88 protein-coding genes (1 of these 88 only partly in view) are annotated in these 115,343 nt (G+C 52.9%); 47 read left to right on the forward strand and 41 right to left on the reverse strand.

Annotated elements, in window-relative coordinates:
* From IEY39_RS06930 to IEY39_RS06965, 8 genes are all read right to left on the reverse strand, one after another.
* Nucleotides 1-610, reverse strand: partial view of a chorismate mutase gene (locus IEY39_RS06930; protein WP_188929817.1) — the 5' portion only. The gene continues 482 nt to the left of window position 1, outside the view; 610 of the gene's 1,092 nt are visible here — the first part of the coding sequence; it begins with the start codon at nucleotides 608-610; its stop codon lies beyond the left edge, outside the window.
* Between the two features lie 55 nt (nucleotides 611-665).
* The gene (locus IEY39_RS06935) at nucleotides 666-2,339 is read right to left on the reverse strand and encodes a DEAD/DEAH box helicase (protein ID WP_188929819.1); all 1,674 of its coding nucleotides are present in this window, start codon (nucleotides 2,337-2,339) and stop codon (nucleotides 666-668) included.
* Between the two features lie 66 nt (nucleotides 2,340-2,405).
* Complete coding sequence (locus tag IEY39_RS06940; RefSeq protein ID WP_188929822.1) at nucleotides 2,406-3,257, reverse strand: prephenate dehydrogenase; 852 nt, start codon at nucleotides 3,255-3,257, stop codon at nucleotides 2,406-2,408.
* Nucleotides 3,254-4,468 (reverse strand): pyridoxal phosphate-dependent aminotransferase, encoded by a 1,215-nt coding sequence (locus tag IEY39_RS06945; RefSeq protein ID WP_188929824.1) that lies wholly within the window; start codon nucleotides 4,466-4,468, stop codon nucleotides 3,254-3,256. Before IEY39_RS06945 ends, IEY39_RS06940 begins: the two co-directional genes overlap by 4 nt.
* On the reverse strand, nucleotides 4,465-5,298 hold the full coding sequence (locus tag IEY39_RS06950) for a prephenate dehydratase (protein WP_188929827.1): 834 nt from the start codon (nucleotides 5,296-5,298) through the stop codon (nucleotides 4,465-4,467). Before IEY39_RS06950 ends, IEY39_RS06945 begins: the two co-directional genes overlap by 4 nt.
* A 319-nt stretch (nucleotides 5,299-5,617) precedes the next feature.
* Complete coding sequence (locus IEY39_RS06955) at nucleotides 5,618-6,196, reverse strand: hypothetical protein (RefSeq protein ID WP_188929829.1); 579 nt, start codon at nucleotides 6,194-6,196, stop codon at nucleotides 5,618-5,620.
* 11 nt (nucleotides 6,197-6,207) lie between these two features.
* Nucleotides 6,208-7,023, reverse strand: coding sequence for an N-acetylmuramic acid 6-phosphate etherase (murQ, locus tag IEY39_RS06960; RefSeq protein ID WP_188929831.1), 816 nt, complete (start codon nucleotides 7,021-7,023; stop codon nucleotides 6,208-6,210).
* A 102-nt stretch (nucleotides 7,024-7,125) separates the two neighbouring features.
* Nucleotides 7,126-7,965, reverse strand: coding sequence for an N-acetylglucosamine kinase (locus IEY39_RS06965; protein ID WP_188929833.1), 840 nt, complete (start codon nucleotides 7,963-7,965; stop codon nucleotides 7,126-7,128).
* A 133-nt stretch (nucleotides 7,966-8,098) separates the two neighbouring features.
* Between IEY39_RS06965 and IEY39_RS06970 the strand changes: the two genes are divergently transcribed.
* Nucleotides 8,099-9,697, forward strand: coding sequence for a S41 family peptidase (locus IEY39_RS06970; RefSeq protein ID WP_188929835.1), 1,599 nt, complete (start codon nucleotides 8,099-8,101; stop codon nucleotides 9,695-9,697).
* Between the two features lie 140 nt (nucleotides 9,698-9,837).
* Here IEY39_RS06970 and IEY39_RS06975 read toward each other — a convergent pair whose 3' ends face one another.
* Nucleotides 9,838-10,248, reverse strand: a complete 411-nt coding sequence (locus IEY39_RS06975; protein ID WP_229688802.1) for a DUF6249 domain-containing protein — start codon at nucleotides 10,246-10,248, stop codon at nucleotides 9,838-9,840.
* Nucleotides 10,249-10,400: 152 nt separating this feature from the next.
* On the opposite strand from IEY39_RS06975, the gene IEY39_RS06980 reads away from it, so the two are divergent.
* The 3 genes from IEY39_RS06980 (at nucleotide 10,401) to IEY39_RS06990 (ending at nucleotide 13,791) form a co-directional block, all read left to right on the forward strand.
* Nucleotides 10,401-10,979 (forward strand): RNA polymerase sigma factor, encoded by a 579-nt coding sequence (locus IEY39_RS06980; protein ID WP_188929837.1) that lies wholly within the window; start codon nucleotides 10,401-10,403, stop codon nucleotides 10,977-10,979.
* Nucleotides 10,963-11,502 (forward strand): anti-sigma factor family protein, encoded by a 540-nt coding sequence (locus IEY39_RS06985; RefSeq protein ID WP_188929839.1) that lies wholly within the window; start codon nucleotides 10,963-10,965, stop codon nucleotides 11,500-11,502. The genes IEY39_RS06980 and IEY39_RS06985 overlap by 17 nt, the downstream gene beginning before the upstream one ends.
* 159 nt (nucleotides 11,503-11,661) lie before the next feature.
* Nucleotides 11,662-13,791 (forward strand): T9SS type A sorting domain-containing protein, encoded by a 2,130-nt coding sequence (locus IEY39_RS06990; RefSeq protein WP_188929841.1) that lies wholly within the window; start codon nucleotides 11,662-11,664, stop codon nucleotides 13,789-13,791.
* 10 nt (nucleotides 13,792-13,801) lie between these two features.
* Here the strand turns inward: IEY39_RS06990 and IEY39_RS06995 are convergent, their stop codons facing one another.
* Nucleotides 13,802-16,120 carry a Tex family protein gene (locus IEY39_RS06995; protein WP_188929844.1) on the reverse strand — a complete coding sequence of 773 codons (2,319 nt, stop codon included), beginning with the start codon at nucleotides 16,118-16,120 and terminating at the stop codon, nucleotides 13,802-13,804.
* A gap of 350 nt (nucleotides 16,121-16,470) precedes the next feature.
* Between IEY39_RS06995 and IEY39_RS07000 the strand changes: the two genes are divergently transcribed.
* The 8 genes from IEY39_RS07000 to IEY39_RS07035 all read left to right on the forward strand — a co-directional run bounded on the left by IEY39_RS07000 (nucleotide 16,471) and on the right by IEY39_RS07035 (nucleotide 26,538).
* Nucleotides 16,471-17,859, forward strand: a complete 1,389-nt coding sequence (locus tag IEY39_RS07000) for a T9SS type A sorting domain-containing protein (protein ID WP_188929846.1) — start codon at nucleotides 16,471-16,473, stop codon at nucleotides 17,857-17,859.
* A 57-nt stretch (nucleotides 17,860-17,916) separates the two neighbouring features.
* Nucleotides 17,917-19,278: a pyridoxal-phosphate dependent enzyme gene (locus IEY39_RS07005; protein ID WP_188929847.1), complete on the forward strand. Its 1,362-nt coding sequence runs from the start codon at nucleotides 17,917-17,919 to the stop codon at nucleotides 19,276-19,278.
* Between the two features lie 505 nt (nucleotides 19,279-19,783).
* A complete protein-coding gene (locus tag IEY39_RS07010) occupies nucleotides 19,784-20,548 on the forward strand; it encodes a helical backbone metal receptor (protein WP_188929849.1) in 765 nt (254 codons plus the stop codon).
* Between the two features lie 6 nt (nucleotides 20,549-20,554).
* Complete coding sequence (locus IEY39_RS07015) at nucleotides 20,555-21,658, forward strand: hypothetical protein (protein WP_188929851.1); 1,104 nt, start codon at nucleotides 20,555-20,557, stop codon at nucleotides 21,656-21,658.
* Nucleotides 21,659-21,737: 79 nt separating this feature from the next.
* Nucleotides 21,738-22,805, forward strand: a complete 1,068-nt coding sequence (gene fbaA / locus IEY39_RS07020; RefSeq protein ID WP_188929853.1) for a class II fructose-bisphosphate aldolase — start codon at nucleotides 21,738-21,740, stop codon at nucleotides 22,803-22,805.
* A 123-nt stretch (nucleotides 22,806-22,928) separates the two neighbouring features.
* Nucleotides 22,929-23,993: a class I fructose-bisphosphate aldolase gene (locus tag IEY39_RS07025; RefSeq protein ID WP_188929855.1), complete on the forward strand. Its 1,065-nt coding sequence runs from the start codon at nucleotides 22,929-22,931 to the stop codon at nucleotides 23,991-23,993.
* Nucleotides 23,994-24,056: 63 nt separating this feature from the next.
* Nucleotides 24,057-25,790, forward strand: coding sequence for a sensor histidine kinase (locus tag IEY39_RS07030; RefSeq protein WP_188929857.1), 1,734 nt, complete (start codon nucleotides 24,057-24,059; stop codon nucleotides 25,788-25,790).
* Nucleotides 25,780-26,538: a LytR/AlgR family response regulator transcription factor gene (locus tag IEY39_RS07035; RefSeq protein ID WP_188929859.1), complete on the forward strand. Its 759-nt coding sequence runs from the start codon at nucleotides 25,780-25,782 to the stop codon at nucleotides 26,536-26,538. Before IEY39_RS07030 ends, IEY39_RS07035 begins: the two co-directional genes overlap by 11 nt.
* A gap of 8 nt (nucleotides 26,539-26,546) precedes the next feature.
* Here IEY39_RS07035 and IEY39_RS07040 read toward each other — a convergent pair whose 3' ends face one another.
* Nucleotides 26,547-27,275, reverse strand: coding sequence for a DUF3575 domain-containing protein (locus IEY39_RS07040; protein ID WP_188929861.1), 729 nt, complete (start codon nucleotides 27,273-27,275; stop codon nucleotides 26,547-26,549).
* A 155-nt stretch (nucleotides 27,276-27,430) separates the two neighbouring features.
* Between IEY39_RS07040 and IEY39_RS07045 the strand changes: the two genes are divergently transcribed.
* Nucleotides 27,431-28,471, forward strand: a complete 1,041-nt coding sequence (locus IEY39_RS07045) for a YCF48-related protein (RefSeq protein WP_188929863.1) — start codon at nucleotides 27,431-27,433, stop codon at nucleotides 28,469-28,471.
* Here the strand turns inward: IEY39_RS07045 and smc are convergent.
* Complete coding sequence (smc, locus tag IEY39_RS07050) at nucleotides 28,468-31,989, reverse strand: chromosome segregation protein SMC (RefSeq protein WP_188929865.1); 3,522 nt, start codon at nucleotides 31,987-31,989, stop codon at nucleotides 28,468-28,470. The two genes, IEY39_RS07045 and smc, sit on opposite strands and share 4 nt — an antisense overlap.
* A 170-nt stretch (nucleotides 31,990-32,159) precedes the next feature.
* Between smc and IEY39_RS07055 the strand changes: the two genes are divergently transcribed.
* Genes IEY39_RS07055 through IEY39_RS07070 form a run of 4 tightly spaced genes read left to right on the forward strand, consistent with a single transcriptional unit; the run spans nucleotide 32,160 to nucleotide 33,976 of the window.
* Nucleotides 32,160-32,996, forward strand: a complete 837-nt coding sequence (locus IEY39_RS07055) for a universal stress protein (RefSeq protein ID WP_188929867.1) — start codon at nucleotides 32,160-32,162, stop codon at nucleotides 32,994-32,996.
* Nucleotides 32,996-33,265, forward strand: a complete 270-nt coding sequence (locus tag IEY39_RS07060) for a hypothetical protein (protein WP_229688803.1) — start codon at nucleotides 32,996-32,998, stop codon at nucleotides 33,263-33,265. Before IEY39_RS07055 ends, IEY39_RS07060 begins: the two co-directional genes overlap by 1 nt.
* 49 nt (nucleotides 33,266-33,314) lie before the next feature.
* Complete coding sequence (locus IEY39_RS07065; protein ID WP_188929869.1) at nucleotides 33,315-33,548, forward strand: DUF6364 family protein; 234 nt, start codon at nucleotides 33,315-33,317, stop codon at nucleotides 33,546-33,548.
* Nucleotides 33,545-33,976, forward strand: coding sequence for a type II toxin-antitoxin system VapC family toxin (locus IEY39_RS07070; RefSeq protein WP_188929871.1), 432 nt, complete (start codon nucleotides 33,545-33,547; stop codon nucleotides 33,974-33,976). The genes IEY39_RS07065 and IEY39_RS07070 overlap by 4 nt, the downstream gene beginning before the upstream one ends.
* Nucleotide 33,977: 1 nt before the next feature.
* Here IEY39_RS07070 and IEY39_RS07075 read toward each other — a convergent pair whose 3' ends face one another.
* From IEY39_RS07075 to bshB1, 4 genes are all read right to left on the reverse strand, one after another.
* Complete coding sequence (locus IEY39_RS07075; protein WP_188929873.1) at nucleotides 33,978-35,015, reverse strand: agmatine deiminase family protein; 1,038 nt, start codon at nucleotides 35,013-35,015, stop codon at nucleotides 33,978-33,980.
* 41 nt (nucleotides 35,016-35,056) lie between these two features.
* Nucleotides 35,057-35,932, reverse strand: coding sequence for a carbon-nitrogen hydrolase (locus tag IEY39_RS07080; RefSeq protein WP_188929875.1), 876 nt, complete (start codon nucleotides 35,930-35,932; stop codon nucleotides 35,057-35,059).
* Nucleotides 35,933-36,016: 84 nt separating this feature from the next.
* Entirely contained in the window at nucleotides 36,017-37,084 is a 1,068-nt protein-coding gene (locus IEY39_RS07085) for a fatty acid desaturase family protein (protein ID WP_188929877.1), read from the reverse strand.
* Between the two features lie 98 nt (nucleotides 37,085-37,182).
* Nucleotides 37,183-37,920, reverse strand: coding sequence for a bacillithiol biosynthesis deacetylase BshB1 (gene bshB1 / locus IEY39_RS07090; protein WP_188929879.1), 738 nt, complete (start codon nucleotides 37,918-37,920; stop codon nucleotides 37,183-37,185).
* Between the two features lie 95 nt (nucleotides 37,921-38,015).
* Between bshB1 and lpdA the strand changes: the two genes are divergently transcribed.
* Both lpdA and IEY39_RS07100 read left to right on the forward strand, forming a co-directional pair.
* On the forward strand, nucleotides 38,016-39,419 hold the full coding sequence (gene lpdA, locus IEY39_RS07095; protein WP_188929881.1) for a dihydrolipoyl dehydrogenase: 1,404 nt from the start codon (nucleotides 38,016-38,018) through the stop codon (nucleotides 39,417-39,419).
* A 62-nt stretch (nucleotides 39,420-39,481) separates the two neighbouring features.
* Complete coding sequence (locus tag IEY39_RS07100; protein ID WP_188929883.1) at nucleotides 39,482-39,679, forward strand: hypothetical protein; 198 nt, start codon at nucleotides 39,482-39,484, stop codon at nucleotides 39,677-39,679.
* An 18-nt stretch (nucleotides 39,680-39,697) separates the two neighbouring features.
* Here the strand turns inward: IEY39_RS07100 and IEY39_RS07105 are convergent, their stop codons facing one another.
* Nucleotides 39,698-40,903, reverse strand: coding sequence for a hypothetical protein (locus IEY39_RS07105; RefSeq protein ID WP_188929885.1), 1,206 nt, complete (start codon nucleotides 40,901-40,903; stop codon nucleotides 39,698-39,700).
* A 105-nt stretch (nucleotides 40,904-41,008) separates the two neighbouring features.
* Between IEY39_RS07105 and IEY39_RS07110 the strand changes: the two genes are divergently transcribed.
* Nucleotides 41,009-41,755: a DUF5020 family protein gene (locus IEY39_RS07110; RefSeq protein WP_188929887.1), complete on the forward strand. Its 747-nt coding sequence runs from the start codon at nucleotides 41,009-41,011 to the stop codon at nucleotides 41,753-41,755.
* A 50-nt stretch (nucleotides 41,756-41,805) separates the two neighbouring features.
* Nucleotides 41,806-42,726, forward strand: coding sequence for a hypothetical protein (locus IEY39_RS07115; protein WP_188929889.1), 921 nt, complete (start codon nucleotides 41,806-41,808; stop codon nucleotides 42,724-42,726).
* A 32-nt stretch (nucleotides 42,727-42,758) separates the two neighbouring features.
* Here the strand turns inward: IEY39_RS07115 and IEY39_RS07120 are convergent, their stop codons facing one another.
* Both IEY39_RS07120 and IEY39_RS07125 read right to left on the reverse strand, forming a co-directional pair.
* On the reverse strand, nucleotides 42,759-43,541 hold the full coding sequence (locus IEY39_RS07120) for an arylamine N-acetyltransferase family protein (RefSeq protein ID WP_188929891.1): 783 nt from the start codon (nucleotides 43,539-43,541) through the stop codon (nucleotides 42,759-42,761).
* A 144-nt stretch (nucleotides 43,542-43,685) separates the two neighbouring features.
* Entirely contained in the window at nucleotides 43,686-44,366 is a 681-nt protein-coding gene (locus IEY39_RS07125) for a metal-dependent hydrolase (RefSeq protein ID WP_188929893.1), read from the reverse strand.
* Nucleotides 44,367-44,452: 86 nt separating this feature from the next.
* On the opposite strand from IEY39_RS07125, the gene IEY39_RS07130 reads away from it, so the two are divergent.
* Nucleotides 44,453-45,016, forward strand: coding sequence for a DinB family protein (locus IEY39_RS07130; RefSeq protein ID WP_188929896.1), 564 nt, complete (start codon nucleotides 44,453-44,455; stop codon nucleotides 45,014-45,016).
* A 28-nt stretch (nucleotides 45,017-45,044) separates the two neighbouring features.
* Here IEY39_RS07130 and namA read toward each other — a convergent pair whose 3' ends face one another.
* Nucleotides 45,045-46,115 (reverse strand): NADPH dehydrogenase NamA, encoded by a 1,071-nt coding sequence (namA, locus tag IEY39_RS07135; protein ID WP_188929898.1) that lies wholly within the window; start codon nucleotides 46,113-46,115, stop codon nucleotides 45,045-45,047.
* A 43-nt stretch (nucleotides 46,116-46,158) separates the two neighbouring features.
* On the opposite strand from namA, the gene modA reads away from it, so the two are divergent.
* The 3 genes from modA to IEY39_RS07150 are packed head-to-tail and all read left to right on the forward strand — an operon-like array spanning nucleotide 46,159 to nucleotide 48,556.
* The gene (gene modA, locus IEY39_RS07140; protein ID WP_229688805.1) at nucleotides 46,159-46,971 is read left to right on the forward strand and encodes a molybdate ABC transporter substrate-binding protein; all 813 of its coding nucleotides are present in this window, start codon (nucleotides 46,159-46,161) and stop codon (nucleotides 46,969-46,971) included.
* Nucleotides 46,968-47,660, forward strand: a complete 693-nt coding sequence (gene modB / locus IEY39_RS07145) for a molybdate ABC transporter permease subunit (protein WP_188929900.1) — start codon at nucleotides 46,968-46,970, stop codon at nucleotides 47,658-47,660. Before modA ends, modB begins: the two co-directional genes overlap by 4 nt.
* Nucleotides 47,657-48,556 carry an ATP-binding cassette domain-containing protein gene (locus IEY39_RS07150; RefSeq protein ID WP_188929902.1) on the forward strand — a complete coding sequence of 300 codons (900 nt, stop codon included), beginning with the start codon at nucleotides 47,657-47,659 and terminating at the stop codon, nucleotides 48,554-48,556. Before modB ends, IEY39_RS07150 begins: the two co-directional genes overlap by 4 nt.
* Here IEY39_RS07150 and IEY39_RS07155 read toward each other — a convergent pair.
* From IEY39_RS07155 to IEY39_RS07170, 4 genes are all read right to left on the reverse strand, one after another.
* A complete protein-coding gene (locus IEY39_RS07155) occupies nucleotides 48,546-49,454 on the reverse strand; it encodes a nucleotidyl transferase AbiEii/AbiGii toxin family protein (RefSeq protein ID WP_188929904.1) in 909 nt (302 codons plus the stop codon). The two genes, IEY39_RS07150 and IEY39_RS07155, sit on opposite strands and share 11 nt — an antisense overlap.
* On the reverse strand, nucleotides 49,438-50,217 hold the full coding sequence (locus IEY39_RS07160; RefSeq protein WP_188929906.1) for a type IV toxin-antitoxin system AbiEi family antitoxin: 780 nt from the start codon (nucleotides 50,215-50,217) through the stop codon (nucleotides 49,438-49,440). Before IEY39_RS07160 ends, IEY39_RS07155 begins: the two co-directional genes overlap by 17 nt.
* Before the next feature lie 142 nt (nucleotides 50,218-50,359).
* Nucleotides 50,360-51,064 (reverse strand): siderophore-interacting protein, encoded by a 705-nt coding sequence (locus IEY39_RS07165; RefSeq protein ID WP_188929908.1) that lies wholly within the window; start codon nucleotides 51,062-51,064, stop codon nucleotides 50,360-50,362.
* Nucleotides 51,065-51,127: 63 nt separating this feature from the next.
* Nucleotides 51,128-51,994 carry a helix-turn-helix domain-containing protein gene (locus tag IEY39_RS07170; protein WP_188929910.1) on the reverse strand — a complete coding sequence of 289 codons (867 nt, stop codon included), beginning with the start codon at nucleotides 51,992-51,994 and terminating at the stop codon, nucleotides 51,128-51,130.
* Between the two features lie 31 nt (nucleotides 51,995-52,025).
* On the opposite strand from IEY39_RS07170, the gene IEY39_RS07175 reads away from it, so the two are divergent.
* Nucleotides 52,026-53,159 (forward strand): NAD(P)/FAD-dependent oxidoreductase, encoded by a 1,134-nt coding sequence (locus IEY39_RS07175; protein ID WP_188929912.1) that lies wholly within the window; start codon nucleotides 52,026-52,028, stop codon nucleotides 53,157-53,159.
* An 8-nt stretch (nucleotides 53,160-53,167) separates the two neighbouring features.
* Here the strand turns inward: IEY39_RS07175 and IEY39_RS07180 are convergent, their stop codons facing one another.
* The 5 genes from IEY39_RS07180 to IEY39_RS07200 form a co-directional block, all read right to left on the reverse strand.
* Nucleotides 53,168-61,309: a GH92 family glycosyl hydrolase gene (locus IEY39_RS07180; RefSeq protein ID WP_188929914.1), complete on the reverse strand. Its 8,142-nt coding sequence runs from the start codon at nucleotides 61,307-61,309 to the stop codon at nucleotides 53,168-53,170.
* A gap of 7 nt (nucleotides 61,310-61,316) precedes the next feature.
* Nucleotides 61,317-62,894, reverse strand: a complete 1,578-nt coding sequence (locus tag IEY39_RS07185) for a RagB/SusD family nutrient uptake outer membrane protein (RefSeq protein WP_188929917.1) — start codon at nucleotides 62,892-62,894, stop codon at nucleotides 61,317-61,319.
* Between the two features lie 22 nt (nucleotides 62,895-62,916).
* Nucleotides 62,917-66,327, reverse strand: coding sequence for a TonB-dependent receptor (locus IEY39_RS07190; protein ID WP_188929919.1), 3,411 nt, complete (start codon nucleotides 66,325-66,327; stop codon nucleotides 62,917-62,919).
* A 241-nt stretch (nucleotides 66,328-66,568) separates the two neighbouring features.
* Nucleotides 66,569-67,759 (reverse strand): FecR family protein, encoded by a 1,191-nt coding sequence (locus tag IEY39_RS07195; RefSeq protein WP_188929921.1) that lies wholly within the window; start codon nucleotides 67,757-67,759, stop codon nucleotides 66,569-66,571.
* A 53-nt stretch (nucleotides 67,760-67,812) separates the two neighbouring features.
* A complete protein-coding gene (locus IEY39_RS07200; protein ID WP_188929923.1) occupies nucleotides 67,813-68,415 on the reverse strand; it encodes an RNA polymerase sigma factor in 603 nt (200 codons plus the stop codon).
* A gap of 84 nt (nucleotides 68,416-68,499) precedes the next feature.
* Between IEY39_RS07200 and IEY39_RS07205 the strand changes: the two genes are divergently transcribed.
* The gene (locus tag IEY39_RS07205) at nucleotides 68,500-71,868 is read left to right on the forward strand and encodes a VCBS repeat-containing protein (RefSeq protein ID WP_188929925.1); all 3,369 of its coding nucleotides are present in this window, start codon (nucleotides 68,500-68,502) and stop codon (nucleotides 71,866-71,868) included.
* Here the strand turns inward: IEY39_RS07205 and IEY39_RS07210 are convergent.
* Nucleotides 71,822-73,105 carry a M43 family zinc metalloprotease gene (locus IEY39_RS07210; protein WP_188929927.1) on the reverse strand — a complete coding sequence of 428 codons (1,284 nt, stop codon included), beginning with the start codon at nucleotides 73,103-73,105 and terminating at the stop codon, nucleotides 71,822-71,824. The two genes, IEY39_RS07205 and IEY39_RS07210, sit on opposite strands and share 47 nt — an antisense overlap.
* A 283-nt stretch (nucleotides 73,106-73,388) precedes the next feature.
* On the opposite strand from IEY39_RS07210, the gene IEY39_RS07215 reads away from it, so the two are divergent.
* A complete protein-coding gene (locus tag IEY39_RS07215; protein ID WP_188929930.1) occupies nucleotides 73,389-74,216 on the forward strand; it encodes a glutaminyl-peptide cyclotransferase in 828 nt (275 codons plus the stop codon).
* 6 nt (nucleotides 74,217-74,222) lie between these two features.
* Here the strand turns inward: IEY39_RS07215 and IEY39_RS07220 are convergent, their stop codons facing one another.
* Genes IEY39_RS07220 through IEY39_RS07235 form a run of 4 tightly spaced genes read right to left on the reverse strand, consistent with a single transcriptional unit; the run spans nucleotide 74,223 to nucleotide 80,502 of the window.
* A complete protein-coding gene (locus IEY39_RS07220) occupies nucleotides 74,223-75,131 on the reverse strand; it encodes a class I SAM-dependent methyltransferase (RefSeq protein WP_229688806.1) in 909 nt (302 codons plus the stop codon).
* A gap of 13 nt (nucleotides 75,132-75,144) precedes the next feature.
* Entirely contained in the window at nucleotides 75,145-75,756 is a 612-nt protein-coding gene (locus IEY39_RS07225) for a hypothetical protein (protein WP_188929932.1), read from the reverse strand.
* 37 nt (nucleotides 75,757-75,793) lie between these two features.
* The gene (locus tag IEY39_RS07230) at nucleotides 75,794-77,443 is read right to left on the reverse strand and encodes a hypothetical protein (RefSeq protein ID WP_188929934.1); all 1,650 of its coding nucleotides are present in this window, start codon (nucleotides 77,441-77,443) and stop codon (nucleotides 75,794-75,796) included.
* A 17-nt stretch (nucleotides 77,444-77,460) separates the two neighbouring features.
* On the reverse strand, nucleotides 77,461-80,502 hold the full coding sequence (locus tag IEY39_RS07235) for a tetratricopeptide repeat protein (protein WP_188929936.1): 3,042 nt from the start codon (nucleotides 80,500-80,502) through the stop codon (nucleotides 77,461-77,463).
* A gap of 228 nt (nucleotides 80,503-80,730) precedes the next feature.
* Between IEY39_RS07235 and IEY39_RS07240 the strand changes: the two genes are divergently transcribed.
* From IEY39_RS07240 to IEY39_RS07300, 13 genes are all read left to right on the forward strand, one after another.
* Entirely contained in the window at nucleotides 80,731-81,156 is a 426-nt protein-coding gene (locus IEY39_RS07240) for a DoxX family protein (RefSeq protein WP_188929938.1), read from the forward strand.
* A gap of 28 nt (nucleotides 81,157-81,184) precedes the next feature.
* Nucleotides 81,185-81,754 carry a hypothetical protein gene (locus tag IEY39_RS07245; protein ID WP_188929940.1) on the forward strand — a complete coding sequence of 190 codons (570 nt, stop codon included), beginning with the start codon at nucleotides 81,185-81,187 and terminating at the stop codon, nucleotides 81,752-81,754.
* A 3-nt stretch (nucleotides 81,755-81,757) separates the two neighbouring features.
* Nucleotides 81,758-82,168: an acyl-CoA thioesterase gene (locus IEY39_RS07250; RefSeq protein ID WP_188929942.1), complete on the forward strand. Its 411-nt coding sequence runs from the start codon at nucleotides 81,758-81,760 to the stop codon at nucleotides 82,166-82,168.
* 9 nt (nucleotides 82,169-82,177) lie between these two features.
* Nucleotides 82,178-83,449, forward strand: a complete 1,272-nt coding sequence (locus IEY39_RS07255; protein WP_188929945.1) for a competence/damage-inducible protein A — start codon at nucleotides 82,178-82,180, stop codon at nucleotides 83,447-83,449.
* A gap of 87 nt (nucleotides 83,450-83,536) precedes the next feature.
* On the forward strand, nucleotides 83,537-84,916 hold the full coding sequence (locus IEY39_RS07260; RefSeq protein WP_188929947.1) for a dihydrolipoamide acetyltransferase family protein: 1,380 nt from the start codon (nucleotides 83,537-83,539) through the stop codon (nucleotides 84,914-84,916).
* A gap of 159 nt (nucleotides 84,917-85,075) precedes the next feature.
* Complete coding sequence (locus IEY39_RS07265) at nucleotides 85,076-85,795, forward strand: hypothetical protein (RefSeq protein ID WP_188929949.1); 720 nt, start codon at nucleotides 85,076-85,078, stop codon at nucleotides 85,793-85,795.
* Nucleotides 85,796-86,063: 268 nt separating this feature from the next.
* The gene (locus IEY39_RS07270) at nucleotides 86,064-87,065 is read left to right on the forward strand and encodes a hypothetical protein (RefSeq protein ID WP_188929951.1); all 1,002 of its coding nucleotides are present in this window, start codon (nucleotides 86,064-86,066) and stop codon (nucleotides 87,063-87,065) included.
* A gap of 535 nt (nucleotides 87,066-87,600) precedes the next feature.
* Nucleotides 87,601-89,094 carry a hypothetical protein gene (locus IEY39_RS07275; protein WP_188929953.1) on the forward strand — a complete coding sequence of 498 codons (1,494 nt, stop codon included), beginning with the start codon at nucleotides 87,601-87,603 and terminating at the stop codon, nucleotides 89,092-89,094.
* 40 nt (nucleotides 89,095-89,134) lie between these two features.
* Nucleotides 89,135-94,165 carry an RHS repeat domain-containing protein gene (locus tag IEY39_RS07280; RefSeq protein ID WP_188929955.1) on the forward strand — a complete coding sequence of 1,677 codons (5,031 nt, stop codon included), beginning with the start codon at nucleotides 89,135-89,137 and terminating at the stop codon, nucleotides 94,163-94,165.
* A 26-nt stretch (nucleotides 94,166-94,191) separates the two neighbouring features.
* Nucleotides 94,192-95,862 (forward strand): Ig-like domain-containing protein, encoded by a 1,671-nt coding sequence (locus tag IEY39_RS07285; protein WP_188929957.1) that lies wholly within the window; start codon nucleotides 94,192-94,194, stop codon nucleotides 95,860-95,862.
* 20 nt (nucleotides 95,863-95,882) lie between these two features.
* On the forward strand, nucleotides 95,883-100,511 hold the full coding sequence (locus IEY39_RS07290; RefSeq protein ID WP_229688807.1) for a DUF6443 domain-containing protein: 4,629 nt from the start codon (nucleotides 95,883-95,885) through the stop codon (nucleotides 100,509-100,511).
* An 8-nt stretch (nucleotides 100,512-100,519) separates the two neighbouring features.
* Nucleotides 100,520-100,969 (forward strand): hypothetical protein, encoded by a 450-nt coding sequence (locus IEY39_RS07295; protein WP_188929959.1) that lies wholly within the window; start codon nucleotides 100,520-100,522, stop codon nucleotides 100,967-100,969.
* Nucleotides 100,970-101,343: 374 nt separating this feature from the next.
* Nucleotides 101,344-101,748: a hypothetical protein gene (locus tag IEY39_RS07300; protein ID WP_188929961.1), complete on the forward strand. Its 405-nt coding sequence runs from the start codon at nucleotides 101,344-101,346 to the stop codon at nucleotides 101,746-101,748.
* A gap of 287 nt (nucleotides 101,749-102,035) precedes the next feature.
* Here the strand turns inward: IEY39_RS07300 and IEY39_RS07305 are convergent, their stop codons facing one another.
* From IEY39_RS07305 to IEY39_RS07320, 4 genes are all read right to left on the reverse strand, one after another.
* Nucleotides 102,036-102,914: a DMT family transporter gene (locus IEY39_RS07305; protein WP_188929963.1), complete on the reverse strand. Its 879-nt coding sequence runs from the start codon at nucleotides 102,912-102,914 to the stop codon at nucleotides 102,036-102,038.
* Between the two features lie 3 nt (nucleotides 102,915-102,917).
* Nucleotides 102,918-103,688 (reverse strand): polyprenol monophosphomannose synthase, encoded by a 771-nt coding sequence (locus tag IEY39_RS07310; protein WP_188929964.1) that lies wholly within the window; start codon nucleotides 103,686-103,688, stop codon nucleotides 102,918-102,920.
* 63 nt (nucleotides 103,689-103,751) lie between these two features.
* On the reverse strand, nucleotides 103,752-104,519 hold the full coding sequence (locus tag IEY39_RS07315) for a 3'-5' exonuclease (protein WP_188929966.1): 768 nt from the start codon (nucleotides 104,517-104,519) through the stop codon (nucleotides 103,752-103,754).
* 1 nt (nucleotide 104,520) lies between these two features.
* Nucleotides 104,521-105,870, reverse strand: coding sequence for a UDP-N-acetylmuramate--L-alanine ligase (locus IEY39_RS07320; protein ID WP_188929967.1), 1,350 nt, complete (start codon nucleotides 105,868-105,870; stop codon nucleotides 104,521-104,523).
* A 208-nt stretch (nucleotides 105,871-106,078) separates the two neighbouring features.
* Between IEY39_RS07320 and IEY39_RS30075 the strand changes: the two genes are divergently transcribed.
* The 4 genes from IEY39_RS30075 (at nucleotide 106,079) to IEY39_RS07335 (ending at nucleotide 108,783) form a co-directional block, all read left to right on the forward strand.
* Nucleotides 106,079-106,201, forward strand: coding sequence for a hypothetical protein (locus tag IEY39_RS30075; RefSeq protein WP_262892848.1), 123 nt, complete (start codon nucleotides 106,079-106,081; stop codon nucleotides 106,199-106,201).
* A 107-nt stretch (nucleotides 106,202-106,308) separates the two neighbouring features.
* Nucleotides 106,309-106,641, forward strand: coding sequence for a bacillithiol system redox-active protein YtxJ (gene ytxJ, locus IEY39_RS07325; protein ID WP_188929970.1), 333 nt, complete (start codon nucleotides 106,309-106,311; stop codon nucleotides 106,639-106,641).
* Nucleotides 106,625-107,947, forward strand: a complete 1,323-nt coding sequence (locus IEY39_RS07330; protein ID WP_188929972.1) for an NCS2 family permease — start codon at nucleotides 106,625-106,627, stop codon at nucleotides 107,945-107,947. The genes ytxJ and IEY39_RS07330 overlap by 17 nt, the downstream gene beginning before the upstream one ends.
* A complete protein-coding gene (locus tag IEY39_RS07335; protein WP_188929974.1) occupies nucleotides 107,944-108,783 on the forward strand; it encodes a 5'-methylthioadenosine/adenosylhomocysteine nucleosidase in 840 nt (279 codons plus the stop codon). The genes IEY39_RS07330 and IEY39_RS07335 overlap by 4 nt, the downstream gene beginning before the upstream one ends.
* 10 nt (nucleotides 108,784-108,793) lie before the next feature.
* Here the strand turns inward: IEY39_RS07335 and IEY39_RS07340 are convergent, their stop codons facing one another.
* On the reverse strand, nucleotides 108,794-109,312 hold the full coding sequence (locus IEY39_RS07340; RefSeq protein ID WP_229688808.1) for a CAP domain-containing protein: 519 nt from the start codon (nucleotides 109,310-109,312) through the stop codon (nucleotides 108,794-108,796).
* 302 nt (nucleotides 109,313-109,614) lie between these two features.
* Between IEY39_RS07340 and IEY39_RS07345 the strand changes: the two genes are divergently transcribed.
* Nucleotides 109,615-110,076 (forward strand): MauE/DoxX family redox-associated membrane protein, encoded by a 462-nt coding sequence (locus tag IEY39_RS07345; RefSeq protein WP_188929976.1) that lies wholly within the window; start codon nucleotides 109,615-109,617, stop codon nucleotides 110,074-110,076.
* A complete protein-coding gene (locus IEY39_RS07350) occupies nucleotides 110,073-110,348 on the forward strand; it encodes a DUF6520 family protein (RefSeq protein ID WP_188929978.1) in 276 nt (91 codons plus the stop codon). The genes IEY39_RS07345 and IEY39_RS07350 overlap by 4 nt, the downstream gene beginning before the upstream one ends.
* Before the next feature lie 4 nt (nucleotides 110,349-110,352).
* Here the strand turns inward: IEY39_RS07350 and IEY39_RS07355 are convergent, their stop codons facing one another.
* A complete protein-coding gene (locus IEY39_RS07355) occupies nucleotides 110,353-111,783 on the reverse strand; it encodes a RagB/SusD family nutrient uptake outer membrane protein (protein WP_188929980.1) in 1,431 nt (476 codons plus the stop codon).
* Nucleotides 111,784-111,793: 10 nt separating this feature from the next.
* Nucleotides 111,794-115,228, reverse strand: coding sequence for a SusC/RagA family TonB-linked outer membrane protein (locus tag IEY39_RS07360; protein ID WP_188929982.1), 3,435 nt, complete (start codon nucleotides 115,226-115,228; stop codon nucleotides 111,794-111,796).
* Between the last annotated feature and the right edge of the window lie 115 nt (nucleotides 115,229-115,343).

Below are 115,343 nucleotides of genomic sequence, written 5' to 3' on the forward strand. Positions count from 1 at the left end.
GGTCGTTTATCATCATCAGCCCGGGGCTGCGACGCTTCATTTCTATCGCGAGATGCCACATCGGGGCATTGCGGTATTCGGTGTTGCCATAAGAGCTGAATCCGCGATGGATAAGCCCGATCTGTTTGATCCCGGCCTTGGCCACGCGCTCCACCGCACCGGTCCACAATTCAATATCCGGGTTTATCGGGTTTTTGATAAGCACCGGCACATCCACGCCACGAAGCGCATCCGCTACTTCCTGTACGCTAAACGGATTGACGGTCGTTCGTGCGCCGATCCATAACACATCTATGTCAAAATGCAATGCATCTTCTACTTGTTTGGCGGTAGCAACTTCCACAGCCATGGGAAGGCCCGTGAGCTTCCTGGCCTGCTGAAGCCAGGGCAATCCCTTCGTCCCGATGCCTTCAAAACTGCCCGGCCGGGTACGCGGCTTCCAGATGCCGGCTCTTACAATATCCACCTTCCCGGTCTTCGCGAGCCGGGTCACGGTCTCTATGACCTGGGTTTCTGTCTCTGCGCTGCAGGGACCGGAAATGATCAGCGGACGCTTGTTCCAGGCTGCCTGAACAATTTCCTTTGCACTCTTTGTTTCTGTTGCTTCCATATTAGTTACTGTTAAAAAACTTTTATTTTGCGCCGCCCCAACAGGCCCTGGCCCGCTAACGGCTATTTGCATCATTCATCCTGATCCGGCGGCCCTTGTAATTCTTCCCGTCTATCGCCCGGATCATCTGCTGCGCCGCCCGCTTGTCCACTTCGATCCAACTGTTCATCTCCTTCATATCGATACGCCCCAGCACCTCTTTCCGCAGATCGCTCATGTCAAGGATAAACTGCAAAAAACTGGCCTTATAAAACCCATCCTTCGTCCCCAGGTTGACAAACAGCCGCGCATAGTCGCCACCATTATTGTGATACTCTCTTCCCTTGGTCCTTCCTTCTGCCCGGCCATACTCTCTCTTCTCCCCGCCGCGAGCCTCCCTATCCCTTCCAACGACGCTTCTCTCCCTCACATTCAGGTCCTCTGCATTCTCATAATATTTCAAAAACCGGTCGAACTCCATCGCCGCAACCCGTTTCAACACTTCCTCTTTGCTGATCTCAGCAAACTTCTCGGCCAGCATGGGAACATAAGTCTCATAATCCCCATGACTGATGTCCGCCTGCAACAGCTTTTCCATAAAAGAAAAGAACTGCTTCCGGCAAACATCCTTCCCGCTGGGTATCTCCATCTTATGGAACGGCGCCTGTACGATCCGCTCTATCTGCCGCAGCTTGCCGATCTCCCGGCTATGCACGATGGACAGCGCGATACCCGTACTCCCCGCCCTTCCCGTCCGGCCGCTGCGGTGCGTATATACCTCCACATCATCGGGCAACTCATAGTTGATGACATGAGTGATCTCTTTTACGTCAATCCCCCTCGCCGCCACATCCGTCGCGATCAGCAATTGCAACGTCTTCTCCCTGAATTCCCCCATCACCTTGTCCCGTTGCTGCTGGGTCAGGTCGCCATGCAGCGCATCGATGTCATACCCCTCTCTCGTCAGCTTCTCGGCGATGGACTGCGCATCGGCCTTGGTCCGGGTAAAGATGATCCCATAAATCCCGGGATTGAAATCGATTATCCGCTTCAACGTCTCATACCGGTGATGTGCAGCCGTCACATAATACTGGTGGTCGATATTCTTATTCGCCGTATTCATCTTACCCACCGTTATCTCCATCGGCGACTGCATGTATTTCTTGCTCACCCGCCTGATCTCGGGCGGCATCGTGGCGCTAAACAGCCAGGTAGCATCCCGCTTGGGCGTATTCTGCAAAATAAACTCGATATCGTCCTGGAAACCCATGTTCAACATCTCATCCGCTTCGTCCAGCACTACATAACTTATCTGGTCCAGGTTTATCGCCTTCCGCTCGATAAGGTCGATCAACCTGCCCGGCGTGGCTACTACGATCTGTACCCCCCTGCGCAGATCCCTGATCTGCAAGCCGATGGAAGTCCCGCCATACACCGCGATGACATGCATCCCCGGCATGAACTTCTTAAAGAGCTCCATTTCATTCACTATCTGCAGGCATAATTCCCGGGTCGGACATACTACCAGCGCCTGCGGGTATCGCTGCCCCACATCCACCAGCTGCAAAAGCGGCAGGCCAAATGCCGCAGTCTTCCCCGTGCCCGTCTGTGCCAATCCTACGAGGTCCTTTGTTCCGCTTAATAATACAGGAATGGCCTGCTCCTGTATGGGCGTCGGTTGCTTGAATCCCAGCTCATCAGTAGCCTGTACCAGCCGGGGATCCAGACCTAACCCTTCAAATGTCGTCATATACTCTTAAAATTTGCCGCAAAGGTACGGAATTTGGCCCTGCGGGGCCTTCCTAATTTTAGCCCCTTACTTAATGATCCTCCGTATCTTATTCGCATTCTCCATCAACTCCCTCAAATACCCCTCATTCTCCTTTTCCAGACAGCTCTTGAACTTCCGCAACTGGCTGATATGTTCATTCAACACGTCCAGCACATGCTCCCGGTTCTGCATAAAAATGGGCAGCCACATCGACGGATTACTCTTCGCCAGCCGCACCGTGCTCTCAAAACCACCCCCCGCCAGTTCGAAGATGGCGCTCTCTTCTTTCTCCTTTTCCAGCACCGTATTGGCCAGGGCAAAGGAAGTGATATGCGAAATATGGCTCACATAGGCGGCATGCATATCATGGCTGTTCGCATCCATATACACAAAATGCATCCCCATCTGGCGGTAGAGGTCCTCCATCACATCCACGGCATCCGCATCGCTCTTCTCTTTTTCACAGATAACACAACACCTGCCCTTGAATGCATCCCGCACCGCCGCTTCCGGCCCGCTGTATTCCGTACCCCACATCGGGTGCATCGCCACGAACCGGCTACGCATCGGATGCCCGTCCAGGCTCTCGCAAAGGGCCAGCTTCGTAGACCCGGCATCGGCCACTATCTGCCGGTCCGTGATCATATCCATGATCTGCCCCATCACGGGAATGGTAACATCCACGGGGATAGCGACATAGATCAGGTCACTCTGCTTCACCGCTTCATCAAGTGGCAGGGCCTCGTCTATCAGCCCCAGCTCCAGCGCTTTCTGCGTACTAGCCTGCGTCCGGCTAACCCCGATAACCCTGCGTACAAGCCCCCGATCCTTCAGGGCCAGACTAAAACTTCCGCTTATTAAACCTACTCCGACGATCGTAACGGTATCGAACCTCATATTCCTGCCGATTTTATCCGATTTATGCTTTCCCTGAATTTTTCTACTGGCGTACAAAGGCTTACCCTGACATAGTTCTCACCGGCCGATCCGAAGATACCCCCCGGCGTTATAAATACCCCGGCCTCATGCAACACCCGGTCACTAAGCGCGAACCCATCGGCATACGAAGAAGGGATCCTTGCCCAGACGAATAACCCCGCCTGCTCCTTGCTAAATTCACACTTCAGCTTAACCAGCAGCTCATAGGCCAGCTCCCGCCGCTCCTTGTACACGGCATTTACCCCTTCATACCATTCCCTGCTCAGCGAAAGCGCTTTCGCCGCCGCCAGCTGCACCGGCAGAAACATTCCGCTGTCCATATTGCTCTTAAACCGCAACACCTCATCGATCCGCTCTTTCGCACCCAAAAGAGCCCCCACCCGCCAGCCGGCCATATTCTGCGACTTGCTGAGTGAGTTCAATTCTACCGCCACTTCCTTTGCCCCCGGCGTCGCCAGCAGACTCATCGGCGTATCATTGAGGATAAAGCTATAGGGATTATCATGACAGATCAGTATTTTATGCCGCCGGCCAAAATCCACCAGCCGTTCGAACAGCTCACGAGTCGGCAGCTTCCCCGTCGGCATCTGGGGATAATTCACCCACATCAGCTTGATCCGGCCCGGGGGCTCCACCTCACAGGTCCTCATCGGAACCCCTGCAGCTACTAACCGCTCCAGCTCATCAAAATCCGGGAACCAGTCACTGCCCGCCGTCAACGAATAATCGATACTGGCGCCCCCGGCCAGCTTCACCGCGCTCCGGTAAGTGGGATAACCCGGGTTGGGGACAAGCGCACCATCGCCTTCATCGAGATAGGTCATACAGATATGCATGATGCCTTCCTTCGAACCGATCAGCGGCAGGATCTCCGCATCGGGGTCGAGCTCCACTCCATACCATTGCCGGTACCAGTCCGCCAGGGCCTTCCGCAGCGCAGGCGCCCCCTTATACGATTGATACCCATGGACATTAGGCTTCGCGCTTTCTTCCTTCAACACCTCGATGACTTCCGGGTCCGGGGGCAGGTCGGGACTGCCGATCCCCAGGTTGATCACGTTCTTTCCCTGCTTGTTCAATTCGTCTATCTCCCGCAGCTTTTGCGAGAAATAATATTCCCCGATACCTTCCAACCGCTTGGCGGTTGTAATAAGACTTGAAGTCTTCATATTGTAATGCCTTTTTTATATGTTCCATAGATTTTCAGCTCCGCCGTAATCGGCTTTATCGCCTCTATCACCTCATGAAACTGCCCAAGACTATCAAACTCCATATCCGCATGAAAAGAATACTCCCACTCGCTCCCCGGGATGGGAAACGACTGCAGCTTGCTCAGGTTGATCCCCCCCTCTGCTATCTTCGTCAACACCCGCGCCAGACTGCCCCGCGAATGGTCCGTATGAAAATTCACGGACGCCTTGTTGGGGTCGGCAACCACCATCGCATTGTCCTCCCGTTGAAGTATAAGAAAGCGCGTATAGTTGTTCTTCATCGTCTGGATGCCGGGCGCCAGCACCTCCAACCCAAAAAGCTCGGCGGCAAGCTTGCTGGCGATAGCAGCGGTATGCCTGCTGCGATGTTGCTGCAGGTGTTTGGCGCTGAGCGCAGTATCTTCCGTCTCCACCAATTTCCAGTGCGGGTGCTTCTCCAGGTAATCGATACATTGCAACAAGGCCATCGGATGGGAGTGCACCTCCCGGATATCATCCAGCCCGACACCGGGATTGACCAGCAGGTTCTGCTTTATCTGCAGGTAGATCTCACCGACAACCCGGAGATTACTCTTCTGCAGCAGGTTGTAGTTTGGCAAGATACTTCCCGCTATAGAATTCTCTATCGCCATCACCCCGCCATCACTCTCCTTCCGGTTCGATGCCACCTTCACCACCTCCCGAAAAGTAGCACAGGTGATCACCTCCACATCCTTTCCAAAGAATTGCTGCGCAGCCACCTGGTGAAAACTGCCCTCATAACCCTGAATCGAGACTCTTTTACTCATAATTTGTCGCCTCCGGCTTCTGTCGAATTTAGCCTCCGGCGACAAACCTCTAATGTCTGGCCTTCGGCCGATGGGCCTGTGGCCCATCATTGTCCTAAAATGCAAAAATCCCGGCTTTTGACCGGGACTCTTTATGTTAATCTGTTTTTATTTAGTTTCTTGTTAACAAAAGCAATCCCGGTCTACCCGTAAAGTAGAAATAAAAGAAAAAGTAAAAAAACCGGTATGCCTTCGTAATATTCATAATAACTATCAGTGCACCAAAATTAGGGACTTATCCCGAATTACCAAATTTATTTTAAGGCCCGGAATACTACCCTCAACTACCTCCCGGACCGTCCAATCGCTGCATGATCTGCTTGTCGATCAGCGTAAACAGGTGAAAAGGCTTATACGTACGCCAGTTCTCCAGCTCGATCAGCTCGATATACCGGTTCAGCTTCGCCTTGCGGAAATCATACTGCGTCTGCTCCGGCATGTTCAGACAGGCGATCCAGCCCCCGGCATCGGTCACTTCCTCGAACCATTCTTCGTAATAATCCTTGTCCCCGCTGTGGAAATTGAGGACATTCTCCGCGATAAGAATGAATTTGGTGATCCCGAACTCAAAGAACTTATCGGTCACCTCCCGCTTCAGGTTCATGATATCGTTCTCGATAGCATCATTCCATTCCCCAAACAGCTCGATCACCGCATAATGCTCTTCGTAGTCGGCCAGCAGCACTTTCAAATACAATGTCCGCGACCCGAAATCATCCCACTGCGGATGGATATAGTAGTTGTAAATGGTTTGTGAGAACTCGAATTCAGAATAAACCCTCCCATAGAATGGCGATCTCTCGTCCTCTTCGCTCACATACAAATGACGCCAGTTATAAAATGGTTCTATCTCGTGCATAAAATAATTGCTTACATGGTTGCGGAATCCACCGCTTTCTTCACACTCCCGCTTCGCAAGAGCAGCTCCCGGGCCTTATCATAATCCGTCATCCCCGTCCCCTCCATCACCATCTTGGTACCCCTGTCCACCAATTTACTGTTGGTCAGTTGCATATTCACCATTTTATTATCTTCTACTCTGCCGATCCGGATCATTACAGCAGTAGACACCATATTCAACACCAACTTCTGAGCAGTCCCGCTCTTCATCCGGGTACTCCCCGTCACGAACTCCGGCCCCACCACCACCTCGACAGGATAATCAGCCTGGTCGGCCACCGGCGACCCCGGATTGCAAACGATGCAACCCGTAGGGATACCCCGTTTGCGGCAGGATTCCAAAGCCCCTATAACATAGGGTGTTGTACCACTGGCTGCAACGCCTATTACAAGGTCTCTGTCGCATACTTCATATGGCTCCAGGTCGACCCAGCCCTGCTGGTAGTCGTCCTCGGCATTCTCCACCGGTTTACGGATCGCCGTCTCCCCACCCGCTATCACCCCGATGATGAGATCGAATGGCATCCCGTATGTCGGCGGTATCTCGCTGGCATCCAACACTCCAAGCCGCCCACTCGTCCCGGCGCCGATGTAGAACAACCGCCCCCCCGCCAGCATCTTATCCGTAATGGCTACCACCAGTTTCTCTATCTGTGGTATGGCTTTTTCAACCGCATCCGGCACCGTTTTATCCTCCTGGTTGATACTCGTAAGTATCTCCCTGACACTCATCTGATCCAGGTGATGATACCGGCTTTCCTCTTCGGTAACCTTCTCGATAGCCATGCTTTTTCAAATGTGCGCCGGGAATAGGTTTCCGAAATTTACCCATCCCCGGCGCACGGTCTAATGATGGGCCTTCGGCCAGCAGACCCGTGGTCCGCTTTGTTATTGTTGATGATATTTTATAAGCCCATCCATCGGCTTCCGCAGGACATGGCCCATTTCAAATTCATAGGTATTGCACAGCTCCCTGATCACATCCTTAAAGCCATAGGCTACCCCCCCTACAAAATGAATTGGCAATTTCCAGCTTTCCCGGTATTTACACAAGTGATTAAAGAAAAAATCATTCAACCCGTCCTCGATGATATTTTCTATCATATAATGCCCCCTGTTCTCCACCAGGAAAAGGGTAAACGAAGCCAGATAGCGGTTGGGCAACGGCTTTTTATATACATTTTCCAGTATCTCCTTCCGGTTGGTAACGTATTTGGCATCGAACTTATACCGCAGCTCCTCGTCAAAGGTATCATACAGGTAATACTGTAACACCTTCCTGCCCAGGTAGGCCCCGCTGCCTTCATCCCCCAGTACATACCCGAGCCCGGGGCTGCTCTTTGCTATCTTCCTGCCATCGAAATAACAGGCGAAGCTGCCTGTGCCGAGATTACAGGCCATCCCCTTGGACGAACCGCAAACCGCGATGGCCGCCCCCATCAGGTCATGGGTCACATGGGTACTGGCGCCGGGAAAAGCGCCGCGCAAAGCCTTTTGTACTATCTTCCGGTTGTCCGGATTCGCACACCCCGTCCCATAAAAATACACCTGTTCAACCGGCGCCTTCTTCAATGCCGGCAACAGCTCCCGGCTGATCACCTGTCCGATGCCGGCCGCATCCAGAAAATAGGGACTGATCCCCTGCGTATCCACCTTCTTTTTCTTTCCGTCATAAAGCAGGCACCACTCACACTTGGTGGCCCCACTATCTGCAATCAATATATTCATTGGCCTGTCTTTTACTCTTCCTGGTCCCGGCCGGCCCATAGGCCCTCCGCCCATCAGCTTTGGCATGCAAGTTAACTTATGATTCATTAATTTGCAGCCTTCCGGCTAAATTCAATCGGCTAAAATCACTCGAATGAAAAAATTGCAGGTCTGGCTACCCTTGTTATTCGCCATCGTCATGATCGTCGGGATGATCATCGGTTTCCGCCTTCGTGGCAATATCCGCCCTACAGGCATCTTCGTCGCCCGTAAACCGACACCCGTGCAGGAAGTGATGGATCTGATCAATATGAATTACGTAGACTCCATCTCACCGGACACCATCGCCGGCGACGCTATAGAAGGGATGCTGACCCACCTCGATCCACACTCGGTCTATATACCCGCCGCCGACGTCACGGAGGTGAACGAAGACCTGCAAGGCAATTTCGAAGGCATCGGGGTCGAATTCCAGATCTTCGACGACACCGTCAACGTAGTAAATGTATTACCCGGCGGCCCCAGCGACAAAGCCAACCTCAAAGTCGGGGATAAATTCCTGAAGGTCGGTGACTCCGTTGTGGCAGGCAACGGCATCACAAACGACCGTATCCGTAAATTGCTGCGCGGACCTGGTTCCAGCGATGTCGCCATCACCCTTCTCAGGGTGGGCGAACCCGGCAAACCCATGCAGGTCCACATCACCCGGGGCACTATTCCCCTGCCGTCCGTAGATGTTTCCTACATGATCAATAAAGAGACCGGCTACATCCGCATCAACCGCTTCTCCGAAACAACCCACGCAGAATTCGCTCAGGCCCTGATGCAGCTGCAAAAAGAAGGTCTCCAAAAACTGATCCTCGACCTGCGGGGCAACGGCGGCGGCATCCTCCAGGAGTCCATCGAGATCGCCGACGACTTCCTCGACGGCGACAAGCTCATCGTCTATACGGTTGGCGCCCGCTCCCCGAAAGTCGAATACCGCTGCCGCCGCGACGGCCTTTTCGAAAAGGGTAAGCTCGTCCTGCTCACCGATGAAGGGACGGCTTCGGCAAGTGAAGTGCTCACCGGCGCCATCCAGGACTGGGACCGGGCCACCATCATCGGCCGCCGGACATTCGGCAAAGGCCTGGTGCAACAACCCTTCCAGTTGAGCGACGGCTCTTCCCTCCGCCTCACCATCGCCCGGTATTATACGCCCACCGGCCGCAGCATCCAAAAACCCTATGACAAAGGACACGACGACTACAACGAAGAAGTGATGAAACGCTTCCACGACGGGGAAGTCCTCCATGGCGATACGTCGACAAAACATACCGGAGCCGCATACCGCACGCTTGGTCCCGAGCGCCGCACCGTATATGGCGGCGGCGGCATCACCCCCGACATCTTCATCGGCTTTGATACCAGCACCTTCTCCCGCAATGCCACCGCCTTATATATAGATGGCACCATCAACCGCTTCATTTACGCTTATTATATCCAGCATCTCTCCACCTTCCAGCCCTTCAAAACCCCGGAGGCATTCATCACCGGCTACCACGACGAAGAAGCGCTCTGGAAGGGCCTCACCACCTACGCCGCAAAAGATACGATCAACCTCACCAACGTCGGCCCAAAAGAAAAAGACGAGCTAAAGCACCGGCTAAAGGCGATGATGGCCCGGCAGATCTGGCGCACGGAAGGCTATTATGAAGTAAGCAACGCCTACGATCCTGTCGTTACAAAAGCCCTCGAAGTAGTCGCGAAATAAAAAAGGACCGGCTGGAAAGCCGGTCCGTATTGTAACACTACCATTCGAAACAAAAAGGACCACAGGTCCTTTGGCCGAAGGCCCATCATAAGCCGTTTTGGGCCGGGGCGTATATTCCCCAAACGCCCAACGGCCCAAAACTATTTGTCCTGCTGCTTATCCAGCAATTCTTTCTTCTCGATGCGATAGGAGGCTATCAGCCCAAGACCACCACCGATAGCAATAAGCGCGAAATAGATCGACACATTGCCGCCATTGACATAGTGTTCATTTTCGAACTTGTCGAAATTATGCCCTATGTTATATAACAAGGTATTGTCAAGAAGATAGGCAAAAAACAATCCCACACCTGCCCCCACCAGTAACAGCCCCCATTTCAGATTGCGGAAAGGCGCGGGCCGCGGGCGCTCCGGCTTGATATTCGGATCGATCCCCTTTTCGATCATTGCCATATTCTCCCTGTTACGCATATAACGCCATCCGAAGATTACTCCAAAAAGCCCCAGGCTGGAGAGCATGAGCCATACAAATACTAATTGCTCTGGACCCATATTAATTGATGTTTAACTTTTAAAAAATTCTGTTTACATCACTTCAGACTACACCCGACACATCCAGGTTACACCTCTTCACGCCAAATGCCTGGTTTATTTTTTGTATCTTTCTTTGTAACCTGCGCGGCCAACCCGTAGTCTTATCAGTCGTGACGCATACCGACCTCACTGACACAGAGATTATTAAAAGAATCCTGCAAGGAGAGCAGGTGCTGTTTGCCCAATTGGTGCAACGGTACCAGCAATATGTGTTTACGCTCGTGCTTCGTTTCACCGGCAACCGGGAAGACGCCGAGGAGGTCAGCCAGGACGTTTTCGTCAAGGCCTACCGCTCCCTGGCCGACTTCAGGGGGGAGGCCAAGTTCAGCACCTGGCTCTACACCGTCGTCCGAACCAGTTGTATCACCTTCCTGCGAAAAAAAAAATTGACCATCGCTTCGATGGACAACGAACGTACCCTTGCACAACTGGAGAACCGGGAGTCGGGGTTCAACGCCAATATCATCGAACAAAAATCCCGGCACGCCATGGTCAACGCCGCGATCCGGCTCCTCAGCCCCGACGACGGACAGTTGATCACCCTCTTCTACAAGGGCGAACAGACCCTCGAGGAGATCGGTCGCATCATGGGCCTGGACCCCAACACCGTAAAAGTTAAATTACACCGGGCGCGCCATCGCCTGAAAGAAAAAATGGAAAAATATTTTAGTTATGAGCTGGAACACTGAACAGCCGATGGAAGATCGTCTCTGGGAGTACATCGACGGGCTTTGCAGCCCCACCGAAAGATCGGCGATCGAAACCTTGCTGGCAACCAACCGGGAATGGCAACAAAAACACCAGGAGTTGCTGCACTTCCAGCAGCTACTCAACGAATCTGAGCTGGAAGCACCATCCATGCGCTTCACAAAGAATGTCATGGAGGAGATCACCCGCCATCATGTGGCTCCGGCCACAAAATCCTATATTAATAAAAACATCATCCGCAGCATCGGCGCCTTCTACCTAACCATGATCGTTGGCGTGCTGGCTTATCTCTTCTCCCAATTCAAATGGACATCCGGCTCGGGCTCGGGCGGCGACAATACCTTCAATCTCCCCGTCGATAAATTAGCCCGCCTGGGCAACATGGGCGCCAATAAAACCTTTTATAGCACCTGGTTTAGCCTGTCCCTGCTCATCGTCGTCGTATTGGGCTTCATGCTGCTCGATATGTACCTCCAACAAAAAAAACAGTCCCGCAGCATTTAGCCTGATTTTTGCATTACCAAACCAACGGGCAACCGATCCATCCTTCCTGTCGTTCTTACTGTCAAGCCTCACGGGCCTATCTTCCTTTTCTCCCCCTCCATCCATAAGCCGCATTGTCGTCCATTTCAGGTTATCTCTTGCTAATCAAAACCTTGCTATATGAGAAATTTTCTACGCGCCTTCTTCTGCCCAATCGTATTTTTCTCCACACTCGCCGCAAGCGCCCAATCATTGGAACCCTTTTCCAATTGCCCGGGCACATCTGTCGCCATTACCCGGCCCGGCCTCAACGCAACCATCGCTCCCTTTCAGATCTACCTCATCGACTCGGCAGGGGGTATAAAGCCATCAGGCAACCCCATCAACCTCCAGATCAACGGGTTTGGCCTCGAAAACACCGATGGGTTCCTGTATGGGATCCATGAGACTTCCAACGTAGCCGACCCCTTCCTGGCAAGAGTAGATAAGAACGGGAATTTCGTCAACATCGGCACCCTCCTGCCTCCCCCAACGGCGCCCTTCCACGTCGGTCTCATCAATACGGCCGCCGGCACCAATGATGACAAGGACAATTTTTATTTCCTTGCGCTGGTCGTCAACCTCCAAAACACCATGGAGATCCCCGAATTATTCGTCGGAAAAGTCGCCAACGTTTCACGCCTGACCCAAAACGACAATCCCATCGGGATAAAATATACCCCGATCAACCCAGGCACTTGTCTGCCTCAGCTCCTGGCAGGCCTGACCAACCCGCTTTTGGGCGTCTTGCAGGACATCGCCTTTAACCCCGCCAACGGCAATATATACACCTATTTCCGGGCGCCCGGCACATCACCAACCCCCGGCATGCTCGCCTGGTTCAACCCAGCCGACAGCCCCACCTTTACCTGTATGCCCCCGCCGCAGCCTAATATCCCCACAAACGATCTGTGCGGACTTTACTTTGGCAACGACAGCTCCCTGTTCATCCTCACCACTGATGGAAAAGATTATAAAGGCAATGTCACCACCGGTGCCATCAGCCTCGTCGCACAAACTTCCCTGCCCCTCCTGGATGGCAATCTGCGGGGAGACATGGCCTCCTGCATCGGTAAGAAACCCCTGGTCGCCTTCGACAATTGCCCCGGCGTATCGGTGGCCGTCACCCGCACCGGCATCAACAGCACCCGTACACCCTATCAGATCTTTACCATCGACAAGACAGGCAACATCCAATCATCGGGCAACCCCATACCGCTACAGATCAACGGCTTTGGTCTGAATAACAAGGATGGATTCCTATACGGCCTGCACGAGACCGATAGCGTCACCGATCCCTGGTTCACCCGCGTGGACAAATTCGGCAGCTTCGTAAACATCAGCAGACTCACACCACCCCCGGCTGGCGGTCGCAACCTTTCGATCATCAATACCGCGGCCGGTACCATGGATGGTAATGACAATTATTATTTTACGGCAATCACTGCGGACACCCCGATAAGCCTGTCGTCGGTCCCCAGGTTATTCCTCGGCACCATCCACCACGTTTCCAGTCTCAAAGAAGGGGATACTATATCCATCAAATACAAAGAGGTCTCCATAGGCACCTGTGCGCCGGATATCATCACGGGACTGCTCAATCCAAAGGAAGGGCTGTTGCAGGATATTTCCTTCGACCCCGTCAACCATATCATCTATACCACCTTCCCGACAAGCGCAGCCTCGCCCACCCCAGCTGCCATCGGTCACTTCAACCCCTTCGCGAAATTCCCGGTCCTGAATTGCATAACGGCCAAACAGCCCAATCCCCCCATCAGGGACATGTGCGGTCTCTTCTCCGGTGATGACGGTGGCTTGTTCATCCTCACCATCGATGGAAAATTCTATCGGGGTAATGTCAGCACCGGCGAGATCACCCTGATCACGCAGACAGCCCTGCCGCTGTTAGGCAACAACCTGCGGGGTGATATGGCTTCCTGTGTGCCGAAGATCAATAACGATAACGATGATGAAGACGATGAAGACCAGGATGCGCAAAATGACAGGACCGGAGACGGCGGCATGAAGATCGCCCCCAATCCCATCCAAACGGGCCGCATGAACCTCTCTGTCAACGCAGGTGAGAATGCCCGGGTCAGACTACAGATCATCGGTTCGACAGGTGTTCCCTTACAAACCAGGAACCTCAATCTGGTGTCGGGAGCCAATCAGTTCCGGCTGGACGTGACATCATTGCACCAGGGCGTCTATACGGTGATCCTGCTGTTCCCTTCCGGTCGAGTCAACATCGCCAAATTCATCAAACTATGAACAGTGCGTCCTAATCCTTGAATTTCTTTTTCAACGCCATCAGCTTGGCCTGGAAAGAATCCGGTTCTTCCTCCACACCCTTTTTAGCCCCGGCCCCACCGCCCTTGCCGGCTGCCGCACCCTTACCCCCCGTAGCGCCCCCCACCGGCTTCTGAGCTGCAGGTCGTCCGCCTGCAGCTCTCTTTTCACCTGGACCACTACTATTCCCCTTCATCGAGAGCGAAATTCTTTTCCGCGCAATATCCACCTCCAACACTGTCACCATCACCTTCTGCTGCAGCTTCACCACCGTATTCGGATCGGAAACATACGTATTGCTCAGCTGCGAAATATGCACCAGCCCATCCTGCTTGACACCGATGTCGACAAACACGCCAAAAGCGGTGATATTCGTCACGATACCCGGCACCGTCATCCCCTGCTTGAGATCCTCCATCGTCTTGATAGTTTCCTCAAATCGAAATTCCTCTATGGGACCTCGCGGGTCGCGGCCCGGCTTCTCCAATTCTTTTAAAATATCGCCGATCGTGAACTCCCCAACCGATTCACTGATATATTTCTTGCGATCTACCTTCTTGCGAAGCTCACCCTGACCAATAAGATCAGCTACACTGCAATGAAGATCGGCCGCCATCGATTCCACCACATGATAGCTCTCGGGATGCACGGCGCTGTTGTCCAGCGGATTGGCCGCCTCGCTTATCCGCAAAAAGCCCGCGCACTGCTCAAAGCTCTTGGGCCCCATCAAACTCACCTTCTTCAATTCCTCCCGCGTGGCAAACGCCCCGTTCTTGGCCCGGTAGTCGACGATATTCTTCGCCAGCGAGGCGCTCAGTCCCGACACATAGGTCAGCAAATGTTTACTCGCCGTATTCAGATCGACACCTACGTGGTTCACACAGCTCTCCACCACCCGGTCTAGTTCGTCTTTCAACTTATTCTGATTCACATCATGCTGGTACTGCCCTACCCCTATTGATTTAGCATCTATCTTCACCAGTTCACTCAAAGGGTCCAGCAACCGGCGGCCGATGCTCACCGCCCCCCGCACCGTGACATCCTGATCGGGGAATTCCTCGCGCGCTACCTCACTGGCAGAATAGATGGAAGCGCCGCTTTCGTTCACCATAAAAATGCTGACACGACGCCCAAAATCGATTCCCCTTACCAATTGTTCCGTCTCCCGGCCCGCTGTGCCATTACCGACACCGATGGCCTCGATGTCAAAGCGCTCCACCAGCCGCTTTAGCTCCGTAATGCTGCCGGCCACTTCCTGCTGTGGCGGATGCGGATAGATGGTACTGTTATGCAGGAAGTTCCCCTGGGCATCCAGGCAGACGACCTTGCAACCCGTACGGAAGCCCGGGTCAAGCGCCAGCACCCGCTTCGAACCCAGCGGCGAAGCAAGCAACAACTGCCGAAGATTCTCCGCAAATACCCGGATGGCCTCTTCATCCGCCTTGTTCTTACTGATCAACCGAAACTCATTCTCGATGGAAGACTTCAACAGCCGGTCAAAGGAATCTTCGACGGCCTTCTTCACTTCCGCAGCAGCCGGCCCACCCTTTACAAAAATTCTGTCCAGCTCGTCAACCGCCGTTTGTTTGTCGATGTTGAGGTCCATGATCAGGTAGCCTTCTTTTTCCCCGCGCCGGATAGCGAGAATGCGATGCGAAGGACAGTCGGCCAGCGGTTCGTTAAACTCAAAATAATCCCGGTATTTCTGCGCTTCTTCTTCCTCTTTTTTGCCGGCGATCACTTTCGCGCTCAACGCCGCCGATTCAGTGAACAGCTGCCGCACCTTGTTCCGCGCTTGCTCGTTCTCCGCGATCCACTCCGCGATGATGTCCCGGGCGCCCTGTAGCGCCTCCTTCGAATCCTTCACCTGTTCGTTGATGAATTTCCCGGCCTCCCCGGCAGGATCACCCGCTCCCTGTTCAAAAAGGAATTTCGCCAGCGGCTCCAGGCCCTTTTCGATGGCCGTTGTCGCCTTCGTCTTGCGCTTGGGTTTATAAGGCAGATAAATATCTTCCAGCTCGGTTGCATCATAACAACCCGCGATCCGCTCCTTTAATTCAGGAGTTAGTTTGCCCAATCCTTCAATGGTCTTGAACACCGTTTCCTTGCGCTTGTCCAGCTCACTGAAGTATTTTATCTGCTCGACAACATCGTTTATCTGCACTTCATCCATATTGCCGGTGGCCTCCTTCCGGTAACGGGCCATAAAAGGGATCGTGGCACCCTCCGCTTGCAGATCAAAGATGTTGTTGATCTGCCGCAGACTAAAAGACAACTTTTCCGCAATCTTCTGAATATAAATAGGTTCCATAGTTTCACATTTAACAGGGATAGGTTTCCAACTTGTGGGGTGCAAATGTAAAAGATCAGCCGAAAGAAAAAATTTGGAGTTATCAACAGGGAGCCCGCACCATTTATTCTCAAAAAAGTAAATATGTTCCCAGTGTGGGACAAATTTCATACTATTTGTTGTAAAAAATCCTAGTAAAATGCCGTTAATAGTATCTCTTTAAAGTTTCTCCACATAATTTGATTGACAACTAATTGTAATTTGTGGCGCCATCGTTCTGAAGACCATTTTGGCATAGTTGGTATGCCTATTGACATATAAAGAATGATAGCGATCTTTTTTCGAACCCTATAAACCTAAAATCCCGACCCATGAAAAAGATCTACTCACTGTTAATCCTGACCCTGTGCAGCCTCTCATTCTCGGGAGTGATGATGGCCCAGGTATGTTCGAGTCCCGGCACAACGATATACGGCCTAACCAATGCCGGAGCCATCTACCCCATCAGCACCAGCAACGCCAATGTGGGCGCAAAGGTCAATACCGCCGCCTATTCGAACCCGGCTCCTAGCGGGGCGAACGCCATAGGCTACAACAACATCAACGGGCAATTCTATTACTTCAAGCGCAGCCCATCCAGCGGCACCCAGCAGTTCGTTTCCTATGACCCTACCCTCAACGTATATAATTATCTCACCTCATGCCCCACCGCCAACAATGTGAACTCGGGCTGCGTCACCTTCAACGGATTAGGCTACTATTGTCTCGATGTCATGGGTGGTCTCTTCTATTACAATATTGCCGGCAACTCCTGGACCCAGGTCACAACCACTATGATGGACCAGAACAATGCTAATGTTACCGCCATCATCCAAAGCCAGAGTTCCGGCGACATTGCTGAGGACGGCTTGGGAAATCTGTGGATGTGCACTTCCAGTTCCTCGCAATATGGGCTTTATGAGATAAAGGCCGCCGTGCCGACTACGGTCACCGCCACTGTAAATGTCATTAAGGTCGTCGCTCCCGGAACGCTGACGCCAACCGGCACCTCGTTTGCCGGGGTAGCTTTCGGCACCAACGGCGCGATGTATCTCTCCACCTCCGCAGACAACAGGTTGTACATGATGAATGCCAATTATTCCCTCTCTTACATCGGCACCTTCAACGTCGGCAACGTAGGGGCTGACCTCACCTCCTGCAACTTCCCGATAGCGTTGCTGCCGGTCACCTGGCACAGCTTTTCCGCACTGCTGCAAAGCGACGGAGATGTATCACTCAACTGGATCGTCTCCACACAAGTGAACAATAAGGGATTTGGCGTAGAATACAGCCAGGATGGCGCTACCTGGACAGAATTGGCTTTCATCGATGGCGCCGGCAATGAAGAGCAGGATGCAAGCTACTCCTATATTCACCATTCTCCCGCCGCCGGAAAGAACTTCTACCGCATCCGCCAGGTAGACAACAACGGTTTGGCAAGCTATTCAGCCATCAAAACGATCGATATCCAGCAGTCCAATGTTCTTGTCAGCTGCTGGCCTAATCCGGCAAAGGATCAGATCCAGATCCGGACAACAAAAAGCAGCATGCAGGGCGCCAGCGTGCGGATATTCGACCGCTCCGGCAAGCTCATCATCCAGAGCGTCTGGGCAAGCGAGTTCTGTTCCATCAACATCAGCTCTCTGCCGGCCGGCATCTACTTGATACATATCCAGTCGGTGGAAGGCGAAATGTACAATACAAAGGTCTTGAAACAATAAACGGCATCCATCCGCTACAGGGGAAATTACTACCTTCGCAGGGAATTTACCCAAGGTATGGATATCAAGAACAATATTCTCGAAACGATTGGCCACACTCCATTGATCCGCCTCAACAAGCTGACCAAAGACCTCCCCTGCACCGTATTGGCAAAAGTGGAATACTTCAACCCCGGTAACTCCATAAAAGACCGCATGGCGTTGAAAATGGTCGAAGTCGCCGAACTGGAAGGAAAACTAAAACCCGGCGGCACAATCATCGAATGCACCAGCGGCAACACCGGTATGGGACTCGCACTCGCCGCCGTCGTCAAAGGCTATAAATGCATCTTCACCACCACCGATAAACAATCCAAGGAAAAGATCGATATCCTCAAGGCCCTCGGCGCTGAGGTCATCGTCTGCCCGACGAATGTCGAACCGGAAGACCCGCGGTCCTATTATTCCATTGCCCGCCGCCTGGCACATGAAATTCCCAACTCCTTCCACGCAAATCAATACGACAACCTGGCTAACCGCCTCGCCCATTACGAGACCACCGGCCCCGAGATCTGGGAACAAACGGATGGTAAGGTAACTCACCTCGTCGTCGCCACCGGCACTGGCGGCACCGTGACAGGAACCGCCATTTTCCTCAAAGAGAAAAATCCCGGCATTCAGGTCTGGGCCATGGACCCGTTTGGTTCCCTCCTTACCAAATATTTCCGCACCGGCCAGATCGACATGAATGAAGTACACCCCTATATCACCGAAGGCATCGGCGAAGACTTTGTACCGCAGAATTACGATATGCGGGTGGTAGACGTCTTCGAACAGGTCACCGACAAGGACGCTGCCCTCATGGCCCGCCGCATCGCCCGGGAAGAGGGTCTTTTCTGCGGCTACAGCGCAGGTACCGCCGTTCAGGGATTGATGCAGTTGAAAAACCGGCTCAAAAAGGACGATCTCGTCGTCGTCATCCTCCACGACCACGGAAGCCGCTATGTTGGCAAAGTCTATAACGATCAATGGATGATGGAGAGGGGCTTCCTCGATGTGAAGACGTTTAAAGACATCATTGCAGGCCGGGGCGCCAAACGACTCATCACCACAACACCGGAAAATACGGTAGCAGAAGCCTTCCAGCTCATGGTAAAATACCATATCGAAAATCTGCCCGTGATAAAGGACGGTGAACCCATTGGTGCAATCAGCGAAAGCGGCCTCTTCTCCCGCGTCATGAACAACGGCGCCGACATCAGGGGAAAAACCATCGCCGAAGTACTGGAAAAACCCTATCCCATCGTCGCCTTCGACACCCCCCTGGAACGACTCAGTACACTCATTACCAGGGAGAACGGCGCAGTATTGGGCAAGGACGAAAGCGGCGACTACCACATCGTCACCAAGTACGACATCCTACAGGCGCTTGGGGCTTGACACACGGATAACCCACCTAAGGGAACGTAGTTTTACTAATGACATAATAGGGTAAACCCTATTGTATTATGCCATGATTACGAAACCATTAGTAAATTCTGCGACACCGAAATAAAGCAAAACCTCTATTGGTTAATCACTTTTAACAAATTATTTTTGGTTACGAAAGTTGATTATGATCGTACTCTTGAGACTACCCAAGTTGATCTCAGAAACAAAAAGAAAGCCGTGAGGCGCTAACGATTATAGCCCTTAAAGACTAAAACGTATTTTTTCAAAATCCAACGTCCGAAGAACAACCTGTAAAGCAGTCCAATCCTATCCACGAACAAACCACTGCTTTCATTAAGTAGTACCCTCCTGCTAAATTCTGATTAGAGCACCGTAAATTTAGCAGGAGGCCTTCACCGAAGGACCGGCTCCGCCCCGCCCTTCAAAAGGCCACTCCAGCCGCCGTCTTACCGGCAATCTCCCTCTTCCGCACCATTTTTTCGTACCTTCCGGCATGCCGTCTTTTACCGATCAATTAGGCAGAACCCTTTTTCTGCCGCAAACACCCCGCAGGATCATCTCCCTGGTACCCTCCCAAACCGAACTACTATATACCCTGGGACTGGATGCAGCCGTCGTCGGCATCACCAAATTCTGCGTCCACCCCGAGTCCTGGTTCCGTACAAAACCCCGCGTCGGGGGAACAAAAGCCATCGATCCCGCCCGTGTCGACGCTCTCAAGCCAGATCTTATCATCGCCAACAAAGAAGAGAATGAAAAACCTCAGATCGAGGCCCTGGCTGCCCGTTATCCCGTATGGGTCAGCGACGTAAAAAACCTCTCCGATGCCCTCGCCATGATCCGCAGCCTTGGCCAGCTCACCGGAGCCACCACCATGGCAACAGCCCTGGCCTCCACCATCGCCACCCGCTTCAACCAGCTTCCCATCCCTACCCAACCTATCCCCGCCGCTTACTTCATCTGGCGCAACCCTTGGATGGTGGCCGGCGGTGACACCTTCATCAATGATATGCTGCACTACTGCGGCTTCACCAACATTTTTGCCGGTCACGACCGCTATCCAACCGTCGACCTATCCAGCCTCGCAGGACCCGTTCACATCCTTCTCTCTTCCGAGCCCTATCCTTTCCGCGAAAGGCATATCGACGAGATAAAGGAAGTCCTCCCCGAAGCCGCCGTCCGCCTCGTCGATGGGGAATTTTTCAGCTGGTATGGCAGCCGCCTTCTCGATGCACCCGCGTATTTTTCCGATCTTTGACGCACCATGCAATTCAGCGGCCTGCCCGTAAGCGACGAATCCAACAAGCCCAGCCGGAAAAAACCCATTTTCCCGGTCACCGAAGGCCTGCGCAGCTATCTGAAACAACACGGCCGGGAAGTCAAACTCCCCGTCCACTACCGCGATCTGCTCCAGCACATCACCTACTCCGTCCCCCTGAAGGACAAAAACCAGCAGGACACGCTCTGGGAAACAGCCCTGTATGACATGCGCCACTGGGATTTCATCCGTGAAGGACTCGTCCAGATGTACGCCATCCTGAAAACCGAAGGCGACCTCACCTTTACCAAACACCTGGACGTCGCCCGCATCGACTACTGCAGCTTTGCGAATTCCTGCCCCTTTCGCATCCGCATCGTCAACAAGTTCAACGACAACTACGATCACTATTATATAAAACAAGCCGACGCCTCCCGCATCTACGGCCTCGAACTCGAACACCTGCTCTCGCCCAACCGCATCACCTATTTCACCCACCAGAACACCCTCGTCGAAGAACATATCCCCGGCATCCCCGGCGATGTCTTTATCCGCAACTTCCTCGGCGATTCGCAAACCAACAAGATCCGGCTCGCAAAAGAATTTGTAAAATTCAACGAACGTTGCTTTGTCCGGCTGCTCGGCGACATGCGCTCCTATAACTTCGTCGTCGACATCACACCCGACATCGAGGATTATCAATACCGGATTCGAGCCATCGACTTCGACCAGCAATCCTATGAAGGCCGGAAAAACCTGTACATCCCACAGTTCTTCAAGGAAAATCGCGCCTTTGTCGACCTCTGCCTCACCCATCTCAATCAGGATTCTATCCAGCAATACCAAACCGAAGAACGGACCATGATGGCCTTCCGCGTGGCTTCCTCCCGCTTCCGGTTGATGGAACTGCTCAACATCATGGGCCGGGACAAACCCCTGTCAAGCCCGGAGAAATTGCTGCAATTAAAGACCGAACTGGCCGAATTCTTCAACAATCCCTCCTTCCTGAAATGCCGTTCTGTCGGCCAATTGGTCAAACGACAGTTGAAGCAAACGCTCCAGAAAAATCTCATCCTGCTCCAAAAAAACCTCAGCAAATTCGAAGATTAATTCGACCAAATTCGAAGATTAGCTTATCCTGCCGTATATTCGCGCCGCAAAGCAGCATATCTAATAATTTCTAATACGTATGAGTAAGTACAAAGCCGGAGTCTTGTTTGGCGAAGAGCTGGAAGCCCTGTATAAGGACGCAAAGGAAAATCATTTTGCCCTGCCCGCGGTGAACACCATCGGCACGAACACCATCAATGCCGTCCTCGAGACCGCAGCAAAGGTCAATTCGCCCGTGATCATCCAGTTCTCCAACGGCGGAGCGCAATTCATCGCCGGCAAAGGCATGCCCAATGACAAGCTGCAGGGCAACATCTCCGGCGGCATCTCCGGCGCCCTCCATATCCACAACGTCGCAAAATACTACGGTGTTCCCGTGGTGCTCCACACCGACCACGCCGCCAAAAAATGGCTCCCCTGGATCAGCGGTCTCATCGACGCCGGCGAGCAGTTCTATAAAGAAAAGAAACAACCCCTCTTCAGCAGTCATATGCTCGATCTCTCCGAAGAACCCCTCGAAGAGAACATCCACACCTCCGTTGAATTTTTCAAACGGATGCAACCCCTGGGCATGGCCATCGAGATCGAACTCGGCGTCACCGGCGGCGAAGAAGACGGTGTCGACAACAGCGGCGTAGAGAACGAAAAGCTCTATACCCAGCCCCAGCACGTCGCATACGCTTACAAAGAACTGAGCAAGGTCGGCCGCCTTTTCAGCGTCGCCGCAGCCTTTGGCAACGTTCATGGCGTCTATAGCCCGGGGAATGTGGAATTGCGGCCCGTTATCCTCAAGAACAGCCAGGACTACATCGAAAAAGAACTCAAGACCGCACCCAAACCCGTCTATTTCGTCTTCCACGGCGGCAGCGGAAGCCCCCAGCACCAGATCCGCGAAGCTATCGGTTACGGCGCGATCAAAATGAACATCGACACCGATCTCCAATGGGCCTTCTGGGAAGGAGTACAACACTACTATAAAAAGAACGAAGGCTATCTCCAGGGGCAGCTCGGCAACCCCGAAGGACCCGATAAGCCCAATAAAAAATACTACGATCCCCGGGTATGGCTCCGGAAAGGTGAAGACACTTTCATCAAGCGCCTTGAAGTAGCCTTCGAAGACCTCAACTGCGTCAACCGCAACGCATAAAACTTCTCCGGCCGGCCCACTTGTACTTTTCACGGTTCCTCTATCCGGTCCCAAGGCCGGAAGGAGGAACTTTTTTTGTTTTGCCGCCGGGGGCCTAAATTGCAGGCACAAAAGCAGTAAATCATGGCTTCCAAGAAAATTCTCGACCTCCTCGGCGACAAAGCATCGTTCCTGTTGGATCATAAGCCCGTCATCGACAAATCAACACTCAGCGCTTTCCCTTCCCCTCATCACGTGGAAGAGATCTGGACAAATTCTGGTCGCAGCAACCAGGTATTGAGAAGCATTCAGACCCTCATCAGCCATGGTCGGCTCGCAGACACGGGATACCTCTCTATCTTCCCTGTAGACCAGGGCATCGAACATAGCGCAGGCGCCTCCTTCGCAGCAAACCCCATCTACTTCGATCCGGAAAATATCGTCAAGCTGGCTGTTGAAGCAGGTTGCAACGCCGTGGCCTCCACCTTCGGCGTCCTCGACATCATGAGCCGCAAATATGCCCACCGCATCCCATTCGTCGTAAAGATCAATCACAATGAATTCCTCAGCCTGCCCAACCGTTATGACCAGACCCTCTTCGGTACGGTCCGCACCGCCTGGAATATGGGCGCCGTCGCCATCGGGGCCACCGTATACTGGGGCAGCGCCGAGAGCGACCGGCAACTCAAAGAGATCGCCGAAGCCTTCGAGATCGCGCACGACCTCGGCATGGCTACTATCCTCTGGTGCTATACCCGCAATGCCGGGTTCAAAGTGGATGGCGTAGACTACCACACCTCCGCTGACCTCACCGGCCAGGCCAACCACCTGGGCGTTACCCTCCGGGCCGACATCATCAAACAAAAATTACCCACCAACAACGGCGGCTACCTGGCAACCCATCACGGTCGTACCTCTCCGCTGGTCTATTCCAAACTCACCCATCCCGACAACCACCCCATCGACCTCACCCGCTATCAGGTGATCAACTGCTACAACGGGCGCGTAGGCCTCATCAATAGTGGTGGCGAAAGCAAGGGCGCCAGCGATCTCGCGGATGCCGTCTTCACGGCCGTCGTCAACAAACGCGCCGGCGGCATGGGCCTCATCCTTGGACGCAAAGCCTTCCAACGGCCCTTGAACGAGGGTGTGGAAATGATCAACTCCATCCAGGACGTCTACCTCGACAAGGACATCACCATTGCATAGAACATGAGCGTTTTATTTTATACAGCCCCTGGTATTAGCCGGGGGCTTTTGTTATATTAGCATATGCACCACCCCTACCGCCTTCTCCTGCCTTTCCTTCTATTTGCCTGCCTCACCGGCAGCGCTGTATTCGCTTCACCTGGCGGGGATACGACTCAACCCGGTATCCCCGACACCTCCAAACTGCCGCCGGACAGCATAGGCATGCACCTTTTGCGGGCGTGCCGTGATCTCCGGGAACAGGGCGATTACATGGCCTCACTGGAAAAAGGCCTACAGGCGCTCCAAATCTTCCGCCAGACCGGCAACAGGATCAAGGAAGCATCGACCGACCGCAATCTTGCCCAGTTATATCAGTTCATGGGCGAACAGAATAGTAATCCCGATTATATTCGCCAGGGACTGAATTACGCCCGCACAAGCCTCGACCTGTGCGTCGCCGCCGCGGACACCGCGGGAATGGTTGCCAGCAACAATACGTGGGGTGTCATCTACCGGTCGATGGCGCTGATCAACCTGGACCAGCCCTACTGGTACGATTCTGCAATGGCCTGCTATAACAAGGCCCTCGCCACGATCAGCCCCTCCGGCAAAGGCAAAGGGGTTACCGCGCCCCTGTACAATAATATCAGCCAGGTGTATTCAGAAGGTAAAAAGGATTATCCTGCAGCCCTCCATTACCTTGATATGGCTGTCCGCATCGCCATGGCTGAGCACTCTCTCGACGATTTATCTCACGACTATGGCAACATCTCGGCCGTATATCAGAAAATGGGTGACAAAAAAAAGTCCCTCGAATATGCCTACAAAACGCTCGACATGGCACGCCAGATCGGGACGGCCAACCGGCTGATCAATGCCTACTGCCAGTTGTATAACAGCTACGATCACTTCGGCAAAGCCGACTCGGCCTTTAAGTATTATTTCATATTCGACAACATGCGGGATTCGATGGCCTCGCTCGCCGCCACCAAACAGATCTCGGACGCCCAGACAAAATATGAAACGGAAAAGAAACAGGCCCTCATTGCCGATCTCAACGGTCGCAACTCCCGGCAACAGAAAAGGATCGCCCTTCTTCTAACGGGGCTCGCGGTGGTGGTGCTCTTCTTCGTCGGCCTCTTTGTACTATTCAAGCGGGGGCAACGGCAAAAACGGCTCATCAGCACCCAGGCGGGCCAATTGGAGGTCATGATGAAGGAGCTACATCACCGGGTGAAGAATAACCTGCAGATCATCAGCAGCCTGCTCAGTCTGCAAAGCTACCGGCTAAAGGACGACGAGGCATTGGAAGCCATTCGCCTCAGCCAACAGCGGGTACAGGCCATGAGCTTTATCCACCAGCGACTCTACTCTACCGACCAGGCCCGGATGGTAAATATGCAGGAATACCTGCAAGACCTCACCCGCTCACTCGTGATGGCCTACGGGTATACCGAACAGACCCTCGACCTCCAGGTGGAGATCGCCCGGCAATGGCTTGATATAGATAAGGCATTACCCTTAGGCCTCATCGCTAACGAGATCACAACCAATGCGCTCAAATATGCCTTCAAGGATGGCCAGCGACCAGCCCTATATATCGGACTTGCGGAAGATGGCGAACATCTGCTCTTCACCGTTAAAGACAATGGCCGGGGATGGGATATGAAGCGATGGGAGCAACCGGGCGCTTCCTTTGGCCGTACTCTGGTAGAGACCCTCTGCCGGCAGTTGAAGGCCACGCAGAACCTCACCTATCACAACGGCTCGATCTTCGCCTTCGCCATTCCCAAAGACAATACTTATGCAGGATGAACAAGTAAAAATATTGATCGTGGAGGACGAACCCATCATCGCCCTCGACTTGTCCACCGGACTCGAGCATTACGGCTATGCCATCACGGGAATAGCCGAAGATGCACCTTCGGCGGTGCAGCTCTTTACAGAAAAGGAAGTCGACATTGTCCTGATGGACATTCACCTGAAAGGCGAAAAAGATGGGGTGGTCACGGCGCTGCAACTGCTGAAGATCAAGGCCGTTCCAGTCATCTATCTGACGGCCTTCACTGATGCAACCACTGTACAGCGCGTGAAAGAAACCCACCCCGCGGCTTTCCTGTCCAAGCCGTATACCGTCACCAATGTTCAAATCGCTGTTGAATTGGCCCTGCACAACTTCGCCGCCGTCAAAGACCAGTCGCGCCCCCCGGAACCCCTACCCGGCCCCGATCGCGACACCCTGTTTCAATGGAACGATCACCTGTTCGCCAAGGTCAACTACCGGTTCGTAAAAATTCCCTTGTCTTCTATCTTGTATCTGGCAGCGGAGAACAACTATATCCACATCGTCACCCGCGAAAAAAAGTACCTGCTACGTATGTCTCTCCAGCAATTCCTGGATAAGATCGCTTGTGACAAACTCGTTCGCATCCATCGCTCCTATATTATCCATCTTGACGCTATCCATTCCTTTAATGAGCAGGAAGTAACGGTCGATAAGGAGGTCCTCCCCGTAGGGCGGCAATACCGCGACGCCTTCCTCCAGCAATTCGGCTGGCGCTGAACGCGGCATCAAAACCTCACACCGAGATTGATACCCGACCGGATACCTCCCCATGGCCCCGAAGCCTTGATCACGGCTTGTGTGGAGGAGATCACCTGACCGGTGATATTGAACGGTTTCGCATTGATGGTATTGATATTATTCTGGAGAGACTGCTGATCCTGCGCCGACAGGGGCGGGTTGATATTGTTCGCATTGATGGTTCCGCTGCAGCTTCCATAGTGGCCGCCGATCAACATGATGTCCAGCACCACCACCTTCCACAACGTGTATTGCATCCCGAACATGACCCCGCCGCTGTAAGAATTGACCTTCCCATCGAACAGCACCGTCTCGGTCGTGCCGCTGTTGGTAGTATACTCTATCGGCGCTGTGACATCGAAGCTGGCATAACGGCCATACACGGAAATATAAAAGCCGTGCATAGACCCTTTGCCCATATAGAACCTGCACTCTGGCGTCACCGCGAAATTGCCCAACTGGAATTCATCGAAATTCACCTTGTCGGACTTCACCGATTTCTTGAACTGTTTCTCAAAGGGCAGGCTGCCCTTGGGCATATACCGCACGCCCAGGCCAAGGGCCACGTGGTGGGTGAGGGCCCGTTCGTAGGTGAGATGATAATTGTTGATAGCAAGGGAAGTAACGTTGAGCTTCAGGTCATTCAACTTGTCCTCCTGCGCCCGGCCCGCCAGACAGACGGACAGGAGGAAACAAAAGAATAGCAGTTGTTTCATATGTTTAAGTAATTAGGGGTTAAATTATTACAAATATAAAAATAATTCACCTCGCTGCTAAAAACTTTTATCCACTTTAGCCCCTAATCGAACACCTCCAGTTTCCGGTCCGTCCTTTCGGCTCAGGAAAACCAATATTGTACTATATTTCCGGTATGAAGATCTTCCCACTATTGTGTTGCATTTTCGCTATACTTTCGCTCCATGCTGTCGCCCAACATTCCCCGGCGGCGCCCCACATCCAACAGCTCACCAGCGGCGCCCACACCTCCCTCAGAGGCCTCAGCGTCGTCACCAACAAGATCATCTGGGTCAGCGGAAGCAACGGCACTGTAGGCCGCTCCACCGATGGCGGTAACACCTGGTCCTGGATCACCGTCCCGGGCTATGAAAAACGTGATTTCCGCGACATCGAAGCTTTCGACCAAAACACGGCGATCATCATGGCCATCGCCGAACCCGCCGACATCCTCAAAACGACGGACGGCGGCAAGACTTGGAAACTGGTCTATGAGAACACCACAAAAGGCATGTTCCTCGATGCCATGGAATTCTGGAACCCGGACAGCGGCATCGTGGTCGGCGATCCCATCAACGGCCGCTTCTTCGTGGCCCGTAGTTTCGACGGCGGCGACACCTGGCATGACATCCCCTATCTCGAACTGCCCAAGGCCGACTCCGGCGAAGGCTGTTTTGCCAGCAGCGGCACCAACGTCCGCAATCTCGAACGCGACGCAGCTGCCTTTGTCAGCGGCGGCCCCCACTCCCGGCTCTTCATCCGTGATAAGGTCATCGACCTGCCCATCCTCCAGGGCACGGCGACCACCGGCGCCAACTCCATCGCCGTAAAAGATCATAATAAAAGAAACGGGAAAGGCGGCAAACACCTCATCGTCGTAGGCGGCGACTTTGCAAACGATACGTTGCAGGAAAAGAATTGCTTCCTCACCAATGACGGCGGCAACACCTGGATCCGCCCCGCCACCCCGCCCCATGGCTATCGTAGTTGTGTAGAATTCATCGGCGGGCAAAACGTCATCTGCTGCGGAACATCCGGCGTAGACCTCTCCACCGACGACGGCATGCATTGGACACTCGTCACCAACACTGGCTACCACGTTTGCCGGGTGGCCAAAAAGGGCCACGCCGTCTTCTTCGCCGGCAGCAACGGCCGCATCGCAAAACTCACTCTTTAATTCAACCCCCTGAAATCCACAGGGACTAATTTACTAACCCCCGGCTCCTGCATGGTCACCCCATAGATCACATCCACCGTGCTCATCGTCATCTTATTGTGCGTAACGATGATAAACTGCGAGTTCTCGCTGAATTGCCGGATCATATTGGTAAACTTCCCGACATTGGCGTCATCCAGCGGCGCATCCACCTCATCCAGGATACAGAAAGGCGCCGGCTTGATCAGGTAGATCGAGAACAGCAGCGCCGTTGCCGTCAACGTCTTCTCCCCACCACTCAGCTGGCTGATGGACGAGGGCCGTTTCCCCTTGGGCTTGGCGACGATGTCGATACCCGTTTCCGCCAGATTCTCCGGGTTCTCCAGGACCATGTCCGCCGTATCTTCTTCGGTAAAAAGCGACTTGAACACCCGCTGGAAATTCTCCCGAACGCGATTGAACGTATCCAGGAATTGCTGGTTGGCCGTCGCCTCCACTTCCTGGATCGTCTGCAACAGGCTGTCCTTGGCACTTACCAGGTCGTTCTTCTGCTCCAGGATGAATTCATAGCGCTTCTTCATCTCCTGGAAGGCCTCGATCGCAGTAGGGTTCACCTCGCCGAGGTTCTCCAGCCGCTTCTTCATCTTGTCGGCCTTCTCCTGCAATTCCTCCACCGGCACTTCACCCTTCCGGGGTTGATCGATAATATCGTCCAGGTTGATGCGGAATTCCACATTCAACCGCTCCTTCATCCCGGCTAATTGCAGCTTCAGCTCATTCAGCCGGTCCTTGATGCTGCCAAGCAGGTGCTCCAGCTGCTCCCGCTCTTTATTCTTATGCCGCAGCTCACTCTCTTTCTCGCCCAACTCATTTCTCAGATTATAATACGCCTGATCGGCTTCGTTCAACACCCGCTCCTCCTCCTCCTTCCGCCGCAACAACTCGAGTAACGCCCCCTCCGATCCACCCAACAACTCCTCACTCTCGGCAATACTTTCCAGCGTTTGTTTCAGCTGGGAAGCATTGAGCTCTATCTGGCTATGCAGGTCGGTCAGTTGCTTGCTCTTGAAATCCAGCTCCTGCTTCAATGCGTTGATCCGGCTATGCTGACGAGTCACCTGCAGGTTGAATTCGTTATACCCGGCCGAGGCGTTGTTGTAATCCAATTCCGCCGAATGGTAGTCGCTCTCCGCAATCTGGGCCTTTTCTTTCAATTCCGCGACAACCCTTACCAGCTCGGCCCAGTCGTTGCGCGTGTCCTCGATACCGGCAATGGTCTCTTCCAGGTTCAGTTGCACCTCTTCCAGCCTGTCCTGCGAGGAATGTTGCTGCGAATGCAAATTCTCGATCTTATTCTGCAGCGAGAACACAAAATTTGTCAATCGGTTGATATCATCCTGCGTCTGGCGGATCGCCTGCTCCTTCAACTGCTCGTTATAGCTGATCACCTCATTATGCTTCTCCTGGATATCCGACTTAAGACCATCTACAACAGCCTGCAGCCGGCGCACTTCATCTTGCAGCTTTTCCAGGTTCTTCGCCCGGCCGATCTTCTTACCTTCGAACAATCCGACACTGCCACCGGTGAGGGAGTATTTGCCTTTTACATATTTCCCGCTCTTCTCCAGGACAACGGCGCCATTACTATTAGCCAGCGCTTCCTCGTTCTCGGCTATATAGACATTCCCCAACAGATGCTCGGCCAGGCGCCGATAACGCTCTTCAACCTCGATCACATTCATCGCCGGGATCATCCCTTCGTAGGAATGCTCGTCGCCACCCGAAAGCCCGCTGATCTTATCCAGCAGGAAAAAGTTCGCCTTGCCTTTTTTGTTATCGTCCAGTAGATGCACCGCCTGCATGCCTTCCTGCAGGTCGTTCACCACATAATAGTTGAGATAGGGCTCCAGGACATTTTCCACCGCCGCCCTGAACTCTTCCTTTACATAAATAATATCGGAAAGGATGGGCGCATCCTGTTTCCAGGAAGGATTCTTGTGCAGGAATTTGATACTCTCCGGGTAGCCTTCCATGGAGTCGATCAGGCTCTTCAGCAGATCGTGCTCGTTCTTCTTGGCGTCGAGGGTCCGGCTCTCATCGGCCAGCCGCTGGCGCAGCACTTCCAGCTGTCCCTGGGCCTGGAGGATATTCTCTTTTGTCCGTTCGTGGTGGTCCTGCAATTGCCGGAGACTCGCCTGTTTCGACTCGAGCTCCTGTTCTTTGATCACCCGCTCTTCTTCCAGCTGTTTGAGCTGGCTGTCGCGCACCATCCGCTCATCTTCCAGTTGCCGGATACTGCGTTGGAGGTTCTGGATCGAGGTATCCGCTACGGCTACTTTCTTCTCCGCCTCGAATTGATCCCGTTGTATCTGGGCATTTTCCCGGCGCAGGGCGTCAACCGACACTCGTCTCTCATCAAATACCTTGCGAGTTTCATCGACGGACTCCTTCAGGGACTCCAGTTGTTCCTGCAGACCGGATAATTTATTTTCCTCTTCCCCCACCTGCTGGCGGGTAAAGACAATGCTCTCGTCAAGCCCCTTCAGCTGCCCCTCACCCTTATCCAGAAAGGCTTGCAGGCTGGTTTCCTTCTCTTTCAAGAAATTCAACCGCTGCGAAGCAAGGTTCTTTTCATTTTCCTTCGTCCGCAAGGTCTGGAGCAAGTCGTTGAAGGTATGCTGCATGGATTGCAGCGCCCGTTCCTTCTCGATAAAACCCACCTTCTCCTGCTCGAGCGCCGCTTCTTCCTGCGCGATCACCGTTTCGAGCCTGATCTTCCGATCCGTTTCCGTATCAGACTGCTCGTTCAGCTCCCGGTAGGTAAGGTTAAACCCTTCGAGAGCCGCCTTCGCCAACTCGATGCTCAGCTCCCGGTATTCCTTCTTTATCTCATAATACTTCTCCGCCTTCTTCGCCTGGTTCTCGAGGCTTTTCAGCTGGTTATTGATTTCGAACAGCAGGTCCTCGATCCGGGCCAGATCCTGTTCGGTAGCATCCAGCTTCTGCCGGGCTTCCTTCTTCCGGGTCTTGTAGATAGTGACCCCCGCAGCCTGCTCCAGCATCCGCCGGCGGCTGTTATCCTTGTCCTTGATAATATCATCCACCATCCCAAGCTCGATGATCGCATAGCTGTCCGTGCTGACCCCGGTATCCATAAACAGGTTCTGGATATCCTTCAGCCGGCAGGTGACATCGTTCAGGCGGTATTCACTCTCCCCGCTCTTATAGAACTTTCGGGTAACAGTCACCGTACTGAACTCCGTCGGCAGGAGGTTCTTGGTATTTTCAAACGTCAGGCTCACCTCGGCAAGCCCGGAGGCGCTACGTGTCCTGCTCCCGTTGAATACCAGGCTCTCCAGGTTCTCCGATCGCAAATGACTGATCTTCTGCTCTCCTATCACCCACCGGATGCTATCGATGATATTGCTCTTCCCACAGCCATTCGGGCCAATGATGCCCGTAATGCCCTCGTCAAAGCTGATATGGGTCTTATCAGCAAAACTTTTGAATCCTTTTATTTCGAGGCTCTTTAATCGCACAGTACAGAGTTTTAAATTTTTTCTGGGCGGATTCCATGCGTCCGCACATTTTCGCCAGTCGACAAACCTACAGTAAAATAGCTAAATCCGGGGGAAATTCGATCCACGCGATATTCACCTGTTGAAAACTCGTGAATAATATTTATATTGGCCGCCCAAACTCCCATATAATGAATAATTTTATAGTTCCCATCGATTTTTCAGAAACATCGAAGAATGCCGCCCGCTATGCTGCCCATATTTCAACTCTCGTGCCGGACGCCCATCTCATCCTTTATAATGTTTTTGATGCCCTGGAATACGGTTCCGACAGCAGCCCGCTCGGCACCGATGCGGAGGAGGACGCCAGCCGGAAAGCCATAGTGGAACTCGCGCTTGAAAGCGTTCGAACCGAGCTTTCTGCTATTACCAATGCCCGAATCTCCTGTGTGGCCGAAGAGGACAATCACTTCCTCGACGCCCTCGAGAAATATGTAAAATGGAATCACATCCAACTGATCATCATGGGTCTCACCGGGTCCACCCGTCTGGTCCAGGTCTTTATGGGCAGCAATGCGCTCAACATCGTCAAACGAGCCATCGCCCCCGTCATCATCGTTCCCGAACATACACATTCCACCTCCGCTAAAAATGTCATGCTGTTGACAGACTTCAAGGACGTCGAGAATACCATCCCGATCGATTCCGTAAAAGAGGTGCTCAATCTCTTCCACCCCAAGTTGTACGTTGTCAACGTCGACCATGAACACTACGTACAGGTCACCGAGGAGTACAAGACCGAACGGGCCAAGCTGGAAACCAAATTGGAGGAATACAAACCGGAATTCTTCTTTATCCGGCTCTTCGACTTTGTAGAAGCAACCAACCAGTTCGTTGCCGACAACCAGATCGATCTCATCCTCACCTTCCCGCGGAAACACTCTTTCCTCTCGAATGTGTTCAAGACAACGAATACGACAAAACTGGCTTTTCACAGCCACGTGCCCATCGCAGCGATCAATGTCTGATGAAACAATATATTGGGACCAACGCTGGCGTGAGGGAGACACCACCTGGGATATGGGCAGTGTCTCCCCACCTTTGCAAAACTACTTTCAACAACTCCCCGACAAGAACATCTCCATCCTCATCACCGGCGGCCCCCTTTGGCGGCCACAAAACCGAATACAAAAATTTGTTGGAAAAACGCTTTACCCTAAAAACCCTGGCCCCCTGCTACAACTCCATAAAACCCCGCGCCGGCACCGAACTCTTCTTCATCGCCATCCGCCCCTAAAATCCCCACATTTCGTATAATTTTGTATATTTATACGAAATTCGACCATATGCAGGAAAAACTCACCATCCTCATCTCTGCCGAACATAAAAAATTCATCAAACGGCACGCACGCCAGCAGAACAAAAGCATCTCGAAATTCATCGATGATCTTTTGTCCTCCATACAGCGGGAAGCAGCAAAAACACCCGAAAAAGACGAATGGCTGGAAAAGACAGCTGGGTCTTACAATACAGGCAAAAAAGACGTATTGGCCGCGCTGTTCAAAGGCATCATCAAATGAAAAAAATTTTTCTCGATGCCAATATCGTCATAGATTTTTTGGACGCTTCCTCAAAGGACCATTCCACGGCGGTTGATTGTCTAAGCATCATTCGGAAGCATTTCGGGAAACCTGTCGTATCACCTATTACCTTCATTATTACCAATTTTATCCTGGGCAAATTCGCCAAAAACAAAGACTGGCATAAAAAGCAAATGCAATACACCTTCTCGGAATTCGAGATCACACCGATCCAACCCTCTTTCATCCCTGCCCTCTTCTCCACGCATTTTACCGACCTGGAAGACGGCCTGCAGCATCAATGCGCCCTGCATGCCAAAGCCCGCGTAATTCTGACAAAAGACATCAAGGATTATTTCGATTCAAAAATACCCGTAGTCCATCCGGCCGACTTTGTCAACAAATACAACAACCTTTTACCGCGTTAACCTACACCGCCGGCTCCTGCTGGCTCAAACAATGAAAACTCCCCAGCCCCCAGATGATCTCGGTAGAATCGATCCCGATCACCCGCCGTGCCGGGAAACACTCCTGTAATAGCTGCAACGCCTTCTCATCCCGGTCGCACCGGTACGTCGGCACGATCACCGACTCATTGGCAATATAAAAATTGGCATACGATGCCGGCAGCCGCTGATCTTCATACACAACAGCATCCGGCATCGGCAGCTCGACGATATTCAGCTGCTTCCCGTTCAACAATCGCATCTTCGAAAGATCGCGTAAATTCTCCTGCAGCAAATCATAATTCTCATCCTGCTTATTCTCTTCTACCACCGTCACGACAGTGTCCTCATCGATAAACCGCACCGTGTCGTCGATATGTCCATCCGTATCATCCCCGACGATTCCCTCCTTCACCCAAAGAATCTGTTCGACGCCATAATAATCCCGCAGATATCCCTCTATTTCGCCTTGACTCAGCCCCGGGTTACGGTTAACATTCAGCAAACAACAGGTGGAAGTGATCAACGTACCCCTGCCATTGAAGTCTACCGACCCACCTTCCATGATTATTCCCGGATGATACACCGGCAGGTTCAGCGCCTTTCCGACAAGCGTAGGGATAACATCGTCGAGGTCGAATGGCGGATACTTGTTACCCCAGGCATTATAATTCCAGTCTACGATCACTTTCTTTTCCGCCGCCGCAGGGTTGACAAGAAAAGCCGGCCCATGATCCCGGCACCAGGCATCATTGGTCGGGTGGAGAAAGAAATGCACCATCTCCAGGTCGGCGCCCGCCGCCTGTAAATGTTGGATGGCGGATGCCTTCATGGCTTCATCCGTCACATTGATACATACTTCCTCTCCCTTTGCCAGCTCTTTTACAAATCGGGAATAAAAGGGATAGATCGCCGCTATCTTGCCGGGCCAGGAAGCCTCCTTATGAGGCCAGCTGAGCCAGGTAGCGCGGTGTCTGTGGAATTCTGCGGGGAAATAATAGCCTGCTTGCTTTGGTGTCATATATCAAGATAGTCTTCGTCGATAGTGCGATCCCTCACGCCCTACCCCTCGTCAAGGTACCTTTTCGTTATCGGTTCGTACGAATCGATGCGCCGGTCGCGCATAAAAGGCCAGTGTGTACGGTAACGATCCGTCGCCTCCGTATCCACCTCCACCACCGTCGTCTCTTCCTGGTCGTGCGATGCCTTATACAGCAGGCTGCCAAAGGGATTGGCAACAAACGACCCACCCCAGAATTTCATCGCGCCATCCTGTTCGAACCCAACCCGGTTGACGCTGACCACGTGGACGCCATTGGCGACCGCATGGCTCCGCTGGATCGTCTGCCAGGCATTGTATTGCTCGACATTGGTCGCTTCGTCCTGGCTGGTCGCCCAACCGATGGCCGTAGGATAGAAAAGTATCTCCGCCCCCATCAACGCCGTGATCCGCGCCGCCTCGGGATACCACTGATCCCAGCAGATCAGCACCCCGATAGTGGCGAATCTGGTCTTGAATATTTTGTAGCCCAGGTCACCAGGGGTAAAATAGAATTTTTCGTAATACGCCGGATCGTCGGGGATATGCATCTTCCGGTATTTACCCAGGTAGCTGCCATCGGCATCCAGCACCGCCGTCGTATTGTGATAGATCCCCTGCGCCCGCTTCTCGAAAAGAGAGGCGACGATGACGACCCCGAGTTCCCCCGCCAGCCGGCCAAGGGCATCGGTAGAAGGCCCGGGTATGGGCTCGGCTAATTTAAAATTTTCGTAATCCTCCACGTCACAGAAATACAGGGAGGTAAACAGTTCCTGGAGACAGACGATCTGCGCACCCTTGGCCGCAGCTTCTCTTATCCTGTCCATGGCCCTCTGCAGGTTGGCCGCCTTGTCGCTCGTACAGCTCATCTGCACGAGACCGATTTTAACCTTACTCATAGCGGCCGCAAAATTACATTATTCAGCGGGATTTGACTATACTAATTCTACCGCAACGCAGTCCCATTTCCGCCCCATTTGTGCCTATTTCTTCCCCATGTGCCGCAAAAAGGCAACATGAGAAGCGACGGCGTACCGCACACGGGGATACTCGATATAAACCAGGCCATATTCCTTGCAGGCCTGCCGGATGATCTTACTGATCGCCGGGTAGTGGACATGCGAGATCTTGGGGAAAAGATGATGCTCTATCTGGAAATTCAGACCGCCGACGAGCCAGGATACCACCGGGTTATTGGTCGCGAAATTCGCCGTCGTCTTTATCTGGTGGATAGCCCATTCATCTTCCATTTTGCCAGTCTCGGCATCGGCGACAGGGAAAGCAGTTTGCTCGACGGTATGAGCTAATTGAAAGACCATGCTCAGCACAAAACCGGCTACCATGGTGAAGATTATAAAGCTGATCATCCAGTCGTACCAGCCCACCATGTAGATCGGCAGAAAGACAAACAGGAAGCCATGGAACAGCTTGAAGCCCCAGAAGACGAAGTGGTCGGCCAGGCTCATTTTCTTCAGCGGCATCGCCCCCACCTTGCTCTTGAAATATTTTTGATAGTCCAGCACGAATATCCAGAAAATATAAAGGACGCAATACAACATCCAGAAGTAGAGGTGCTGATACCGGTGAAGACGATATCTCTTCTGCTCCTGGGTCATCCGCATCCAGGGCTGGATATCGATGTCGTCGTCGATCCCCGCCACATTGGTATAAGCATGATGCACCACGTTGTGCTTCATGTTCCACATAAAGCTGTTGCCCCCCAATATATTCAAAGAGAACGCGGCCAGGCTATTCACCCACCGGTATTTGGAAAAACTGCCATGCGCCCCGTCATGCATCACATTGAACCCGATCGCCGCCACCAGACATCCCAGGAGCACACTCTCCAGAATGGCCCAAATAGCCGCGGGGGTGAAAAAGACCAGGTGAATATAGATGAATACAAATCCTACCATCAGGATCACCGCCTTCAGGAACAGATTGTAATTCCCCGTCTGAGACTTTCCCACCTCTTCAAAATAGCTGGTGATCCGCTTCTTCAGCTCGGTGTGAAAGGACTGGGCGGCAGGTGCAAATTTTGGCAGTGACATGCTAAGCGGTATTTATTGTATAATTTTGCAAAGATCGCGCCTTCATAGGGGATTCTTTGTTAAAGCGACGATAATATTATAAACGTAAAAAAAACGGTTCAGGTATCCATCTGCACAAAATGATCGAAATCCCGCACTCCGATCATTTTTTCGGTGATAAACCCTTCTGCATAAGCAACGCCGATCATCTTGCCGTACATCTGGTGCCGGCCGATAACAGCATTCAGGAATTCCGGCGAGGAAATATAGGTCTGTGGCTCATTCTGTTTGTATTCCGTAGAAAAGAATTGCGAGGAATACGCCCGGATAGAAGCCAGTTTCGTCTCAAAAACCGGAGTTATATCGTATACAAAGCTGGGCGCGGCATACCTGTCCTGGATATAGTGGAAAACATACTTTGGCCGCCAGTGCTGCTGGGGCCGGCCCACGTCATCTAGGGTCTCGACCTTTCGCAATCCGCTGAGAAAACAGGCGTCGCTGATCAAATGACCGGCCCGACCATGGTCGGGATGCCTGTCTTCCAGTGAATTGCCAAGCACTATCTCCGGCCGGAATTTGCGAATCGCCCGGATCAGCAGCCGTTGATGCTGTTCGTCATTCCTGAAAAAACCATCCGCCATCCCGAGATTCTCCCGGATATCCAGCCCAAGAATGGCCGCGGCGCTCACCGCTTCTTCCGCCCGCAGTTCGGGAGTCCCCCTCGTACCCAGTTCGCCACGGGTAAGATCAACTACCCCGATCTTTTTACCATTGCGCTTTTCCATCAGCAGTGTCCCCGCACACCCCAGCTCGACGTCATCGGGATGCACGGCAATAGCGAGTATATCCAGTTTCATGGCCGCAAAAGTACGTCATTTGGCTATATCCCCTTTGTGCAGTAGCTTCGCAGGTCGCATTTTGAAATTTTAACTAAAAAAACAAAGCATCAGACATGGCATACGATGTAGTCGTTCTCGGAAGCGGTACCGGCGGATATCCCGCTGCCATCCGGGCTTCACAGTTAGGCTTTAAAGTTGCAATTATTGAAAAGGAAAACCTTGGCGGCGTTTGCCTCAACTGGGGATGTATTCCAACAAAAGCACTGCTGAAAAGTGCACAGGTCTACCAGGACATCCTCCATGCAAAGGAATTTGGCATCGAAGCCAGCGGAACACCCGATTTCCCTGCCGTCATCAAACGCAGCCGCGGAGTTGCCGATAAGATGAGCAAGGGCGTGCAGTTCCTGATGAGGAAGAACAAGATCGACGTCATTATGGGTTATGGAAAGTTGAAGGCCAAAGGCCAGATAGAAGTCACCGGCGCCGACGGCAAGACCCAGCTGGTTGAAGGCAAACACATCATCGTCGCCACCGGCGCCCGCAGCCGCGAACTGCCCAATCTCAAGCAGGACGGCACAAAGGTCATCGGCTACCGCGAAGCAATGACGCTGCCGCAAAAACCAAATAGCATCATCGTAGTTGGCAGCGGCGCCATCGGCGTGGAATTCGCCTATTTCTACTACAGCATGGGAACAAAGGTCACCGTCGTAGAATTCCTGCCCCGCATCGTTCCCCTGGAAGATGAAGAGATCTCCAAAGAACTGGAAAAGATCTATAAAAAATATGGCATCGAAGTGCTCACCAGCAGCGAAGTCACTAGTGTCGATACAAGCGGTAATGGCGTAAAGGCCAAGGTAAAAACCCCTAATGGGGAAATTACCCTGGAAGCCGACATCGTCCTCAGTGCGGTAGGCATCGCCGCCAATATCGAGAACATCGGCCTCGAAACCCTCGGTGTCAAGACCGATAAAGGCAAGATCGTCGTCGACAAGTTCTACCAGACCAATGTCCCCGGCATCTATTCTTTAGGTGACTGCGTCCCCGGCCAGTCACTGGCTCACGTGTCCACGAAGGAAGCCATCATCTGCGTAGAGAATATCGCTTACAACGAAAAGAAATACAACCACCAGCCGGAAGCCCTGGATTATAACAATGTTCCCGGCTGTACCTACTGCACTCCGGAAATTGCTTCCGCCGGCCTCACCGAAAAACAAGCCCGCGACGCTGGCTACGAGGTGAAAGTCGGGAAATTCCCGCTCAGCGCCTCCGGTAAGGCCACCGGCGTCGGGCATACCGAAGGCTTCGTAAAAGTCATCTTCGACGCCAAATACGGCGAATGGCTCGGCACCCACATGATCGGCTACAACGTCACCGAGATCATCGCGGAAACTGTCCTCGGCCGCAAGTTGGAGACCACCTATCACGAAGTCCTCGACGCTATCCACCCGCACCCAACCATCAGCGAAGCGGTCAAGGATGCTGTCGAAGCAGCCTACGGCGAAGCCATCCACCTGTAAACAAACTCTTAAATATGACAAAAAGGGGCCGCCATGGCCCCTTTTTTGCCTATATTAGTTATATGGAAACCAGAGACAAGAGCATCATCTACGGCATCCTGGGTATCTACTCCCTGATGATCAGCTGGCACTACAACCACTCGATTATCCTGTTGATTATCCACTACATCTTCTGGCCCATCTATCTCATCTACGAACTCCTCATCGGCCACCTTTCCCACGATCTGTGGCGCACCATCCCGCTTTCCTATTTCAAATAATCGTCCTCACTCACCTCATCACTTCCCGCAACCCCCACAATCCAGGCTGAAAAAGCTGATCCGTGCCGGCATCTCTGCCGCACTGTCCACAAACCCTTTTATGGCAAAAAGCCCTGCATACCGGGGTTCCATGGGAAAGGAATGACTGGCCACCTCTTTAAACGACGAATTCTCCAGGATGCCATCGGCATACAATATCCTGAACCGGTCTCCCTGCTTTTCAATCCGCAGCGCGGTATGCTGCAGGTCCTTATACAACAGCGGGTTTGTCCGCAGGGTATCGGTGCTGAAAAGCGGGAGATGCGCTATCTCTTCCGGCTTCCCGGATCCCGCCCCCAGCGAAGTAATCGCCTGCAGGATAATAAACCCGCTTCTCGGATATACCCCGTTAAAGTCGTTGTACAATATCGATATCCGCATACTCCTGCCGGAAAGCCCTGTGTCCTCCGATAAGAGGATACCTGCCTGCTGCCAGTTCTGCCGCGGAATAAAGGCGGCAAAATGCAATTCAAGCGTGAAACAATCACAGGGTATCCGCCGCATCACGAGATTATGGATCACCGGCTGCTGGGCCGGATCAGGCCAGTTGTCACCCTTCAGCGTATACAAGGTCAGACAGCCCGGCTGCTCCGCCCTTCTCTTCCAGTAGGCCGTATCCTTCGACACCACCATCCAGCCCCTGGCAGCCATCGAATCTTCACTAAGCGCGGTAAAATCATCCCGGAATTCCCCGGGCAACGCCCCCTGTCGAAAAACAAGCGTAAGCCCGCCGATCACAAGCGCCAACAGGACAAACACCGCTCCCTTCCACCATAGTCGGCTGCGCCCTTGCTTCCGTTCGATACCCCCGTTTCCGGGTGCCTCCGGCGGCGCCATCTTTTCCCGCATCCATTCCTCCCGCCACCGGTACCAGTAAGGATAATGCCCCGCGGCCTTCTTCCGCTCCGGCTCCGTCGTATACGGCGCCCCCAGCACATAACGCGAAAGCGTATCCAGGGTAGCCACCGACGGATTCTCTTCCTTGCCCTCAACCGGTGAAAAAACAAAGATCGAATAGTTCTTGATGCTCTTGGCGCCGACTATCAGGCCCGTCTCTTCAAAAATCCTGGTGTACAAAAGACGGCTCTCCGTTTCGGTCAGCGGTGCTTCCACCCGATGGCCAAAACATTTCAGGCAGGCTTCGTTGAATAACGCCCTGAAGGCGCCGACATCTACGTCATTCATAATCACTGGATAGGACCACAATTTATTCAATTCCGCCAGAATTCCACGCGGATTCCGCCCTTCCCAGCGGCTTCGGCCGATCTTCCGGCTCCAAACATTTCACATATGAAACTTTTCGCAACCATCCTCATCCTTAACATCTTCCTGCTGCCCACCCTTCTGTCGGCACAGAATCTGCAGTTGCACTACGATCTCCGGCATACCATCGACCCAGCCCAAAATCCGCGCAACTACCCCACCCTTTATTTCGAATATTTCAAACTCCTGGACACCGGCCGCGCCTTCATCAAGCCCGGCTCCTTCTTTCTGAAGACCGAGGCTGATCTGCTCGGCGAGAACAACAACATCGGAAAATTCTTCATCCAGGCATCCCAGTCCTTCCGCTGCTGGAAACCGAAGGTCTTCATCAACCTCCAGTACAGCGGCGGTGGTGGCATCACCGAACCCAAACAGTATAGCTATTATATTCCCAATAATTATTTCGCCGGCATCGAAACACATTTATGGTGGCGAAAGACCCTGTTCAGCAGCATCCTGTATTATAAATATGTGCCCTATGCCCGGCCATCGAACGATTTCCAGTATACCCTCTACTGGTGGACGGCGCTGTTCAATTATAAAGTAGAGATCCCTGGCGACTTTTCTATCTGGACCGAAAATAAGGATCACGGCGATGCCGCCACGTCGGGCCAGAAAGGCAAACGGTTCTTCTTCTTTGCCGAGCCGCAGATCTGGTATAACCTGTCCCGTCACCTGGCGCTCGGGTCGAAGATCAACATGTACTATCATGTCAATCTCCCGGCCAACGGCTTGCAGGTCTATCCGACGCTGGCGCTAAAAGCCAGGCTGTAGCCATAGGGGTAAATGCCGCTTCAGTTGTCGTACAATAAACAAACCTCATCATGAAGCAGCAACTCATCCGCATCCTGCTATCCACCAGCATCCTGGCAGGCAGCAGCTATGCACAAGCACAGACCCATCGCCCTGTCCAACTCTCCCTCGTTCCCGGCTTAAGTTCCAATGGCCCGCAGAACGCGCAGATCATCAACAACTGCTCGATAAACGTCATTGGTGGCTGCTCCGGCGGACTCAACGGCCTCGAACTAGGTGGCGTTTTCAACATCGATAAGCAAAAGGTAAAAGGTTGTCAGGCGGCAGGCGTCTTCAACCTGGTCAGGGATTCCGTAACAGGTACACAATTCGCCGGCGTCTTCAACAAAGCCTCCGCCGTCGAAGGCGCACAGATCGCCGGCGTAATCAACTACACCCGTCACCTGAAGAAAGGCATTCAACTCGGGGTGATCAACATTGCCGACACTTCGGAAGGCATCAGCATTGGCCTCATCAATATCGTCCGGCACGGCGGCTTCCACCAGATATCCCTATACGCAGATGAATGGTCGCCGCTGAATCTGGCTTTCCGGTCGGGCAACCGAAAGCTCTATACCATCGCTCTTGCCGGCGTTAACCCGTACAATGACCACACCTGCTATTATTTTGGTTTCGGTCTCGGTCACCAGTTCCCCTTGACGCAACAGCTGGCCCTCGCCGCCGAAGCAGAGTCTATCAATGTCTCCCCCGTCGATCTCAGCCATTTCGGTAACGGCCCCTCCCTGTACAGACTCAATACCGATTTGCATTGGAAGACCGGAAAGCTAATCTCCTTCTCGGCAGGTCCTTCCCTTGCCATCTATACACCCCGGCGCGACTATTTCCTCCATAGTCATCTCTATAACCCCCTCCCGAATGGTTATTCCACCTTCACCTTTTCAGGCCGCACCATTGGTTGGATAGGTTGGCACGCCGCCATAAATTTCTTCTGATAAATTGCACCACGGTCAAAGCCGCTCGCCAGCTAGAGCAGATACACCATGTCCATGTGGAAATATTTCTCCAGTATCTCGTCCCGATGATCATCTCCCTGGATGATCCTTATCTGCCGCTTCCCATTCTCGGTACGAATCAGCTTATTGTTGATCATGCTGATCCGGCCTTCCTTCAGAGGCAGCGTACAGATAAGGCTACGCCGGAAATGTGATTCGGGCGAGGTCTGGTGATACTCGTTCATCGCATAAAAATCTTCGCGCACCCGCGGAGTAAGAGTAAAAACGTAGTCTATTTTAAAGTCTTGCTTAGAGGCATTCCACTTTGCGACACCAAGATAGGGATGACCATCTAACATCACGGGATCGATTATCTGGTAGAAGTTGCGGCCATCGCTCTGTATCTCGCCCGGCGTGACCGCCAGAGGTGTCAAAGAAAAATCTCCATACCCTACATCGACAAGCCATTTACGGCCATGCAACTCCACGATCAATGCCATATGCTCGAATTCCCGGCCAAACTTCCCATTGCCATGATGCAGCCGGCCGGCGACCAACGTGACATTAAAACCACACAAAGTCAATAAATTATGAAACAGAATATTCAGCTCGTAGCAGTATCCGCCACGGTGGTCATGGATAACCTTTTGATACAAAAAATTGATTTGCAATAAAATGGGAACTCCGTTGTGGATGTCCAGGGTCTCGAACGGGATCGCGAGAACATGATTGTACTGTAATTCCTTCAAAGTAGCCAGATCGCGGTAGACCACTCCATTGTAATTGATCCTTCTTAAATAGCCTCTAATGTCCATGCTTATATTATATATTTTTATCAAATCCTTTGCCTATCGGTCAGTCACTATTACTCAATTCTCCTGCCAAATTAATTGACAATTGTCGGGCTTCCAGCGCTGCAAAATCATAAGATTATCTCAACACCAAATGGTTTAATCCACTCAAAGCTCGATGGTTTCACCAGGCTTGGGCAGGAGCAATTCCTTCCCGGCCGCCGCAAAATCCGCCTTTGCCCTGTCCGCATCGATCGCAATGATCGGCCAGGTATTATAATGCACGCCAACTATCTTATTACACTTTATGAAATCGGACGCATGAATAGCATCCGCCGGATCCATGGTATAATTACCACCGATCGGCAGAATAGCAAAATCCAGCTTCGCCCACAAAGGGATCAGCTGCATATCCATGGTCAGCGCCGTATCACCAGCCGCATAGAAATTACCCGCCGGTGTCGTAAAGACAAAACCCAGGGGATTGCCGGCATAGGTGCCATCGCTAAAGGAAGAAGAATGAATCGCATTCACCGCGCGCACCTTTCCAAAATCAAACGCTACAGGCCCGCCATGGTTCACCGGGTGCGCCTTTTTCACCCCTTTTTTCCCAAGCCAATTGACGATCTCTGCCGAGGCCACACATTGCGCCCCGGTCTTGTTCGCAACATCCACCAGGTCGCCGGTATGGTCGCCATGCCCGTGCGTGATAATCAGGAAATCCGCCTTAATCTTATCAAGATCAACATTTTTAACCATCGGATTACCCGTAAAAAAAGGATCGAATAGCAAATTCTTGCCATTTATTTCAATGGAAAATGTCGCATGCCCGTAAAAGGTTAATTTCATAGCAGTTTATTAAAGTTCTGTTAAAACAAGCAACCTGAACAAAAGTTCACAGCGTTCTATTTTTATCAAAAATTAAACCAATCACCATGCACCATTTTCTAGTTAGACCTGCCTGTCTTATCCTTCTTTCTATCTTTTCCACCGGCCTTTTCACCAAACTCTCCGCACAATCCATCACCGGCGAGGAGATCAAGGCGCAATTCGTCAAAGACTGGGAAAGAGCAAAATCCTATACCCTGGACTATCTCAACACTATGCCTGCCGATAAGTATTCCTTCAAGGCAGTCGACAGCATCCGTAGCTTTGCCCAGCAAATGTTACACCTTGCCAGCGGCAACATGTTCCTCATCTCCGCCGCCACAGGCGAGAAGATCACCAACTTTCCGGGCAGAGGGCTCGAGACCAGCCCCACCGCACAGACAAAGGATTCCGTCGTTTACTACGTCACGCGCAGCTACGATTTCGCCCTCGAAAGCATTCAAAAATTAGATCCGGGAAAATTAGGGGAGCTCACCGGCCAGGGTGAGAGAAAGACCACCCGCTTCGCCTGGCTGCTAAAAGCATTCGAACATCAGACCCATCATCGCGGACAAACGACCATCTATATCCGGTTGTTAGGCATCCGGCCCCCCAACGAGCGGTTGTTCTAAACCCCGCCACCCACAAAGGCCCCGCCTCTCACAGCGGCTTCGCCCGCTCATATTGCAACGGCCAGTGAATAGCTGCGTGTCGCAACTCGGCAGCCGCATGCAACGGAAAATAAGGGTCCCGCAACAACTGACGGGCCAGGAAGACGAGATCGGCCTGGCCCGTTACTATTAACGTCTCTGCCTGAACTGCATCAGTGATAATACCTACCGCACCCGTAAGGATACCTGTAGCCATACGGATCTTCTGCGAAAACTCCACCTGGTATCCCGGTCCCGCCGGTATTTTTTGATAAGGCACCAACCCGCCCGAAGAACAATCGATCACATCCACCCCTCTCTCTTTCAACATCCCTGCCAGCCGCACCGCATCCTCAACCGACCAGCCGCCTGCGGCCCAGTCCGTTGCAGATATCCGCACGAATAAAGGATAACCCGGAGGCCAGCCCGATCGCACCGCATCGACGATCTCCATCAACAACCGCGTCCGGTTCTCAAAGCTGCCGCCATATTCATCATGCCGCCGGTTGCTCAGCGGTGAAAGAAATTGATGTATCAGGTAACCATGCGCGGCGTGGATCTCCACCACCTTAAAGCCCGCCAGCATCGCCCGCCGCGCAGCAGCTTTAAATTGCGAAACCACCTCGCGGATACCCGTCGTCGTCAATTCAACGGGTTGCCCGTAGTGCCCGTCATAGGCAACAGGACTCGGCGCCAGCACAGGCCAGCCACCTTCATCTTCGTTAACCACACCACCGCCATTCCAGGGCTCCCGCACACTGGCCTTACGCCCCGCATGCGCCAATTGGATACCGATCTCACTACCTTGCGCCCTCACGAATTTCACTATCCGCCGCAGCCCCTCGATGTGTTCGTCCTTCCAGATGCCCAGGTCATGCGGCGATATCCGGCCCGCCGGTGAAACGGCCGTAGCCTCGGTAAACACAAGACCCGCACCGCCAACGGCCCGGCTGCCAAGATGCACAAGATGCCAGTCATTGGACATGCCATCGTTCGCGGAATACTGGCACATGGGTGACACAACAATGCGATTACCCAGTATAATATCTCTCAGCTGTAGGGGAGTGAAAAGTTGGCTCATATTCCGGCGAAGGTCCTAAATTTAGGTCTAATTTCAACCATCCATGAATATTGTCCGTTGGTGTCTTTCCCTGTTTTCCATCGCCCTGGCGATGCCGGCTTTCACACCAAAGAAAACAACGCCCGCGCCTCACACAACAGCAGCCGTTCCCGCGCCACGCGCCTCAGAAGTGATCGTGGCCGCTGCCGCCGATCTGAAATTCGCCATGGACTCCATCGTCGCCGTCTTCTCCACCCAAAACCCATCCATCACCATCAAGCCCGTCTATGGATCCTCCGGCAGCTTCTTCGAACAGATCAACAACGGCGCCCCCTTCGACCTCTTCTTCTCGGCCGACGCCGACTACCCCAAAAAATTAAAGGAAGCAGGAAAGACCCTTTCGGATGTGAAATTATATGCAACGGGACATCTCGTTCTGTGGAGCAAGACCCTCGATCCGGCACGCGAACAAATGAATACCTTACTCGACAACGCCGTCAAAAAGATCGCCATCGCCAACCCCGCCCATGCCCCCTATGGCCGGCATGCCGAAGAAAGCCTGCGGTACTACAATCTCTACGACAAGATCAAGGATAAGCTGGTCATTGGCGAGAACATCGCCCAGACGGCGCAGTACGCGCAGAGCGGCGCAGCCGATGTAGGCATCATCGCCCTTTCCCTCGCCCTCTCGCCCACCATGAAGCAAGCCGGTGGCAAATACTGGCTCATCCCCCCCGCATCCCACAAGCCGCTCGAACAAGGCTACGTTTTGCTGCCGCATGCCAAAGGTAACACCGGGGCAGAACAATTTGCCGCCTTCATCGGCACACCCACCGTCACCAGTATCCTGAAAAGCTTCGGATTCGGTCAACCATGAACGAGCACTCTACCATCGACTGGCAACCGTTATGGTTAAGCTTGAAGCTCGCTTCGGTTACCATGCTCATCCTGCTGCTCGTGGGTATCCCGCTGGCGTATTGGCTGGCGTATAGCCGCCGGCGTTGGAAGGTGGCGATAGAAGCCGTCATCGGGCTGCCCATGGTGCTGCCCCCTTCCGTCCTGGGATTCTACCTGCTGCTGGCCTTTAGCCCGGCGGGTGCCTTTGGCGCTTTCCTTTCCCGCTATCTCGATGTCCGCCTCGTCTTCACCTTCCCCGGTCTGGTCGCCGCCTCACTCATCTATAGTCTGCCCTTTATGGTCAACCCGTTGCTGGCAGGTTTCAGAGAACTCCCCGCCGATCTGAAAGAAGCCTCCCGCACCCTCGGCAAATCCGATATCACCACCCTGTTCAGTATCCTGCTGCCCAATATCCGAGCCTCCCTTATCACTGGATCGGTGCTGAGCTTCGCACACACTATCGGCGAATTCGGCGTCGTCATGATGATCGGTGGAAGCATCCCGGGTCAGACAAAAGTGGCCTCCGTCGCTATTTACGACGAAGTACTCTCTACGAATTACCCCCTCGCTAATCGCTATGCCATCATCCTACTGGGCTTCTCTTTCTGTATCCTGCTGCTCGTGAATATTATCAATCACTACTACAACAAGCATAAAGCCCTGCCATGACGCAGTCCACGGCCTTCCTCGATTTTCAGGCAACAAAAATGCTCCACACCGCACAGGGAAGGGAATTGCTCGACATCAGCTTCCGGCTCGACCAGGGACGCATCCTCGCCATCTATGGACCATCCGGCGCCGGCAAGACAACACTGCTGCGCATCCTCGCCGGACTCACCGAAGCAGGCTCCGGCCATATCCGCGTGGGCGACGACACCTGGCTCGACACAACCCGGCACATCCATCTGCCGACCCGTCGACGCGCCATCGGGTTCGTATTCCAGGACTTCGCCCTCTTTCCCAACCTCACTGTCCGGCAACAGCTCGAATATGCCTCACCGGAAAAACACGACAGCTCCATCATCGCCGAATTGCTGGCGCTCATGGAGCTCGAAGCCCTCCAACACCACCGCCCCGCCCTTCTCTCCGGCGGTCAGCAACAGCGGGTAGCCCTTGCCCGCGCCATCGCAAGACGGCCCAGCCTGTTGTTGCTCGACGAACCCCTCTCGGCGCTCGACGAAGAAATGCGCAATAAATTACAGGAATATATTCTTAAGATCCAGCAGCGCTTTCATCTGACGACCATCCTCGTCAGCCACTATCTCCCCGAGATCCTGCGCCTCGCCGACACCGCCATCATTCTGAAAAAAGGCCGCATCGTCAGCGAAGGCACACCCGCCAGCCTCTTCGCGGGGCAAACTCCTCCGCAAAAAAATAACTCCTCTTTCAAAACCACCGGCACTATCCTCCGCATCGAGCCTTCCGCCAACGCCTTTATTGTAAGCGTCCGCTGCGCCGACACCATCATCGATCTCACCCTCTCCGCCGCCGAAGCCACCGCGCTGAACCTCAATCAAACAGTATCCGTCATCTTCAACGCCATTAATCCTAAGATCATCCCCTGAGAACACCCAGCTTCCTTTCAAGCGTTTCGTATTGCTCGAGGTGTTTGACAGGGTTTTTATCTTTGAGCTTTTGCAAATTGTGCAATTTCCAGCCAATCGCTGGAAAGCGCGCAAAATCATATAGGGTCCAATCCGGCGTCAAATTCTTTACACTCAAAAGAAACCTTCTGTCTCTCTCATTCAGGTTCTCATGAATGGTTTTTACCAATCTTTCCCTGATACTTTCATATTCTTCATAGCCGAAGGTTTCATCAGTCATACCGGAAAACTGATTCTCAAGGGCTGAACGTTGATCCTGAAAATTGGGGTCGATGATTTCATTGATCGGTCGGTCGCTACATAGCAAACAAAGCAGGAACCCTTCTTTTACTTGCTCTGAAAACCCTTCATTTTGGAGCAGGTATTTTATATCGAAAATATCCCTGGGATGCTGTCGGTCGAGTGCCGCACATATCTTTCCACCAAAAAGCTGGCCGATTGGCACAATGGGCATAGTGCAGAAAGCGTCAAATTCATATTGGGCCTTTTGGCATAATGCCATATCCATTGGTTCACCTACTGTACCGCGATTGACCATATTCACTTCCACTTTCACCTCAACGCCATGTGCGGAAATTTGTAGCTTCCCCATGGTCTCCCGGTGCACCACCCGAACTTTCGGAATGACCTTTTCAATACTACCCTTGATTCGTTCCAATGCTTGTCCAACATGATTGATTGACGTAATCCTGTCCTCGATCGGCAGGAAGGTAAGATCGATATCAACCGACAATCTTGGCATATCGCGTATGAAAAGATTGATTGCGGTACCGCCATGGAGTGCAAAATATTTTTCCTTTGCTACTTCTGGCAGCACATTTAACAAAACTCCAACTTGCTTCTTATATATTGCTTCCATGTTGTTCCAGTTCGCGTGGGACAGTAATCTGGTACTTATTTACGTAGACTCCATTTTTGACGATACTGCGTTTACCTCGCCCTAAATCTACTTTTTTCACATCCAGATAATGGAACCAGCTGTGTCCCGCCTTCTCAGCCATATATAGGAACAATCGATTGACTTTCACAGACTGGCATCTCTCAAGCATTGTCTGAACTTGTACAGGCTGCAAATTGTTCAGCCCCTCCATGAGTTCAAAGCATTCTACGAGTTCTTGTTTTTCCGGGGACAGATACAGACATTCCATGAGGGCACGGATCGCGCCGGACACCCTTATCGAAAAGTTTTTTAACTCAAATTCAGTCAGTCCTATATCGGGAGGAAGAAAAGAAGTTTGATAATGATCCAAAGTCACCCCCCAATCATATTTTTTGAACCATGTGGGAAGTTTCTCTCCTTTGGCACCAAAAATACTGATCCGTTTTACTGCGAATTCCAAATATTGAGCTTTGCCTAAAAGGGATAAGGCCGTCCGCCCACCTGGGTGTACACTATACTTACTTTGTTTTTGCAACGCATAGATCGCTCCTTCATAACCAACTTTTTCACCCGCACGAATCATGGCGCCAGTACCGATGGACTCTAGCCAATTACTTTTCCTGTAATGTTTTTGTAATTCAATACTATAACCTTGTTGCACAAGCCAGAATGATTGCAGTACCACGCCCGGTGGCTGCTCTTGGAGGAGGTTATTTATTTTAGTTCCTTTTTCGGTATTCATACTAAATTTAGGGTATATCCTTTAAACTAAGAGCACACTTAGTTTATATTGCACCCTATAAAGGTAGTAAAAATACCCTAATTAGAAATAATTTAAACTATAAATATAGGGGGTTCTCCCAATCGCTTACTGCTTCTCCCCATCAATCCCAAAACCCCTGCGTCCGCACCTGGCGCCCCGCCACCCCTTTCCGCCGCAACAATTTTCGCAACCGAACAACGGAAGGAATATACCCCGCCAGATAAAACACCGCATCGGGATGCTCCTGCGGTTCCCAATATTCGACCCAATGATCCAGCTCCTGGCAATCCCTTGCGCCTCCCTTATGCAACGGCTCCAATGCCCACCCCCGATAATAATCATGAAACTCCTGCTCGTGATGCGGCTCCGAGAGCACGATGGCGCCCGCGATGCTGCTCCCCGGGCTCGCCAGCTGTTGCAGGGCAAGGAAATGACCGATGCTCGACTCGTCACCGAGGAAGACCATTTCGTGACCAGCCGAAGGCTGATGATGCGAAGACCCCACTCCGCGATAGGAGACCGTATCTCCCGGCTGCAGCTGCTGGGCCCTGCGACTGCCGGTACCTTCATGCCCCGTATGAATAAGCAGCGTACAGGTCGATGTTTCTGCGTCCCAGCCGAGCGGGGTATAATCGCGGTAGGAAAGGGCGCCCACTTTGCATTTGAGATGTTGCGCGCTCGTCCATCTGCTCATATCGCAATCCGGCAGATGCAGGTCTATCTCGCGCATCGAGTCCGGCTCCCAGGTTCTGATGGCCAACACCGTGGCAGTCCGGAGGAATGGCGCCTCTGCCAGGGCGATAACTCTTTGTGATAAGGCATTCATACTACAAAACAACGGCAATCACCCCGGGAGGACAATGGCAAAAGGCCGGGAAAGATTGGACTATCAGCGGTAAAGCCCCCGAAACTCTAGTGGCGTCCGGCCCACCGTCTTCTTAAAAAGCCGTGAAAAATAGGTGTGGTCCTCATACCCCAGCCTATGCGCGATCTCCTTGACGCTGTACTGGCTGTAATACAACAACCGCTTCGCTTCCAGCACTATCTGCTGTTGTATCCAATAGCTGACGGTGAAACCTGTTGTGTCCTTCACTGCCTCGTTGAGATAGGAAAGGGAAAGGTGGAGGGCGGCGGCATACTCCCCGGCGCTCTTCAATTGTTTATATTCCACAGACAGCAGCTTCCGAAATTCCAGCATGATCGTCTGCGAACGGGAAACCTTATCCGCCGGGATACACTGCTGCCTGGCATACACATCGGTGAACATCGCCGTAAAAGCCGACAACATGTGGTATACGGCCTGTCGTGAATAGCAGGGATCCAGCCGTCGTTGCAGCGTGTCCATCAATTCGAGGCATTGCAGCATCGGTTCCAGCTCGGCGGGCATCACAGCCACGGGCTTTATCGATAACAGTGGGTTCTCCAGTACGGCGCGAAAAGAATCCGGTACCAACCCGGGATCCAGCGCCATGAACCAACCCGTCGCAGCGGCATCGGAGCCCCGATAACTATGCATCTGTCCCGGCAGGATATAAAAGAGGGTGTTCGCTTCCAGCGTAAACTCCTCGAAGTCTACCATGACGCTGCCCATCCCCGTCAGCCCCAAAAAGAAAAGGTAATGGTCGTCCCGGTGCGAACCCAACAGCACCCCCTGCTTCACCGTCTCGCTCTGCACGTCCACCTTCTTCAGGTGAAACCCCTGATCCGTCATCTCCTCCAGCCGGTGCATCGGTATGTCATTTCGTTTATCCGCCATAGTCGTCAATAAATCGCCGTAAATTTACCTCATGGCTGTATTATCCGTCTGGGAAAAAGAAAGTTTTTTTGCGCCTGCCGATATCATCATCGCCGGCAGCGGTCTTGTAGGTCTATGGAGCGCTTACTATCTCAAAAAGCACGCTCCCTCCCTTAACATCACCATTGTCGATCGGGGCATCATCCCCACCGGCGCCAGTACCCGCAACGCGGGCTTCGCTTGCTTCGGCAGCCTCACCGAACTCATTGCCAACCGGCAGCAACTGGGCGACGACCAACTATTGCAACTCGTCGAATGGCGGTACAAAGGAATAAAAAAGATCAAAAAGATCTTCGACGCCCGCGACATCGACTACGAAACCAATGGCGGTTACGAACTCCTGGCAAAAGCCGATGACAACGAACTCCGGTCGACCATCGATGTCATCAACCGGCTGCTGAAAAAAGTGACGGGTGAACAAAAAACCTTCCGGCTGCAAAATGAGCAGATCGCCCGCTTTGGCTTCGCCGGAGTCCAACACCTGGTCGAAAACAAGGCCGAAGGCCAGCTGCATTCCGGCAAATTGTGCCAGGCCCTGATGCGCCTCGTTCAGTCCATGGGTGTCACCATCCTCAATAACATAGAGGTCACCTCCTATGAGAAAGTGGGTGGCCACCTGTTGCTCCATACCCAGCATGACTTCCCATTGCTTTCCTCCCAATTGCTCATCGCAACAAATGCCTTCGCCCGGCAGCTGCTCCCACAACTCGATGTAACCCCTGCAAGAGGCCAGGTACTCGTCACCTCCCCTATCGAGGGCCTGCCTTTCAAAGGAACTTTCCATTTCGAAGAAGGCTTTTATTATTTCCGCAACCTGGGCGACCGGGTCCTGCTGGGTGGCGCGCGCAATAAAGCATTGGAAGAAGAGAATACCGACGAAATGACCATCACCGGCAAGATCCAGCATGAGCTCGAACGCTTTCTCAACGAAGTAGTCCTGCCTGGCCGGCATTATTCAATAGAACACCGGTGGAGCGGCATCATGGGCATGGGTAGCGAAAAGATGCCCATCCTCCGCGCCGTCAACGACCATGTGTTCTGCGCCGTCCGCATGAGCGGCATGGGTGTCGCCCTCGCCCCCGTCATCGGCGAAAAAGTAGCCGAAATGATGACCTCCACCGGCTAATGATTGCCCTACCGCCCCGCCGCCAACGCGCGAATCGCACCATCATTCAACGCCTCCGCCCACACCTGCACCTTATCGAGCAAACCTTTGAATACCCGCTCCCCCGGAAACTCCTCATTCCGTCCCAACACCCATCTATTCGCCACCGACAAATTCACCCGCTCGGCTACACGTGTCCTTCCCTTCAATTCCCCATCGATATAAACCTTCAACCCATCCCCCGTACAAACTCCGGCAATATGATGCCAATGCCCAAACCAGTCCGCCGGCAGATCGACCGTACAATCCCCCCGGCCCCAACCACCCGCAAAAAAACTAAGCCGGCGGTTATCCTGCACCTGCAGTACATGATGGTCCCCCTTTGTTAAGATATCAACCAACCCCTCCCCTGGCGACACCGGATAAACCCAGGCCGCCATCGTAATGGTCTCACCCATGGTGTCCAGCGAAGGCGCAGGCGCAACCTCCACATACCGATCTCCACCCGAACCCACCATCCTCGCCACATTGTCATAACCCGATCGATCGACCATCAAACTATCTTGCAACGACAAGGACAACAACAACGATCCCATCGCATCTCGGAACACCTTAAATACCACCCTTTGCGAACCCACCCTCACCTCTCGTAAACCCGGACTCGATACGACCCAATCCACAGCAACCCGCCGCTTCTCTCCCGGCTGCAACGTCAATGTGTCGGTCCTCACCGGTCGTCCTTCGCCTGTATCCACCGCAATACGATATACATGCGCCACCCCGTCGATATTCTGCACACAATAACTCCCCGACTGCCGTTCACCCACGCGAACCAGCGGCCGCACAGCTAGCTCCTTGATCACCGGCTCCGCCGAACCCCTGCCCACTACTTCCACATGCCGTTCCATCCCCTCTATCTCCAAAACATTCTTTCCTTCCGCGTAAAGCCGGCAATCCATCGAATCCTCCACCATATCACCCGCCGCCACCAGACAGTTCTTTCGCTCGTACTCCCGGCCATTCACCTTCAACACGACGATCGCTGTCCCAAGGCTGCCCATATTCCGGATAGTAAATCTCACCTTGAATAATTCATCAGGCGCCACCTTCTCTTTCGACACCTTCATCCCGGAAAAAACAAACGCCGGCTTCCCTTCTTCCGCCGGACCCTCTACCGAGCTGTCGCCCACACCAAACATCATTTCCCCTCCCTTTCGAATAACCGAATCTGCCAAAACCAATCGATCATAGCCCCTTCCATTCGTCGCATTGATCACAAACATCCGTCCATCAGCCAAATGCAGGCTCACCTTATGAAACAATGGCGCCCCGATAGTATATTCCGGTCGGCCCGGACAAAAGGGAAAGAACCCCATCGCACTAAAAACATACCAGCTCGAAAAAGCCCCCAGGTCGTCATTGCCGGGCAAGCCACCGGGCGAAGCAGAAAAACGCCCATCCCTAAACGCAGCTACCCATTCCAGGGTCTTTCCCGGTGCCCCCGCATAGTTGAAGAGGTACGGCACATGAAACACCGTCTCATTGTCAAAGACAATCGCTCCACTCGCCAAGGCGGAGTCCAGCCGCCTGACAAACTCCTGCCTTCCACCCAGCAGGTTGATGAGGTCTTCCGGATGCTGTGGAACGAAATAGGTATACGCCCACTGGTCCCCCTCCTTATAACCGCTCGTCCCCGGCTGCCGAAAAAACCGGTCACCCTCACGGGGCAAAAAGAACAGCTCAGACGCATCAAACAGGTTGCGATAGTTATAACCCGCCTGTCGCAACGCAGAATGATCATGACGCGCTACATCCGCCGCAAAGGCGCTTATCGCCCAATCATCATAAGCATATTCTACCGTCCTGGTTACCGACTCCGGGTAGGTACGCGGCACATACCCCAACCGGCCATACACCTCCCTATCAACCGGCCGATAAGGTGCATCTATAGTGCCTTTACGCATGGCTTTGTAAGCCTCCGCCGGATCAAAACCTCTTATTCCTTTAAGATAAGCGTCTGCAATGATCGGGATGCTGTGATTTCCCGTCATCGCCTCGGCAGGAAGATAACCCGTCTGCCGGTAAACATCCAACATCGACAGGATAATATCACGCTCTACCCCGGGAAACAACAAGGTCAGCAAAGGCTGCTGGCTCCGGAAGCTGTCCCAGGGCGAAAACCCGCCATATTCGGACGCCCCCGTTGCCTGGTGGACAAGCCCGTCTCTCCCCCGGTATTTCCCATCCGCATCGGAAATGATCCACGGCAGCAGCAAGGAATGATACAGCGCGGTATAGAATATCGTTTTGTCCACCGCATGCTCATCCTCCACTTCCACTATCGACAAGGCCTTTCGCCATTTGTCCCACGTCTGCTGCTCCACCTCGTCGAACCTATGCCGCTCACCCGCGGCCCGAAAATTTGCTTCTGCTCCCACAGCACCCAACGTACTGACGGCAATCGCAATCTCGACAACCGTAGCCCGGCCGGTATCCGACACAAACGTCAACACCTTACCCTCACCCATCTTCTCTTCCCTGACAATCGCCCGGCTAAAATGCAATACGGCCACCCCATCCAATCCCCCGACAAACAACCTTGGCGCCACACCCTCCGGGAAGGTGCAGCGCATCCAGCCCACCCGCTCAGACGCCGTCGTCTCCACCGTAGTATTATTGTCCCTGAACAAGACCCGATAGTATCCCGGCCGTGCCACCTCATCTTCATGCAGAAAAGCCCTCGGCATAAGTCCATTAACTACCGGCATCATCCTCCCCCTTCCCGCCGAACCACCCGGCCAGCCGCTCATATGCCCGATACAACTAAACCAGGCTATCGAATCATCAGCATGATCATAACCACCTTCTGCCCGCGTCTCAGGCGTCATCTGCACAAACCCCCAGGGGGCTACCGCACCGGGATAAGTGCCACCCTCATTCCCCCATTTGGTAACCACATCGCTCTTGGCAGTCCCGATCATCGGGTCCACATAATCCATTACACCTTTGCCTGTCGAATAAACCGCCAGCCGCCTCCCCGCAACCGTCTCCTTCCGTACGGTCACACTGTCGGGCCTGCGGCCATCTTCATCATAGATCACCAATTCATTCGCTCCCGCCTTCAACCAGCATTCAGGAATATAAAGCCCGGGAGCCGGCGTCTTCTCCGGATACCGTCCAAGGTTATGCCCATTCACCCACACCGACCCATGCCCCAGTCCATCGACATGCACCCGGAAGATGGGATGCTCACCACGCTCCCCATAACGGGGCACCCGAAACTCCGATCGATAATAACATGGTACCCCCGGCTGTCCACTATCTAGCGGTAACCAATCAACGATCTCCCCTGGCTCTGCAATTCCTCCACGCATCCGCCACCCCGTTATCTCCTGCGAACCGGAAAAGTAATGCACCCGCACCGGCCGGTCGATCCCCCCTTCATTCGAATAATTTTCGATAAATACCGTCAGCACCAACGGCCGCTGCAGAGTATCCAATCGATCGAGGTTCACCCGAAAAGGAATATTCCACCCTTCGTGCCGCAACAGCATATGCCCATTGAGAAATATAGTCGCATTCTCATCCGTACTCCTGAAATCCAACACCCCACTGTTAGCCCCCGCCGGCGGCTCGGGCAATACCACCCCAAACCACCCAAAACCCTCCTTCCTGTCAAAAGCATCATCCCCTATTTTATAATCGCTCCAACCAGTTGCATCCTCCAACGGCACCCGCACATCACCCGGCCCCGCCGCCCGTAAGAATCTCCAGCCCGCCAGCATTCCACCCGACGGCGCTCCCCGCTCCAACCGCACCTCACCACCAAGCCCCTTGGGGTCCGCATCCTCCATCGACCCCAAAAAACCGGCAAGCTTATCCCGCCCGTCATGCGCCGTAAAGACCGCAATCGTATGCTCGCCCTTCGTCAACCGCAGCGGTGCCTCCCCTTCATGCAAATTCACTACCCCCGCAACCGCTCCATCCACAAACACAGTCGCCCGATCGCCCCCCTGCATCCGTAACGTATAGTCTCCATTGACATCGATCCGCACAATAGCACGATACCAGGCATCCGGCGTAACATTACCATCAGCACCCATTTGCAAAGGCCGCTCACTATGCAGCCAATCCCGATCGTCAAAACCCACAGCCGCCGGCTCACCTGCCACCTTCTGCCGCCACGGCGATAATAGCACCACCGAATCCACGCGGGCAACCGCCGCCATATCACCTCGAGCCGCCGAAACCGCGGAAGCCCTCGTCTCCGACCGCAACACCCATTCTTCACCTGCCGCCCCATAGCACCTCAACAGCCCCCCGGGCTCCTCGCCGCCAAACGTCTCCGTCCCAACGGAAAACATCTTCCCTCGCATTCGCACATCCCCGACATAATCAGCCCCACAAACAACATAATGCTTGCCACCCGATTCGACAAACCAGGTCTGATCCGCCATCCGCCTGCTCACCACCAACACCCGCAGCGTCTCATCACCCGCCCGGATCACCACCTCCACCGGCGCCGCCGACACTACCGTATCCAATTTCTTCGACCTCCCGCCGGCAATAAATTCCAACCTTACCGGGCGACCTTCCTCACCCTCGACAACCATCGTGTGTGATGCCCCATCGGATACTATCCCCATCACCCTAACCGGCGCCCATTCCAGCGTAATATGCGAACTCACCGCAAAATGATGCACCACCGGCAGTATCTCTCCCGGCGCCAACACAACGGCAACACCCCGTACCACGGCCCGCACCGGCGTCACTCCCGGGTTATCCAAAAACACCACATCCCCCATCACACTATGCCGGGCCGTCACCCGTACACCCGTATCTTTCACCAATCCCTTCCACTGCGCCGTCGCATCCACCCCATCCGCCAGCACCCCCTGAAAACTCCGTGCAAACAACGCAGCCCGCTTAAATGCATAATACATCGGCCGCAGATCCCCCGCCTGCCCCACCGCCGCACTATAATCGTAAGAAGCCGCATCCTCATCATTATTCGTATACCCAAAATTGCTTCCCCCATGCGCCATGTAATAGTTGTATCCGCCACCCCCATGCACAATGATCTTCCAGGTTCTACGCGCATATACCGCCGAATCACTCACCCCCGCGCCATAACCATTGTACCACACACTCCAAAACTCCGTCGAAAACCACGGGTTCGGCCGCGACGGGTCATCCAATCGCGCCACATCCCCACCAGCTACACCCGGCGAAGAAACCCCATCACCCGCCGGATCACTCGCATGATGCAACCCACTAAAAAAATAAGGGACCTCGAGTCCCTTCTCCAACGCGGTAGACTGCAAATGCCGGAAATAGCCATCCGGCATCGCCGTACCCCAACCCCGCTGATGCTCATTCTCCAGCTGCACCAGGATCACCGGTCCCCCATGCTGTATCTGCTGCCGGCAAACAATAGGCAGCAACCGGTCAAAATACCGATCTACATACCGGAGAAACGCCGTATTATCCTCTCTCACCCGAACCCCCGGCTTGAACCGTAACCACAACGGATAACCGCCATTGTCCCATTCCGCGCAATAATAGGGCCCCACCCTGACAATAGCATACATGCCCATCTCCCCCACCAGCCGCAAAAAGGCCTCCAGGTCATGATCTCCGCTGAAATCGAATTTCCCTTCCTGTGGCTCGTGAAAATTCCAAAAAGTATATACCTCGACACAATTAAAACCCGCCCGCTGAAGCCGCTGCAACCGGTCCCGCCAAAGCTGATGCGGCACCCGCGCATATTCCATCCCCGCCGACACCAGGAAGCATCGCTTACCCTTCACCAAAAATCCTTTCTCATCAAAATCGATATACGGCTTCGCCACCGCCGCAGCCGGGAAAATATGATCATTCGACCCTTCCACCATCGGCGCATACTTCCGGAAAAGCTCCGTCGCCACTTCCACTGCATCGCCCTCGGGCCGCGAAGCATAGGCCTCATGCCCATTCACCCAGTGCCACTCCCAATCCTTCACCTCCTTGTCAAAAGCCGCCCAGTCCATCTCCCCGCTCAGTATCCCCCGGTCAAGCCGCGCAAACAACAACTCCCATCGCCGTTTATAAAAACCCTTGATCAATCCCGACCACTGCCGGTTCGAATATTCCCTCAGTTCACTCTCCTTATCCCCCCACAACGTGATCAGATCACGCGCATTCTTCTCATACAGGTCCTTCTCCGCCGAACTGACCCCACAGGCCCGGGCATCATGTATCCACTTGCCCAACAGGAAATCGGTACGGGTAGCCAGCAGCCGGTCCATATCATCCATCAACGCCAGGAATTCCCGGCTACACCGGCGATAAACCACCGTATCCCGCTGCTTCCAGGCCGCAACCCACTGCTGCTGCAACGGACTGGCATAGTTGGCGAGTACCTGCCGCGTCATATCCACCAGGTCATACCGGAATCCATCGCTTTTCCCCAAAATAGGCGCCGCCTTAACAAACAGCCCCAGGGCGCGAGCCAACACAGCCGGATCATAATCAAGATGTGTCAACACCCGGTCGATCTTCACATCGAACGTAGGCCTCGCCTGGATGATCGACTCCGGCCCGCCTTCCCCCAGCCCGCCATGATACACACTCCCCTCCAACAACTTCCAAGCCTCATCCACCGAAGCCCAGGCCGCCGCACTCCAATCCTCACCATGATCCTCACTCGCCCCGCCGCGAACCGCAGCCGAAGCCGAAGCCCAAACCGCCGCATCACTATATCGCTCCCTCGCATACTCCTTCAACCATGCCCCTACATCCACCGCCCCATCCTGCCACACATTTTCCAACATCAGCTGATAAAGCGCAGGATTCTGCTCGATACCCTCCGGCGTCAGCCCAATACCCACCATCTTTCCCGATGCCGGATCATGCAGCGCCGCAGAAGGGTCAGCCGCCGCATTACTCATCCGGCCCCACAAACTAATATTCCCGCCAAAATTGTGCAGTATATTCCATATCCACGGCTTACCATAATAAGCATTAGTCCTGTTCCAGACAGGATGACTCTCACTGTACAGATCGAGCAATATCATATGATCGTCCGGCACCGCCTTCAACAAGGCCTGTATCTGCACCGGCTGCCAGTACGACGCATTATAATGGAACATCCACCCCTGCATCACCCACACCGCCGCCGGGTCTGCCGCCGCCATGGAAGCATACACTTTCTTGCTCATCGCATCGAGATAGGTCGAATCCGTAGTAGGCGGTACATTCTCATTAAACGTATCAGCAGAATACAAATGATCCGAACCATACTCCCCCTTCTGTACTTCAATAAACCGACGCCCGATCGCCTCGAACATGGGATCCCCCGGATCAAGAATATATACATCCGGGAATCCCGCCCCCCAATTGGTCCGCTTCACCTTCGCCGCCGGAAAACGCGCCTGGAAGGACGGCGGTACATGTCCCGTAAAAGCAGGCAACACCGGCTTCATCCCAAAAGCCCGCTCCGCAACAAGTATCTTCTTCTGCAACTCCTTATGGCTCTCCTTCCAATGCGCAGGCAACGGCCCGCCCCAGGCATCGATGTTGCCCATCCAAAGCCAGGAGAAATAGGCCGGACCGCTAAAGAAAGCATCCAGCTCCTTATCCGTAAAGCCCATCCCCCGGTACACCTCCTGCCAGATCGCCTCTTCCCCCGTCAACGCCAGCGGCATATTGATCCCATTCATCGCCATCCAGTCGATCTCCCGCTGCCAGCGATCCCAATCCCACCAGGCCATGGAATAATTGAACGTACAATAGTTGAGATAATACCGGTAATCATACGGCGTCTTCCGGTGAACCCGCTCCTTCACCAATGGCAGCACCACAGGCAAATGCAGCGAACTCCCATTCCACGTAATAAGACAATGACAATAATGCCGCAGATAATAGTTCAACGCCGACGCGACACTCACCCCATTGCTCCCCCGCAACACAACCCTGCCGCCGCGACTCTCCACCTCAAAAACATCCTTCCCACCCTCCGGCGCTACATACTCCACCTCGAACAAACCAGCTCGATCCTTCACCACCCGCTGTAAAAAAGCCGTCAGCGCAGGCCGGCCCAACCCACCCGGGGGCGGCGTCTGCCTCTCTACTTGCGAAAAAGCGGCCTGACACCAAAATGTCAGCGCCGCTGCAAAAACCAACTTGTGCATGAAATAGTTAATAATTCGGGTTTTGCACGATCACCCCCTTGCTCTCATCGATTATCTCCTGGGGAATCGGCATATAATAATCTTTTGGCCGTACAAAGGTACGGGAAGGAATGACGACCGAACCATTATATGGCGGCAAAGGTGAAGCCGATTTTGGCTTACCGACAATCGTATCCAGATTGATCAGCTTGTCCTTGTCCCACCGCAGCAGGTCCTGCCAACGGATATTCTCCCCGGCCAGCTCCACCCTGCGCTCATGGATCAGCTGGTTCATCCCCGCGCCCGATACCGGCAACAGACCCGCCCGCTTCCGTACGGCATTGATCTCTACGTCACCGCTACCCGCACCGTTGAGCCTGATCTTGGCCTCGGCAACAAGCAGGTATACGTCGGACGAACGCAACAACGGCTGCTTCAGGTCATAGTCGACGCCGCCATCCCCACTGGGCATAAAGGCCGTATACTTTTTGATACAATACCCGGTAGTGGACATACTCGGCAGCATCCGGCCGGTGGACGCACCCGCCATTCCTAAAAACATCTGGTAAGCATCCCCCGCGCCGATCGTCGTCATATTCGTCTGGTTGGGAATAGAATCCCCCACCGAGATAAGCGTCGCCTTCTTCCGCACCGAATCCCCCGGCTCGAACGACTCGGCAAAATTCTCCGTCGGATGGTGAAAGCCCCAACCCTGCCAGGCCCTTGGAGTAAAATAGGTGCTGATCGCCGATGCCGGAACATTGGAGATCTCCTGGTTCTTGTTCCACACCGCAAACAGTATCTCCGTATTGCTCTCCTGGTTGCCCAGGGTGAAGTTATCGGTATAATGGGTCGCAAGCGCATAATTACCATCGCCCGTCACATTCGACCCGTACTGGACGGCCTGCTGCAGCTTGTCCTCAAACATATACAACTTACACAGCATCCCCCAGGCAGCACCCTTGCTTACCCTCCCCTTGTCTGCGTCATCATAGGTCTCGGGCAGAAGGCTCGCAGCCTGCAAAAAGTCCGACTCCGCCTGCGCCCGGATACTGTCGACAGAAGATTTGGGAACATTATAACTGGCTGCTGTAACGTTCTTCTCCGTTATCAGCGGCACCGAACCATAGATCTGGCTCAGCACAAAATAGGCATACCCCCGCAGGAAATAAGCCTCACCCATACTCCGGTTCCTGATCGCACTGTCCATCACCGGAACCTTGGGAATATAGAGTATGGCATTATTCGCCCGCCCAATCTGCTCATACGCAAACGGCCACGTGATATAGATCAGCTGCAGCGTCGGGTCTATCTGAAAATTCTGGATATACTTGAAATCCGGGTGATCGCCGTCTACACAGATATCATCGGACTGGTCATCATAGGCATACAGGTCATGCCCGATCCAGTCCTCTGTATATAAGATATTATAGATCCCCAGCACCCCGGCAATGACATCGCTCTGGTTGCGCCAGTAATTGGCAGTCGTATATTCCCCGCTGGGGTTCTGGTCCAAAGGCTTCTTGGTACAACCGGCGCTGAACAGGACAATGCCCGTCGCAACGATCGACAAAAGCAAACAGTTTCTATAGTTAATGCGTCGCATCTTCGTTCTTCGTTTTAATGAACTAAAAATTTACAGTGGCGCCGGCCATCACGGTCCGCGTCGCCGGGTATTGCGCAAGATCAACTCCCCGTTGCAACCCCGGTGTGGAAGAGCCCGGATTGGTATACCCCAGCTCCGGCGTATACCCCGGATATTTCGTCAGCATGAACACATTGTACATACTGCCATAAACCCTGATCTCAGGTAGATTCCAGTCGCCGATGGTCACCTTCGGCAGCGTATAGCCAATGGTCAGGTTCTTGAGCGAAAGATAATCGCCCTTGAAGACCCACAGATCGGATGACCGGTAATTGTTATTTAGGTTGTTGATGCTAAGCCGCGGAATGCTGTTGCTGGTGCCAGCCCCGTGCCACCTGTTCTTTTCGTCGGCATACCAGTTGTACACCTGGGTGGCATCCAAACCCGAAAGCCGGTCGGCATCATATAGCTGGAAGCCCGTCGCGCCAACAAAATTAAAGGCCAGGTCAAATCGCGAATAGTTCACCGTTCCATGAAAGCCAAAGACAAAATGCGGGTTGGGGTCGCCCAGCCGTACCCGGTCCTTATCGTTGATGATCCCGTCGCCATTGATGTCCCTGAATCGCACATCACCCGGCTTGATATTCGCCTTGTTGGGGTCGTTGGCGACATTGGGGTCCTTGTCGATATCGGCCTGCGACTGATAAAGTCCCGCCGTCTTGAACCCATAGAAGGAAGCGATCGGCTGCCCCTCATAGGTGCGCGAAATATCCACATTCTCCCGGCCATAAGGCGTAGAAGCCAGATAGGTGGAGTTCCCATACAAGCGAGTGATCTTGTTGTGGAGGAATGACCCGTTAGCGCCAAGCGAATAGCTCACCTTGCCGGCCTTGTTCTGATAGTTCACCTCGATCTCGATGCCATGGTTGTTCAGCTCGCCCAGGTTGTAATCAGGTAAGGTGATATTACCCGGGTCATCAGGCAGGTTGTTCTGGGCGCCAAAGGTCTCCACTATCTGGTAAGGGATCAGCATGTCCGAAGTATTCTTATTGAAATACGTTATCGTACCCGTCAGATGATTGTTAAGCGCAGCCAGTTCCAACGCGATCGTCGTCGTCACCGCCTTCTCCCAGGTAATGTTCGGATTGGCAAGACTGGTGACATACGCCCCGTTCAAATAGGTAGTCCCCGTTCCCAGGCTGTAGCCATAGCCGCCGCCTCCCGTTCCGCCGCTGCCGCCATAACCGATGATGCCCAGGTATTGAAAATCGCCCACATTCTGGTTACCCAATTGCCCCCAGCCGCCGGTGAGTTTCACGGAATTGATGATGTTCTTCAACCCATCACCATAGAACTTCTCATCCGACAACCGCCAGCCGGCCGAGAAAGCCGGGAAATACCCCCAGCGCTTGCCCGGCGCAAACTTGCTCGACCCATCAGCCCTGAAGGTCGCCGTCAGCAGGTACTTGTTCATAAAGGAGTAGTTACCTCTCACGAAGTAGGATTGCAGCCCCCAGGGATTGTAATTGTAACCATAGTTGGAAGCCGAACTGCTGGTCCCAAGGCTCAGCACTCGCTGGTCCTGGCTGGTATCCGAGAACCCCGACCGTGAAGCCCCGAACGAATTACCGCTATAGGTCTGGGCAGAATAGCCACCCGTCAGCGTAACGTTATGCACCCCGCCAAAGAGGTGGTTATAGGTTAGATAATATTCCTCGAGGAAGGTATTGCTCTTAAAGAACGACTGCTGCAACGAGGCGATGGAAGGCCCGCGGGTCTGGTTGGGCATGGCATTGTCAAACTCATAATACTCATTGCTGGTATGATCATACCCATAGTTGGCCCGCAGCTTCAGCCCCGTTATGATCTCCAGCTCGGCATACCCGTTGGCTAACAAGTGATCGTTCTTGTTGTATTTCTGTTGCTCGGTTGCCGTCGCCACAGGGTTATTGATATCCCCCAGTTGGTTGTCGGCCTGCGAAGTTCCCCAGCTGCCATCGGAGTTAACCACCGGGATAGCCGGGTTGAAGCGGATAGCGCTCCACACCAGACCGGTCTGTGAAGACTTGGTATTCGGCGCTGCCCCATCTGTGTAAGAATAAACGACATTTTCGCCAACCCTGAACCGGCTGCCGATCTTATGTTCGGAATTGATCCGGCCGCTATACCGCTTAAAATAGGAATTGATGATCATCCCTTTCTCATTGTAATAGTTGCCTGATATGCTATAATTGGAATTCGCATTCCCACCCCTCAGCGCAACGTCCGCATTCTGCACATCCCCATTCCCCATCAAAGCCCGCTGCCAGTCCGTTCGCTGCTTAGCATAATAAGAATTACCCCAAATGGTAGGAACAGTCAACCCATCGTTGGTATAGGCCTCGGTCTTCAACGCCACCAGATCGGGCGCCTGCAACATCGGCAGGAATTTCACCGGGCTCTTAGTACCTGCATATACATTCGCCGACGGCTTCAGCTGTTGATCATAACTTCCCTTTTTTGTCGTGATCAGCACCACCCCGTTGGCCGCGCGGCTACCATAGATGGCCGAAGCAGACGCATCCTTCAATATCTCGATGGAGGCGATGTCATTGGCATTGATGTCGTTCAGGCCACCCGTAGAAGGCACCCCGTCGATCACATATAACGGATCGGAATTATTCACCGTACCCGTTCCCAATACCCGGATACTGGGAACACTGCCGGGCGAACCGTCATCCCTGACGATATCCACCCCCGTAGCCCGGCCCTGGATGGCGTCGGCGGCATTGCTCACCGGAACATTTTTGATATCCTCACCCTTCACACTGCTGATGCTGCCGGTGACATCACGCTTGCGCTGCGTACCATAACCAACCACCACCGCATCGACCAGCCCCGTGGCAGCCGGTTGGAGGGCGACGGCCAGGTTCACCACTTCTCCGCCCACTGTAACGGTTCTCACCACCGTCTTATATCCTACATGGGAGATCTCCACCTGGTAGGTGCCGGCGGGAATATTGAGCTCGAACTTCCCGTCCTTGTCGGTTACCGTCCCGGTGCTTAACCCTTTTACCGTGACGGCAGCCCCTTCCAGCGGAGCGTTGGTCTCATCCTTTATCACCCCCCGGACAGGCCCCGATGCCGGCGCCGGCGCTTCCGCAACGACGACATGCGGCTCTTCCTTCTCTTTTACAATGATGGTCTTGTCCTGAACTACATAAGTAAAAGGCTGATCTTTAAAACAAAGCGTCAACACCTCTTCCACCGTGGCATTATGCACCTTGATCGTGACTTTCTTCGCCTTCGCCAGCATATGGCTGTTGAACAAAAAGTTGTACCCGGTTTGTTGTTGAAGACTTTCGAACACCTGCTCGAGAGTGGCATTCTTTTTCGATAACGTCACGGTCTGCGAAAGCCCCGAGGCGCTTAGCTGGAGGGAGGCGGCAAGCAAAAAGATCGCAGTTAATCTCATAATCAAGAGCGTTTTGGCTGGCAAAAGCTCTCTTCCACGCAGGGCTTTGCCATCTGCAGTTAGATTCATACTTTTGAGAAGTTTGGTTAATCAATCAGTGTCATTCGCATTGGCCTGTAGCAGATAACCAGATCATTCACCGGGGGCGGGTCCAAGCGCCCCTGGTTTTTGAGCTGCCGGAGGCAGCTCGTCCGTAAGGACAGACATTAGCGTCCCGGCTATCGCCATATTTTTAGTTGTTTTATGGTAATACAATAATTTTCCTCCCTTCTATCCGGAAATGCACCGTATTGGTCAATTCCAGCGTATGCAATAATTCATCGATGTTCTTACTCCGCGATACGATACCGGAAAAGTCCTGGTCATTCCCATTGGTCTGATACACCACCTCCACATTATACCATCGCTCTACCTGCCGCATCAGCTCCCTGATCCCCGTCTCATGAAACCGGAACAACCCGTTCTTCCAGGCAATGGCCTGATCGACATTGGCATCTGTAACCCGCAACACATGAGTCCCCCGATCGACTATCGCCTGACGACCCGGCTCTATCTCCACCGCACCAGCACCGCCCTCCGGCATCACCCGTATCTTCCCCGTCACAAGGGTCGTAGCGCTATGCTCCTCATTACTATATGCCATGATATTGAAGCTGGTTCCCAACACCTGCACATCCTCACCCGCGGCAATGTGCACGATAAAAGGCTTGGAAGGCTCAGGCGCAATCTCAAAATAGCCCTCCCCCGTCAATTCCACACGCCGTTCCTTCCCCGCAAAAGCCGTCGGGAATCGCAGCGAAGACGCCGCATTCAGCCACACCTTGCTGCCATCCGGCAACACCACCTGGTACTGTCCCCCATATGGCGTGGCAATAGTATTATACATCACTCCGGTCGCCGCCTTATCCCTGGCATCATAGGCCAGCACACCAGCATCCACCTTCACCACTTTGGCATTGCCCTGCAGTGCAAGCATTCCGTCCTTGGCACTATCGAGCACAATAGTCGACCCGTCGCCAAGCGTAAGCACCGCCTTGTTGCCACCCGGAACGATCATCACGGGATGACGCACAACCACGGGCGCCGTTGTCTTATGGCCACGCGCCGTCATCACCCAATAGAGGACGCCCGTGGCCAGGCAAAAGAGAAGCCCCGCTGCGACAAGTATCCGCTTCATCACGAACAACCCCGACCGGCCCGGCCGATGCGCCGCAGCCTGTATACCCAGCCACATCTTGTCCCAATCCCGCTCTCCACCACCTTCACCTCCCGCAACAACATCGCCGGCACTCTTCTTCCAGTCCTCGGCAACAAGTTTCTTCAACGCGTCCCTGCCCTCCGCCCCACGTATCAGGCGGAATAACTCTGCCACCTCGTCGGACGAGGCAACATCGTCCCGGTATCGCCGCAATAAATAATAGATTCTTTCCACAACCCTATAGAGTCACCAAACAAAAAAAAGGATGAGTCGGAGCGAAAGTTTTTTTATTTTTTCCCGACAAAGAGTAGCGCCATCAGCCATAGAATAGATAAGATATTATCTTTCATATAGTTCCGGATAAATTTCAACGCGTGCGCCAAATGGCTTTTCACCGTGTGTGGCGACAGCCGCAACGCAGCCGCAATCTCATCATAGCTCTTGCCTTCCTTCCGGGACAAATGATAGATAAGTCTTTTTTTGGGGGATAAATGTTCCAGCGCTTTGTTGATAAACCGTTCGCCGTCATTAATATATATGGTCTCCTCGGTCTCGTTGCTGGACTTGTCTGCCGTCCGGCTGGAAAGTTGCAACACCCGCGCCTTGCTGGCTTCCTTCCGCAGATGCCGGTATATCTTATTGTATATAATAGTGGAGAAATAGCTCTCGGCATCTTTTACTGCGGCCAGGTGCCGCCTGCCGGTCCAGACACTGATAAATACATCCTGCGTGATCTCTTCTGCCGCAAATACCGATTTGGTCCATCGATAGGCCAGGGTATAGACCCGAACCCTCGTTTGTTCGAAGAACAACTCAAAAGCAGTCTCATCCCCGGCAGCAATAGCATTAAAAAAGGCAGCGCAATCCATATCGGCAGAAAAGATTCTCATAATGCGGAATAAAGTTAAAAAAAATATGCATACTTTCACTCAATCGCCGGAGGCGATTGGTCCGAAGGACAGACATTATATATTATGAATTGGTTAAGATTTCTGCCGGTCGCGCTTCTGCTGATCGCATCCTGCAACCCAACACAAAAGAGCAATACTCTCTTTACTGAAGTCCCTCCTGACATTTCGCACATAAATTTCCGTAATGAAATAAAGGAGGACGAAGACTACAACATCCTCACCTACGAATACCTTTACAACGGCGCCGGCGTAGCCGTAGGCGACGTCAATGGCGACGGCCTTCCCGACCTCTTCTTCATCGGCAACATGACGCCCAACCGGCTCTATCTCAACAAAGGGAATTTCCAGTTCGAAGACATCACACAAAAAGCCGGCATCGCAGGCCGTGACAAATGGAAGACCGGCGCCGTCATGGCCGACGTCAACGGCGACGGCCTGCTCGATATCTATGTCTGCTATTCCGGTCCCGGAACGGACGCCGACCGGACAAAAGAACTATACATCAACCAGGGCGTCAAGGACGGCATCCCCACCTTCAAGGAATCCGCAAAAGAATACGGCCTCGACGCTCCGGGAACATACACCACCACCGTGGCCTTCTTCGATATGGACGGTGACGGCGATCTCGACATGTTCATGGTCAACCATGCCGACATGTTCTACAACCCTTTCTTCAATACGGATAAGCTGCGGGCAAAACGCCATCCCAAATTCGGCAACCGGCTCTATCGCAATGACAACGGCCATTTCGTCGATATCAGCGAACAGGCGCATATCGACGGCAGCGGACTCAACTTCGGATTAAGCGTTTCCATCAGCGATCTCAACGGTGACGGCTGGCCGGACATCTATGTCACCAATGACTACGACGAACGTGATTTCATGTACCTCAACAACCACGACGGTACCTTTAAAGAAGTGCTGACAAAAGCAACCGGGCACATGTCCGAATTTGCGATGGGCTCCGACATCGCCGACTACAACAACGACGGCCTGCCCGACATCGCCGTACTCGATATGCTGCCGGAAGACAACCACCGGCAGAAATTGCTCCGCGGCCCCGACAATTATGATAAGTACACTCAGCGTGCCGACGCCGGGTTCGGCCATCAGCAGATGCGCAATACCCTGCAGCTCAATAATGGATTAGGCCCCGACAGCATCCCCCATTTCAGCGAGATCGGGCAATTGGCCGGCATGTCCAACACCGATTGGAGCTGGGCCCCGCTGTTCGCCGACTTCGACAACGATGGGTGGAAAGACCTGTTCATCTCCGACGGCATCTTCCGGGACATGACCAATCTCGACTTTGTAAAATACACCTCCGGCTACACCGTGGGCCAGGCGGAAAAGCTCGGCGACAAAGTGGAGATGTGGCGGCTGGTACAACAAATGCCTTCCACCAAACTGACAAACTACGTCTTTCGCAACAACGGCGACCTCAGCTTCAGCAACAAAAATGAGGAATGGGGACTCACCCGAAGAACCATCAGCAACGGCGCAGCCTATGTCGATCTGGACAATGATGGCGACCTGGATCTCGTCGTCAACACCATAGGCGATGCCCCCATCATCTATCGCAACAATGCATCCGAACAACACAAAGGCCACTTCCTCCGCGTCCAGTTGAAAGGCAACAGTCCGAACACCCAGGGCATCGGTGCCAAACTGATCCTCCACACCGCTCAGGGCCCCCAATTCATGGAGCAATACCTCACCCGCGGCTTCCAGTCTTCCATCGATCCCATCCTACACTTCGGCTGCGGTAAGGATTCCGTTATCACCTCCCTCACCGTCCTCTGGCCCTCCGGTAAAGTATCGACCCTCGGTCCATGCAAAGCAGACACACTGCTCACCATCACCGAGCAGTCCGCAAACAGCTCCGCCCAAAAACCGGCCGCAAACAGCAAGCCCACCCCCCTTTTCACAGATATCACGAAGAGCAGCGGCATCCAATATACCCACCAGGGCTCCAACTTCGTCGACTTCAAGATAGCCCCGCTACTCCCCTACCAGGTCTCTCATCTGGGCCCCTGTCTCGCAAAAGGCGACGTCAACGGCGACGGCCTCGAAGACCTGTTCATCGGCGGTACCGCCGGCCAGGAAAGCCGGCTCTATCTTCAGACACCGGACGGGAAATTCCTCCCGGCGTCCTCTCAACCCTGGAATACGGATAAGAACCACACCAACACCTCCGCGCTCTTCTTCGACGCGGATGGCGATGGCGATCTCGACCTCTATCTCGTCAGCGGCGGCGCCGACTTTCCGATAGGAAGCCCCAACTACCAGGATCGCCTGTTCGAAAATGATGGAAAAGGAAATTTCCGCCTCGTCACCGACGCCCTCCCCGCAGAGACCATCAGCGGCGGTTGTGTCCGCGCAGCCGACTATAATAAAGATGGCCGGCCCGATCTCTTCGTCGGCGGCGGACTCGTCCCCGGCTTTTTCCCGCTGAGCCCGGAAAGCCTTATCCTGAAGAACAACAGCACCCCGGGACATATCCATTTCGACAAAGACGCCACCCAGCGCGACAGCCTGCTCACCCATCCGGGGATGGTCGCCGACGCCTGCTGGATCGATTTGAACAAGGACGGCTGGCCCGATCTCGTGACAGTAGGCCCTTTCACGCCCGTCACCATCTTCGAGAACAGGCAGGGTCAGCTTGTCGACCAAACGGCAGCTTACGGCCTCGCCCAATCGCAGGGCTGGTGGACCACCCTCCTGCCGATCGATATCGATAAGGACGGCAATACCGACCTGGTCATCGGTAACCTGGGCACCAACACCGCCTTCAAAGCATCGGAAGAACAACCCCTCCGCATCTACTACGGCGACTTCAGCGGCAACGGAACCTTCGACCCGCTGCTCACCTACTATATCCAGGGTAAGAGCTTCCCCTACGCGTCCCGCGACGAGTTGCTACGCGAACTGCCAGCCCTGCAGAAGAAATTTGGCCGCTATGCCGACTATGCCGACGCACAGATACAAGATATCCTCACACCCCAACAACTGGCGGCCGCCGGCGCCAAACAGATCAATATCCTCTCCTCCGGCTATTGGCACAACGACGGTAACCATCGGTTTACATTCCATCCCCTGCCAAACTATGCCCAGCTAAGCGTAGTCAACGGCATCGTACCGGTGGAGACAGCCGGCAGCCGGATGCTGGTGTTGGCAGGCAACCTCTATCCTTTGCGGGCCCAAATGGGCCCGCTCGATGCAAGCATGGGTATGGTGCTGAAAACAGACAACGGGGGACAATTCACGCCCCTGCCCTATGATCTTACCGGACTCTGCATCCCGGGCGATACCCGTTGTCTCATCGGTCTGAAAGGGAAAAAATACCAGTTCCTCGTAGCAGCAGGCTACGGCAACGCTGTTCAAATTATAGCTTTACAAAACTATACCCCGCAGGATCCTTACCATCATTGACCCGAATATAATAAAGGCCGCCGGCCAGCCTGGAGACATCCAGCCCAAAAGTCAGATTGGTTACCCGCACGGCCATCACTCGTTGCCCCATGCGGTCATAAACCTCCAGCATCGAGCCCAGGTAACCCGCATCATTCAGCTTAACTTCCACCGTACTCACCGTCGGATTGGGATAGAGGGTAAACCGCTGAATTTTATTGCTGCCAGTCCGGGCCTCAGCCACCGAATCGGCGAGCGCCGGCTTCGACGCCGCGTCAGAGGACAGTAGGGGATAACGGAACCCCCCGGGCGCAAACAACGTTACCATCCGGTCACGCTGCCCATACGTAAACATATGCATCCCGATATCATCGGTAAAATCCATATAATTCATATACATATTCCCATACGGTGTATTGCCGCAGGAAATGATGATGCCGGTCGGATCGCCATAGGTGGCCTGTGACTGAGGTGGCGTGTCGGCCACCTGGTCGTCCCCACAGTACGCATCACCCCAGGTATGGATCAGGTTCAGCCAGTGGCCTATCTCATGCGTAGTCGTCCGGCCGAGGTTATAGGGAGCCGCCGCTGTGCCCATGGTGCCAAAGGCGCTGTAATTGACGACCACCCCATCCGATTCCTTTGGACTGCCGATCAGGCTGGAATAACCAAGCACATTCGCCTCCAGGTTACACACCCAGATATTCAGATAGCGGTCGCGGTCCCAGGGGTCATCCCCGCCCGAAACCGAAAATTTCATATTATCGGCAAGGGAAAAACTGGTCACATTGGTATGCTTGCGAATGATCCCCGATGTAGTATGGCCGTTAGTATCCAAACCGGCCAGGACAAATTGAAAGCCGCAATTGGCGGCCCTTGGACTGTAATAGCTCGGAATACCCGCCGTATCCGGGTTCAGCTTCTGATAGTCCCGGTTCAGCACATCGATCTGGGATCTTATCTGGGCATCGCTGATATTCTGTGCGGGAGTATTATAAAGGACGTGAACGACAACGGGGATGGTGATAAGTGAAGGAAGAGCGCTGTTGTTTGCGGCGGTCGTGGCTCCACCGGTGACAGCCACGGATGCGGGTTGCAACTGCCTCCGGGTGAACTGCTCATTGGCTTCCACCGCGATAGCCAACTCGGGATGAAGACGCAACTGCTGCTGACGGTAATCAACCGAACGGCAGCTAAGCTGGGTCCAACCGGGTATAGCGATCAACAAGCTCCAGATAAAGGGTAAAAAATACTTCATCGTACCTAACTTTTCAGGGTCGGTAGATCATAAGTATTGGCGCTGAATTTTGTGTGGTTATTGGATTAGTTCCAGGAAGGATATCGCGCGTGAAGGAGGAGAATAATAAGAATTGAACCTGTAAAAGTTGCTATTTTTTTTAACAAATGCAAGTTTTTTAACCCTTATTTTTGCGACTAGGCGGACCACAGGTCCGCCGGCCGAAGGCCAATCATCAGATGTTTGAGCCCGGAGGCTATTTTGAGACAGAGCCGCAGGGCTCAAACCATTAGCGCACGCACGTATGAACAAACTGATTCTTCTTCTTTTCGCTGTCTGCCTCTGGACAGCCTGCAACAATCCTTCGAAAGACGCTCCTGCCACCAACCCCGGCAATACAACCGACAATACTCCTCCTGACATCGCCTTTTCCGTTGTAAAAGCCTATCCGCACGATACCAGCGCCTATACCGAAGGATTCCTCTTCCATGATGGGAAATTATACGAAAGCACCGGAACAGAACCGGACATGCCCGCCGATCGCCGCTCCCTCTTCGGGACCGTCGACATGGCAACCGGAAAGATCACCCCGAAAGCAGAGATCCCCCGGGACAAATACTTCGGCGAAGGCATCGCTTTCCTCGACGGAAAGGTCTATCAGCTCACCTATACGACAAAGGTTGGCTTCATCTACGACGCTAAAACGTTTAAGAAGCTGGGCGAATTTACATATCCCAGCAAAGAAGGCTGGGGAATGACCACCGACGGGAGTTCCCTCATCATGAGCGACGGCACAAGCAACATCACATACCTCGATCCTAATACATTCCGCGTCGTCAAGATCCTCGGAGTGACAGACAACAACGGCCCCGTCAGCAATATCAACGAGCTCGAACTGATAAAAGGCTATCTCTACGCCAATCAATGGCAGACTAACTATATCCTGAAAATAGACACCGCCAGCGGGAAAGTAGTAGGAAAGATAAACCTGGATTCTCTCGTGGGCCAGGCAAAGAACCAATACCCGGGCGCAGAAGTGCTCAATGGCATCGCCTATGACTCCACCTCGGGGAAAGTATACGTCACCGGCAAATTATGGCCCAGCATCTATGAGATAAAATTCCCATTCTGACGCGCCCTATTTGGATATCACATAGATCAGGCTGCTACACCTGGGCTTGTTGATAAAAGCCTTCGCATTGGAAGTAAACCCGTTGACGACGGCCCTCACCACACTGCCGCCGCCCTTGGTACGATATTTCTCACTCAGCATACTGATATAAATGGCATCATACCACATCGGCCGGATATACTGCAGCTGAAGCTCGTGCCCGGTCAGCAGAACCTCCATGGCCTCCGGTGAAAAATGATAGAGATGCCGCGGTACATCATAAGCCGCCCAGGCCTCCTTGTATACCCGGGCATCATAAGAGGTGTAATTGGGCACGGCGATAAAGATCCGGCCTCCCCGGCGCACCAGTTTCTTCAACTGCTCGATATAGGAATGCAGGTCGTGTACATGCTCCAGGACATGCCAGAGGGTGATGGCGTCAAAACCATCGGCCGGCAGCTGATACAAATTATCCGTATCCAGCAATTGCACCCGATGATCTGCCCGGGCCACTTCACGCGCCGTCTCATCGGGCTCCAAACCCGTCACTTCCCATCCCTTCTCCTGCATATGCGCGACAAAAGCACCCGTGCCAGCGCCGATATCCAGCAACCTCCCCTGCCGCTTCCGGGTGGCGGAGGCTACAAGCCGGTATTTGTCCAACAGCGTCTGCTTGCGCACCAGGTGGTACAGCCGGTTGACAAGTCCCTTGCTGGTATTGCTATGGGATATATAATCCTCGCTACGATAATAGGGGCCGATGGATGCCGCATCCGGCACATCCTGGGTAAACCGCAGGCTGCATTGCCGGCATTGCCAGATGACAAAAGGCTCGTGGGAAACGGTATGGTCCTCGGCGTGAAGCACCGGCTCCAGCTCGGTCGAATGACAGATCGGGCAGGTGGTATAATGGATCAGGGGCATAAGAGAGATCATTCAGCAGGCCGGGTTAGAATTTGTTTTGACTGGCCGTCGAAAGGCCGTGGGAATAGAAATACCAGCCAAGGAAGGCCAGACCGGCAACGGCGATAATAAGGGCGATCACCCACCAGGGAAGCCCCCGGCGGCGGCCTTCCTCTTCTTCCTCGTGCTGCCGCCATTCATTCATCTCTCCGGTGGTGCGTTCGCGGTCGCCTACCAATAACGTATGTTGCGCGTCCTGGTGAAGCACCCGGACGGCAGGCGTGGGCTGCATAAAATTAAGCGGGGAACTAAAAGGCTCAAGCAGAACATTACCCGATCCGTCCTTCTTCAAAACGCCAACCCCCTCCCAGTTGACCTCATCTTCGGTCTTGATCCGGTTGCGCAGGTCGAAAGCAAACTCATTATACCACTTAATCGCCTCAAAATCAAGGATATGACGCTGATTTGCAATAAAGGCGAAGAATTCTTTATCCGGGGCGTCGAAATACTTATCAAACCTGAACTGGTACATCGGCGGCAACATAGTCCTGTCCGCCACGTCAACGGCAGCAGGCATGGTCTCCAGGTAGATCGTACCCAATCCCGGAATGCTGATGCTCCTATGTTGAAATAAATAGGCGTTCAAAACCGCGAACATAGACTATCCTTTTTTGCAGCTAAAGCTGCGAATCTACTCATTTCTTGTCTCCAAATGAAAATATTATCCCGCCCAGCACATTAAATCCATAAACGGGGTACTGGTGCCACCGCTCATATTTGTTGTTGAAAAGGTTGTTCATCTGGAACCAAAGATTCAACATCTTCGTGATCCGAAACTCCACCCCCGCATTCATATCCGCTCCATTGTCTCCCTTGAACGGCACCCCGTCGGTGGGCGAACGATACTGGGCGCCGCTAAAGGCATAGAAATCGAGCTTGGCCCAGAAATCCTTAAAGGCTTCCCACTTCAAATGGGTGCTGAATTCCACCGGCAGCAGCCCCCAGGCCTTGGCCTGCTTCTGGAGGTCCTTGAATTGATAGATATTCAGCCCGGCCGTCACGGTAAAATCTTCTCCCTGGAGATAGCTCAGCTCCCCATGCAGCTGAAGGGCCTGCATCGAGGTCTCATACCGGATAAGAAAATCCTTCCCGCCACCCACACTGTCATTGACAAAGAGGGGCATGTTATGGTATTGAAGATGCCCGATCTTGGCGGCATACGTAAAGTGATTGCTGATCGATCCCTTAAAACCCCCATACACTTCCTCCATCCGCGTATTCAGCAGGGAGTCCGCCGGCTGCGCCAGCCAGGGGTTGATGGATTCAAACCGCTGGTAAGACCCCTTGTCATAATACCCGATCCACCCCAGCTGTATCGTAAAGCGCTGATCACTCGTCGAAATATCAGCAAGGAAATTGGGCAGCAGGTGAAAGGCCTTGTTGTCCCACGAGGGTGTCACCGCCGCCTGCAAAAACAAGTTGGAGGTCTTCACCAAAAAGGCCGGGTTCACCGAATAAATATTATTGTTTTGGGCATTCGCCTGCGAAGGCAGGTTGTAATGCGTCAGGTCGGCCGTAAAGCCCAGATCAAAGGCGAATTCCTTCCCGATCAGCTTTTCCAATGGCAGATTCAGCACCGTATTCGCCTCCGTGCCCTTCGGGTTCAGGTTGTCTTCAAAGTAGGATATCTTGATATTCGGGTGATAAAGCAGCCCAAACTCCGTGGGCACCGTATTGCGCAGACTCAACCCACCCTCGAAGGTCTGGAAGGTCCGTCTCAGCTGGTCACTCGTATATTTCAAGGTATCCGGCCGGTAACCGTAGAGGTAATAGACATCGTTCTTGAACCCAAGGTTGCCGGTCCATTCGAGGTTGTTGGTGGTCTTCACCGTCCCCAACAGCTTCACATCGGTAAGACTGTTCTTCTGATTATTAAGACTCCCTTTGCTGCTCAGCTGGTTGGCATAGAGATTGAAAAAGGTGGTCTTCCCATCCCCAAAGCTAAAGCCGCTGCGGATATACGGGATATGTACATTCCCAACCCCGATCTTGATAAAATTGTGATTCACCCACGGGTTGATGGAATCCCGTTGCAGGGCCACCGGTTTCAGTTCCCCCGGCTGATAGTTGAGGAAAAGATACTGGGCCGGAATAGTATAGGTGAGCCTGGGCCGGCTGGTATCCACCGCCGGCGGCGCCGCATTGAAATTGATCTTTACCGCCTCGCGCAATACGGGCTTGAAGGAAGAAGTGATGTCGATGGTCCTGCGTTTGGTCGTGTCCTGCGCCTGCACCGAAACAAAACAGAGGACACCCACCCCCAGGAAAAAATTCTTTTTATTCATGTAAACTTACATTCTGATTAATTACTACCGGTAGTATCCACTTTGCTGCCCTTCTTTTCCTCCGCCACCACCTGCGCTAATTTCTGTTGGGCCTGCAACCGCAGCTCTTCGATCTTCGCTTTCTCTACAATACTTTGATACGTGGCCTTTGCATTGAAATAATCTTTCTCCGCAAAATAGATATCGCCAAGCAACAGGTAGGCCTTGGTCACCCATTCCTCGTAAGAGCCCGACTTATTGATCACTTCGAAAGCGGCTTTCTCCGCATCCTTATTCTGACCCGCGTGGAAAAGACAATCGGCAATCTGATACCGGGCTTCCGCACTGTAGGCCGACTTGGTCAGGCCCGCGGCCGTCCGGAAATATTGCAAGGCCTGATCGCATTGGTTGTTCACCTGGTAGGATTTGGCAATGGCCATATTCGCCAACACCCTGTCATCCGTACTGATCCCCTTCTGGTTCAGCAGGTCCTTGGCATTGGCCACCGCATCCGGCCATTTCTGCAGCTGGTACTGGCTGCGCAACAGCCCGCGCATGGCTTCCAATTTATTCGCCTCCGAAGACGCGAAGTCCTTCAGCTTGCTGAAATACTTCTCCGCATTGGCATAATCCTTCAGGTTGAAGAAGTACAGCGTGGCCGCCTGCAAGAGCGACTTCTCCCCGAATTTATTCGGCGCCCGGTCTGCCACCACCGCATACCCTACTACCGCCTTTGCCCATTCTTTTTGGGAGAAATAGATCTCACTCTTATAATAGTTGGCTTCGAGTGAATACTTGCCATCGGGAAATTTGGCTAAATAGGATTCGAATCGCTGAACGGCGCCTGGGAAATTGCCATTGTTGAATTGCACCTCCGCCTCTTCATACGCCAATTGATCTTCCTGGCTGGCGCTTACCTCGACGCCCATTCCCTTGGCGAAATTGACATATTCGCTGGTCCGGCCCTCTTCCACATAGATGGTCTTCGCATTGTCAAGCCCTTCCTGCGCTTCGGGGGAGTTGGGATACTGCCGCAACAGCGAATCATACTGCTTCAGCGCCTCATCGTTGTTGTTGAGGTTGTACCAGGCGATCCCGCTGCGGAGATAGGCCCTGGGCTTCAACGCATCCGCTCCGGACGTATGCAGCACGTTCTTCAGATAAGGCAGCGCCTCCCGGTATTGCTCACCGGCAAGATACGTACTGGCAACTTCCATATTGACATCCGCCGACAGACTCGACGTGGGGTAAAGCCTGGCGATCGTGTTCAGCAGATCGATCTTCTGTTTGCCGCTGGTGACGCCCGCGATCATCGCCTTTTGAAAAGTAGCATAATCGCTTGCCGGCCAGGAATAGCTCACCACCCTGTTATACATTGCAAGGGCCGTCTTATAATCCCGGTTCATATAATAACAGTCCGCCACCCGGACATACGCATCCTGTTCCATCGGGGAAGAGCTCAGACTTGGCGTCCGCACCACCTGCTCGAAGAACCCCTGCGCCTGGCGATAGTTCTCCTTCTTCAAAAAACAATATCCAAGATTATATTTGGCGTTCGTAGGATTCACCTCCCCGTTCACGGCGCCGTTCTTCAGATAAGCGAGAAAATATTGTATGGCGTCATCGATCTTCCCAAGACGGTAGGAGATCTCTCCCTTCCAAAACTGCACAAAGGGCAGAACACTCCCGTTATTGGGGTCCTTCAGCGCTCTGTCCAGCAGGTCATTCGCGCCCAGCAGCATCCCGTCATTCACCATTTCGGTCGCCCTGCCATATAAGATGCGCGGGATCAGCCGCCTGGCATTCTCCGAAGGATGCCCCAGGCTATCGATCAGGGTCAGCGCGTCCTTGTAATTGTTGGTTCCCGCCAACACGCTAAGCAACAATTCCCGCGCTTCCCCACTATAATCGGAGTTGGGATACTGTTGCAAAAAACCCTGCAGCTCCGTCAAGGCTACATCCTGGTAACCCAGCTCATAGGAGAGCTTGGCATAATTGAACTTCGAGATCTCTTTCTGCTTGGGATTGCTGCTGTTGAGGCTGCAGAAAAGAAAAGCATTCCGGGCATTGGCTTTCTGGGCGGTGCGGAGATAGGCGTCGCCCAGCAGGTACATAGAGTTCTGCGCCATGGAATCCTCTTTTCCGCCCAGCTGCTTAAATCCATTTATTGCCTTGTTCCAGTCCTTGGTCTGGTAATAACAATAAGACAGCTCGTAAAGGTCCTCCCGGGAGACCGTCTTCGATGAATTGACATACTGCTCCAGGAAAGGCAATGCCTTCGCAAACTCCTGCTTTTCATAATAACCATGCCCTACCAGCTGTCGCAGTTCGTTATCATAATACTGGTTCCCTTTTTTCAGATGCGCCTCCGCATAGTCGATAGCCTTGTCCTTCTGGCCCTGGACGAGATAAATATTAGCTATATAATAGGGAACAACCTTCTCATAAGTGGGAGAATTCTCCACAACCTGAAAAGCTTGCAGGGCATCATTATATTTCTTCTGGTAGAAACAGATAAACCCGTAGTAATAATTGGCGTCGAGATAATTGGGGTCCTTTGGCAGCTGCCGGATGGCATTGAAAAGCGGGAGGGCGTTGTCGAACTGCCTGGCGGTGAAATAGCAATAACCCTCATGAAATTTCAGATCGGCTATCTCCTGGTTGCTCAGGTTCTCGATATCGGCATGGTCATAAAGCTTCAGCGCATCGGCATAATCCTTCTGCCGGAAATAATATTCCGCCAGGTGGAAACTGATCATCCCCACCCGTGGCGCATTGTTCTCCAGTTCGATGTAATCCCGGGACGCGTTTACGGCGATGCTATCGTTCTGCTCGAGGGCGCAGACGAGATAATAATATTTTACATCCTGGTATTCAACGGAATTATTGCTTTTATCTGTCTCCCGGAGGTTGAATTTCAAATCCCGGAAGATCGGATAGGCCAGACTATAAAAGTCATGCTCGAAGAACTCCTTAGCCTGCCTGAACTCAGCCTGCGGGTCGTCATAATAACGGGTCTGCTGGGCGAAAGAAGAAGAAGAAAGAAGAAGGACCAAAAACAATATTGCAGAGTACTTCACTGGAAAATAGTTTGATTGTTATTCCCATCATGGCCTTCGGCCGCCGTGCCCGTGGCCCATCCTGCGCCAACCCTACCAACAGGCGTAACGCGCTAAGTTTCTAATTATTTTGCCTTTTACCAAACATCGTTCCAAACAGGTGTGGATAACTGCAAGGATTAACATTTCCTTATAACTCTTTGATCCAATAGCACAAAAAACTATCTTCATACCAAATTCAAATCATACATGAAAAAATTCCTGTCCACCGCCTATTCCGAAACCGCTTTCAACATTGCCGCCCTGGTCCTGCGCCTCACCTTCGGCCTGCTCATCTGCATCTACCACGGCTTCGACAAATTGAAGAATTTCGGTAAGCTGCAATATATCTTTCCCGATCCTATCGCTGTGCTCGGCCACCGCTGGTCCCTCGTCCTGGTCATCTTCGCAGAGGTCTTTTGCGCCCTGCTCCTGGTGCTGGGATTGTTCACCCGGTTCGCCGCACTCGTACTGGTCATCAGCATGGGCGTAGCCCTTTTCCTGGTACACAGAGGACATGTCCCGGTAAATAACGGCATCGTCAGCGAACAGGTATTCCTCTACTTCGCAGCCTTCGTAGCGATCCTGATGGTTGGTCCCGGCCGCATCAGCGTCGACGGCGCAATGGGGAAATAAGCGTGGAAAAATAACAAACCTCCTAAATATGAAAAAAGCCGACCTCGTTCACCTGACCCTCCTCATCGTAGCCATCCTGTCCGGCTATACCGCCGTAGACTATCTCATCAGCGTATTGTCGATGGTGGCCTACCTGGGAGAACCGTTATCCCAATTCACTACGCGGGCAGCCTATCTTTTCCTCTATGCATTCCTCCACGCCTGTGTCTGCATCGCGCTCATCGCCAATGGCCGGAAATATGCCGCGATGATCCTGAGAGACGAGCCGGAGGGTTCCTGGGAAGATGCCGCCCGCTGGGACCTCGATCGCCGCAATATGCTCTTCGTCCTTTTCATCGGCATCGGCCTTTACATGCTCATCATGTATGGTGCCTATGCCATCAGCGATTGTTATCAGCTGTTCGCCGAAAAGGTCAATAGCAACGGCGCACTCGGCCTCAACGACAGCCGCCCGGTCAAGCCGCATACTGTTAACATCGCCATCGACCTGTTGCGACTCACCTTCGGCGCCGGCCTCGTCTATGCGTCCCCTACCCTCACCAATTTCATAGAAAAGAAGATCGCCATCCGGCTCCAACGCGACCCGGTATCAAATTAGAATATGTACACCAGCGAAACACAGGTCCGCGTACGCTACGCCGAGACCGATCAGATGAACGTCGTCTATCACGGCAACTATGCCCAGTATTTCGAAGTGGGCCGCGTGGAAGCCATCCGGCAGCTGGGCTTAAGCTATAAAGACCTCGAAGCCGACGGCATCATTATGCCCGTCATCGAATGGACCGCAAAATTTCTACGCCCGGCTCACTATGACGACCTGCTCACCGTCCGGACCACACTGAAAGAATGGCCCGAGGGGCATCGCATCGTATTCCAGCAGGAAGTGTACAACGAGAAGGGAAAGCTTCTCACCACCGGCCACGTTGTCCTGTATTTCCTGGAAAAGGACACCATGGAGAAGACAGCCATGCCGCCGGAGATGGAGCAGCGGCTGAAACCATATTTCACCTAATTTTGGGTTATGAATAAGGTTGTGGCCAGCATCATCACCATCGGAGACGAAATACTGATAGGACAAGTAATCGACACCAACAGCGCCTGGATGGGGCAGGAATTGAACAAAAATGGCATCTGGGTCAGCCACCGCGTAGCAGTAGGTGACAATCGCACCGATATCCTGGAAGCGCTGGATGAAGCCTCCCGTCGCGCCAGCATCATCCTCATCACAGGCGGACTGGGCCCCACAGCCGATGACATCACAAAACCCCTGCTCCTGGAATATTTTGGCGGGAAGATGGTCGTCGACGAAAAGGCCCTGGCCAACGTAAAATGGATCTTCGAGCGCCTCAAGCGTCCCATGATCGACCGCAACCTCCAACAAGCCGAAGTCCCCGACTCCTGCACCGTCATCCAGAACCGGCGCGGCACTGCTCCGGGGATGTGGTTCGAAAAGGAAGGCCGCATCTTCGTCTCGATGCCCGGCGTCCCCCATGAAATGCAAGGAATGATTACCGATGACGTGCTGCCTGCTCTCCGCCGGCACTTCCGGCTCCCCTACATCGCCCACCGTACCCTGCTGACATTCGGCATCGGCGAATCCTTCCTGGCCGAACATATAAAGACATTCGAAGAAGCCCTGCCCGGCTCCATCAAGCTGGCCTACCTGCCCAATTATGGAATGGTGCGCCTCCGCCTCACCATCCGCGGCGAAGACCCGGTGCCAATGGAGGCGCTCTTACAGCAACAGTTCGATACCCTAAAAGGACTGGTCACTGAATGGATGGTCGCCGGCGAAGACATCACCATCCAGGAGGCCATCGGCCGCCTCCTGAAAGCAGGCGGCCACACCCTCGGCACCGCCGAAAGCTGCACCGGCGGCTACATCGCCCACCTCATCACCTCCATCCCCGGCAGCAGCAATTATTATAAAGGTAGCGTCGTCAGCTACGCCAACGAAGTAAAGATGCAAATGCTCGGCGTGAAGCCGGATACCCTGGCGCAGCATGGCGCCGTCAGCGAAGAGACCGTCCGGGAAATGGTAAAAGGCGCCCTTGCCGGGCTGGACACCGACTTCGCCATCGCAACGTCCGGCATCATGGGGCCGGATGGCGGGACACCCGAAAAACCGGTAGGCACGGCATGGGTAGCGGTTGGAAACCGTCAAAATATTCTCACCCAAAAATTTTCATTCCGCTTCGACCGGCAACGGAATATTGAATTAACGGCAACAAACGCCCTCAATCTGTTGAGGAAATTCATCCTGTCTGCCACCCCCGCCCCCCTGCCGGCATGACCTAACCCGAAGACCGGTCTCCACAAACTAAAAAATACTACCTTTGTCCATCTTTGGATAATTGGATAATCTTAAATCTGCCATATTATGTCTCTTGTCGATCTGGTAATGCCAAAAATGGGTGAAAGTATCATGGAAGCCACCATTCTGAAGTGGCACAAGCAGCCCGGCGATGCCGTGAAGCAAGACGAGACCGTATTGGAAATAGCAACCGATAAGGTGGATTCCGAGGTTCCTTCCATCACCGAAGGCGTCATGGAAGAAGTGCTTTACCAGGTGAACGATGTCGTTCCCATTGGCTCCGTCATCGCCCGCATCCGCACCAGCAACGGCGCCGCGGCAACCCCTCCCGTACAAGAGGCTGTCACCGTTACCCCCACCCCAACCGCGACACAAAACCATCACCCTGCCCCACAGGTATTCGCCGCCAACCCAGGCACTCCCCGGTTCTACTCCCCTCTCGTGCTTAACATCGCTGCCAGCGAAGGGGTACCCCTGAGTGAGCTCGAGTCTATCCCCGGTACCGGCAACGAAGGCAGGGTAACCAAAAAGGACATTCTTCAATATATCGCCGACCGAAGATCCGGCCACGTGCCCACAGCTGCCGCAACGACGCCCGCCGGCGCCGCCTACCCCGCCGCCGCAACACCTGCCGCTACTACCAGCTACCCCGCTGCCACCCCGCCGCCTTCCGTTACCCCCACACGCACCACACCCGAAACCATCAACACCCAGCCCCCCATAGTTCTCGGAAGCGGCAACGTAGAGATCATCGAAATGGACCGGATGCGCCGCCTCATCGCCGACCATATGGTCCGCAGCGTGCACACCAGTCCGCACGTCACCAGCATCTCCGAAGCCGACGTCACCCATCTCGTCCAATGGCGGGAAAAAGTCAAAAATGAATTCGAAAAAAGAGAAGGCACAAAACTCACCTTCACTCCATTATTCATCGAAGCAGTCATCCGCTGCATAAAGAAATACCCGCTCGTCAACAGCTCGGTCGATGGCGATAAGATCATCCTCAAAAAGGATATCAATATTGGTATGGCTACGGCCCTGCCGTCCGGCAATCTCATCGTTCCCGTCATCCGCAACGCCGACCAGCTCAATCTCACCGGACTTGCGCGCCAGGTCAATACCCTTGCAGACAACGCCCGCCAAAACAAGTTGCGGCCCGAAGACACCCAGGGAGGAACCTTTACCCTCACCAATGTGGGCACCTTCGGAAGCCTGATGGGCACTCCTATCATCAACCAGCCGCAGGTAGCCATCCTCGCCGTAGGCGCTATCAAGAAGCGCCCCATGGTACTGGAGACAGACGGTGGGGATGCCATCGTTATCCGGCACATGATGTACCTCTCGCTTTCCTACGACCACCGCATCGTAGATGGCAGCCTGGGAGCGACATTCTGTTCAGCTGTTGCACGCGAACTGGAGAACTTCCCGGTCGACCGGCAGCTGTAGCCGAAGCAGCCCCCGCCACCTTCGAAGCCACAGCCCCCAATGCAACCCGCCTCCGCCGGGGCTCTCCCCCCTATTGCATTATTCATCGGATTTTCGTAAATTCATCTAATTGCCCCCGCCCCAACCGGCGACTTTGGCTCTGAATTTAAAAGAAGGTCTATGAAGACGCTATCCGAAACCTGGTTTGCAGATGGTTACATCGATTTCGAATTGAAGAAATACACCCTACTCGCCTATCTCCAGGAGATACACCGCCATTTCAACCAGAATAAGCTCTACCCGCAGCTCGCCGACATCATCTTTCATTATAATAACCTGGCCGCCTTCCGCGAGAACAAGAAATATTTACAAGAGCATTTCCCCAAAAAGCTCAGCGGGATTCAAATAGAAAAGCTGCAGGTGCTCTACGAACAAATGATCGAGGATGACGAGCTCATGAAAGAGCTCGAAGAGATCATCAACTATGCCACTCAGGAGATCCGCAATACCATCAGCAACGGCACCGAGATCTATGAGTTCGTGGAAGACAAACTCACCATCTATCCCGTCGGCCTCGTGCCGCTCGACAGCCAGGAAGGGTACTTCTTCCTCAGCGCAGGCGACCATGCAGACACCCGCGTATATCAATACCGCCTCAGCTTCTTCGAGAAACACGATGAGAAATACCGCAGCATCCGGACGGAATACATCGACAGCTGGTCGCGCAGCATCGCCAATACATACGAGAACATAAAGGCCGAGCTCATCCGCATAAAGACCGGCATGCCCAACCCCGCCGTATACTCCATCGAAACCGAATTGAAATTCCCCGTCGACGAAACCCTGCTCCCCATCGCCAAGCGCAGCCTCGTCCGCTACATCAGTGGCCGCGCCGCCTGATCTCAGCCCGGACAACAAGCCACCATGTAGCTTTTGTATTTCTGGATTTTCGTATATTTATTTCGCAGGTTTCAGACCAACTTTAGTACTGCCATTTTAACTTTCCCAACGAGCAGAGACTATTAACTGTAACCGCGGTGTGGCAATTGCGACACCTTCCGGGAATGGAAGAGCCAATTTGGCACCTCCAATGAAGGGGATAAATAGGTTTCCGCAGAGCAGGGGAGAAAGATTAATTGAGTGTTTCATCAGATTCAACATAAATTCAATGAAGCGGCATTTCCTATTAATATTACTACTATTGAGTTTTAACGCCGATTCTTTCGCTCAACGAACATATATTGATCGGGCGCCATCAGGAATGGCCAATTATCTTCCTGTCGAGGGTGGGTCGATCTATATGCCTATCGATTCAATAACCCCCTTAGGAAACCTGATTGAGAGATTATACGGCAATTGGCAACTTATCGAAACTGGCAAAGCATATTGGATCGGATACACAAATGATATGTTCTCCATAGCCGCAAGAGGTGACAATGCAATCGGGCCTTTGATTAACCTGGTAGAAAATTCTGCGAATGACAAAGCAAAGCTTGGCGCTATTTATACGATTCATTTGATTGGAATTAAAAGAAAAATCGTAGGTAGATTTGAAGAGAAGTTTGCGGATACCAACGCAAGGAAAGCACTTTTGTATTTACTCAAATACCCTGATTGGCAACCGACGATCATGGAGCTTTTGATCAAGGATCCTTGGAAGTCCGATGTACCCGATTTGATCAGGTGCCTTCATACGTCCGATTCCGACTGTTGGGCAGTAGTTGACGGATTAAGTCAATATGAATTGGAAAACACTCCTTTTCGCCAAAAGATCCCGGACAACCTTAGAAATATAGTTCTTAAGTTGCGATATAGAAATCCAGAGGTTCTGGAATCTAATTTTGATTTTGAAGGGCAGATGCAGGAAGTTCTTGATTCCCTTATTGCCCTTAAAAATGATTCTATCATCGTAGAAAGGAGTTTACTTAACCGGCCACTTTGGGGAAATATGAGATATAAATTGGGCCAGGCACTGCCAGGAGATCGATTCCTGAAACTATCCGTTGGGGATTTCCTGGATTCCTGGGCCTTTAGAATATTTAAAGAGTTGGGCAATAAACTCCAATATTATGTCGAGAATGGTAAATTGTATATATGTTCAGCCGAATCTGCAAAAAAACGCTGGATCGATTGGTGGGCAAAATCTGCTTCAACTTTTGACAAAAAGTAAATCCCTCATGTAATGGAGAAAAGATCAAGACTCCCTTATTTTCTTGCATTAAGCCATAACTCCTCGTCGCGCAACAACTTGCGAACTTTCGCAAAACAGCCCCTGTATTTTCACGTAATTTTTCCGTAAAAACGACGTAAGCTTGCTCCCTGGGAGTATAAGCCCCTCTCCACATCCATCAACCAAACACATCCATCCATCCTGATATTCAACACAACCGTTATGAATTTCGGTATAGCCGCACGAAATTCGATTTGTCTTTTAAGAGCAGGCTGATCTTCCTTCAATTAAGCTTGAGAAAAACTCTTAGGGAAATCTAAAAAATATTTGTTTACTTCGTACCACTGATCCTTACTCGCCCACTAATCATTTCCCAAATACCTAACCGTAAATTTATGAGACTTGCCCATGCATTGTTGTGCGCGGTTTCGCGTGCCTCTCCCGATTTTTATTCCATTTTTCGTTTTCAGCATCTGTATAATCACGTCGGACTCCGAATCTCCCGGGTCTAGCATTATTCTCTAATTCCGGCTATATGCGAAAAATTCCGGTTCTCATCGGGGTGGCATTGCTTTGCCTTTCCCGGACGGTGGTACATGCCCAGGCGGTAGATTCCTTTAGCAATAAGGTCTTTCACTTTCCTGCCCTGTTGTTGGGACATCTTCAATCGCGGACGGCCAGCCTTAACCAGGACCTGACTCGGCAAACAGAGAAGATGCTGCAAAAGATGGCGCAACGGGAGGCCCGGTTGGAAAAGAAGATCACCGGCATGGATAGCACAGGCGCCAAACAACTATTCGCGCACACCCAGCAGGAATACGCCGCCCTCATCCAGCGCATCCGGACCGACACCGGCAACCGCCATCAACGCATCAGCGGCGAGTATCAGCCTTATGTCGACACCTTGCAAGGCTCGCTATCCTTCCTCAGGCAAAATCCTCAACTATTATCCGGCAGGACGGGCAGCCTACCCCCAACCATCCAGGCCCCGCTGCAAGGCGCTGGCAGCGAGTTACAGGCCATGCAGGCGAAGCTACAGGTCGCGGCAGAAGCCAAAGCCTTTGTCCAGCAGCGTAAGATGCAGTTGAACCAATACATTGCCCAACACGCCAACCTTCAATCCCTGGTAAGTAAGCCGCTGGGTGCGATGAACCAGGAGTTGTATTATTATTCCCAGCGGGTACAGCAATACAAGGATATGATGAACAGTCCCGACCGACTGGAAAAGAAGGCCCTGGCGCAATTGAGCGGACTGCCCGCCTTCCGGACCTTCATGCAGAGCAACGGGCAACTGAGTGGGCTGTTCCAACCCCTGGGAGGCGGCGGAGGCGCAATGGGCACAGCTCAACCAATTCCCGGCTTGCAAACCCATGCCCAGGTGGCCAGCCAGGTGCAGGGGCAAGTGTCGGCGGCGGGGCCTGTCGGGATGGAAGCCCTGCAATCCAAGCTGCAATCAGCTCAGAGCCAGCTCGACGCCTACAAAAACAAACTCAGCCAACTCGGCGCCGGCCACACCGCGGCGGACGTGCCGGATTTCCGCCCAAACGATCAAAAGACAAAGCCCTTCTGGGGCCGTCTGGAATATGGAGCAAATTTCCAGACCACGCATACCAACTACTACTATCCCGTCGTCACCGACCTCGGCCTCTCGCTGGGATACAGGTTGGGCCACTCCAAAATAATAGGCCTCGGCGCCAGCTACAAGCTCGGCTGGGGCAGCGGCATCCAGCATATCGCCATCACCAGCCAGGGCGTAGGGCTGCGGAGCTTCCTGCAGGTGGGGATCAAGGGAGGATTCTCGGCAACTGGCGGCTTCGAATACAACTATACGACGCCGTTCACTTCCTTCCAGCAGCTGAAGCAGTTACAGTATTGGACGAAGTCGGGGCTTATCGGCGTGACAAAGACCGTATCAATGAAGAGCCGGGTGTTCAAGAAGACGCAGGTGCAGCTGTTGTGGGATTTCCTGAGCTACCAGCAGGTGCCGAAGACGCAGGCATTGTTATTCAGGATAGGATACAGTTTTTAATAAACAGAAATATTTGGCGACTAAAAGTTCATCTTCCGTTATGCATCGACATCTAGCATGGATCGTTCTTTTGATTTTTCTGGCGAGGCCGGGAATCGCTCAAACGCTACCGCAGTCGACCGATCTCAAACAGATTGTTGCCCCCTCGCCGACAGCTGCCTCACTGGGACAATACGGCAATGTTCCGGTAGGCTTGTACACCGGCTCTGCGCAGGTATCCATTCCCTTGTATGAAATCAAAGAGGGTTCTTTAACACTTCCCTTGTCTCTGAGCTATAATACTGGCGGCAGCAAAGTGGCGGACATGGCTTCCTGGGTAGGGCTGGGGTTCAGCTTAAATGCCGGTGGTTGCATCAGCCGCACGGTCTACGGGTTACCCGATGAGAACAGGCGCACAAACCCGGCATATAGCCTTCCACAAAGCCTGACGGCCGGCCAGGCGAAAGAAGAGCTGATGGCGGCAGACGTGGATTATCAGCCGGATGTGTTCTATTTTAATTTCAACGGAAAGTCGGGAAAGTTCGTCCTTTCCAATTCCAGCACGATCAGTATCTCGCCGCACCAGAACTTGAAAATACAGGCATATGATATAAACGGGAATCCCCTGGACCCTCCTTTTTATGGGATGCCGACGTTGATGTTCAAGATAACGGACGAGAACGGTATCGTCTATGAGTTTAAAGATTACGAGACAAACCGAACGGTCAGTTTCGACCCGGACCAAACCCAATCACCCAACGTGAAGGGCCCCGGCGTCCCGTTGGCCAGCACGACGGCCTGGTATCTGACTGACATGTACTCCCCCACCGGCGATACGATTAAATTTGCCTATGGCACCTATGAATTGATGTATGATCTGCCAAGTTCGGAACAACAATTTGTGTTCTTGAGCGGCCAAACAATTGGTGCCAATGCACCACCCACTCAAAATCGCTTAGTAAAAAATGCAGTCAGGTCAGATAACATAAACAAGCGACTGCAACAAATACTGTTTTCAAATGGATCCGTCCGGTTTAATACGAGACAACCAAGAGAGGATCTGATTGGCGATAGCGTGTTAAATCAAATCATGGTGTACAGGAAAAATGGAACCTTGCTTAAGGGATTTTCGCTCAATTACAAATATTCTGTAGGATCAGTATTAGGAGGTCTGCAGGCGGATACGGCATCTCCTTCCTCTACTACCGACAACTTTTATGCGAGCTGGATCAATGGTATAAGTTCGTCTTCCAACTATCGCTTAATGTTGACGGGTATCTCGGAATTAGACAATGCCTCCATTCCAGACGGCAGGAACTATTCCTTTGATTATGATGTTTCCTTGGGTGGCCTGCCAAGCCGGTTCTCCAAGCAGCGTGATTACTGGGGCTATTACAACGGAAATACGGACAATGAGACCAGTTTCCTGAATTACCAACTGGTTGGAGACCAGAACAACCCGTCTTCCTATGTTTTCACCGGCAAAGAACCGGACAGCAACGCTTGCCGGCAAAATATGCTTATCAAAATTACCTATCCGACAGGAGGGTACACGCAGTTCAATTATGAAATGCACAATGCCTATGTGGGGAGAGGGGTACTGCCCCCCGATGTCGTGAGTCAAACCTGCTCCATGCCGATTGATTTCCCCAGTTATAATACCCCTGGGGTTGGTTTTGTCGATACTACGATAAACGGCATTGCTTGTTATTATAAAACATTTACATTTAATACAGTCGGGGCTGGGGGATACGCCAACATCAATATCGCCCATATGCTGTACCAGGGGGGTACAAAGCCTGTTATGAAGTTCGATATCTACGATTCGAACAATCAGCCTTATTTACTCATGTATGATTTGGAAAACAATTCCCTCACCCAGACTACTTATGTACAGGTTAATTCCACTACCCGGGTGTATACTTATAATTTGAGTAATTATTATTTTCCAAACGGAACGTACAAGGTTATTTTTACGCCGATCACCTCCTTCATCGGAAACTCCACTTACCTGAATACCTATCTGTCTCAACCCGCTTGCATCATTAACGGCTGGTCTAATATAGTTGTTCATACCGATACGGTAGACATCAGTAGAAATATAGGGGGCGTCCGTATAAGATCGACCGTCGATTATGATCCCGTGACCAATAAGTATCTCCAGAAAAATTACAACTATAATCTGATCAATAGTTCATTGTCTTCAGGTGAGTTGGTAGCCGGACTCTCCTTTATTTATCCCTTGACGGAATTTGTGGTTGCACCTAGTGATTCGATAAATCAGGCGGCATATTATTCCTATATCGTTCTCAACGGAGAGTCGAATTATGCGCTGAGTACGACGCAGGGCTCCAACGTCGGGTATTCTACCGTTACGGTGACGGAGACCGATGCGATGAGCGGGACACCGAACGGGAAATCGGAGTACCATTACTCCTCACCGAAGATCTTTCCCGATTATTACGGCTCGTCCCCGGGACCGACCGATAATTTTCCCTATCCGCCTGCGGACTCAAGAGACTGGGAACGGGGGCTTCAGTTGCAGCGGATCGACTATAAGTATGTCGGTGGGCAATACGTTCCCCTCAGGACCGAAAACGATAGTTATGGTAGCCCTGTATTTGTTGATACGGAGGGTGGGTTTGTGGCCCGGTACCTGGTGGAAGTTTTTCCGGGCATCGCGGACACCAGCGCCGTATTTAGTGGGCCGGCTGGTGCATTTGCTAACCCGGAGACCTTTAATGTGGCTCATTATCAGTTGGCATCAGGATATGTATCCTTGTTGACGAAATCCGTTACGCAGGTAGAAAATGGCGACTCGATTACGGAGACGACCAACTATGCCTATGGCGATGCGCCATCCAACATGCTGCCGACCAGCATTGCATCGATCGACAGTAAGGGCAATACCGTCACTACACATTTAACCTATCCTTTTGACTATCCGGTAACCAATCCGATCACTTCGCAGGGCCGGGGCGTCCTTAACCTGCAACAACATCATATCCTCTCACCGGTGGTCGAAAAATATGTTCAAAAGAGCGCCGGAACTGGAACAGCTATAGGAGTGATATCAGGTGTCTATACCAGCTTTAAGCCTTCGCAAACCTTACTCGACACCATATTCCGTTTGGAAACTCCCGGACCTATTCAAAATTACAGTCCGGTTGGGGTCAGCGATGCCGGGACCAGTTTGAATTCGCTGTATACACCTTATATTTCCTTTGGCGCCTATGACAATTTCGGTAACCTTTTGCAGCAAAGCAAGATAGGTGATATTTCACAGGTATATGTATGGGATTACAATGCCAAATACCCAATTGCGGCTATAAAGAATGCGCAATCGGGAGACGTTGCCTATACGTCCTTCGAAGCCGACGGCGCCGGTAATTGGACCATCGGCAGTGGCTCGGTCAATACCACCACGGCCATCACCGGGCATGCATCTTACAACCTCATGGGAACGATCTCGAGATCGGGACTTAATAGCGGTGCCACCTACATCGTTTCTTACTGGACGACAGGCAACTCTCTCTCCATCAGCGGAACGATGGCCGGCTTCCCGACAAAGGGTAAGACCATCTTTATCAATAACGCTAACTGGACCCTCTATGTCCACAAGGTGAGCGGTCAATCCACGATTACCGTTTCTGGTAGCGGCATTATCGACGAGTTACGGCTCTATCCATCCACTGCTCAAATGACCACGTATACCTATGATCCCCTGATCGGCATGACCAGCCAGACAGATGCCGGCAATAGGGTCACCTATTACGAATACGACGGTCTGGCGCGTCTCAAGCGCGTGCGCGACCAGGACTACAATATTGTCAAAACCCTCGACTACCAGTACCAGGCTCTGGCTGGTTGCGGCAATGGCTGCTATTTCGTGCCTTTGCAGACCTTTGCAGGGACGGCCACCCTCGGCTACCCGGTGGGGGTTTTTAATGTCAACGGTAAGCTCCTGGGCAATGCCGCCAACCCGCAAAATTTTGCCAATGTTTGGAACAGTGATACCGCCGATGCCCGCATCGGGACGCTGGCCCCCGGCGGCGATTCGCTGCACTTCAATATGACGCTGAATACCGGGCAGGTGCTCCCGGCCAGTGTGACGGGTTGCCGGTATTACCAGGTCGATCTTGCCTACAACCAGCTGGACGCGGTGCGCAATATCAATGCCGCCTATGTCGACTTCGGGGATGGTACGGGGATGCGCCTGGGCCGCACCCCCCTGGATACGGCTAACCTGAGGCTGGCACCGGGTACGGTGCTCCACTACGGTACGGGCAACTCTGCCGTCAGTGATGCGAACTTCTATATCGGCTATGGCCCCTATTATATTCACACGTACAAGGACAGCAGCCTAAAGACTATCAGCTTCTACCACAACGACGGGACAGAAACGCCGGCCTTCGACCCGTGGGTCTACCCAGCCACGAGCCTGTTCCGGGTAACTAATTTCCGGGGCAATTATCCCCAGCATATGCCCTTCCTGGGGGGCACCTCTTACCAGCAGCCGGGCGCCAGCTCCGTTGCTGGGGTGAGCAACTGGAGCTCGATCAGCTCTATCACTATCTGGTACCCGTATGGCGGCTATTATGGCAATCTTATCGATCCCTGGCGGAATATGCGCTACGCGCAGGATTTCCTGGCCGCCGATACCAACCTTACCACCATCCGCGCCGCCAACGGCAGTTACTACACGCAGGGGTATGCGGACACCACGTTTACCCTCAGCCGGCTAAAGAGCAATTGGAATACGTATTTTACCAAACTCACGGCCATAGCCATTTGCGAGGATCAATGGAACCATGAAGACCTCAGTGTCATCCCCAACCTGAGCTATTTCAACCTGGTAGCCGCCAATCAGTATCATTCAAATGTACCCGGCGGCAATCCCATCATCCCCCTGGCCTCCGGGGAGATCGATACCATCTTCAACCAAATAGCAGCGGGTTCGGGGCAACATATCTCGGGTGGGTTTATCGTCATCCACAGTGGTGGCTCCACCTACACGAGCCAGGGGGTGAGTGCACTTAACTATCTTAAATCAAAAGGCTGGACCATCTACCTCAACGGAGTCATCCAGTAAACTAAAAACAGGTTAAATCAGCAAATATGAAAAAAGGCTTTTGGATACTGCTGTTGCTGCTGCTGGCGGGCGCCGGGCGGCTCTCCGCACAGACGGTGGTCAGCTTTCGGTTTTCCCTAAACCCTCCCTCCAGCAGCGCCCTGGTCGCCGGTTGGATATCCGCCAACGGCGATCCTTCCGACTCGATCATCAGCGCCACCGACCCGGTGACGGGCGTCTCCATCAGTTCGGTGAGCACGGCCAACTGGATCCAGAATGGTCACGCCTGTGCTGCCGACGGCATCGGCTACGGGGGAGCGAGTTACTTTCCCTCGCCGGTGATGAGTAACGCCTGGATCAATAATGGGAATATGCCCCAGTCGGAATTCAATGCTGCCGTGCCGCAACTGGTGATCAGCGGACTCAAACCCGACAGTGTGTATTATGTGAAGATGAGCAGTTCTTTCGCTTATGGCACCACCGGCAACCCTACCCAATATACCGTTGCGGGGCTCAACATGCAGAATAGCCAGTTCCTGAACATCTACGACAACCAGACCATGGGGATCACCTTTCAAAAGGTGGCGCCGGATGCGAGCGGCAAGATCCGGGTGTATGTCAATACGACGGCGACCACCGACATCGCGATGATCTCCGGTCTCCAGATCATTTCCGGCAGCGCGCAGATCACCATGCCGAATGTACAGATCACCAGTCCTTCCAATGGCGACATCCTGGCAGAGGAAAGCAATATCGTGTTCAACGCCACCGCCACAGAGACGGGTGGGACCATTACCAAGGTGGAATTCTATGCCGGCACGGCGAAGATCGGCGAGGCCGATGCAGCGCCCTACACCATGACCTGGACGAACCCTAATGAGGGGCATTATATGATCACGGCCAAGGCGACTGATGGGGCGGGGACGACCAATACTTCCACAATAAATATCAGCGTGGAATCGCTCACCTCTTTCTGGTCGATGACCGGCAATATCGGGATGAATGCCGACAGCAATTTTGTGGGCAATGTGGACAGTGTGCGGCTGGCCTTCCGGACCAGGAACATCGAACGGATGAGTATCGCGCCCCTGGGCAATGTGGGAATCGGCACGATCAATCCCACGGCGCAATTACATACTACCGGGTCGGTGCGGCTGGCAGGCCTGAAGAACGACAGCACCAATTCACAACCCCGGGTGTTGGTGAGCGACACCAGCGGCAACCTGTTCTACCGCAGTGCATCGGGCCTCAGCCGGTGGATCTATTCCGGCGGAACGCTCTACGATTCGGTTGATAATATCGCTATCGGCACCAGCAATCCCGACAACTATAAGCTGGCGGTGAATGGGACGGCGATCTTTACGAAAGTGAAGGTGAAGACGGCGGGTACCTGGCCGGACTATGTGTTTGAGAAAGGCTATGCACTACCGGGCTTGCCGGAATTGGAAAAATACCTTGCCGAACACAAACACCTGCCGGGTATCGCCTCGCAGCAGGAAGTGCAAGCCAACGGCATCGATGTCGGCGACCATGCGGCGGCGCTGCTGAAGAAGGTGGAAGAGCTGACGCTGTACCTCATCGAACAGAATAAGACGCTGACCGAACAGAACCGACAACTTGCCGAACAGGCCAAACAGGCAGCCGAGCAAAAGGCCCGGCTGGATGCCCAACAGAAAGAGATAGACGAGCTGAAAGCCCTGATCAAGGCGAAACACTAATGCAATCAACCTGCTGAAATATGCGATACAAGGTGATGAAAAAAGGATTGGCCTTCGGTATTGCCCTGCTGCTGGCGACTGCCGGCCTGGCCCAACCGGCCAATAAACCCAGTAGCCAGACTCAGGTGCTTGGGCCGAGGGACTCAGCAGCCTCTACCCCGGCGGGTTATATCGTGAACGGGCAATCGCCGTTGGTGAACTACGTTCGCGAGCGGGACGGCCTGGGCCGCATCACCGATACGGTGAGCTTCTCCACAGCCGGGTATACGGACGTCAAAGAGACCATGCATTTCTTCGACGGGCTGGGGCGTCCCTTGCAGACCGTGAGTCGGCAGCAGTCGCCCGGAAGCAGCCCCGTGGACATAGTGACGCCGGTTGTCTATGACGCCTTTGGCCGGGAAGTGTATAAATACCTCCCCTATGCGGCTACCGCCGGCAATACGACAAATGGCGGGCTGAAGCAGGACCCCTTCACCGACCAGCAGAACTTCTACCAAAACAACTATCCCAACGAGCAACCGGCCTATTCCGGTGAAAAGGTGTATTATGGCCAGACGGTGTATGAAGCCTCACCACTCAACCGTGTCCTGCAAACCATGGCCCCCGGCAACAGCTGGGCGGGAAATGGTGTCGGTGTGTCGATGCAATACCTGGTGAACAGTGCGGCCGACAGTGTGGAGAGCTGGAACATTCGCACCGACACGCTGACCTACGTGAATAATGACATCACCACCAATATCCCCACCGGCGGCGGCTACTATAGCGCCGGGCAGTTGTATAAGACTGTGACCATTGACGAACAGCAACATGCGGTAGTCGAGTACAAGGACAAGGATGGGCTGGTAATCCTAAAAAAAGTGCAGGTCGGCACGATAGCCAGCGACTTCTCGGGATATAGTGGCTGGCTGAGCACCTATTATGTCTATGACAACCTCAACCAACTGCGGTTCGTCCTTTCCCCAAAGGCTACCCGAATCATCTACAATAATGGCTGGAGTGTGTCGGCCGACACGACCACGATCAGCGAACTCTGCTTTCGCTATGAGTATGACGGGCGCCAGCGGATGATAGCCAAGAAAGTCCCTGGCGCAGGCTGGGTGTACATGGTCTATGATGCACGCGACCGGTTGGTCTATAGCCAGGATGCCAATATGCGGGGCCGCAACAATTGGATGACCACGCTCTACGATGTACTGAACCGCCCGGCCGCTACAGGAATGATCACCTACAGCGGCACCCGCAGCCAGTTGCAAGCCTATGTTACGGCGAACACCGGCAGCAGCACGACCAGCGGGGTCACCGTATCCGGCACATCGACCAATTCCATCCCGCAGCTATTGGACCTGGCTGATTCCACCGAGAACGGAGATCACCAGGCGCTGAATACGGTCACCCTGGACAACGGTTTCGAGACGCCCGATGTGGTGGACTTTACGGCGGAGATCGTACCGTCGGGAAGTAATAATGGGATCCCCTTTACCGACAGCCTCATCGTCGTCGACAACCCCCTTCCACCGGGAAGTAACTTCATCGCGCTGACGATGAGCTTCTATGACGACTACCACAACACGCCCGACAAACAATATGCTACCACCTATAACAGCCTGCTCGATGCCGGCACCAACCCCCATCCGGAATCATTGCCCGCCAAGGCCGACGAACAGGCCGTCCAAACGATCGGCCTCATCACAGGCAGCAAGGTGCGGGTACTGGAAGACCCGTCCGACCTCACAAAAGGCGCCTGGCTGTCTACGGCCACCTTCTACGACGACCGAGCCCGGCCGGTGCAAGTGCAAAGCGACAACTACAAGGGTGGCCAGGACACGGTGACAAGCCTATACAACTTTGCCGGTCAGGTGATCACGACCTACCTGGCGCATGCCAACCCGCAAGCTATCGCGAACAGCAACACGCGTCTCAAAACCAACATGAACTATGATCCAGGGGGGCGCCTGTTGCAAGTTTACAAGACGATCAACGATGCCGACAGCACCAGGCGCCTGCTGGCCCAGCACACCTACGACCAACTAGGTCAGCTGAAACAAAAACAGCTGGGACAGACGACCAGCGGCGCCTTCCTGGAAACACAGGACTACAGCTACAATATCCGCGGCTGGCTCAAAGGCATCAACCGCGACTATGCCAACAAAGACAACAGCCCGGCGGCGAATAACCGCTGGTTTGGGATGGACCTGAGCTATGACTGGGGATTTGCGACCAACCAGCTGAATGGCAACATTGCCGGAAACAAATGGCGCAGTAAGGGCGATGGCCAGCAAAGAGCTTACGGATTTGGCTATGACCCAGCCAACCGCCTCCTGTTCGCCGACTTCAATCAATACGGGAGCAATTGGGACAAATCGGCCGGCGTGGATTTTTCGTCCACCATGGGTGATGGCGTGAATGCTGGTACGGCCTACGACGAGAATGGCAATATCCTCGGCATGAAACAGATGGCCTGGCAGTTGGGCGGCAGCCAGCCGATCGACCGGTTGGCGTATACGTACATGACCAACACCAACAAGCTGCAAAATGTCATCGACACGGCTAACAACCCACAAACAACCCTGGGCGACTTCCGCACCTCTTCGCTGAGCCCATACAGCAGTGGTAAAACGGCATCAGCCGTGGATTATACCTACGACCCCAATGGCAACCTGACGCGCGATCTCAACAAGGACATCGGCAGCCAGACGGCAGACGGCATCATCTACAACCACCTCAACCTGCCCTGGCGGATCACGGTACGTTCGGCTAGCGGCACCAAAGGCACGATCACCTATATCTATGATGCGGCCGGCAACAAGCTGAAGAAAACAACCCTGGACAGCGCCGGCGGTCTCCAAACCGTGACCACCTATATCGGAGCTTTCCAATACCAGGGAAAGCAGTCCCTTAGTTCGGGAACCACGCCAGCCGACACGCTGCAATTCTTCGGGCAGGAGGAAGGTCGGGTACGGGTGACGACCGATACGACAGGCGGGCAAAACACCACCGGCTTCAAATACGACTATTTCCTTAAAGACCATCTGGGCAATACGCGGATGGTGCTCACAGACGAGCAGGAGGTGGACCGGTACCCGGCCGCGACCATGGAAGTGGGTGACAGCAGCCTGGAGAACCTCTACTATACTAACCTGGATGTCTACCGTACGCCGCTGCCGCCAGGCTATCCCACGGACACGACGACCAATCCCAACAACTATGTGGCTGGGCTGAGTAGTGCCGATGGCAGTCAGAAGATCGGTCCGGGAATCGTGCTGAAAGTAATGGCCGGCGACCAGTTCTCCATCCGGGCAAGCAGCTGGTACCGGCTCAACGGCACCACACCCAGCAGCCCCGTCAGCCCCTTGAACGACATCGTCAGTGCGCTGATCAGCGGCATTGGTGCCTTGCCCGGCAGCGGCCACCCGTCTCCAAGCGCCCTGCAAACCAACAGCGCCACGCTCAGCAGCAATGTCACCCAATTCCTGAACGACACCACGGGCACGGCCATCGCCCAAAACAGGCCGCATGCCTTTATCAATTGGGTGCTGTTCGACAACCAGTTCAACTTTGTGGCGGCCAGCAGTGGGTACGATCAGGTCGGCGCCGACCAGGAACTGCACAAGCATATTTTAACGAATCTTCCCGTCACGTCCAGCGGATATTTGTATATTTATACAAGTAACTCGACGCCAAACGTAGAGGTATTCTTTGATAATTTGCAGGTGACCCAGACGCGCGGGCCGCTGTTGGAGGAGGATCATTTTTATCCGTTCGGGTTGACGATGGCGGGGATATCAGACAAAGCGATCAAGAGCCAGTATGCTGTTAACAAGTATCGGTATAATGGTAAGGAGTTGCAGAATCAGGAATTCACTGATGGATCAGGATTACAAGAGTATGATTATAGCGCAAGGATGTATGATCCTCAAATAGGAAGATGGGGGCGGCCTGATCCTCTTTCTGATCAGAGCAGCAGCTCGAGTTGCTATATTTATGTGAATAACAATCCTATCCGGTATATCGATCCAGACGGTATGAGTACTAATTCTGTAGACCTTGATAGTACTGGCAAGGTAACAAAAATCAATGCAGACGGTGATCCTGGAGTATACCTGAACGCCGATAATATTAGAATCTTGGTAGGATACATGAATCCTAATACCAAATATGCTATTGGCGGTGGGTATGAGTATTATGACAAAAAGGATTATTATGAAAAGTATAAAATAGGTCATTGGCTTGGGATGACACTTGTTAATCCTAATGATCCAAACCCTGATCAAAATAATGGGCCTGCTGCCGCGAAAGATGCAATGGGGCAAGTTTTTATTGCAACGTTTACAGATGGACTGGGCGAATTATTCGAAGGTGGGTCCGTTACTGCGAAAGGGGTGTCGGTTATCGGTCCACGGGCAACTTATCGTGAATTCGCAAGACAGATTGGAGCCAGGTTTTTAAATGTAACTGACGAGGCTTGGACTTGGGCTAAAAATGAAAAGTTTCTTGCTGGAATTGTCAAAAGAGGAGATGACGTGGTTTTCGCTGGAAAATTTAACCCAGATTTGCTTGATAAATCTTCAGTGCTTGCGCAAGAGATAAAATATTTGGTTGAACGGGGTTACCAGTGGACTGCAGACTATTCAAAGTTGGTTTTAAAATAAGGAATAAGATGGATCAAAAATTTCTAAAATATTTATATGACAGCTTTACAAAGCTTGTCGAAAAATATGGATTTATCAAATCAACGGAACTAAATGAGGAAGGAGTATATTCGATTGAGTATAGTTCTGATACTTTTGTGATAAAACTTGAAAAATATAGACGGGAATTTTATGTTGCACTTTACAAAACAGGCTATCCAGATAAAGGGGTTAACTTATTTAACTTATTAAGCTATTTAAATCAAACATCTTCAGATGTCCCCGAGTCTAACTATTTTAAAGAAGAAAAAGATCTGGATGAATGTTATAAAAAGCAATTCAACTATATATCTGATACTATTTATCAAAATTTTGACGCAATAAATGATTTTTTTAAGAGCGGAAACCATGAATTAAAGATGGTGGATATTCGTAAGTTCATGCTGAGTAAATATCCAGAGTTATTTAAAAGGACTTGATGGGCAGCTACTTTATTAAAATATTTGATGTGTTGTTGGGGGTAGTGTATCAAAAAATCAGGCTTTCCGAACATTTCTTAAAAGCCGCCTCCACAAAGGCTGTTAGCCTGATCATTTCATCCTAAAAAGCCAAAAAATAAATAAGACTCGACTAAGAGGCCGGTTACTTCCGGCCTTGTATCGTTCTCGTGTATCAAAAAATCTGGTCGTTTGAAATGTAAATTTTGTGACCGTTCCTGCCAAAAGGCCGGCAGGCAGAAAAATAGCGCGCAAAAGCTCTATTGTAAGCGGTGTAATAAATACCAGCAACCCGGCTACCTGGGACAAAGAGTGATATTGACTACTTCGCTCATCCTCAATACTTGCCGTACTTCATGGACAGACAATATCTATTGCCAGGCATTGATCCAAGTACGGGAATAGTGCCAGGAACCATTAATCCATATATAGGTCCAGGTATTAGATTTGAGCCTGTTGTTAACCCTCAGAATATCCCTCAACAACATCAATATTATATGCATAGATTTTGGTTCGAATTTGACATTAAATTAGCGTTCGGATATCCTCCGGGTATTGGAATTGGTTGCGGTGTTACAGCGACTAGCTACGAAGATGCTCTTGGTATTATCGATGAAAAAATATTCTCCTATGTTAAGCGTCCTCCTATTAAGGAAATGGTAGAAGATGTAGACATTAATACATTAGATCAAGGGCACATCATACCGAATATGAAGTCGCCAATGTATCGTGGTATCTGGTTTCCTTTGGGGTACGATTAACATTCTTCGGGCGAATGGTCTGAAAGAATATTGTCTAATTTAAAAGAAAAATATAGAAACTCTACACCTGAACCGTATAGGACGACAATCAAACAGACCAATTCAATGGACAAAGAAAGAGAGAAGCTTATTGATCCTACTGTGAATATTGCCAATTCACCGAATCCCGGTTGAGAAGGGTTTACAGAAGCTTCTGGATGGGCGGAAGCTTGGTACCTGATCACTTTTTTGAAATCGAGAACCTTAAATGCAGTCACCCCTCCCACCACATACTCCGCCTCACCCCCTCACTCCACCCCCACCCCCCTCCTCCACAACCTCACCGTCTGCAAAACGATCGACAGCAGAATCAGCAAGAACCCAACATAAAACCCCTGGTTAAGGTATTTATCCTCCCTGAAAAGCAGGAAAGCCAGCAATATCCCATACACCGGCTCCAGGTTATAGCTGAGATTCACCGTAAACGCCGATATCCGCTGCAACGCACTCATCGAAAGATTAAAAGCCAGCACCGTACAGGCCCAACTCAACACCAGCAGCCAGCCCCAGTCCCGCCAACCCGGAACGAGCGAATCAAAAGGAAAAAGATATAGGTACAAAGGCATCAACAGCGTCAACCCCAGGAACCCGCCGGACAGCTCATATAGTGTCACTGTCTCCGCCGGCACCCGCTGCAAAATGCGCTTATTCAACACCGGAAAAAGACTCCCGAGTAACGCCGAGACCAGCCCGATCAGGATACCGGTCTTATAATGCGGGTCTACCTGGAAGATAAAGAAGATGCCCGCAATCACCAGCAGCCCCAGCAGCAGTTCGACGACATCGACCCGGTGCCGCAAGACCAGTGGCTCGATCAAGGCCGTAAAAAACCCGATCGCCGAAAAACAAACCAGGCCGACAGAAACATTGGAATATTTGATACTCGCATAAAATGCCACCCAGTGCAACGCCGCGATCCCCCCGATGCCAAAGATGCGCCAGAGGTCACGCCGGTCGATCCGCACGGACTGCCTGCGCAACAAGGCTAATAACCACAACGAAGCAGCGGTGATCAACAGCCGGTACCAGACCAGTAAACCCGCATTGAGGGAGATAAGCCTGCCGAGCACCCCGGTAAGCCCTGCGAGAAGGACAGCCGCATGAAGTTGGATAAAAGCCTTTTTCATGGCCTATTTAGGAAAAGAGCTCATGGCCATGACATCATTCTTCACCCGGTTGCGATAATTCTTGAAGAGAGAGTGCCAGCGCAGGTTAAGCACACCGAGGATGCCTTCTTTTACGATACCCTTGTTCATCTTGCTGACACCAAATTTGCGGTCTTCAAAGATGATGGGAACCTCCTTTATCTTGAAGCCAAGCTTCCAGGCCGCAAATTTCATTTCGATCTGAAAGGCATAACCGACAAACCTGATCTCATCGAGATTGATCGTCTCCAACACCTCCCTTTTATAACAGACAAACCCGGCGGTAGGGTCCTGAACAGGCATCCACGTGATGATCCGCGTATAAATAGAGCCCCCGCGTGAGAGCAGGATGCGGTTGCGGGGCCAATTGACATTACCACCACCCTTTACATAACGGGAGCCGACAGCCACATCGCCATCCTGGTATTTACAGGCTTCATACAGCCGCATCAGATCCTTCGGATTATGCGAGAAATCGGCATCCATCTCGAAAATGAAGGCATAGTTGTTACGCACTGCCCACTTGAAGCCATGGATATAAGCCGTACCCAACCCCAGCTTCCCCTGGCGCTCTTCCAGGAAAAGCTGACCGGCATATTTCCGCTGTAACTGCCTGACGATATCTGCTGTGCCATCCGGTGAGCTATCATCTATCACCAGCACATGAAAGCCTTGCCCCAACTGAAAAATAGCTTCCAATATCAGGGTAATGTTTTCCTTTTCGTTATAAGTAGGTATGATGACGATCTTTTCCAACTGCCTGTTTTATGTCCGGAATTAAAATACAAAATTACAACTTTTCAGCCCCTCTCATCCCTGCTACCCCTTTTTTAACATTGTCCTGTTAAAAATTTCCGTTAGTTTCTGCTTGGTGTGAAGTGGAAAATCTCCCTTCATCATCCAATCATAATACTGCGGCTCTGCCTTCAATATTTCGGCTACAGCCCGCCCTTTGTGCTTGCCGAAATTAAACACTTCCACCCCGTTCTCCATTACAAATCGCCGCGCAAAATCCACCACCGGCTCTTCGCCTATACATTTGAGAATGGTATCGATATTCGTTCCCAATTGGGGATATTTCGACACCTGCGCCACCAATACTTCCCAAGTAGCCGAAGCATCTGCTTCAGCCCCATGAGCGCCCTCCAATTCTTTTTGACAATAGAATCGGTATGCAGCGCTCAGCGTTCGCTGCTCCATCATGTGAAAGATCTTTTGCACATCGAGCAGTTTCCTGCCCTTGCCGTCGAACTCCATTCCGACACGCAGAAACTCCTCCACCAGCATGGGAATATCAAATCGATTGGAATTATAACCCGCCAGGTCGCAATGATCCAGGAATTGCTTCAGCTCGTTAGCCACCTGCCGGAAGGTGGGCGCATCTTTCACCATGTCATTGGTGATCCCATGAATCTCGGTTGACCCCGCCGAAATAGGCATCTCCGGGTTAATTAATTTCCGTTTCACCAGCTTCTTTCCATCCGGCATCACCTTCACAATGGCGATTTCAATAATCCGGTCTGTGCCGAGATTGACCCCCGTAGTCTCCAGATCAATGATCGCCAGGGGGTGCGTAAGTTGTAACATTCTATAATATTAAAAAATCTCTTATATCAAGCCCCTCAAAATTACCCGAACTCATTAAAAGCAAATTAACATTTTTATAAGATTGCCGCGCCAACCAGGCTCGCAAATCTTCTCTTTCCTGGAACACTGCCAGTCCCGGTTTCCCAAACCCCGCGATCACCTTTTCCTCCGGCAGCAACGGCATCCGCTTCAATTCAAGGGCATGCCTGGAATAAAAGACCGCGGCCTTATCCGCCAGGTCAAGCGCGCCCCGGTATTCGGCCAGGAATTGTTCATTCAGACTGCTGTAGGTGTGCAACTCCAGGACGGCGATCAGCTGCCGGTCGGGAAACTGGCCTTTCACCGCCTGTATTGTAGCCTTCACTTTCGAGGGAGCATGGGCAAAATCCCGGTAGACGTTGACATCGGCGGACCTGCCGATCAATTCCAACCGTTTAGCCGCCCCCGAAAAAGCGGCCATACCTTTCAAAAAACCCGCCGCATCAAGGCCTAACTCCTTGGCAACCAAAAAGGCAGCATGCAGATTTAATAGATTATGCTCCCCAAAAACCTTTAAGGCCCCGGTATGACCCTCCAACGTAACAAGCGTTATGCCGTTTTCTATCCGGTGGGCAGGTATTCCATAACCTACCTTACGCACATTAGCCCCCGGATGCTCCGCTACCAGTTTCTTCAACACAGCATCTGTTTCATTATAGATAAGTACCCCTCCCGGCCCGATCTTATCCATAAAGATGCGAAACTGCTCCAGGTAATTGTCAAAGGTCGGGAAGACATTGATATGATCCCACGCAATCCCCGTGATAACGGCGATATGTGGAAAAAGAAAATGAAATTTGGGTCGCTTCTCCAACACACTGGCCGGGTATTCGTCCCCTTCACAGACTATCACGGGGGCATGAGTGATATTCACCGATTGAGCGAAACCTTCCAGCCTGGCCCCGACCAGCCAGTCAAAATCCATCCCGGCCGCCGCCAGCGCATTCATGATCATGGCCGTCGTCGTCGTCTTTCCATGACTGCCGCCCACAACTACCCGCTTCTTGTCGCGGCTCTCCTGGTAGATATATTCCGGGAAAGAATAGATCGGAAGAGACAACTCCATTGCTCTTTGCAGTTCGGGATTGTCGCCCTTGGCATGCATGCCCAGGATCACCGCGTCCAGTCCGGGATGGATCCGGCCTGGCTCCCAGCCTATAGTGGCGGGAAGAAGCCCTTCCTGTTGCAGGTTGGTGCGCGCCGGCTCGAAGATCTCGTCATCACTGCCCGTTACCGTGTATCCTTTACGCACAAGGGCTATAGCCAATTGATGCATTACACTCCCACCGATGGCGATAAAATGAACGTTCATAGTATAATAATATCCCCTTAGGGCTTGCGAATATCGATTTTTTGTGTTTACTTTGTGCCAGTTCTACGATTATTTCTTTCTCTATCCTTTAGAAAATCTCCCCCCAATCTTCTGTGGTGTAATCCGCATCCGGTCCTTTGAATTACCTGGTTCCAATTCCGTCAGTTAACCAGGCAATTTATCGTAACAATTCTAAATACCACAAAAAATGAGAAAGACAATTGTTGTAATTTTAGTCATCGCCACGGCCCTTGCCTTTACTTCCTGCGCTTCCAGCTATAGCTCCCGCAGCGGTTGCAAGATGAGCCAGGGTTATGTAGGATATCGCTAGTCCGATCCCTCCCTACCCTAGCGCAGAAAAATTCTTTGGTCCAGGTTATCGATCGATAACCTTTTTTTATTCCCTGTTGTTAAAAGCGCAATAGTATCTTCGCAACCATGAATTGGATCTCTTTGCAATCAGAAGCTCAGCTGGAAGACATCAGGGAAAAATCGGTCAGCCGCCCCCAACTCATCTTTAAACACAGCACCCGCTGCCCCTCCAGCGCTCTGGTCAAAAGCCGCCTGGAAAGAGCCGCCCAACCGGAAGCCATAGATTTTTACTATCTCGATCTCATCAGTTTCCGGCCCATCTCCAACAAAATAGCCGAAACTTTCTTCGTAGAGCACGAGTCCCCCCAGGTCTTGCTCATCCGCAACAAAGAATGCGTCTACGACGAAAGCCACCTCGGCATCACCATGGCCGACATAATCGATGCTACAGCGGCTTAAACAGCGGCCTGATATCCGGACGAACCGCTCAACCGAGATAGTAGCGGGGATATCCTCCTTCCTGGCTACTTCCTATATCATCATCGTAAACCCTGCCATCCTCAGCCGCACCGGCATGCCTTTCTCGGGGGTGCTAACCGCAACGGTCCTGGTCTCCTTCTTCAGCACATTAATGATGGGGCTCTATGCCCGAAACCCCATCCTCGTAGCCCCGGGCATGGGCCTCAACGCCTTTTTCACTTTTACAGCCGTCGCAACCTTCAAAATTCCCTGGCCCGTAGCCTTAGGTGCAGTTTTCTGGTCTGGCATCTTCTTCCTGCTACTTACTATATTGAATATCAGGTCTTTACTCTTAAAAGCCATTCCCCGGCCCCTCCGCTATGCCATCGCCGGAGGCATCGGCCTCTTTATCACCCTCATCGGGCTGGTCAATGCCGGATTCATCGTTTACCGGCCCGCTACCCTGGTCGGCATGGGGCCCCTTACCCCCTCCGTCCTCACCTTCCTGGCAGGCTTGCTGTTCACCGCCCTGCTCATCGCCCGCAAAGTAAAAGGCGCTATTTTATATGGTATCATCTTTACGACGCTCTGCGCCTGGCCCCTGGGCCGTTGGTGGGGACCGGATCACTGGTCCGTCGCCGGCAGCATCCCGCTCGTAAAAGCATCGGGCTGGTGGTCGCCGCCCGACTTTAGCCTGCTCTTCAAGCTCGATCTTGTCCACTCCCTGCGCTGGTCGGCCTTTCCCATCATCTTTTCCTTCATCTTCACCGATCTCTTCGACAGCCTCTCCACCCTCGTAGGGCTGGCGGAAGCTGCGCAGCTCCTCGATGAGAAGGGCGAACCCCGTCATCTCCGCCGCGCCCTGCTCACCGATGCGGTAGCGACCACCATCGCGGGATTATTGGGCTCCAGCCCCGGCACCGCCTACATCGAATCCGCCGTTGGCATAGAAGCCGGTGGCCGAACGGGATTCACGGCCGTCGTCGCAGCCTTCCTCTTCCTGCCCTTTCTCTTTCTGTCGCCGTTAATATCCACCATCCCTGCCATCGCGACCGCACCGGCCCTGGTGCTGGTAGGCGTGTTCATGCTCCGGCCGGTGAGCCGCATCAACTGGGAAGACGCAGCCGAGGCCATCCCCGCCTTCCTGGCCCTGGTGCTCATCCCCTTCACCTATTCCATCACCCAGGGCATCATCTGGGGTTTCTTCTCCTATACCCTCCTGAAGACAGCCACCGGCAAATCCAGGGAAGTAACCATCCCCTTGCTTGTCATAGACGCCCTCGCCCTCTTATCTTTATTATTATGAACAAGACTATCCTCCTGCTGCTTGTAATCCTTCAGCTCGCCACCACGCCATCCCAGGCACAAACCACCGCGAGGCCGGCCGGCGCACAAACCACTGCCATCCTCGGCGCCTATGGCGAAGAGATCACGCTCTTGCTCAATGCCGTCGAAAATAAAAAAGAGATCGTCATCGACCACCTGCACTTCACCGAAGGAACACTCAATGGAAGAAAGGTCGTCGTCGCCCTCACCGGCATCGGGAAAGTAAATGCAGCGATCACTACAACGCTGGTCATCGACCACTTTCATCCGGCAGAGGTCCTCTTCAGCGGCATCGCCGGCGGCGTCGACCCGGCCCTCTCACCCGGTGACCTTGTTATTGGTAACCGGCTCGCCTATCACGACTTCGGTACGCTCACCGATGATAGCCTGAAACCCGATGCGACCCGCGATCCGGCAACAACCAAAAAGAATCCTCAGTATTTTCCCTGTAACGACACCCTGGTGAACATCGCGGAAAACGTCAGCAGACATCTGGCATTGGAAAAACCTATCGAAGGAAGACCCGCGCCCCGCATCGTCACCGGCGCCATCGTGACGGGCGATGTCTTCGTCACCAGCCGGTCGGCCACCCGGCGTTTCTGGCAGGATATGCAGGCGGAAGCCACCGATATGGAAGGGGCCGCGGTAGCCCAAACCTGCTGGCAGCAAGGGGTGCCGTTCATCGTCATCCGCAGCCTCAGTGATGCCGCAGACGGCGAGGCGGAAAAAGACATCGCGCGGTTCTATCGTGCAGCAGCACACAACGCCGCCATGCTCGTCATCGCCATTACGGGCGAACTCGCTCACAAACGATAAACCGATCAGCCTAATAGGGTTTTTCGCCAACGACGTTGCCCGGCACGGCATACCGGCAAACAAGATAGTCGTTCGTACCATTACCGACGAGTGCACATCCGACGGATGTCGTATTCTTCCACACCATCTGGGTATAATGCCCGACCATCGCCCCTCTGCTCGTACCGACATCGGGAAAGACTCCATAGCGGAACGAATTTTTCTCATTGCCCCACATGTCTACCATATCTGCATAGGAGAAAGCATCCGCCGTTCCCCACCAAAGATTCTCGCCTTCTTTCCCTCTGATGGATGCATCGTGCTGTCCCTTGTCTATCGCGGCCAGATGCTGGCCCCAGGCCAACGCATCCTTCGCCAGCGCCGGCGACCACACCAGCGGAGGCAATTGCAAAGCCGATCGATACGTGTTATGTTGTTGCACCATCGCCGAAATAAACGCAGGGTCTTTATATATTATTTTTTCGGACTGCGAGTAGCAACGTAGGACGAATGTTGCGAGAATCATTACGAACAAGGAGTTACGATACATATTTTTTCGTTTTAGAGATAATACAACTCTACATTTAACGTTCGTAGTGCAGAAAAAATTTCTAACGCTGCTTGCAGGGAAAAGTTAAAATCGCAAAAATATAATGGATTCGATGTTGCTACTCTGATCTTTTTTGCCGATATTTAACATCACTAGTAATAACCTGTTCCTTTTTTTATCCTCCTTTTTCTTATCTTATTCTTATCCGACCCGTATACAATGCGATTCTTCCTATCCGCTCATGATTACCTTTTATTGATATTTGGCCCACGCTGTCACCGGGGGTTCAAACCTTTTTAACTATGTTCAAAAGACAGGTATTGCTGGAGTGTATTTCGGCCCTATTGATATTGCTTTTTGTTTACGCAAGTCTAAGCAAGTTCCTTGACTGGCGCACGTTTAATAGAGAAATGGCTCATCAGCCGCTGCCGCATACCCTGACCCGGCTCCTCGTTTGGATCGTACCCTTTACTGAGATAGCCATCTCCGTTAGTGTGATCTTCGAACGTACCCGACTGTTAGGTTTCTACGCTTCGCTGGTGATGATGGGGCTGTTTACGATCTATACGGCCATCGTCCTGATGCATCTTCTCCCATTTATACCTTGTTCCTGTGGCGGTGTGATCAAGCGTCTCACCTGGCCGGAACACCTCGTATTGAACTCATTCTATACAGGCTTGTCGGCTCTGGGAGTTGTGCTTCAACGTAAGAAAGTTTTAAAACCAAAACCCATATTTCATCACCAATCAAACACTTTCGTATGAAAAAGATCAAATGGTCCATCTTGTCCCTGACAGTCGTCTTCGCCATCACCGCCGCTTTCACCAGCAAGCCGCATTTTGATTGCACTACCTTTCAACAATATTATTTCAACGGAAGCTCGTATATCCCGGTTTCAGCTCAATACGGATGCGCTGCGGGTTCCCAATTCTGCACCTATTATACGACCAATGGCGGTATAACCTACACAGGCTGTACTATCGGCACCTACAACGGTTGCATGGGCTGTGCGGTGGAAGCCCCCAAGACAAAATAGACCACTAATTCCGTACATTCTGTTGTATTGAAGCATTAAGGCTGAGTACATCAGGTGGTATAGGCAATGTATAGTTCAAACTATTAGGCGCCAATGTATACGTCGTTCCGTTCAGGATACGGGTCAGCGTTATTACATTGGCGCCTTCCTTATTCAGCCTGCGCAGGTCCGTCCATCGCAATCCCCGGAAGGCCAATTCCTTCCTTCGTTCTAGCCGCACCGTATCGAGCGCCTCGCCCGCGGAAGCCACACCATACCGCGGAAAAGTTCCCCGCCGCCATCGCTTGCTCAACAGCGCATTGATATCGTTTATAGCTGCTGTCGCATCCCCTGCCCGGGCCGCGCCCTCCGCGCGAATAAGCAGGAGTTCATCGATGGCCAAACCGCCAAACGGGTAGAACGACTGCGTGTAGCTGCCTTTGAGATAATAAGGATTTCCGTTCTTTTGCCGGTAATATACCTTTATGCGCAGATCGTTCGTGTCATAGCTGTGCAGCAGCATGGTGTCGATCCAGGTGGTAGCATAGCCCGCGGAGATCACGGTAAAATAAGGCGTTGAGCTGGGTGCGCCCAGGAAACTGGCCTGGTAAAGCGTCTCGGGATTGAGCAGGTGCACCGGAAAGTTGGAGGTCGTGTCTACTACACTTTGGTCGTTGTAATCCATCAGCGTGGAATCTACTTGCAGGACGCTGTCTGCACAGGCCCGCGCCAGGGGGTAGTTGCGCATGCTGAGATAGACCCGGGCCAGCAGCGCCTGGGCACTTATGCGTACAGGCCTGTTCAGGGTGTTACCGGGCGTCCCTCCCGGCAGGTAGCCCTCGGCGGTATGCAGATCATTCACTATCTGGTCATAGGTGGCCTGAACGCTTGCCCGCGCCGAAAGCGTATCGATCCCCGAGCTCAGCCGCAAAGGGATACCTAAGTCTGTACCCGCCGACGACGCATCATACACCGGGGCGAACAATTGTGCGAGATTATAAAAGGCAAAGGCCCGGAGAAACAGCGCTGTCCCTTCCAACGTATTCCATTGCGCGACACTGTCCGGGTTTGCCTTCATGGCTTTCAATCCGTCCAGTACCACATTCGCATAGAACACCTGCTGATAGGGTGCATTCCAGTCCTGCTGAGCCCCCTGGCCTCCATAGATATCCTTGGCCCAGATGTACGCATTGTATTCCCGGATGGCCTGGCTGGCCTGCCACGCGGAGTACGAAAGGTAATAGTTGTCGGCCGAAGCCTCTCCCAACACCGGCACCAGACCGAAGACCTTTGTGTTGTCCAGCAATTCCTGGAAATCGCTCAACGTCGTCGGCACCACCAGGGCGGTGGTGGGTTTCTTGGCGAGGAATTGGTCCTTATTACAGGCTCCTACCAACCCCGCAAACAGAAGTACCAACAGCGTTCGCGTCGTCGATGGATACAAGGAAACGCTCATAGCATAAGTTTTAATAGTCTACTTTTACCCCCAGGGCCAGGGTCCGGGGCGTCGGAATAGTTGAGACATTGTCGGGATCGATCCCCGCATGATTAGCCTTCCAAAGGATTCCCAGGTTGTTCGCATAGAGATAGAAGCGGATAGCCGATACCGGCAGCTTTGCATGCGCAGCCCGTGCCAGCTCATAGCTCAGCTGAAGATCCTGCAGGCGGACATGATCGCCTCGCTCCACCAGCACCTCCGCATACCGGTAGAAATTATCTCTGTTGGGATCGGCAGGATAATCCAGTGAGGGTACATTGGTCCGCTTTTCATCGCCGGCATTTTGCCAGCGCCGCTCATAGTCGGGATGGCCCTTCGACCCGCCATAGAACACATCATAATAGAAAATGGAATTGCGCCGGAAGACATAACCCAATTTATAGATAATATTAAAGGACAAACCCCATTGCTTCCAGTAAAAGCTGTTGCGAAAGGAACCGAACACCGTGGGATTGGCTGCCCCCTTATAACGCAGGTAGCCAAGGCTGTCCGTGCTCAGCATACCCGCATAATCCGTGCTGACCTTGCCCTGGAACCAGCCCTGCGGGTCCCCGTTGGCCGGGCTCAGCCCCGCCCAACGCAGCGCATAGACCGAATACAGCGGCCGGCCCACCAGGGGGTTGATCGTTTGCGTGTTGAAATAATCCTGCACCGCCCCCGGCTTCGCCAGGTAGCGCGTCAGCTTGTCCCGCACAAAGCTGAAGAGCAGCACACTGTTCCAGCGGACGGCGCCGATCGGCTGCTCGACCCGCAGCGTAAGGTCCAGCCCATGGTTGATCATATCGGCCGTATTCCCCTCGAAGGTGGCGACGCCCGTCGTAGGATCAACCGGGCTAAAACCGATCAGGTCCAACCCCGACTTGAGATAATATTCGATGCTCCCGGTCAGCCGGCTCCCCTTCAGGCCAAAGTCCAGCCCCGCATTGATGATATGCACCCGCTCCCAGCGCAGCGCTGGATTAGGCGGGTTAGCGATCCCGGCAAAGGGGTTAAAATAGGGATTCAGGCTGCCGCTGATGTAGGCCGTCGTATAGGCTGAGACATCCCGGTCGACATTCCCATTGTATCCATCGGTAAGCCGCAGCCGCAGGTACGGCAGCCATTTCGCCTTGTAAAAGTCTTCCTTCGACGCCTCCCAGGCCGCACCCACCGACCAGAGCGGCACGCCCTTCTGGTTGGCATTCACGCCAAACAGGTTCGACTCATCCCGCCGGGCGCTGGCCGAGACCATATACCGCCCCCGGTAGAGATAATTCCCATTGGCATAATAGCTCACGTATCGATCTGCCGTACCCGTCCGGATATTCCCGTACGTCAATTGCTGGGGCTGGCCCGTCACATAGTTGCGATAGCTCTGCAGGTAGTCCACAGGGAGGCTGGTGCCCAGGTCAGGGTCATAACCATAGAGGACGCTGTTCTGGCTGGTGCCCTCACGGTCCCGCACCTCGACCCCCGCCATCCCGTTGATCCGCCCCCGGAAAAGGCTGTCGCTGTAATTTAGCAGCAGCCGGACATCGTTTGTCGTAAAGGTGTTCTGGTATTCATTCAGGATACCCCCCCGGGGCACGGGAAAGCTTAAGATCCCCGCCGAATCCTGGGTATAGGAATTGATCAGGCCCCGTGCTGTATAGGTTTTCAGGCTATAATATTGTACAAAGTCGGAATCGGCGCGGGCATACTGGTAATAGGCTCGGGCCTCCAGCCCCTTGAGGATGGAAAACCGTAGCCCCAGGTTGATCCGGTATTCATGCAGGTGAACGGTATTATCCGCATTCCGCAGCTCATCCAGCGGGCGGTAATGCCAGTCCAGTAATTTTCCACCACCCACCGTATCCACATACGGCAGGCGGAGACTATAGGGCACCGGCAGGGCATTTCCCTGTACATCGGCCAGTTGCGCATAGGGATAAGAGATGTTGAGGTTGTTGGTGTTGTTATTCAGATAGGTAGTGCTGGCCGTAAAAGCAAGACCCGTACTCAATTCCAACCGGTTAGGCAGCAGCGTATAGCTGTTGTTCCCCAACAGTGTCACGCGGTCGTATTCATTACGCACCAGGTTGCTCAGATCCCGGTCATAGCCCGCAGACAGGTAATACTGGTCCCGCTCACTCCCCCCGGTCGCGCTCAGCACATACTGGCTATTCAATTCACGCCGGTAAAAATACTTGTTGAGATCGCTCCGCGTATCCACCTTTCGCAAGCCATCAATCTGCGCCCGGATGTCCGGAGCCGGTGGCATCCCCGGCTTCCCATGGCTCAGCAACTCTATCACCGGGCTTAAAGCCGGGTACTGCGTACTCGCAAGAAATGCATTGTAATAACCCCTGTTATATAGGGTGTCCTCGATATCGATATAATCACTCGAGGAAAGTATCGGCAAATAATACAAATTCTCCCGCTGGCTCCCCGTCTGGCTGGTCGTAAAACTCAACCGCGGCTCCCCCCACGATCGTCCCTTCTTCGTCGTGATCACAATCACCCCATTGCCCGCCAACGTCCCCCAGATCGCTGCCGCCGACGCATCCTTCAGGACAGTAATACTCTCAACATCCGCTGGATTGATATTGCTGATATCGCCGGTATAGGGAAAATTATCCACTACGATCAGCGGGTTGGGATTGCCGAAGATCGTACTCCGGCCCCGAACGGAAATGCTGGCCTGGTTCACCCCCGGCTGAATATTCTTATTGAACAGCACCCCACTCACTACCCCATCGATATGATCGAGGATATTCGGTGACACCCGGCGATTCAGCAGATCATTATCCACCACCTCAAACGACCCCGTCGTCGCCAGCTTCCGCTGATCCTGGTAACCCGTATGCACCACAACAGCCTCCGCCAGCGTCCCTGCCCGCAACTTCATTTGAATGGTCAGCTCCTTCCCCGGCTCCGGCAATGCCACATCCTGCGTCTCATAACCCACCATGCTCACCTCCAGCCGCGATCCCGAATAATGCACACTAAGGTCGAACTGCCCGTCTTCCCCACTCTCTGCATCCCCCTCACCGGCAATATGGATCGTAACCCTACCCATCGGCTCCTTGTTCTCATCGACAACCCGCCCATGCACCGTCCGGTCCTGCCTCGCTCGCAACCGAACAGTAATAAACCGATTGGCTGCATTCAGCTCATAGGTCAACGGCTGATCTCTAAAACAGATATCCAGCACCTCCTGCAACGGCAAATCCCTAACGGTAAGGGTTACAGGCCGGCTCAGCCGCGGCCAGTCACCTTCACCAATATAGGTAAAACCACTTTTTTCATGAAGATCATCCAACACCTTCTGCAGGGGAGCATTTTTCTCGGTCAATGTAATGAGGGGAGTGGGCTGACATAAGGCCAGTCGGCTTTTCAGTAAGCAAGACAACAATAGGAATACAGTCAGTTTCAGCGACCTCATTAAGCCGAGCGGTTTATATATAATAAAGTTACAGCCTACAAATCATGAATAAATATAAAATAAATACTTATTTCTATTTACCCATGACCGCGGCTGTAACTGTTTGGACTCGGTT

The sequence above is a fragment of the Puia dinghuensis genome, assembly GCF_014642875.1.
Taxonomy (GTDB): domain Bacteria; phylum Bacteroidota; class Bacteroidia; order Chitinophagales; family Chitinophagaceae; genus Puia; species Puia dinghuensis.

What these genes read in the sequence shown, in the direction of transcription:
- IEY39_RS06935 (WP_188929819.1), bottom strand. Translation starts at nt 2,339, where the DNA reads ATGACGACATTTGAAGGGTTAGGTCTGGATCCCCGGCTGGTACAGGCT.
- IEY39_RS06940 (WP_188929822.1), bottom strand. Translation starts at nt 3,257, where the DNA reads ATGAGGTTCGATACCGTTACGATCGTCGGAGTAGGTTTAATAAGCGGA.
- IEY39_RS06945 (WP_188929824.1), bottom strand. Translation starts at nt 4,468, where the DNA reads ATGAAGACTTCAAGTCTTATTACAACCGCCAAGCGGTTGGAAGGTATC.
- IEY39_RS06950 (WP_188929827.1), bottom strand. Translation starts at nt 5,298, where the DNA reads ATGAGTAAAAGAGTCTCGATTCAGGGTTATGAGGGCAGTTTTCACCAG.
- IEY39_RS06955 (WP_188929829.1), bottom strand. Translation starts at nt 6,196, where the DNA reads ATGCACGAGATAGAACCATTTTATAACTGGCGTCATTTGTATGTGAGC.
- murQ (WP_188929831.1), bottom strand. Translation starts at nt 7,023, where the DNA reads ATGGCTATCGAGAAGGTTACCGAAGAGGAAAGCCGGTATCATCACCTG.
- IEY39_RS06965 (WP_188929833.1), bottom strand. Translation starts at nt 7,965, where the DNA reads ATGAATATATTGATTGCAGATAGTGGGGCCACCAAGTGTGAGTGGTGC.
- IEY39_RS06970 (WP_188929835.1), top strand. Translation starts at nt 8,099, where the DNA reads ATGAAAAAATTGCAGGTCTGGCTACCCTTGTTATTCGCCATCGTCATG.
- IEY39_RS06975 (WP_229688802.1), bottom strand. Translation starts at nt 10,248, where the DNA reads ATGGGTCCAGAGCAATTAGTATTTGTATGGCTCATGCTCTCCAGCCTG.
- IEY39_RS06985 (WP_188929839.1), top strand. Translation starts at nt 10,963, where the DNA reads ATGAGCTGGAACACTGAACAGCCGATGGAAGATCGTCTCTGGGAGTAC.
- IEY39_RS06990 (WP_188929841.1), top strand. Translation starts at nt 11,662, where the DNA reads ATGAGAAATTTTCTACGCGCCTTCTTCTGCCCAATCGTATTTTTCTCC.
- IEY39_RS06995 (WP_188929844.1), bottom strand. Translation starts at nt 16,120, where the DNA reads ATGGAACCTATTTATATTCAGAAGATTGCGGAAAAGTTGTCTTTTAGT.
- IEY39_RS07000 (WP_188929846.1), top strand. Translation starts at nt 16,471, where the DNA reads ATGAAAAAGATCTACTCACTGTTAATCCTGACCCTGTGCAGCCTCTCA.
- IEY39_RS07005 (WP_188929847.1), top strand. Translation starts at nt 17,917, where the DNA reads ATGGATATCAAGAACAATATTCTCGAAACGATTGGCCACACTCCATTG.
- IEY39_RS07010 (WP_188929849.1), top strand. Translation starts at nt 19,784, where the DNA reads ATGCCGTCTTTTACCGATCAATTAGGCAGAACCCTTTTTCTGCCGCAA.
- IEY39_RS07015 (WP_188929851.1), top strand. Translation starts at nt 20,555, where the DNA reads ATGCAATTCAGCGGCCTGCCCGTAAGCGACGAATCCAACAAGCCCAGC.
- fbaA (WP_188929853.1), top strand. Translation starts at nt 21,738, where the DNA reads ATGAGTAAGTACAAAGCCGGAGTCTTGTTTGGCGAAGAGCTGGAAGCC.
- IEY39_RS07025 (WP_188929855.1), top strand. Translation starts at nt 22,929, where the DNA reads ATGGCTTCCAAGAAAATTCTCGACCTCCTCGGCGACAAAGCATCGTTC.
- IEY39_RS07030 (WP_188929857.1), top strand. Translation starts at nt 24,057, where the DNA reads ATGCACCACCCCTACCGCCTTCTCCTGCCTTTCCTTCTATTTGCCTGC.
- IEY39_RS07035 (WP_188929859.1), top strand. Translation starts at nt 25,780, where the DNA reads ATGCAGGATGAACAAGTAAAAATATTGATCGTGGAGGACGAACCCATC.
- IEY39_RS07040 (WP_188929861.1), bottom strand. Translation starts at nt 27,275, where the DNA reads ATGAAACAACTGCTATTCTTTTGTTTCCTCCTGTCCGTCTGTCTGGCG.
- IEY39_RS07045 (WP_188929863.1), top strand. Translation starts at nt 27,431, where the DNA reads ATGAAGATCTTCCCACTATTGTGTTGCATTTTCGCTATACTTTCGCTC.
- IEY39_RS07055 (WP_188929867.1), top strand. Translation starts at nt 32,160, where the DNA reads ATGAATAATTTTATAGTTCCCATCGATTTTTCAGAAACATCGAAGAAT.
- IEY39_RS07060 (WP_229688803.1), top strand. Translation starts at nt 32,996, where the DNA reads ATGAAACAATATATTGGGACCAACGCTGGCGTGAGGGAGACACCACCT.
- IEY39_RS07065 (WP_188929869.1), top strand. Translation starts at nt 33,315, where the DNA reads ATGCAGGAAAAACTCACCATCCTCATCTCTGCCGAACATAAAAAATTC.
- IEY39_RS07070 (WP_188929871.1), top strand. Translation starts at nt 33,545, where the DNA reads ATGAAAAAAATTTTTCTCGATGCCAATATCGTCATAGATTTTTTGGAC.
- IEY39_RS07075 (WP_188929873.1), bottom strand. Translation starts at nt 35,015, where the DNA reads ATGACACCAAAGCAAGCAGGCTATTATTTCCCCGCAGAATTCCACAGA.
- IEY39_RS07080 (WP_188929875.1), bottom strand. Translation starts at nt 35,932, where the DNA reads ATGAGTAAGGTTAAAATCGGTCTCGTGCAGATGAGCTGTACGAGCGAC.
- IEY39_RS07085 (WP_188929877.1), bottom strand. Translation starts at nt 37,084, where the DNA reads ATGTCACTGCCAAAATTTGCACCTGCCGCCCAGTCCTTTCACACCGAG.
- bshB1 (WP_188929879.1), bottom strand. Translation starts at nt 37,920, where the DNA reads ATGAAACTGGATATACTCGCTATTGCCGTGCATCCCGATGACGTCGAG.
- lpdA (WP_188929881.1), top strand. Translation starts at nt 38,016, where the DNA reads ATGGCATACGATGTAGTCGTTCTCGGAAGCGGTACCGGCGGATATCCC.
- IEY39_RS07100 (WP_188929883.1), top strand. Translation starts at nt 39,482, where the DNA reads ATGGAAACCAGAGACAAGAGCATCATCTACGGCATCCTGGGTATCTAC.
- IEY39_RS07105 (WP_188929885.1), bottom strand. Translation starts at nt 40,903, where the DNA reads ATGAATGACGTAGATGTCGGCGCCTTCAGGGCGTTATTCAACGAAGCC.
- IEY39_RS07110 (WP_188929887.1), top strand. Translation starts at nt 41,009, where the DNA reads ATGAAACTTTTCGCAACCATCCTCATCCTTAACATCTTCCTGCTGCCC.
- IEY39_RS07115 (WP_188929889.1), top strand. Translation starts at nt 41,806, where the DNA reads ATGAAGCAGCAACTCATCCGCATCCTGCTATCCACCAGCATCCTGGCA.
- IEY39_RS07120 (WP_188929891.1), bottom strand. Translation starts at nt 43,541, where the DNA reads ATGGACATTAGAGGCTATTTAAGAAGGATCAATTACAATGGAGTGGTC.
- IEY39_RS07125 (WP_188929893.1), bottom strand. Translation starts at nt 44,366, where the DNA reads ATGAAATTAACCTTTTACGGGCATGCGACATTTTCCATTGAAATAAAT.
- IEY39_RS07130 (WP_188929896.1), top strand. Translation starts at nt 44,453, where the DNA reads ATGCACCATTTTCTAGTTAGACCTGCCTGTCTTATCCTTCTTTCTATC.
- namA (WP_188929898.1), bottom strand. Translation starts at nt 46,115, where the DNA reads ATGAGCCAACTTTTCACTCCCCTACAGCTGAGAGATATTATACTGGGT.
- modA (WP_229688805.1), top strand. Translation starts at nt 46,159, where the DNA reads ATGAATATTGTCCGTTGGTGTCTTTCCCTGTTTTCCATCGCCCTGGCG.
- modB (WP_188929900.1), top strand. Translation starts at nt 46,968, where the DNA reads ATGAACGAGCACTCTACCATCGACTGGCAACCGTTATGGTTAAGCTTG.
- IEY39_RS07150 (WP_188929902.1), top strand. Translation starts at nt 47,657, where the DNA reads ATGACGCAGTCCACGGCCTTCCTCGATTTTCAGGCAACAAAAATGCTC.
- IEY39_RS07155 (WP_188929904.1), bottom strand. Translation starts at nt 49,454, where the DNA reads ATGGAAGCAATATATAAGAAGCAAGTTGGAGTTTTGTTAAATGTGCTG.
- IEY39_RS07160 (WP_188929906.1), bottom strand. Translation starts at nt 50,217, where the DNA reads ATGAATACCGAAAAAGGAACTAAAATAAATAACCTCCTCCAAGAGCAG.
- IEY39_RS07165 (WP_188929908.1), bottom strand. Translation starts at nt 51,064, where the DNA reads ATGAATGCCTTATCACAAAGAGTTATCGCCCTGGCAGAGGCGCCATTC.
- IEY39_RS07170 (WP_188929910.1), bottom strand. Translation starts at nt 51,994, where the DNA reads ATGGCGGATAAACGAAATGACATACCGATGCACCGGCTGGAGGAGATG.
- IEY39_RS07175 (WP_188929912.1), top strand. Translation starts at nt 52,026, where the DNA reads ATGGCTGTATTATCCGTCTGGGAAAAAGAAAGTTTTTTTGCGCCTGCC.
- IEY39_RS07180 (WP_188929914.1), bottom strand. Translation starts at nt 61,309, where the DNA reads ATGCACAAGTTGGTTTTTGCAGCGGCGCTGACATTTTGGTGTCAGGCC.
- IEY39_RS07185 (WP_188929917.1), bottom strand. Translation starts at nt 62,894, where the DNA reads ATGCGACGCATTAACTATAGAAACTGTTTGCTTTTGTCGATCGTTGCG.
- IEY39_RS07190 (WP_188929919.1), bottom strand. Translation starts at nt 66,327, where the DNA reads ATGAGATTAACTGCGATCTTTTTGCTTGCCGCCTCCCTCCAGCTAAGC.
- IEY39_RS07200 (WP_188929923.1), bottom strand. Translation starts at nt 68,415, where the DNA reads ATGAGAATCTTTTCTGCCGATATGGATTGCGCTGCCTTTTTTAATGCT.
- IEY39_RS07205 (WP_188929925.1), top strand. Translation starts at nt 68,500, where the DNA reads ATGAATTGGTTAAGATTTCTGCCGGTCGCGCTTCTGCTGATCGCATCC.
- IEY39_RS07210 (WP_188929927.1), bottom strand. Translation starts at nt 73,105, where the DNA reads ATGAAGTATTTTTTACCCTTTATCTGGAGCTTGTTGATCGCTATACCC.
- IEY39_RS07215 (WP_188929930.1), top strand. Translation starts at nt 73,389, where the DNA reads ATGAACAAACTGATTCTTCTTCTTTTCGCTGTCTGCCTCTGGACAGCC.
- IEY39_RS07220 (WP_229688806.1), bottom strand. Translation starts at nt 75,131, where the DNA reads ATGATCTCTCTTATGCCCCTGATCCATTATACCACCTGCCCGATCTGT.
- IEY39_RS07225 (WP_188929932.1), bottom strand. Translation starts at nt 75,756, where the DNA reads ATGTTCGCGGTTTTGAACGCCTATTTATTTCAACATAGGAGCATCAGC.
- IEY39_RS07230 (WP_188929934.1), bottom strand. Translation starts at nt 77,443, where the DNA reads ATGAATAAAAAGAATTTTTTCCTGGGGGTGGGTGTCCTCTGTTTTGTT.
- IEY39_RS07240 (WP_188929938.1), top strand. Translation starts at nt 80,731, where the DNA reads ATGAAAAAATTCCTGTCCACCGCCTATTCCGAAACCGCTTTCAACATT.
- IEY39_RS07245 (WP_188929940.1), top strand. Translation starts at nt 81,185, where the DNA reads ATGAAAAAAGCCGACCTCGTTCACCTGACCCTCCTCATCGTAGCCATC.
- IEY39_RS07250 (WP_188929942.1), top strand. Translation starts at nt 81,758, where the DNA reads ATGTACACCAGCGAAACACAGGTCCGCGTACGCTACGCCGAGACCGAT.
- IEY39_RS07255 (WP_188929945.1), top strand. Translation starts at nt 82,178, where the DNA reads ATGAATAAGGTTGTGGCCAGCATCATCACCATCGGAGACGAAATACTG.
- IEY39_RS07260 (WP_188929947.1), top strand. Translation starts at nt 83,537, where the DNA reads ATGTCTCTTGTCGATCTGGTAATGCCAAAAATGGGTGAAAGTATCATG.
- IEY39_RS07265 (WP_188929949.1), top strand. Translation starts at nt 85,076, where the DNA reads ATGAAGACGCTATCCGAAACCTGGTTTGCAGATGGTTACATCGATTTC.
- IEY39_RS07270 (WP_188929951.1), top strand. Translation starts at nt 86,064, where the DNA reads ATGAAGCGGCATTTCCTATTAATATTACTACTATTGAGTTTTAACGCC.
- IEY39_RS07275 (WP_188929953.1), top strand. Translation starts at nt 87,601, where the DNA reads ATGCGAAAAATTCCGGTTCTCATCGGGGTGGCATTGCTTTGCCTTTCC.
- IEY39_RS07280 (WP_188929955.1), top strand. Translation starts at nt 89,135, where the DNA reads ATGCATCGACATCTAGCATGGATCGTTCTTTTGATTTTTCTGGCGAGG.
- IEY39_RS07285 (WP_188929957.1), top strand. Translation starts at nt 94,192, where the DNA reads ATGAAAAAAGGCTTTTGGATACTGCTGTTGCTGCTGCTGGCGGGCGCC.
- IEY39_RS07290 (WP_229688807.1), top strand. Translation starts at nt 95,883, where the DNA reads ATGCGATACAAGGTGATGAAAAAAGGATTGGCCTTCGGTATTGCCCTG.
- IEY39_RS07295 (WP_188929959.1), top strand. Translation starts at nt 100,520, where the DNA reads ATGGATCAAAAATTTCTAAAATATTTATATGACAGCTTTACAAAGCTT.
- IEY39_RS07300 (WP_188929961.1), top strand. Translation starts at nt 101,344, where the DNA reads ATGGACAGACAATATCTATTGCCAGGCATTGATCCAAGTACGGGAATA.
- IEY39_RS07305 (WP_188929963.1), bottom strand. Translation starts at nt 102,914, where the DNA reads ATGAAAAAGGCTTTTATCCAACTTCATGCGGCTGTCCTTCTCGCAGGG.
- IEY39_RS07315 (WP_188929966.1), bottom strand. Translation starts at nt 104,519, where the DNA reads ATGTTACAACTTACGCACCCCCTGGCGATCATTGATCTGGAGACTACG.
- IEY39_RS07320 (WP_188929967.1), bottom strand. Translation starts at nt 105,870, where the DNA reads ATGAACGTTCATTTTATCGCCATCGGTGGGAGTGTAATGCATCAATTG.
- IEY39_RS30075 (WP_262892848.1), top strand. Translation starts at nt 106,079, where the DNA reads ATGAGAAAGACAATTGTTGTAATTTTAGTCATCGCCACGGCCCTTGCC.
- ytxJ (WP_188929970.1), top strand. Translation starts at nt 106,309, where the DNA reads ATGAATTGGATCTCTTTGCAATCAGAAGCTCAGCTGGAAGACATCAGG.
- IEY39_RS07330 (WP_188929972.1), top strand. Translation starts at nt 106,625, where the DNA reads ATGCTACAGCGGCTTAAACAGCGGCCTGATATCCGGACGAACCGCTCA.
- IEY39_RS07335 (WP_188929974.1), top strand. Translation starts at nt 107,944, where the DNA reads ATGAACAAGACTATCCTCCTGCTGCTTGTAATCCTTCAGCTCGCCACC.
- IEY39_RS07340 (WP_229688808.1), bottom strand. Translation starts at nt 109,312, where the DNA reads ATGTATCGTAACTCCTTGTTCGTAATGATTCTCGCAACATTCGTCCTA.
- IEY39_RS07345 (WP_188929976.1), top strand. Translation starts at nt 109,615, where the DNA reads ATGTTCAAAAGACAGGTATTGCTGGAGTGTATTTCGGCCCTATTGATA.
- IEY39_RS07350 (WP_188929978.1), top strand. Translation starts at nt 110,073, where the DNA reads ATGAAAAAGATCAAATGGTCCATCTTGTCCCTGACAGTCGTCTTCGCC.
- IEY39_RS07355 (WP_188929980.1), bottom strand. Translation starts at nt 111,783, where the DNA reads ATGAGCGTTTCCTTGTATCCATCGACGACGCGAACGCTGTTGGTACTT.
- IEY39_RS07360 (WP_188929982.1), bottom strand. Translation starts at nt 115,228, where the DNA reads ATGAGGTCGCTGAAACTGACTGTATTCCTATTGTTGTCTTGCTTACTG.